Source organism: Rhodococcus sp. MEB032, assembly GCF_030208925.1.
In the GTDB taxonomy this organism is placed as follows: domain Bacteria; phylum Actinomycetota; class Actinomycetes; order Mycobacteriales; family Mycobacteriaceae; genus Rhodococcus_F; species Rhodococcus_F qingshengii.
The window spans coordinates 54920-170262 of the sequence record NZ_JARVSY010000028.1 but is presented as its reverse complement, the minus strand read 5'-3'; the positions used below and the strand labels follow the sequence as shown (position 1 = coordinate 170262).

Here is a 115343-nt window from a genome sequence, read left to right as displayed (position 1 = left end):
CACGACATCTAACTCACCTCAGCCCTGAACGCAGCCAAACAGCGAGTCACCACGAAGGAGGTGCGAACGCCGTGAGCGAATCGGACCCGCAGTCAACGTCCCGAGAGGTCGTCAAGAACTACACCCGCGCACGAAAGTTCCCGCAGCTGCTCGGCATGACACCGGATGGAAAGAAGCTCCCCGGCGGTCCGTACAGCTACACACAGTTCGTCGGCGCCGGACTGGTAGCACTCGTGCTCTGGAAGACACCAGGAATCTGGGCGACAGGCTCGCTGATTCGCAACGTATTCGTCTTCCTCGCACTCGTCGGGGTCACTGCGTGGGGACTCGGCAAGCTCCCCATCGGCGGCAGGAATCCACTCTCCATGGTCGCCGGCGTGAGCAAAGCGCTCGGCTCGCCGGCACAAGCACCGAAAGTTTCCGGACCTTCACCGCGCAGGCCCCGAGTACACGCACTCGCAGGCATGGTGACCCTCGTGCCGGTGCCCTCGCTCGCGGCGCACCCCCTCGTCGAACACATCACCGAAGCTCGCCCGGTCCGCATGGAGCCCGAACCCGCGTCCATACCTGTTCAAGACCACACCCCCGAGCGCCGCCGAGTTTCACCACCGTCGATTCCTCGGCCTCCACTGGCCACCCAACCCGCTGCATCCACCAGCGTCCAGCGTCTTGTCGCCATGGCCGCCGCATCGCACAACACTCGAGAGAAGGCCTGATGCTTCAACCAATCACCGCTGTCGGAGGAAACCTTCGGTGGACGCGCTCAGGCACTGTCTGGGCAGACTTCATCCTGACCGGAATCGAATACGGCTACAGGCCCGCTGAGGACAAGAGCACTGCGCGGTCTATGCACAAGATGCTGCTGCGTGCTCTCGACGGAGAAGCGCTTCTGCTCGGAATCTGCGCCAGCCTCAATCCCGAGGCGGTAGTGGCGCGGATGGAAGAAGGAATCGATCTCGACGCACACCCACAGTGGGCTGCAGAGTGCGACGCCACCATTGAAACACTGGAAATGTTTCAACCTGGCAAGCGCATTTACTGGCTGTCCATTCCCCTCGCCAACAAGGGATGGAAGAACCAGGCGGCCGCGGCCTGGTCCGCTGCACGCACAACATTGACCGACTATCTCGGACTCCCGCGAACATCACTGGACCCCGAAGAAGTCGCCAGGCGGACAACGCAGGCAAACATGATCGCCGCCGACATTCCTGCCTACTTCCGTCCCACACCGGCGACGCCCGCACAGATGATCTGGTTGCATCAACACAGCCTTCAGCGCGGGCTTGGCCTGGATTCGGACGTTCCGCTTTCCTATTCTTCGATCGGCACGAAGCCGATGGCCGCATTTACTGCCGCACGGTTCGACGAAGGCGCCCAGACCGATCGCCCCAGCACTGGTTGGAAATCGAAGGCCCCGACATTGACGAAGGCCCTCAAAATCGATCAGCCGTGGACTCTCGAGGAACGGCCCGCGAACTACCAATGCCTATTGGCGTTGGCCGACACACCCTCCGGCAACACAGTCTTCCCCGGCTCCGAGTTTCTCGCCCTGGCCGATGCCATCGCCGGCGTCGACGTCGATTGGGGCATCAGACTTCACATACGCACCTCGGCAGAGGTGTCGAAGAAGAACAAGCGCGCCCTGATCAACCTGAACGAGCAGTTCAGCCAGCGCGAGGGCGAAGTGTCCCATGGGCACGGGGTACTCCACGCCGCAGCGGAGGACCTCGCCGAGTATGCCGCAAAAATGGATGCCGACAACATGGAAGTCGAAGTCCAGTCGACGACTATCTTCGCCATCGGGGCGCACACCGAAGAGGTCGCTCTCCGGGATGCGCGTCAACTCGCGAAGCTGTTCGAGCTATCCAGTTACAAGCTGGTCAGCCCTCTCGGATTCCAAGAGGAACTGTGGGGCGCACTCAACCCGGGAGTATCGACACCCTCCATCGTCAAAGAATTCGCTCAGATCACCACCTCCACCGATTTCTCCGCCTACGTGCCCTGCGTTCACAACGACTTGGGTGATTCGTCGGGTCCACTGCTCGCGTTGAACATCAGCTCGGCTCGGATCGGCGTGGTTCACCACGACGTCGCCAAGAAATCGGCGGCCGACATCTCGGGTTCCTTCGCAGCGGTCGGGTCGCTGGGATCAGGTAAGTCAGTTCTTCTCAAAGGGATCGGCGGAGCCTTCCACGATCGCGGAGGCAAGATCGTCGTCGTCGACCACACCGAGGTGGGGGAGTACGCCCGATGGGCCGCCACCATCGCCGAGGCTGTCATCGCGGATCTGTCTCATCCCAAGTGGAGCCTGGACCCACTGCGAATCTTCGGGCCCGACAAGGGCGCCGAGGTCGCGACATCCGTTCTGCTGCCACTCCTGCAGCTCCAGCCCGACGAGCCGCTGGGCGTCCTTCTCGGCACCGTCCTCGAACCTGCCTACCGCGGTGAGCACGGATTGCTCGGCGGCGGCCTCGGGGACATCCTCGATCACCTCCGCAGCGATGATTGCACCCTCGTTCAACGCATCGAGCTGGCCGACAAACTCGGCGTCTATGCCCGCAAGTCCTATGCAGCGGCCTTGTTCGAGAAGGGACTGCCGGCACTCGACATCACAGCGCAGGCAATCGTCTTCCGCACCCACACGGTCAAACTTCCCAGCCAGCAGGAAATCGTCCAGGAACACCTGTTCCGCCAGCTCGGGTTGGAGAAGCGCGTAGGCCGAGCCATGTATGCACTCATCGGTCTGATCGCCCGCGGGATCTGCTTCGCGAATCCGACTGAGCCCGCGATGTTCCTCGCCGACGAGTGCCACCGCATGACGCGCGCCGAGGAAGGCGTCGACATCGTCATCGACTTCCTCCGGGAGGGCCGCAAGGAGCAGGCATACATCGGGCTCGGATCGCAGGACCCGGACGAAGGTTTGGGCAATGAGACCTTGCGAGGCTTGATCCCTACGCGGTTCGCGATGCGCCAGACAGATGCCACGCTCGCTCGCCGGTCTCTTTCATTCGTCGGTCTGGATCCCAGCGATCCCGACATGTTCAAAGAACTCACCGAACAGACGTCCCCCGTTTCGGGCAAAGACCCGGCCACCGGCGCCGAATACGTCGAGCCTCATCGCCGCGGGGAGGGCTACATGCGCGACGCCTACGGCAACATCGGCCGAATCAAGGTGCTCATGCCGTCGGAGCCGAACCGTGCACACGCAACTCAGACGACGCCGGACAAGGCGCCCAAGGAGCTGATCGAGGCATGAACGCCACAGCAATGTCGCCTGCCGACACGTCCCGCACCGTCTTCTCTGTTCGCGCCGGCGTCAAGGCGGCATTGCTGTGGGTTCTCTGGTCATGGGTTCCTCAACCTGTGTGCTCAGCACTCGATCGCCGTACCAAGGGGCTGCGAGTGTGGTTGTGGGCAACGAAAATTCGGCGTGCAGTAGTCAGAACGGTCGTCGGTTGGCACTTAATCGGAACGGTCGCGGTCATTGCAGCTCTGCCCGCACATGCTGAAGACGGATCTCGATCGCCGGAGAACCGCTACTTCAACTTCATGCCGGTGAAGGACTCACACGGCATTTCCGTATGGCGGTATTACCTCTCGATCGACGAAGGTTCCGCTCGGCACCCCACCTACATGGCGTACTCCATCATCATCCAGATCCAGTTCGAGATCTATCGAGCGATCTCAGGGGCGGCGATCTGGTTCATCACCTGGAGCATGTCGTTCGACTGGCTTCCGAAAATCGTTGCACCCGTACGAACGCTCGGCGATGCGGTCACGTCGATCACCGGACAGTTCAACCTCACCACCACGTTTCTGACAGTGACGGCGGGCGTCGTTGCGATCTGGATTATCCGCGGACGCTGGTCGACCGGCATCTACGAGCTCATGATCTCCTGCGCGATCGCAGCGTTGGCCGTGGGTGTCCTTTCGAACCCGATCGAGCGCATCGCCGGCGAAGACGGGCTGATCATGCAGGGCCGCGACGCCGGCCTGCAGATCGCCGCGGGACTTGCCAACGACGGTGACATGAACTCGAGTCCCGACGAAATGATCAATGACATCGGAGCGGGCTTGGCGGACAGCTTCATTCGGCAACCCACCCAACTGCTGAACTTCGGAACAGTCATCGACAGCGACCCCTCTGCAGGCGCCGACTGCATCGAGGCGTGGGACTCGGCGCATGAAGACAAGAAGGGCAACGACAAAGACACTCTCAAGGACAACATCGCCGACTGCGACGGATCCGGCGCGAAAGACATGAAGGACTACGCCGACAACCCTGGACCATCCCAGGTCATCGGCGGCCTGATCCTCGTACCCGGCAGCTCGATCATCATGCTCTTCGCCTTCCTGTTCGCGGGGGCGATGTTGATGGCAGCAGCGGCAGCACTCGGGTCAGCAGTCAAAGCGATCCCCGCCCTCGTGTTCGGCATCTTGCCCGGAGCAGGCCGAGGATCGCTGCTGAAAACCGCCTCCACTGTCATCATGTCCATCTTGATCATGGTGTTCGCGGTGGTCTTCGTTGCGGCATATCTGCTGGTGGTGCGTTCGTTCTTCAATACGGAGAGCGGCGGGTTGATGGAGAAATTCGTCTTCGTCGACATCGTCCTGCTCGTCGGGCTGGTCATGTTCCGCCGAGGGATCAAACGTCTACGCAAGCTCTCCGACACCCTCGCACAGAAGATGGCCACCCGGCCCGGCGCAGCGCCCACCGCGATCAGCAAGTCGACTCCGGTCGCCAGCCCGATGCAGAACGCCGCAGCTGCAGCACAAGTCGGCCGGCAGGTCTACCAGGGTGGAAAAACGCTCGCCAAGCACGGCGCCAAGGCGGCCCGCCATGGCGCAACTGCAGCGAAGGCCACAGGCAGCGCAGCGCAAGCCGCCGGTGCGGCAACGGGTACAGCCGCAACCGGCGGGGTTGCTGCGGCTTACTTCGTCGGTAAAGCAGCAGTCGCAGGTGTGAAAGCGGTCAAGAACAAGCGTGCCGCCGGCAAGGACGTCGAGCCGGCCGAGAAAGCCGAGACGAAGGGAAAGGACTCCACTGCGACTGCCGCAGCGCTCGCGGCAGGGCAGAAGGGCAAGGACGCCGCGAAATCGGCAGTGTCTTCAGCGACCGCAGCGGCGGCATCGAAGGTCGCCGGTGTCCCGGTATCCACTGGTGCACCGCGTCCGCGCCGGGACCAGGTGGCCAAGCCTGGAATCAAGAAGCCGGTCAGCAACGCACCCGTCTCCACTGCCTCTCGGCCCGCTCGCGGCGACCGAGGTGGAGCAACACCGAAGACCACCAACGTCGGGCGAGACACCTTCCGCGAGTACCGCACGAGCAATGGTTCGCCGATCTTGTTGCCGGAACCCAAGAAGAGCTCTACCCGCCGAACCTCGGAGTCACCGGCGACCAACGAGTCCTCGGCGGTGCCTCGGGTTTCGCCGTCCACAGCTCGCCCGCAACCGTCCGAGTTGGTACGGCCCTCCCGACGCTCCGCCGGGTAGGCGGCAATGAACTACAAGCACTGGATCGCGATCGCTCTCGTTCCAGTAATGGGCGCTGTCATGATCGTCGCCGTCCCGATCATGATGCTGCTCCGCAGCGGGTCGGATGCCTCGACAAGTTGCGGCGGGCCTGCAGTCACGGCGCCTGCCGGCGCCGAAGTGGCACCGACCGACCCCTCCGTTCTCGCCGGAAAACAAACGGAGATCGTCCGCACGATCATTGCCGTCGGCGAACAGATGGGCTTCTCCGATCAAGGCATCATCGTCGCGCTCTCCACCGCCTCTCAAGAATCCGGATTCAAGAACTACGCGAACGACGGAACCGGCATCTTGGCAGCCGATCAAATGGATGTCGCCAAGTCGTTGAACTACCCGCACGACGCGGTCGGCAACGATCACGGCAGCGTCAATCCATTGCAACAACAGTATCCGTGGTGGGGAACGATGGACGAGCTGATGAACCCGCAGATCGCCGCGGTCAAGTTCTACGAAGCTCTCAAAAAGGTTCCCGGCTGGGAATCGTTGCCGGTCACCGTTGCCGCGCAGAAGGTGCAAGTTTCGCTGTACCCCGATGCCTACGCCGACGACGAGATCATCGCTCGCCGTCTGTACGCGGAGAACAAAGGCGCAAGCAAAGACGCACCCGCGCTGCCCCCGCAATACGACAAGCCGGTCTCCGGCGGACCGCAGGACGTGGGCGACAGCCCGGTCAACGTAGGCGACAGTTTCGAGCTCGACGTTGCCGACGTCCTGTGCGGCGGCGGCGCGGCAATGGACTGCGCACCGACCAACAACCCTGCGGAAAAGGGACTCACGCCAGACGCCCTCCGAGTGATGCGGTGCATCACCGAAACCTTTGGAGAACGGCCCTGGGCGAACATCGGAGATCGCCCGTCGGGCGTCGACCGGGATCATCAAGAAGGTCGCGCCGTCGACGCGATGATGACCGAGGGCGACGACGACTACCGCACACCCGCCGGCCGGGCCAAGGGCGACGCGATCGCGGACTTTGTCGTCAAGAACGCCGACGCCTTGGGCGTCAAGTACGTCATCTGGTATGAGAAAATCTGGACACGAAGCCAGGACGCAGTAGGGCAACCAGGAAGTTGGGGACCCTACGACTACCCCCTCGGAGGAAACAGCACCGACACCGTCGCCCACCGCGACCATGTGCACGTCAGCGTCTACGGCAATGCCGCGATCGCCGCGCCCGGTGCCGGCGCGATCGGTGACGGAAACGCGCGGCTACCCGTCGACCCAGGCAAATACACGATCACCTCCGGCTACGGCTACCGCTCCAACCCAACAGGAACGGGCGGGCAGATGCATGCCGGTCTCGACTTCGGAGCAGCCTCCGGGACCCCGATTTTCGCTGTGACAGGAGGAACCGTCACACAAGCGAGCAACGTCGGCGATGGCTACGGGAACTGTGTTGTCATCACCACCGGCAACACTGAGACCCGATACGCACACCAAGTCGACGGCGCAATCAAAGTCAAGGTCGGAGACCAAGTGAGCGCGGGAACGGAAATCGGTGGAGTCGGCACAACCGGAGACTCCACCGGCGACCACTTGCACTTCGAGGTTCGGGTGGACGGCAAGAGCACTGATCCGATGCCGTATCTGCAAGCCATGGGCCTGACCCCCTGAAAGAGAGAAGCACGTGATGTCATTGCCACCGCTGGGAAACCCCGATGACCAGGAATTCTCCGAGGAGAATGAACCCACCGAGCAGAAGCAACCACCACGCTCACAGGTGGTCATTGCCGGACTACGCCGACATCGATTCGCGGTCGTTGCCATAGCTCTGATCAGCGGATTTCTGCTCTACACGCTGGTCATCGATCGACCAGATGACTCCTCGACGCCTTCGGAGACACCCACCACGACATACGTGGCGGAGGCTCCTCCTACCGAGGCGGAAGAAGACCACGGTGACGGCACAGACGCCGACCACAACACCCCGATGGGAGTGGCCGGCCAGTACCGGGTGGTCGCCCGCGGCTTCGCGCAAGACTTCACCACACCCGGCGCTGACTGGTTCGACCGTGTGAGCAGGTGGGTGACACCTCATCTGGCGCAGGGCTACGCGAGCACAGATGTCCGTCGGGTGCAGCCGGCGCAACTGGTTGACCTCACCGAATACTCCACCGGAGCTTCTGTTTCGGACTTCATCGCCACCTACGACACCGGACTCGAACTGGCGATTCGAGTGGAGTACAGCTCCACAGGTTGGCAGGTCAGTACCTGCCAGCCGATGAAAACTGCGTACTGATCATTCGCTGAACATTCCAACAAGAAGGCCGAGACCGCATCCGATGGATGTGGCCTCGGCCTTTTCTCGTGTCTTCACAGACTTGCCGTTGACGGTCGATTGGAAGGCGTCTGTAAGGGGGTCATGCGGATCTGACCGTGAGAGAGATTGTGTGTTGACGCAGTTGTGGCAATAGCGCAATATAGCCCCGGGCTGGGGGGATGCGCTCCGTCCTTAGACTCGCAAGCTCGTCACGTCGGAGCGTACCTCCCCTGTCAAGGGGGTGTCCACCGGAAACCTTTCATGTCCTGGCTCATTGCATCTGATGCGAACTGTCCTGGCTCATTGCATCTGATGCGAACTCAGTGAATCTGATCTTTTAGTACGCCAATGTGATGCGGACTCAGTGCATCTGATGCCAATGTGTCATGAGCGCTGCCCACATCAGGTTGGTTGCGGACGGACGGGAGCGCGGAATTGTCGGTCGGACTGCACGCTGTTGAGGACGCATTCGAAATCGGCTTCGTCGGCTCGGACGGGGCACAGGTTCGGTGTTCGCTGGCGGACGCGGTGGCGGTGCGGTTCGAACGGGTTCCGCCGATCCGATCGATTCCGTCATATCAGGGACAGCGGCACAATCCTGGCTTGTACTGGTCGGCGACGGTGTCGGCGCATGTGGAGTATGAGTCGTGGTTGGAGCGCGACGAGGCACTGGCGCTGGACTTCGATCCCGACGTCGTGGGGATCGCGGCGCAACCGTTCTGGCTGTTCTGGCGCGATGGGCAAAGGAGTCGATCACATGCACCGGATTTCTTCGCCCGCCGCGCCGACGGCACCGGGGTAGTGACCGATTGTCGACCTGCGGCACGGATCAAGCTACGGGATGAGGTCGCGTTCGCTGCGACCGCGCGGGCATGCGCGTCGATGGGCTGGGTTTATCGGCGAGTGAGCGAGCACGATCGGGTCTGGTTGGCGAACGTGCAGTGGCTGGCCGGGTATCGACATCCTCGTCACCGCGTGGAATCGACAGCGGCGACATTGGTGGCGGCGTTCGCAAAACCTCAGCCGCTGATCGGCGGCGCGCGTTCGGCAGGCGATCCGGTGGCCGTATTGCCGGTTCTGCATCACCTGTTGTGGTCGAAGGAGCTGATGGTGGATCTGTCACAGCGGTTGGAGTCGATGTCGATTGTATCGGTGGCGGCGGCGAGATGACGAAGCTGCTGAAGGTCGGAGACCGCATATTTTTCGACGACGACGAGCATCTGGTGGTGGCACTGTCCGGTGTACGGGTGAGGTTGGAAGCGGCAGATGGGACCGCGTCGGTGGTTCTGGTGTCGCATCTGGTGGACTCGCCGGGGTTCGCAATCCTCGGCCAGTCCGACGCCGGGTTCGGGTCGGGTGGACTGGCTGGGCAGAGCCTCGCCGACGTTCCTGCTAATGCCACCGAGCGAGCTCGTGACTGGGAACGACACGTCGTCGAGGTCCAAACCGGGTTGCCGCCCGGAGCGGATCCAGGAGCCACTCCTCGACCCGAGTACGACCCGGCGCGGACCACCATTCGCCAGCGCGAGGCAGCCAAGGCCGCCGAATTGACTGCAGCGGGGTTCCCGACCAGCGCGATCACGGTTCAGCGGATGCGCAGCCGCTATCGTTCCGGCGGCGTGCGCGGGCTGGTCGACGGCAGGGTGACACGGCCGTCGTCGACCTATCGGCGCACTGACGAGCGCGTGGTGGCAGCGGTCCTGGATGCGTTGGACGGGGAAACGAAACGGTCCACCGGAACCCGGGATCGACTGCGCCGGCAGGTAGAAATGCTTCTGGTGCAACGGCACGGTGACGGGGCGGTCGCGATGCCGTCGAAGGCGACATTCAACCGGTTGGTGACAGCGCTGTCGACGGGACAGCACACGTTCGGTTCGGCGAAGACGCGGCGATCCGCGGCGAATCGGCCGACCGGCCCCTTCACCGCGACATGGGCGTCGCGGCCGGGACAACACGTTCAGATCGACACGACACCCTTGGACGTGTTGGCAGTCTTCGACGACGGGAGCGCCCGACGAGTCGAGTTGACCGCAGCGGTCGATGTCGCAACGCGCACGATCGCGGCGGGAGTGCTCCGCCCGGTCGGTACCAAGGCTGTGGATGCATCCATGCTGCTGGCGCGGATGCTGGTACCTGAGCCGATGCGCCCGGGTTGGGCAGAGACGTTGCGGATGTCGGTGTCGCGGTTGCCGTATCGCAGTCTGGCCGACATCGACATCCGTATGGAGCAGGCTGCGGCGAAACCGGTAATCGTCCCGGAGACGATCGGCTGCGACCGCGGAAAGGTCTACCTGTCCGAAACGTTCCTGCGGTCATGTCAGACGCTGGGCATGTCGGTTCAGCCGTCCCATCCGCGCACGCCGACCGACAACAGCGTGATCGAGCGGACATTTTCCTCGATCAACACCCTGTTCTGCCAGTATGTCGCCGGTTACGTCGGCCGCGATGTCGGCCGCCGCGGCGCGCATGTCGAGGACGAAGCTGCGTGGTCGTTGGCGCAACTGCAGGATCTGTTCGACGAGTGGGTGATTCACTGGCAGCGCCGTCCACACGACGGGCTGCGCAGTCCCGACAGCGGTCAGGCGGTGTCACCGAACGAGATGTACGCGGTGCTGGTCAGCGCCGCAGGCTATCTGCCGTTGATGCTCAGCGGTGAGGACTACATCGAACTGCTGCCTTCGCAATGGCGCGCCATCAACGATTACGGGGTGCGCCTCGACCGGCGCACGTACGACGATCGCGGGTTCAATCCCTATCGCCGCCAGCATTCCGGTGTCACCGCGCACAACGGGGCTTGGGAAGTCCGCTACGACCCGTACGACCTGTCGCAGGTGTTCGTTCGTAACCACTACGAAGGTGGTTGGATCCGAGCGACCTGGACGCATCTGCCGATGGTGTCGGCTCCGTTCGCGGACTTTACCTGGCGTCACGCCCGCCAGATCGTCGCCGACGCCGGGCCGACAGCTGAACCGGTGGAGACCGCGACCGCGCGGGCGCTGGCGGATCTGCTGGATCGCGCGTCCGCGGGCCCGGATACGCAGTCGGCGGCCAGGACCAAGGCTGATCGCAAGGTGGCGGCACGTACCCGGGCTGCGGCACCTGAGCGAGCCACTGTCGTGCCGGTCGATCTGCGTGTGCTCGACGGTGGTGACGACTTCGACGAGGACAGCGGCGGTGATGAAGGCGAGCTGGGCACTGTGATCCCGTTCGGTGTCTTCGATGCCGCCGCGGAGGCCGAGAGGTGGCTGTGACCAGCATGAGTGAATTCGACCCGCCACCGGACGCCCCACTGACCACCAAGGAGGGCTGGAATCGCTGGGTTGGCCGTGACCGCTCTGCGCCTGAGCTGCGCGGAGATTGGTGCGAGCTGGCACCGTCCGAACGCGCCGACTACGACGACACCCGGCTGGACTACCACTCCGAACTGATCGTGGTGAACACCCCTGCCATCCAGGACATCACGAAAACCGTTCGGCGGCTGTTGATTCTCAATCGCCGCCAGATATCGGCTCGGCGCGGGCTGATCGTCACCGGCGGCGCGGGTACGGGCAAGACCACCGCGTTGACCCAGTTGGGGCTGGCCCATGAGCTTCGAACGCGTTTGCGCAATCCGGTTCGGGGGACACGGATTCCGGTCGTCTACATCACCTTGCCCCCGGCTGCGACTGCGCGCATGGTCGCGGTCGAATTCGCGCGGTTCCTCGGTCTCCCGGTCACGGGCCGCGCCAATCTCACCGACATCACTAATTCCGTCTGCGCGGTCCTCTGCGACGTCGGCTGCGATCTGGTCCTCGTCGATGAGATCCACAACATTTCGCTGACCACCCGAGCGGGTGCAGAGGTCTCCGATCAACTGAAATACTTCTCCGAGCGCATCCCGGCGACATTCGTCTACGCCGGAATCGACGTCGAACATGCAGGCTTGTTTTCCGGCATCCGCGGCCGCCAGATCGCCGGCCGCTTCGCCACTATTTCCACCCACCCGTTCGCCTACGGCAGCACCGCGCAGCGCGAACACTGGCGCGCTCTCATCGTCACACTCGAGCAAGCGCTCCGCCTGCATCGGCACAAACCCGGCACCCTCGCCCGTCAGGGCCAATATCTCTACCAGCGCACCAACGGCATGCTCGGGAGCCTGTCCCACCTCATCCGGGGAGCTGCCATCGACGCAATCCTCGATGGCAGCGAGAAGGTCACCAAAGCTCATCTCGACGCCCAGCGACTCGACCGCGCCGCCAACATTCAGCCGGAGTTGGCTCCCGGCAAGGGTTCGGCCAAGCGAAGTGGCGTTGCATGACCTCTCGGCGGCGCCTGAGCGGGCAAGCGCGCCCGCTGCCCATTCCCATCCCGCCCTCGATGAACGAGACGATCGAGTCCTACCTACGCAGACTCGCCGTCGTCAACCACATCAGCAACGACGCACTGAAGCGTCACCTCGGGCTCGACCCCACGCGGCTGGGATTACGCATCCGGCTCGGTAACCTCGCCAGGCTCGTCGCCATCACCGGTTATTCACGCGAGCAGCTCACACGCACGCTTCCTCAGTTGTCGAACTGGCACACCGACTCTGCCCGCTTCGCGGACTGGCCGCGACCGGCCTGCCCTGCCTGCACGAACCGTCACCGAGGTGGCCCAGTGACCCGCTACTACCCGTCGTACGTCCATGCCTGCCCGATGCACCAGATCTGGTTCAGCGGTGGGCAATTCGATCGCGGCCGCGTGCTCGATGTCAGCGACACACCAGCAGTCCTGGCCGCTCATTCCAGACATCGGCGCTTGGCGCAACGACGCGGACCGCAACCGACCCAATACGCCTTCGACGTCGCTCGCGGAGTGTGGAACAACCTCGTCTCATTTCCCGCGTGCAGCGGCGTCAAGGAAAGACTCGGCATCCTCCAGCCGAATGCGAGGCGGTTCATCGCCCTCGACGACTGCGAATATTTGGCGGCGAGCTACCCCAACGTCGTCAACACCGCCGCATTGCTGGTCTCACCGCACTGGCGGCGGGTCGCTTCCAGACAGCACACATGCAATCTGTTCCTCACCGAACTCGGATGGCGGACAAGCGGCGAACGGCATCCCTACTGGCCACAGGGCAAAAGCGACCCCATCGTGAAATGGATCGAGGGTCTCACCCGGGCCAGCATCGACTGGAACATGCTCTGACCACTGTCGACTTGACTTGTTGCACTAGAGAGCAGCTTGCCGGCGTGTCTGATGCCGCCATCGCCTGAAAATGAGACAGAAATCGGACATTGTGGGGTTGCGAAAGTCGAATGCAAACAAATTGATATCAATTCTGGCACCATTCATTGATGCTGCGGGCGGGCCTGGGCGCGATCCGAAGTATTCACGGCTTACGCGAGGTTCGCAGACAGACCTATGCGCAGACTGAACCCGGCCTCTTCTCCGGATGCGACATCGACTTGTGGCGCAACCGCTTCGAGGCGATGGCAGATCCGAATAGACTACGAATGTAGTCGGCGTAGAGCCGGTCGAGCCGCGACCCGATGTGGACCTCGCGTTCCCCGGACTTGGCGGACAGGCCGTACGGGTGTGGCCTGCTCACGATCGCGACCCGGGCGCTCTTGCCGCCGATCCCGGTGTTCCAGTCGCGGTGCTCCAACGAGAGGGCTTCGCCGATCCGCATGCCCGATTCCGCCAGGACTGCCCACAGGAACCGATATCGCAGGTCACCTCTCCACTCCTCGAGTGTTGGGTCGTAGGTGGCCTCGGCGCCTTGGAGGGCGTCGATCGTGGTCGGCGCCAGAACCGGGATGGCCTTGCGGGCGGCGCGGATTCGGATGGCGGCGCGCTTCTGTGGCGCTCGCCTGGCCACGTGCTCGAGGAACGAGAGGTAGCGGCCGGATCGGACGTGGGCTTGCTTCCACAGGAACGGCGCAGCGTCTGTTCCGCTGTCGGCTTGGTAGCGGTAGAAACTCATCACTGCGCGCATGCGGAGATTCACCGTGCTGTCGCTGAGCGTCGGTCGGGGGCGGAGTTCGCGGATCGGCGAGTCCTGCTCGCCGTAGCGCAGGGCCGAGATGAAGTCGCCGAAGTCGTGCAGCTTCACCGCATCCCACGACGTGCCGGTCACTTCCAGGAACGACCACCACTGGGCCAGGCTCTGTGCGTAGGCGCGGGTGGTGTTCGGCCGGAAGTCGATTTGCCGCCCGTACTCGAGGTAGGCCTCGACCGGCTCAACGAGACCGAACGATCTGTCGATCACCGTCCAGGTCGTTGTACCGTCGTTGAGAGTGACACGTTGCGCTGTAGCCATCAGCCCGCTCCCGTTCGTCTGAAGTCGAAGCTACGCCCGGCGCTGCCTAATTCGAGGCACCCGAACGGCGCGTGTCTGCGGTGTCATCGGCGTACTTCGCTACCTGCAGATAACACCGTCGCCCACATGTCCCGAATCTGTGGAAGGAAGCTCAGGATGATGTCAACGGCACTAACTACTAGCTACGGATTACACGTGTATCCCCTTGCCCGAGCATGGAAAATGGGTGCTTCGAAGTGGACTGTCGATAAACGAATCCAGTTTGCCAACGACATCGACCGCAACCTGATGGCCGTGGACGGATCCACGAACGGTAAGAAATCCGACAAAGGGCTCGATGAATGGATGCCCCCCAATGCTGCGTACGGATGCGAGTATGCGGCACGCTATTTGACAGTCGCCCGCGACTACGCGCTGAGCGTCACCACCGGTGACCTCCACAGCGCTTCACTTGCGTGCGGACTGGATCCGGCGATAACCAAGGAGAAATGACAGATGAGCCCCACACCGACCAACAAGAAGGCCGTGGACACAGCACGCAAGAGTGCTGAGGCCCTGGCCCACAAGGCGCTTCAGGCGCGGGTATCGCTTGTCGGCGCAATTGGTGAGGCGCAGGCCTCTGCGCAGGAGATACTTGATCAGCGCGAGGTTCTTCTTGCCAAGCATGCCCAGGAACTCGACGTGCTCGACGCAGAACACGCAGATGCGGAAGAGAAGATCAAAACCGCATACGACACAGCCGTTTCGGGTGGCTGGACCGCACGTGAACTTACAGAGATGGGCTATTCGGCGCCGAAGAAGAAGAAACCGCGCCGGCAGAAGCCGGCCGCTGCCGAAACACCGCAGCCGGCCACCCCGCCGAGTCATACCGGTGAACAGCCCAGCGGTACCGATCACAACGACTAAATCGCCTGCCAGCTTTGCAGAACAGAGGAGTTCACGATGGACCACAACTCGCCGCTCGACATCGATTCGGTTGTACGTGTCCTCCCTGCCTGCACCAGCTGCGAGCTCGAAAAGCAAGCTGGCGTCGAGGTGACTTACGTCCGGCCGGCGCAGTGGGCTCTCACATTGAGAGACTGCTGCGCCGGATGGACCCCGAGTCCGCACCTGGTGTGCCACATCCATTTCGTGGAATTGCTCACTCAACATCTCCCCGCCCAATGTGTGGTGTGCGGAAGAATCAGCCGGAACATCTCCGATGTCCTCGACACTGCGATGACGTTGGGAACTCAAGTCCCCACTCCGCACCGCAAAACTGCGTGATCGGACCCCATTCGAGGAAGTAGACCCCGCTTATGTCTCGCAGTTACACCAGATCGAGCCCAGACGGCGTATCCGGTGTCGTGGACGTCGACGGCGGAAACTCGAATGTGGCGACGAAAAAGCAAGCTCTTGTCATTCCCGAGGAGCGATATGCGGAGCGAGAGAAGGAAAGAGCATCCGCTCGGAACCTTGACTCGGCAACCGAAGGTATGAGTCTGACCCGAGCTTCCAAGGATCTCAATCGTGCTTTTCCTCGCCCGGGCACCGCCCCGATCACCGATGCACGATTGCGCCGAAACTTGCCTGGCGAGATCGAACTCCGCAAGAACTTGAGTTCGAGACAACGCAAAGCGCGCTCGGTGGCCAAACGTGCTGTTCTCGACGCGATGCCGGGGACACAACACCGCGCGTTACACGCGTTGGTGTCTGACCCGAAGACATGGGAGTCGACGAACGCCGCCCTGTCGAGAGTTAACGGCGACGCGGTCATGCTCGACGACAAACAACGAAAAGAGGTCCAGCGAATCGACCGTGCGATCCAATCTGCGGAATCGAAAACAGGGCGAGGCCATCTGGTCTACACCGAAGTCACCATGCCTCATCCAGTGGCCGGACAGCATGATTGGCCATCGAATTTGCAACCAGGGGCAGTGATTTCTTTTGACCGCTTCACAGCCGGCACACACACGCTTCACGAACTGGACGCTCATCGAGGCCCCAACGACGTTGCCTTCGAGATCGAAACGAGCCGTGGCATGTACCTCGGCCAGTCTGACAGCGGGAACAACACCTCGCACGTGCTTCCTCGAGGAATGCATGTCGAAGTAGTCGCTGTGCACAACGCGCCGTACGAACGACCCGGTCTGCCGCCCGGCGAACGAATCGTCGTGCAACTACGCGAGATCACAACGCCCGACACGACTTAGAAAGAAGCTGATCATGGGTTACACCGACGCACAAGGCCGCCCCGAAATATTTATGCACCCCGACATTTTGGCTGGCAAGTCGACGTTCAACATCGTTGAATCGGCTTCGGAGGATCTGTCGACCGCGGACGCCGACAACAATGACGTTGTTGGCGAAAAGAAAAATCGGAGGTCACCTAAAAGGTGATGCCTCCGACTCTCACTGTGCAATCTCAGTGCCCAGATCTTAACTGCAGAGACAGTCAGAATGCAACTGAAAAGTCCACGTGCACAAAGTAATCAAGCGCAACGGAGAAGGTACTGATGAAGCGACATTCCACCAGACGCTGCACCATCGCGATAGCAGCAATGATTGTGGCTGCAGTCGCAGGGTGCACTGATTCGGGATCCGAGAGCGAGTCGTCAGCGGCAAGAACCGCCAGCGAAGCATCCCGCTCGTCAACCTCTACCGCAGCGCCGGGCCAGGCTGGTGCGACGTCTGCCCGAGGACAAGCGGGGATCACAGACGGAACCCTCGATCCTTCCCCGACACAGCCCGGTATCGCGTCACCAGTTCAGCCCGAAATTTCATCGCCTGTAGCCGCATCGGCCGGCGACACATGCGGGACAGTCATCCCCCACGAGACAGGCGCTGTTCAGCCGGTAATCGTCCTAACCGGGTCCATCGAGTGCGCGACCGCATTGGCAGTCAGTGAGCGATACCTCAACGATGCGTCGGTGGCGAGTGAAGGTCAGGGGCGGTTCGCAACAATCGACGGGTGGCACTGCAACTGGCCGTATGTGGACGGCCGATCCCACGCGGAGTCCTATCTCCAATGCACTGATGCGGCCCAAAACTCGTTCCAGATCGGCGAATAGATCACATGCGCAGGCAATTAGACGTACTCGCGGATGCGAGGAAGGACATCCGCGATTTCCTCGAACAACGTCGGCCATCCCCGCCGTAACCACGTAGCCCGACCTTGTTCGAGGAAATGACCGTCCACGAGATGACTGACCCGCAAATTTGCTTCTGAAACGCCGAGACCACGCATTTTGTCGTAGATCGGGTTGGCAGGAAGTTCACGTCGAGCGATATACCCCCAGACATCGTCGCGGGTCCAATCCCACACCGGCCCGTACGCGCGTGTTTTGTCCGCGCGCGCAATCGATCCTCCATGAGCCCGGCGTTGTTCGGCTTTAGTGGCACAACATGATCGGCAACTTCGTTCAATTTCGAGCGCGAGATTGCTGTAATAAAGAGACCATCTACCAGTGCCTTTAGCAGATTCGTCCGCGCGCACACCCCACATCTCGCCTGGACCGTGGTCGGTGTGCGCGCGCCGAGAAGGCTCCGCAATCAACGCGTCCTGCAAAGAAGCGGACGGCGAGTGGTCACCTGCACGGCTGCCGTGCTGCCAACCGCCGTCGCTGGCGAGGATTTCCAGGAGCGACGGCTCTGCCGCATAAACCTGAAAGTTCAACTTCCATTCCTGCGCGATCTGTTGCACGAATTCGTACGTCTCGGGAAACTCCGCTCCCGAGTCGAAGAAGACGACGGGAACATTCGGCTCCACCGAAAGTGCGAGGTGGAGCACAACGAGAGAATCCTTGCCGCCGGAGAATGCGACATAGCCGTCATTGTCTTCCAGGTGCGCAGCGATTCTTGTCCGTATTGACGCCAGATCGTGCCGCGCCGGACGAAAGCTGTTGAGAACAGCCATATTCAGGCCATCCGGCGTTGCGGTCATCATGGGTCCTTTCGTGAGACTTTCAACTGTATCGACGCTATGCATCTCAGAGCGAACGTGTATTTGTGAACGAATCTCAGAGCCCGCGGCAGGTATTGACCTGTTCGTCGTGTATCTACTCGGTGATACGTTCGCGGAAATCGTCCAAAACGAATTTCGACGAAAGTGGGGGACCATGCCTAGTGAACAGGGTAATCGCAATCCGGAATTGCCACCGTGGCTCGATGCCAGCGCAGATAACGGTGAGAAGGCGCCGGACACAGACAGTCATCATCAAGTACGCCCTGACGACCGCGCAACCAGTCACGCATCACCTCAGCACGAGCGACCTCAGGTCCGCGTCGCACCTCAAGTGCAGCCGTCCGCGCCCTCAGGTCCCTCGCACGCCATCGAATCAGGATCCCCGGTGGCGAACGATAGCTGGCAGCCGATCGCCCCTCCGGACACAAACCAGGGGGAGACGCAACCGCCCGCGGTCGATCCAATTCGTCACGGCGGGGGTGTCCAGGAAACGCAGGAGACAGCCCCGATGAGCCCTCCGCGCACTCGCTATGTCGACTCCACGTTGAACCAGGAAGCGACTGTTGCACACTCGCAGCCGGTCCAGCCGAGTTCGTCGCGGGGCACAAATGTTCGGGGTGCGGTGCCATCCAACCCGCCGGCGAGTGCGCAGCCAGCAGCGCCGTCTGCCACACCGACTGCGCCCAAGCCCCCTGCCGTGTCGACTCCGGCATGGGATCTGCCTACGACAACTTTTCCCGCGCAAGGCGCCGGCGCAGACAGTCGAGGGTCGTACGGTTCCCCGGGAGACAGCACTTCTGTCCCACAGCCCCTCAACCCGCTTTCCTACCCCCAGCATCAGCAAGCCGAAAACGCACAGATCGACCCCCGTCCGTCCGTTCCATCGGCAGGGCAAGTGAGTTCCGTACCAGTAGAAAATCCGCAGGGGCAGCAACAACCCCACAACGGTGCACCGCCTCAATGGCAAAACAGCCGACCGCGCCAGGTCAACGCCGGAATTGCATCGGATTTCCGTTCCTCTACGCCGCCCAAGCGCACTATCGACGACCTCGACATCATTCGTCGTGCGAAGCGCCCGCCGGCGAAAGGTTTCCGCCGCTTCCTGTTCAAATTGACAGGGGGCAAGGTCAACCCGGGTCAGTCGCAGGCAGAGCTCGAGTACCTCGAATTGGTCAAGCGGATCAATCAGCCGTCGCGAGGTGTCTACAAAATCGCTTTCGTTTCTCTCAAAGGAGGGGTGGGAAAAACCACTGCAGCGAAAACCGTGGGGTCGACGTTCGCCTCGCTGCGAGGCGATCGCGTCATCGCGATCGACGCCAACCCGGACGCCGGAACCCTTGCCGATCGGGAACATCGCGAGCACCGATACACCGTCCGAGACCTGCTGGCGGATCATCAGATCCGCACCTACAGCGATGTGAGGCACTACACCTCTCAGGGTGACAGCCGCCTGGAGATCCTCGCCAACGAAACAGATCCGGCGACCTCCGAAGCCTTCAACGAGCAGGACTATCTCGACGCACTCAAGACGTTGGAGGTGCACTACAACATCATCATCACCGATTGCGGAACCGGCATGATGCATTCGGCGATGAAGGGAATCCTCGACGAGGCCGATGCAGTAGTTGTTGTCAGCCCCACCGCCCAGGACGGCGCACGGTCGGCTGTCTCCACCTTGGCGTGGCTCAACGAGCAAGGACATCAACGTCTGGTGGAAAAGGCAGTGGTGGTGGTCAATTCGACACGGCCGGGATCGTCTTCTCTCGACCTGAGTCAGCTCGAAGACGTTTTCCGTCAGCAAGGCGTACGGGCAGTCCGCATCATTCCGTTCGACGAACACCTCGGAGAAGGTGGCCCGATCGACCTGCCGCTGCTGAGCAAGAAGACCGAACGTGCGTACCTCGAACTCGCGGCGGATCTCGCCGACGATTTCGTGAACAAGGGACCCGCATAACGAACAACGAAGCCGGCGGCCTCGACAGCTGTTGATCATCCACTGCCGTAATGTGTGCGGTGTTCGTAATGTCATGTGCCGCAGATAGCTTGCTTGCATGACCGACGCGAACGCTGTGAGCATCGAAGACGTGTGCACCGCCGCACACAGGGCAGTTGATCCCCCACCTGTCGAAGGTCGCCGCTGCGGTGGCCTCTGCGCCCGCTGCGGGCGAGAGAGTACCGGCAATATCTCTGTCAGCTCCGTCGTTTCACGCACCTTTACTGCCTTCGACGGATGGTCCTCGCCCGCAGCGCAAGGGATGTGCCAGGTCTGCGCGTGGGTCTACCGCACCCCAGCACTGCGTCTGAACATCCAATTGGTGGGAGCGTGCCCACCCACGCTGAAAACGCTGACTTCGAGACAACTCGGAGCGCGCCTGCAGAAACCGCTAACCTCGGCGCACGCGCTCGTCGTGCCAGTGGGTATGCGTCGCAAACACCTCCTCCCTCATGCGCGGTGGGGCGAAATTAGTGTCGACGACATCTCGTTGTCCTGGACCAAACATGATGTACGCACTCTCGCTGCGATGCGACGACTACGCACGGACGGCTTCGGAGAGCGGATGCTGGCAGCGAGCGCACCGCAATTCGCGATGATGCGCCGACTTCCAGCCGCACGGTGGACGGGACTCCTCGAAGACTGGGCAGAACTTGATCGATGGCGCACGGCACCCCCATGGTGGGAACTCGGCCTACGCGCCTCCTCCTCGAACAGGAAGGAACCGTAATGGCAACCTCCACTGACAAATGGCTTGCGTCCGTTCCCGAACTACCCGCACTGACCGGGGCTCACTCAACCGCTGAACGGCTACTTCTGCTGCTGCACTACGGAATCGACTGGGAAAACGGATGGGTAGCATCCCGCCGAGCCGTCTACTGGGAACACCACCTCCCCGATCGAGTCCGGCTCGCCACCTACCGGTGCGGCGCCGATCTCGACCGATGGTGGGGCATCGTGTCCGAGAAGCTCGAATCCCGACCCAACGCATCGCAGCGACTCGAACTCTCGCAACTACTGAGAGAACCACCGAAGCCAGTGCTGACAATCATGCGCGAATCGACCCGGGCGCTGGTGCTTCGAACGCAGATCGTCGCGACGGCATACCGAGAGTCCCAAACCCACATCCGCCGGCAGCGCGACAACGCAGGAGAAACATCACCATGACCAGCACTGTGCATTGGGATCTGGACATCTACGCACTGTCGTCGATCTCGCACAAAGACGACAGCACCTCGACAACCACGGCGCTCTTTCGCCGCGAAGAAGTAATCCAGCCCGACGGGACGGGGGAGCTCGTCCCGATCATCTCCGGCAACTCCTTCCGCGGAACACTGCGACGCATCGGTGAGGAACTCCTCCGCGACGTGCTCGACTACGAGGGCACACTGTCGCTGCCGGCGGCCCACACCCTCCGCAGCGGAGGAGCCCTACGAAAAACCAAGGGCGAACCCCTCTCCGGAAACAGACTCGAGCATGCACGAAATCTCATCCCCCTGATCGGCGTCTTCGGAGGTAACAGCAGTTCCACGATGATCAAGGGCCGCGCCCAGATCGGGAAAGTCGTACCGAGGGTCAAAGAGACCGAACACATCATGTCCAGACCGTCGAAGCTCCCGTTACTGAGCCAGTTCGAGCTGCTGGGCATCGAGCGGTACAGCCGATTCGACGACTCGGACACCGCAGACTTCCCATCAACTGCCGCGGCAGAGTCCGACGCGGAGAGCCCGGCGACCGGCTCACACCTGATGCGCTACGAAGTCGAGACCTTACCTGCGGGAACCACCTTCGAATCCTGGATCCGCCTCACCCGAGCCACCGATCTGCAGATCGCCTTCTTCACAGACGTCCTCGCCGAATTCACAGCAGCAGGACGACTCGGTGGGCGATTGTCGATCGGCCACGGGATGGTTCGCGTCGAATCCACACGATCGACGACGGCCGGCACCACAGCATCTGCGGTGGACTGGCGCGAACATCTGCGCAGTGTCCGAGACGACGCGCTGGAAGTTCTGGCGAACTGGTGATGAGGCCGCTACTGGTGAAAGCGAGACTCGCCCACGGAATCGCGCACGCCGCACCGTGGGGAGTGAGCCTCGACGGACTGCTCGCCGCCGAAATATGGGCAGACCAGAAGGCGGGCAAGCGCGATCGAGGAGAAGTCGTAACTGCGCTGGCAGCCGACGTCGACCCTGAAGACCTCGATTTGCCCTTGGCTCGATGCGAACTGTCAGGCGGAGGCTTATGGCACTGGGCAGCTACTTGCGCGTATCCCGAGAAACCTGTCGATCATCCAGTGGTGCGCTACTGGACGGGGCGCCCCGATCATGCGGCCCTCGGGGACCTCGTGGCAGATCTCCCAGGCGTCGTCTCGGAAAGGCAAGGCCCGTACCGGTCGCGGAGCATGCCGTTGTTGGTCACGAGCACCGACACCGTGACATGGCAATGTGTGGGAGACGATGACCGGATCATGGCGATCCTGCAAGGCATTGCCGCGATCGGAAAAAAACGTAGTCAGGGCGAAGGTCGAGTTCTGCGGTGGGAAGTGGCGCCTCTCGACGAGTCTTTTGGCTGGTCGGCAGGACATCTCCATGTTGATGGCAGCCTCGGTCGGCCAACCCCAGATGGATGCCTGTACGGAACCGCGGTGGCAACCGGTGGCCGAGGACCCACGGGTCTGCGGCCGCCGTACATGCACGGTTTCCGCCGGCACACGCTCAACCTGCCGTTCTCGCTCACTGTGTGAGTAGTGAAGACGATCTTGGAGCTAAGTTCTGTCGTGGCGCTCGGCTATTGCGCGGTACCTGAACTGGGGTTCTCGGGCCTGGTAGCGATAGTCATCAGCGCCCTGTACGCGCGATCTCGACGCCCTTCCGGGACGAGTTGCCACGAACGGTGTTGTGGGTTTTCGAGTGCCTCAGCGAGTTTCTCGAGTCTGCGGGGGTCGTTTTCCGTCATCGTCACATCACGTTCGACGATCGGATTGCCAATCGCACTGGCGAGGATTGCAGCGTCATCGAGATGGCGTTGCGTGTCTTTGCGGTCACTGATGAAAGCTGCCCCCTTGAGGATCAGAGCCCCCAGAACGGTCGGCAGGCTCAAACGGGTTGGTACCCCGTCAATTTCGATCGTGCAGTTCACGGTTTTCCGCAATGCAGATGTGGCACCTGGGACCTGGAAGACCGGGTGCCCTTTCAGCTTCGGGACATGCTTCGGTGGTAGATGGTCGGCGACCATCACATCGACTATCTCGGGGGCCTTTTCTCCTCCACGTGTAAACCGGTGGATGGGGTCGTCGTCCTGGAGCGACCAGCGGAGTTCGTAGCCGAGATCCTCGAGTTGTTTCTTGACTTCGTTGAATACGGCTGCGCCGGTTTCTATGTGCAGCACGATGTCGACATCAAGGGTAGGTCGGTTGAGTGGCACTCCTGCTTTCGCTGCGTGCAGCTGCACCATCAGCCCCCCGATCAGTGTCCATTGGTCGGACGGGATCGCGTTGGCCAGCTCCGCGGCTTGCGGCCACGGTGTAGCCCACCCGCCGACAGGCGCCTGAACAGTCCACTCGGGACGTTCAACGGAAGTCATCGAGTAGCTCCTGGAGTACGCGCGTGCCGGCGCTGCGCTGGCGGGTGTCGAGTGATTCCATCAGATCGACGGCGACGGCCGCGATCGGAAGCGTTGATGTACGGAAGAATGGGTTCAGGGCGGAAACGACCCGGAGGGTGACATCACCGTTTTGGGAGAGCATCCCGAATTGTTCTACGACGTCGTCGAAGTCGTCGTCGACGATGTACCCGTCGGCTTTGTCGTTTCTCGCGGAGGACAGTCCGAATCGCGCCGCTGTTTCCGGTACGTGAATGATCGCGCTGATACCGGTGGCGGCGAGGTAGCCGCCCCTGATCAAGACATCTACGTCGCCCTCCCCCCAGGTCTCCATGTGGTGTGTGGTGGCGCGGTTTCTGGCGAGGTAGGCCACTTCTGCCGCGGACGACCGGCGTAAACGATGCTTGAGTCGGGTGATCTGTGTCGGAGAAGCGATCCAGTCGACTGTGCAGTGGGACAACAAGGCCAGGGCTGCCCAGGAAACCTCAGGATTCCACGGGCGTCCGGGACGGCGAGAGCTCTGGGCCATCCGGTGGACGGATGCACTGTTGAGCAGGAGAGAATTGCCCACCTCGCGGGCGATGGTGATGGAACCGGCGCGAGCGAGTCTGGTGACCTGCCGTTCGGTCACCGAGAGTGCAGCTGCAGCATCGTGCACCGTCATCTCATCCATGCCTTATATGGTCGCATTCGAGACCATATAAGGCAATAACAGCACTAAATCGACCAATTATTGATGTGTGATCGAGACACATTTTCTATCAGCCCTGCGGATTCCCAGCGGCGACGAGGTTGGTCAAGTCAGTCGGCCAGGGGTACTTTCCCGGTGCGTCTGTGACGGATTCGACGATGGCCTTTCCCGAGGCTTCATCGATCTCGACGATGGAGAACACCGACTTACCGGTTGTGTGGATCCGGACATGATCGCCGACCTGCATGTGTGAATCTCTTTCTCGTATTCTGCGTTGTTTCGCAACTCCGCACTATCTCAGGTGTGTACGACACGATCTGGTCACACGGGGGGAGAGGGCCGGCCGGCTGGTCGGCCTTCCCTCGCCGCGCCCCCGGCACGGCGAGGGGCAGGGCCATTTCGAGCCACAGAAGCCGTCATTTCCGCAGTTCAGGCCGTATAATTCGAGGTGTCCTGTTGAGTGCGCGACTGACCATCGTGCCGATTTTTTTGGAGTGTTCTGATGGCTGATCTGGCTACTGCTGTGACTGTGTTGGATGCGAATGGGCGGGCGGGTGTGCCGTCGTTGTTGATTTCGGGTCCGGGGATGGGCAAGTCGAGTTTGGTGCGTGGGTTGGCTGCGGCGGATGGGGTGTTGTGCAAGACGGTGTTGGGGTCGTTGCGTGAGCCGTCGGATTTCGCTGGGTTGCCGGTGGTGCGGGAGCACGGTGTGACGTTGGAGGCTCCGGCGTGGGCGAAGGAATTGGTGGCCGGTGGTGGTGGGTATCTGTTTCTGGATGAGTTGACGACGAGTCCGCCTGCTGTGCAGGCGGCGATGTTGGCGGTGGCGTTGGATCTGACTGTCGGTGATGTGCAGTTGCCGAAGGGGACTCGGGTGATTGCGGGGGCGAATCCTCCGGATTGCGCTGCTGGTGGGTACGAGTTGGAAGCGCCGTTGGCGAATCGGTTCTGCCATGTGGAGTTCACGCCGTCTGTGGATGAGTGGTTGGACGGTATGTCGACGGGGTGGGGTGCGCCGCCTGCCTCGCGTGCGGTTGCCACCGATGAGCAGCGGGCCTGTGTTGGTGCGCAGTTCGATCACCGGCTTTGTGCAGCGCAATCCTGATGCGTTGGATGCTTTTCCGTCGTCGGCGGCGCAGACCGGTGGCGCGTGGCCGTCGCGTCGTACGTGGTCGATGTTGGCGGCGGTGTTGCCGCATGTGCGGGAGGACGACAACGCGGCGATCAACACGGCGGTGTTCGGGTTGATCGGTGAGGGCGCGGGCGTGGAGTTCTTTTCAGTGGCGATGTAGCGCGGATCTGCCCGATCCGGTTGCGGTGGTGGAGAATCCCGATTCGGCGTTCGATTGGCAGTCGCGTCCTGATCTGGTGTGGGCGGTGCTGTCCGGTGTCACGGCGTGGGCGGTGGGGCGCGGCACGGTGGAGGCCTGGCGCAGTGCGTGGGGTCCGCTGATCGCGGCTGCGGATGCGGGCGCACCGGACGTGGCGGGCGCGGCGGCGCGCACGCTGGCGAAGGCGCGACCGGCGAAGGCGACTGTCCCGGCGTCTGCACGTCGGTTCGCGCCGATGTTGACCGCTGCGGGTCTGATGGAGGCGGCGGCATGAGCGGGGTTCGGGCGCTTGCGCCGGATGAGTTGCGGGCGTTTCGCCTGGCGCGGCTGGTTTCTGCCGAGCAGATGCCGTATTTCATGAGGGCGTTGTTCGCGGCGCAGCCTGTTGCTGCACCGGGGTTGGGCACGTTCGCGGTGGATGCGCAGTGGCGGCTGTATCTAGATCCGGCGTTGTTGGTAGGGGTTGGTGCGTGGCCGGTGCCGGTGGCGGGTGCGGTGTTGTTGCACGAGGTCGGGCACTTGCTGCGGGCGCACGGTGTGCGGGGGCAGTCCTTGCCGAAGCCGGCGGCGCACGTGGCGTGGAATTACGCGGCGGATGCGGAAATCAACGACGACTTGCTGGCGGCGGGCGTCGGGTTACCGGACGGGGTGATCACTCCACAATCGTTCGGGTGCGAGGACGGCGGAATCGCAGAGGACTACTACACGCACCTGATCGATCCGGCTACGGGACAACAGTTTCCAGACGAGAATGATGTGGGATGCGGGTCCGGTGCGGGGTGCGCGCCGGTGCCGGGGGAGTTGGGTGCGGCAGCGGGGGAGGTCGCGGACGGGTTGGACGACGCGGAAGCAGATCTGGTTCGCCGTCATGTGGCGCGGGCGGTGCAGGCGGCGCAAGGGAAGGGGCGCGGGATGCCGCCGCAAGGGTTGGCGCGCTGGGCGGGTGAGGTTCTCACGCCGCCGACCGCGGCGTGGGATCGGGTGTTGCGCGCGGTGATCCGGCGCGCATTGGCGGATCAGTCGGGGCGGACGAACTACAGCTATGCGCGTCCGTCGCGGCGCAGCCTGCCGGGGATCGTGGCCCCGGCGATGCGGGGTCCGTCGATCACGGTGTCGATTGTGATCGACACGTCGGGGTCCATGTCGGCGGCGGATCTGTCGGCGGCGATGGGTGAGGTGGCGGGTGTACTGCGGACGGGCGGTGTAGCGCGGGAGCGGGTACGGATTCTCTCGTGCGATGCGAAATCGACGTCTGCGCAGGCGGTGCGGTCGGTGGCCGATGTGGTGTTGGTGGGCGGCGGCGGTACGGATATGCGCGTCGGGATCGACGCGGCGAACGCGGCCCGTCCTGCCCCGCACGTGGTGATCGTGTTGACGGACGGGGATACGCCGTGGCCGGATCGGCCGTCGCGGGCGCATCTGGTGTGCGCGGTGATCGGCAACGACGCCGCACTGGCACGGACCCCGGACTGGGCGTCGAGTGTGCAGATCCCGGTCGGTGCGTCGTGAACGCGGTGAGCGGTGATCTGTTGCGGTACGCGCAGCAGGTGTTGACCGGTACCGGTCACGAGCCCGCTCAGGTGGCGAGCGTGGTCGCCGGCACCGGCGAGGATGCGGCGGCGCGGGCGTTGCGTGCGGGGTGGGAGTGCGCCGCGAATCCGGTGGTTCTGGCGTGCGAGCAGGCGGAGGACGTGTCGTGAGCGTGGAATGGTTCGATCTGGCTCAGCGTCTCTATGCCGCCGAAACAGGGCGCCCGGCTGCTCGGCTCGCACACACTACGTTCACCCCGTCAGCGTCGGCGCTGGCGGTGCGGGCGACGGTACGCGGCGGCAGTGTGAGCGTGTCCGCTGCGGCGTTGGGTGGAGGTGAGGAAACCGCGTGCGACGAGGCAGGGTTGGCGTTGCTAGCCAGGTTGGGCGGCACACTGGCGGCGGATACCCCGGCGATGTTGCTCACCGACGACACCGGCACGATCCCGGCCCTGGTGGGGTTGGCGCGGACGCACGCTCACCACAGCGACCCGAACATCTCCGGTAGCGCCGCGATGGTGGGGTGGTGGGCAGATCGGGCGGATCATCCCGGCACATCGGCGGCGGTGAATCTTCCGGCAGCGTCCAGTGCCCGCTACGTGCTCGGAGTGGTCCCAGAAGCGCAGCGGTCGGCGCGGGTATGGCGAAAGTGGTTTCAGATCACCGACGAGAGTGTCGCCGGGATGCACGAGTGGGCGCGTGCGATCGGCAGTGGCCCGTTGTTGCCGCTGCTCGCTGCGATCGGTGAAGACGACGCCTATTCGTTTTCTCGGGCACAGTCCGCACTGGTGGACGGTCACGACTGGTCACGTCCCGACAACACGGCCAGCGCCGCGATGGGCCTGCGAAGTCGTTGTGACGCAGCAGATGTGATGTCATCAGCCTTGCTCGATGATCCGATGTGGCGCGAGCGCGCACTGCACACCGGTCACGTCGCGGTAGGTGTGGCATCGATGACGCCGCCACCGAAAGGTTCACGTCGGCGGGGTGGGTCGCTGTCGGTGACGTGTGAGCGTCTGGATTCACGGCTGCGGGTTGGATCTGCTGTCACCGGGTGGGTCGGTACACCGCGACGGCGTCCGTTCGAGCAGTTCACTGCCGAGGTCACATCGACCGAGGTTGTCGGCGGGAAGTTGGTGCTCGGACTCGGTTCGGTGGGGATGTATGCGCCGCCGAGTGGCGCGTCGGTGGTGTTGATGCCGCAAGCGGTGTCGCCGCACACGATGCGCGCTGGTCGTGGCCGGTACTGGCGGCTCTACCGAGGGCGGCGGTCCTGGCTTTCGACGGGGCAAACGCCCGTCCCTTCCCGGCGTGAAGTGCCGTTGGACGTGCTCATAGCGGGCGCAAAGGAATAGCACCGGCAGCATACCTTCCTTAGGTAAATAGCCAGTTCAGAGACTTTTTTCTTTTTTCACGAAAGGTTTGATTCGTCATGCGCATTACTGTCCCGTCGGATATCGCTGCCCCCTCCGGGCCGGTCCCGCCGTCGCCGCGCCCGCCAACTCCGTCACTGACGGGGTGGCCGGGGTCGGAGATCATGGCCGACCCGATCACAGCGCGTGTGCTGTTCTCGGTGTGGTCGGGTGATCCTGCGGTGGTGGTGCCGTCCCCTCCCGGCGCAGGCAAGACCCGTTTGGTTGCATTGCTCGCTGCGGCATTGGCGCACCGGGCGGATCTGCGCGTGGGGATCGCGGCGCAGACCCGCGAACAGGCGGTGGAGATTGCACGCCGGTTGGGAACACTCACCGATCGCGCCGCCTTGATGTGGAAAGCGACGCCGCCGGCACCGGACAGCGGCGACACACCGGTGGTCTCGGGACAGAAAGTGCGCTGGCAGGGCGACGTCGGTGCAATTCTGATCGGCACGACGGCGCGATGGTTGTTCTCGGACCCGGACCGAGTCGGTGCGGACGTGTTGATCGTGGACGAGTCGTGGCAATGCACTTACGCCGATCTGGGAGCGCTGGGAGCCATGGCGAAACAGGTGGTGTGCGTGGGCGATCCCGGCCAGATCGACCCGGTGGTGACCGGCGATGTATCTCGTTGGGAGGGAAGCGAAACCGCACCCGATCTACCCGCCCCGATTGCACTGTTGGCTGCGCATGGCGATGCGGTGGGGATGGTGCGGTTGGCGCACACCTGGCGACTCGGACCCGACACCACAGCGCTGATCGCGCCACTGTTCTACCCCGATTTGCCGTTCACCTCCAAGCGTCCCCCGGAACACCTCACCGATTCGAGCGGGACTGTGTGGCCTGAATTGGCGCATCGCCCGATCACAGCTTGCGCAGGCCCGTCCGATCCTGCCTTGGTGACTGCATGCGCTGCGAGGGTGCGAGAGCTACTGGCAGCGGATCTGGTCACCACCACAGGTAGGCGGGCAATGACGGCCGCCGATGTGGCCGTGGTGGTCCCGCACGTGACTCAGGCTGCGGCAATTCGTGCCCTACTGAGCGAGTACCCCGGCGTACTGGTCGGCACCGCCAACTCATTGCAAGGTCTCGAGCGTCCTGCCGTCGTGGTGCTGCACCCGTTGGCGGGATATCGGACCGCCGAACCTTTCAACCTCGATGCGGGCCGTGCCTGTGTGATGCTCTCGCGTCACCGCGCCCACATGTCCGTCGTCATCGACAGCGCGAGCGCGAGCGTCCTTGCACATGGTGCGCCGTCGTCCGCGCTCGAGGTCCAGACCGGCCTGTTGGCCGCGCTGCACAGCACCCCCGCCGTGTAGTTCAACCGAAAAAGAAAGGGGCACAACAATGTCCGAAACAACGAAGATCGAATACCGTGCACGCGTCTGGGAAGGAATAGACACATTCGATGCAGTCGCAGCCGTCGACAGTAGGCGGCAGCATGCGCGATGAGTTCCTTGTGCGAGCAGGACCGAAGAGTCGCAGATCCACGACAACTCCCGTCCGCGCTGTGCGGGCAGCAGACGCAATGATCGCGTACGCCCAGCGCTGCGGCACCGGCACCGAAGAATTGCCCACCGTGTTCGCGGACTTGCGCTCCGATGCACATCACCTTGCCGACGCGTGGGCGTCGATTTCCGGTGATGCCACACGAAATGGGGAGGGGCATTTTCGCCGCCGAAGTGCACGGTACCGGGTAATCGGGGCACTGCCGGCCGAACAGCCCACGGACGTTCGGCCGGCAGTCCCCGGCACCGGGAGTGTCAGGGGCGGTGGTTGCAAGGAGATGAATGGATGTAAACCGGTACCGGTTTACATCCCAATTCGGTATCATGATGGTTATGAGTACGCAGATCGCGGTACGGCTACCCGAGGACATCGTGGCGTTTCTCGACAGCGAGGTCAGCGGTGGGCGCGCGAAAAGCCGTGCCCAAGTCGTGCTTCGAGCGTTGGAGCGTGAGCAGCGGCGACAGTTGGCGGTCCGTGACGTGGAGATCCTGTCTGACGGCGCGGGCGGCGATGTGAATATCGCTGCCGCGCACGGGAAGAAGAACTGAGTGCGCCCGATTCACGACGCCCAGCTTGGAGGTCTTTGTCCGGTGTTGGTTCTGACGAGGGAATTGGTTCGGCCTCATCTGGGGACGGTCACTGTTGCCCCCATTCGTTCGGAGGGGCGGGGGTTGTCGACCGAGCTGAGTTTGGGCGAAGACAACGGTGTCGAGGACGGATCGGTTGTCGACTGCGACGGGGTGACGACCATCCCGGTGTCGGCACTCGGGGTGAATCGAGGATTTCTCTTGCCCGCTCAGGAAGTGTTGTTGACCAGGGCGCTGCGATCAGCATTCGATCTCGAGTCATGAGGACGCAAGGAACGACGATGGGGCAGCGATGGCGGTGAAGAAGTGGGAGCAGATCCCCCTGTTCGACCTCGATCCTCCTCCGGTGCCCGAAGTCCATGGCGAGGGTCCTGAGCTGGATTCTGAACCAGCACACTTCGATCTCGACGACGAAGCCGCCTCGGCCCTGGAATCCGATACTGGCGTGGACACCGCTTCGCAGGTTGCGGCAGATCACGCCGCCCCGGAGGCAGGCGGCGAACCAGAAACCGGCGAAAGCACCGATGCCGACCGTCAAGGTGCCGGCTCGACGTCGCCCGTGTCATCGGTCTCCGGCACCGAAGCAGTTGTGCCCCAGGCCAAGCCCAATGCTGACGTGAAACCGGAACCCACCCAGGCGTCAGAACGGGGCGCAACGGAACCGGCCGCCCTTCCTCCCGCCAGCGAGGCAGCAGACGGCCACGCTGTCATTGTCACAGCAGCCGGCACCTACACACCATCCGGCCACACACTCACCGGCCCAGTCGATTCCATCGAAAAACTCGACAAACTCATCAGATGGGCAACGCTCACCCCGCTGGGCGCACCGGCACAGATCTGGATAGTCGGAATCGAAGCCTGCGAAATGCTCGGATGGATCATCGACCCAGGCAGCGAAGACGATGTCGACGACATGGAAATCCTCCGCACCCGCGCTGCCGAAGAACTCACCGCGATCCTCCACGCCACGCTGACCCCGATGCTGACCGCAGGATGGGAACTGCGCGGAGAACCCGGCCACGTCGTTCACCTCTCCCGCACCACCGGGAACTTCACATCCATGGTCGACATTTTCATCGAACCCTACGTGTGGACCTACTGGAACAAAGACTTCGGATGGGGCAATCGCGTGGGGGACATGGGGATCCTCGGATCACCCACCGCCGGAACCTACCTCCCCGACGACGACCTCCCCGCTGCCCGCGAACTGGGACGCCGACTCGCCTGGTGCGCACAACACCTCGGCGTGCTACCCGGCCCCACCCCAGCGCGCACCGGCGCCGCCATCGTCGACAAGATCAAACGCGACCGCACCCGCAGCGGTAAAGGAATCGTCGTCACTGTCGGTGGACCGGTCCCACCGCTGGACGGCGAACCCCGCGGAGATCTCGAACCTGCCCTCGGATGGACCCGCATCCCGGACCTCGAAGAACTCTCCGACGCAACACAACTGGTATCGATAGACCAACGAGCTGCGTACCTCGCGTCCGCTGGCATGCTCGAATTCGGCTACGGAAAACCTCGACATCTTCGCGGCGAGAACGCGCTCGACGCTGCGCGGCAATCGAAAACCCCGTTCGGACTCTGGCGTGTAACCCTCCCACCGGGTGACATGCTGGCGCTCCCACCCGCTCTACCGTTGCCTCACCCACACATGCTCGCCGACCAACCTGTGCAGACCTGGATCACCACCGTCAGCCTCGATGCACTTCAAACGTCCTGCGCCGATGGCGGAATCGGCGCAGAACTCGACGACCTCGACATCGCAGAAGCGTGGGTCTACTCCGAACAGGGACGGGCCCTCGACAAGTGGGCGAAAATCCTCCGTGAAGCCCGCAAAGTTGCCGTCGACACAGGCGACACAGCAATGAAACGGTTCATCGGCGCCTGCTACAAGGGTTACATCGGCCGAATGGTCAACCCCGACATGTGGACCGCCAAACAAATGCAACACCACCACCAACCGCTCTGGCGAGCAGCGATCATCGCGCACTGCCGCTGGCGAGGCCGCCGCGTCGCGATGCGCATCGCACGCGAAACCGGGCGTTGGCCACTGCGCACCGTCACCGACTCCTGGGTCTACCCCCTACCCCCGGGCATCGACATCGCAGACAACAGTGACGCACTCGGGAAAATGACTCTGGAAAAGAGCGCCCCGCTCACCGAAAACATAACCGTCATGCTGACCGACGCACGCGACACCCACGAGATCAACCTCGCACTCAAAGCTGCGTTCACCGACGAAGATGAAGGAAACATATAGTGGCCCTGCATCTTCCGAAACCACGATCAACCAAACCCGCACAAAAGACCGTCGGCTTGGACGGACTCAACGTATCCGTCTCGACAGCAGCAACAAGCGGTATCGAAAAATCGAAATCGGTCAAAAGTGGGGGATTAGCCGGACTCACCAGCAAAGTCTCCGTACGCCAGATCCGTACCGAAATCGGCAAAGAAGGCCTACGGCAAGCAGCTGTCGACGCCGGAAGAAAGCCCCCCTCGGACCGAACACTGCGCCGCTGGGCGCAGCAAGGACGAATCCCACACCCCGACGTCACCGAACGTGCACAACGGCGAGCCGCCATCGAACGCCTCGGCGGAATCGACGCTGTCGCACAGAAAATCGGCCGTTCACGATCAGCGGTCTCTCGCTACCGTTCCGGCGAAACGAACGAACTGCGCGCTGACGCGAAAAAGAAACTCAAAAACGTCAAAGCACGCGACATCATGGACCGCGCCGGCGTCCTACGACCCGACGGGCAACCCAAAAAGGCCACCATCCGAGTCCGCGGGGGAGTGTCCGTCCGCAACGGTTCCGAAGAAGGTTACGACTATCGAGTGCGTACCCTCGACTTCGCGAACTCCGACAGCCCCTTCAGTCTCGACGAAACACGAGAACTCGCCATGGCTTTGGCAGGCGACGATCATGCCCGAGTGGTTGCCATCCTCGAACGTCACGCCACGATGGATTACCCTGAAAACAAGGGATTCGACCAGTACGGCGACACTTTCGGATTTCACTTCGATTCCATCGAATCCGTACACATCGACTGGACATAGATAGGTCATTGCGATCGGACCTCGCCGATCCGATGGCAGCCCCAATTGGTCTGGATAGGCGGTTGCGTACAAGGTAGATTCACGTGAACGCGAGAGCCTCGTTACGCTCTTGCCAGCACGTACTCGGTGTTCGACAAGCACGCAACGTAAGTGCTTGGAAGTTGGTGGCGGGCAATGCGACGGGATTTCGGACCATCGGGATCCGGGAGAAAATCGCCTAATTCGACGGAATATGGCGCGATACAGTCCTTCTCGAACGCCGGATAGCAGCGCATTCCTGATTTTCTGAACCGTCAATCGAAGCATTTTCGGCAACCGATCCGTCATATGTGATCAGTGACTCGAAGCAGCGCTTAGTGCGAGTGCCGAGGGATGGCGGGCGGGTTGATGAGTCACGATTCCCGCCGGTCTAGGCGGTTCCTCGTGGCAGCCGGATGTCACGTTCCGCGTTGGTGAGTCTCTATCGGCTCCGGATCAGCGGTTTCACAACAAGAGCAACCGCCGTCGGATTCGCCGTCGGCTTTCGTGGGGTGCGGCGTAGTCAGCGTCAACATGGTGGGTGGTGTGCCTTCGTGTTTGTTCAGTGTCAGTGGTGCAGGTGCAGGTGCAGGTGCAGGTACAGGTGTGCAGCAGGCGTCACCGAGATCGTGACGTGACGGCGGCATGCTTACGTTCAACTGGCCTGTTGTGCGCGGAATCTCGGGTTGGCCGGGAAGTGGCGTGGTGCGGGCGGCGCGAATAGCGTTTGCGATGACGAGGACTTCGGCGAATTCGTGGACGAACACCACGGTGGCGAGTCCGAGGACGCCGGTGGCGGCGAGCGGGATGAGGACGCCGATGATTGCCAGGGAGAGTCCGATGTTCTGCAGCATCACGGCCCTGGCGTGGCGGGCGTGAGCGAGGACTTGCGGCAGGTGCCGCAGGTCTTCACCCATGAGTGCGATGTCGGCGGTTTCGATGGCGACGTCGGTGCCCATTGCGCCCATGGCGATGCCGACGTTCGCTGTGGCCAGGGCGGGGGCGTCGTTGACTCCGTCGCCGACCATCGCAATGCGGCGGCCTCCGGAGATCTCGTGGAGGAGTCGGGCTTTGTCTTCGGGGAGCAGTTCGGCACGGACGGTGCCGATTCCGGCTTGCTCTGCCAGGGCCTGTGCGGTGCGGTAGTTGTCACCGGTGAGCATGGCTGTTTCGATGCCGAGTGCGGTGAGTTGGCGGATCGCTTCGGGTGCTTCGGGCCGCAGTTGGTCGCGGACGGCGATCGCCGCGATCACCACGCCGCCGCGTTCGACGAGGACGACGGTGGCACCATCGCGCTGCAGGCGGTCGACGTCGGCGGCTAGGGCGCCGGGTTCGACCCAGCCCGGTTTTCCCAGCCGCAGCACTATGCCGTGGTGTGTGCCGTGCAGTCCGTGTCCGGCGACGGCGGTGACGTCGCCGGCTGGTTCGATGGTCCCGGTGGCTGCGAGGATCGCTCGGGCGAGTGGGTGTTCGCTGCGAGATTCGAGTGCAGCTGCGGCCGAGAGTGCTTGTTCGCGGGTAGTTCCGGGTGTGGTGACGACGTCGATGACTTCGGGTGCTCCGGCGGTGAGGGTGCCGGTCTTGTCGAGGGCGACCACCGTGATGCGGCCGAGTTCTTCGAGTGCCGCTCCGCCTTTGACGAGGGCGCCGTTGCGGCTTGCGGCACCGATCGCCGCCACCACCGACAGCGGCACGGAGATCGCGAGTGCGCAGGGTGATGCAGCGACGAGTACCACCAGTGCGCGTTCGATCCACAGCATCGGATCACCGAGGAGTGCGCCGATTCCGGCGACCAGCGCGGCGAGGACCATGATTGCCGGTACCAGGGGGCGGGCGATGCGGTCGGCGAGGCGTTGGCCGGACCCCTTGCGGTCCTGGGCTTCTTCGACGATGTGCACGATCCGAGCGAGTGAGCTGTCGGAGGCGCGGGCGGTGACGTCGACTTCGATGGCTCCGCCGCCGTTGATCGCCCCGGCATGGAGTTGATCGCCCGGTTCGGCTTCGACGGGGACTGATTCGCCGGTGATCGCGGACAGGTCCAGGCTGGTGGTGCCGGCGGCGATGGTGCCGTCGGTGGCGGCGCGTTCGCCGGGGCGCACGATCATGCGGTCACCGACGGCCAGCTCGTCCGGTTCGATCGTGACTTCGCGGCCGCCGCGCAGGACGGAGACGGTCGGGGGCACCAAGGCGAGGAGTGCTCGCAGGCCACGGCGGGTTTTGGTCACGGCATAGTGTTCGAGGCCTTCGGCGATGGAGAACAGGATTCCGAGCATCGCGGCTTCGTTGATCTGGCCGAGTGTGATCGCGCCGATGGCGGCGATCGTCATCAGGGTTCCGACGCCGATGCGGCCGTGGCGCAGATTCCGCAGGGTGTTCGGTACGAAGGTCGATGCCGCGATGATCGCGGCGACGAACGCTACGGTTGCGCCGGCGGCGTCGGCGCCGGCGCGTCCTATCAGCCAGGAGATCGCCAGTAGATGCGCTGTTGCTGCGGCTATCTGCAGGTCGCGGACATGCCAGAGTCGTTGCTCACTCTCGTGCACCTCGGTGGCGTCTTGCGCGCTGGGGTCTGGGCTGCAGCATGCGTCAGCCATGAGTGCTTTCGGCTGCAGCACCGGTATCTTCGGTGTTGCTGCGCGCTAGCAGTTTCTGTATGTCAGTCGGGATCGGCATCGGTGTCATTAGCCCGACGGCAGTGCGTCCGGTGTTGCCGACCGGATACCGCCCACTCAGCGATCCGGGGGCGGCGACCACAGTGCGGAGGACTTGACCGAGTGCTTCGCGTCGATCATGTTGCCGCAGCGCTAGGTTGAGCATCGAGAGGTGGTTGCGGGTATGCAGCCACGGATGTGGCTGCGAGAGGATATGGGCGCGTTCGAGGTGACTCCACCGGATCGCGTCGTCGGACGCGGTGTGCGCGGAGGACATTTCACGCTCGTACAGTGCGCGAACTGCGGTGGTCGGCGTAGACATGGCGGTTCTCCCTATTCGTGACACGGTCAGCAGCAGCCTTCGGCATCCGATTTCGGGCACAGAGTGGGGTCGACGGCGAGGACGAGGTCCATCAGCTGGCCGAGGGTGTCCCCGATCCGTGGATCGGCCAGCTCGTAGCGCGTTCGGCGGCCCTCGGGGACGGCGACGACGAGTCCGCATCCGCGCAGGCAAGCGAGGTGATTCGAGAGAATCTGACGCGAGACCCCGATCTGGTCGGCGAGGTCCGACGGATACCCCGGGGTCTCCCGCAGGCTGAGCAGTACCTGGGTTCTCGTCGAGTCCGAGAGGGCGTATCCGAATCTTGACAGTGCGTCCCGATGCAGCAAGGTATCCATATCAACCATAATACAGAAAATTATGAATACAGGAAATAGTGAATAATATGCGGTATGTCGACAGACGACTCTCGTTATAGGTGTCGACGATGGGATCAAGCACGTGCCGACGAACTCGCGTGGGTGAAACTCCGAGGCGCCGCGAGTCGCCGATCGGAGCGTGCGCCGCCCACCGGATCCACAGACCGGTTGAGCAATCACATCTGCCGCTCTCGTTGGCCTGCCACTGGGCTGCCTGGCAGTTCTGTTGGGCGGGACTCTGTGCAGATTGTTGTTGTGAAAGCAGTCCAGTGTCAGGGGTGCGAAGGTCGAGCGAGGGCGGGCTAGCCCATAGGTTGATCCGCGGCATCCTTGTCGAGACTCCCGTCTCTCTCCCACGGCCACGTCATCAGAGCCCAGATGACGAATACGATGGTCATCCCAGAAAACAGATACACCGGCCACGGACCCATCAGATCCAGCAGCGATGCGGTGGAAGGTTTGGCGTTGAGAAAGCCGTAGTTGGTATCGGCGACGCGATTGAAGATGAAAGTGACTATCGCCCATGTGAGCGTGACCAGCACCGCGAGGCGGTAGCTGCGCCATGTAGGTCGCATTCTCCGGCCCCACGTGAGATAGATCGCGGCCCAGACGACAAACAGGTGAATCGCCCAGAAGGCAAGAAACTCGTAACCGGGGAAGTCTGGCCCGGCCAGAGCCGGTGAAATCAACGCCTGCGTACTCAATACAAGCCCCCAGTAGTAGGTGAGGGCGAACGGCCAATGTCGGTGCGACCACAATGCGTAGATCGCGGACACTGTCGCGAGATCGGTGAGTTGTAAGGGTACGGATCCTCCTAGCGTGGGCGAGGACAGCGAGTAGAGCACCGCCGAGCCGTATATCACCGCCAGTATTCCGCCGAGGACGCGGCTGAGGTGGCGAGCTTGCACCTCGGTCTGTCTACGTCCCGCCCAGATCAGAAACACAGAACCCACGACAAACAGAGCGATGACGGCCCAATGCGATAGGCCGTACGCCGAAAACTCGGGTTGCGCAGAGTACACATCTCTCACTTCCTCGGCGCCGCCGAACGCACTGCTCCGTGACAACCTTCGCAGATGGCTGTTCCAGTTCGGAAGTGCCGTTCTCCGGTTAGTTGACGATGATCGTGTCCCCAGTGAGAGAAAGGGGGTAACTGTTTAGGGACTTCTGAGCAGGTCTTTGCACGACCGAGCCATCGACGATGGAGTATCGGCTGCCATGACATGGGCAGTTGATCGTTCCATCGCTGACCTCGGAGACTACGCATCCCTGGTGGGTACATACCGCAGAGAAGGCTTGGAACACGCCTTCCTGCGGCTGGGTTATCACGACTTGCTCGTCCGCCAGAATGACTCCGCCGCCGACAGGAACCGCTGATATCGGAACCTCGGCACTGCCCAGGGTTACGCCGGGTGCCTTGCTGTTGTTCTGGGTGCTACATCCGGCGACGGCGAGACAAGTTGTTGCGCAGGCTGTGAGGAGGACCGTTCGGCGCCCGACCTTGATGTCGGATGGATCGATCGTGCTCATGCGGGGACCACCAAACCAGTGAGAAACATCAGGAGTATTCCGACGCCGACGCCGACGAGGACCATCGGATCCAGGTCCGAGCGGCCTTGTGTGCGCAGGGACGGTGCAATTTGGATGACGACTTGAATGATTGCCCCGACGCCGACTCCGAGCAGCAACGCAGATACTTCACGGTTGTCGACGCCCGCCCCGATAACAGCACCGAGGATTGCCGGCGCACCCGCGATCAATCCCAACCCCAACAAGGTCAGCAGGGGGGTGCGTCGCCGAGCCAACGGTGCGATGATCGCGAGCCCCTCTGTTGTGTTGTGCAGGGTGAATCCGATAACGAGGAACGCGCCGAGCGCAAGCTCACCTACCGCATACGCGGATCCGATCGCGAGGCCTTCTCCGAGATTGTGCAATCCGATGCCGATGGAAATCATCAGTGCCAGTCTGAGTTCGGATGCGCCTGTCGTACCGGCTGGGCGTCTTCCGCGCAGGTATCGGTCGATGCACGTGAGCGTCAGGAAGGCGATCGCCGCGCCGAGAACGACGAGAGTGCCGCCGCCGAAGGCTCCGCTCGAGGCTGCTGCCAGTTTGAACCCCTCGCTCGTGCCGTCGAAGATCAAAAAGGCGAGCAGACCGACCGTGACGGCCAGCACGAATCTGACTGCCCTGACGCCGGCGCCCCGCATCACAGGCAGCAAGAGCATCCCGAGCAGGACCGGGATGACTCCGACGTATGTGCCCAAGAGAGCCATCAAGCCGAAGAACGCCACTCCCGGGGCGGGAGTTGCTACGGCAGCGGGAATTTCGTGTTCGATGACCAACCCTGTGGAGGTGAGCATCGAGACGAGGTACGGCTGTCCGGTGATCCACGGGTAGTCGAGGGTGATCGTCTGGGACTCGAGTCTGCCGATGGGATCTGCAGCTCCTACCAAATCGACGAATGTGTCGTTCACGGCAACTTGCGCGACGGTCACCGCGTCGGGGCCGGTGTTGCGTAGCGTCAACGTGATTCGGCCTGGTTCGAGGGCAGTTCGTTCGACGGAGATGTTCTCGATCGGTGGGCCGGTGCGTTCGGGGAGACTTTGTCCTGCGAGCATTGCCAGCGCAGTCAGGGCGATGACGATGATCGCGAGCACTGCGGCGCCTCGGAGCCAAAGGCCGGTGCGCGATGCGTCGCTTTGAGCGGACCCTGTCTGCGCGGAACCCGCAGTGTCAAAGGAATTCTCATGAGTGCTCGTCGGAGAGGGAGGATCAGGGGTGCCGGTCATTCGGTCACCTCGAAGAATCCCATCCAGCCCAGATCTGCGAATTCGGTTTTGTGGGCGTGGAACATGTACTTGCCCAGGTAGGGAAAGCGCAGTTCGCATATTCCGCGCTGACCTTGGGCCTGGATGATCGTGTCCGTGAATTCGCTGGGCTCGAGGCGTGTCCCGGTCGGGTAGTAGTCGAAGAAGTTTCCGTGTAGGTGGAAGCTGTTGATCGGGTCGTATTCGAGGATGTTGACCAGGTAGATGCGAACCAGTTCGCCTCGTTTCACCTGTACAGGTTCGTGCATGTAATGGAACGGGATGCCGTTGACGGCGTAGAGCTGGTTTCCTTGCCCGTCGAATGTGGTGTTGTAGCCGTGCATCACCATCACCATTTCGTCGGCCGCAGGGCGCCCCTGAGCTGGATCGACGATGAACGTGCCGTACATGCCGCGGGCGATGTGCTCTGCCAGTGGATTGACGTGGCAGTGATAGAGATGCAATCCGAAAGGGATGGCATCGAATTCGTAAGTGAATGATTCGCCCGGCTCGATGATTCCCCGCCCCACCCCGGGAATTCCGTCCATTTCAGCGGGATGGATTCCGTGAAAGTGCATCGTGTGTGGGTGCGCGGAGCCGTTGACGAACTTCACTCGGAGCCGGTCTCCCTCACTGCATCTCAACGCGGGACCCGGAATGCGGGAGTTGAAGGTCCACGCCGGAAAATAGACTCCTGGTGCTACCTCGATCTCTTCGTCGGCTGCGAAGATCTCCCACTCGCGTAGCGTTCGGCCGTCAGGCAATTCGGAGGTCGTCCCGTAGTCGAAGTCCCGCAGCAGTGCCGTGGGATGAAACCCGTTGGCAGTGTGGTTCACCTGCTGACCGGCCCGAAAGGTCGCGCCGCTCGTGCCGCCGTGACGGACTCCGCCGTCTCCGTCAGGTGCGGCGGTACCCGGGTTGGTGTTTCCGGGATGCTCGGTAGGCGATGCGCCCGCAACTCTTCCTGCGTTCATCATGAGTCCGGCTGATCCGGCGAGCGCCCCACCGATCAACAATTGTCGCCGCGACGGTGCGCTCATGGCCACCCGACCGAAGCATCGACATTCCTGACAGTCAAAAGAGTCACACCTCAAAGTTTGTCATGCCGAACTTTATTTTCATAGCCCCCAAACTGTCCGAACGCATTCGACCGAAAACAGGCGGGCCGCGGATTTTCGACGAGTGGGGGCGTCGTGGTTTCGCCACCTCGAACCGCAGAAGTTCGCAGAGATGGACTGCTTCCCTGCCGACAGCGCTCCGGCTCCCTCCTCGCTCGAATCAGGTCACACGGATTGCGGACGCTGAATCTCACGTTCGGACCCGCGCGAGGATTCGACCAGCAGCGACACGACGACCAGGATGAATCCACAGGTGAGGTAGGTATCGGCAAGATTGAAGGTGGGCCACCAGCCGGTGTGGAAGTAGTCGGTGACCTTCCCGTCGAGGGCTCGGTCGACCACGTTGGAGGCAGCTCCGGCGACGATCAGAGCGAAACCGATCACGGCCACCCCGCGACTTTGCGGGACACTCCGCCAGGCGTATACGGCGATTCCCATGGTGGCGAGGCCGGTAAAGGCGATGATGACGGCACTCGGCAGCTGATTACCCAGGCTGAAGGCGACACCACTGTTGTATGCCAGCCTCAAACTGACGACGCCCAGATCCATCTCGTTGACCCCGGACAGGTGCTTCCGCGCAACGGGCTCAATCGTCAGGGCGACGACGACCGAAACGAGCACCGTCGTAGCGAAGAGAATTCGTCTCTTGTGATGGGCGGATTTGTCGTTCGTGGTCACCTCGTTGGTACTCACCACGGAAGCTCCTGGCAACGCCCGTCACCCGCGGCGGGTTCTACCTGCAGGGTCGCGTGAACGAGATTGAACTGGGTGGCCAACAGATCCTGGGCAGCAGCGAGAACCTTGGTCGGATCGGACTCCTCGTCGATCGTCAGATGCGCCGACGCAACTTCCATGCCCGATGTGAGCGTCCAGATGTGAAGGTCGTGGGCGTCCTTGACCCCGGGGATCCCCTGCAAGGCTTGCGTCACCTCGGTGATGCTCACGCCGGCGGGGGCGTGCTGGAGCAGGATCCGCAGGGCATGGCGGCCGAGATTGTAGGCACGCGGTAGGACGAACAAGCCGATCGCAACACCGATCACCGGATCCGCGTACCGCCATCCGAAGATCAGTGTGACCAATCCGCTGATCAGGACTCCAACGGACCCGAGCATGTCAGCCATGACCTCGAGATAGGCGCCCCGGACGTTGATGCTTTCCTTCGCCCCGCTGCGAAGGAGCAAGAATGCCGCGATGTTCATCACGAGGCCGACGACAGCGACAATGCTCACCGGGAGTCCAGGGACCTCAGGCGGATCGGAAAGTCGACCGAGAGCTTCGTAGAGAACCCATCCGGCGACACCGAACAGGAGTAGGGCATTGAACAAGGCAGCGAACACCTCCGCCCGGTACATACCGAACGTGCGATCCGGGCGCGATCGCGCTCTTTGCGCAAGCAAGATAGCGGTCAATGCCATGAGGATGCCGAACACATCGGTGAAGACGTGTGCGGAGTCGGAGAGCAGGGCGAGCGATGACGTGGACAACCCCACGATGACTTGCGTGACGAACGTGACCAGACCGAGCCCGACGGCTATCCATAATTTGCGGACATGTTTACCCGATGCACTCGCAGCTTGTTCCGCAACGCCGTGCCCATGGCCGTGACCCATCTCGATATGCCCTTCTCGCCTATGACTGGAGCGTCGTATTCTCATATGCGCATATTTGCCAACGAGAGAGTTTCAGTAAACCCTGGCTGAAGCACCCATGCAACTATCCGTCATAGTATTTTGGTCCGGAGCGCCGATCGCGCGGGCGAGATCCACAATGCTGAGAGGTCCACCCGCAAATGATCGAAACCGAACCGTCCGGCGCCGATACCCTCGTCGTCGGACGACCCATACGGAAAGTATTGGGATGGGGTGTCATAGCTGCAATCACTGCGGCGGCATTGGCGCGCGCATCAACTTCCGAGGCGCTGCGATTGCTCGGACTTCCAGATCCGGGGCCCTTGACGATTTACGGACTCCCGGCGGTGATGGCGTTCGGCGAGGTTGCCGCCGTGATGACCGTAGGCAGTCTACTTTTGGCTGCCGTTCTCGTTCCGCCTCAAGCCTCAGGTGTACTCGATGTCGACGGATATCTGGCGCTACGAACCGCAAGCGTCGCCGCCGCTATCTGGGCGGTATGCGCGGCGCTGCTCGTTCCACTCACCCTCTCGGACAGTTCAGGCCAACCTCTCTCCGTCGTGTTCGCCGATCCAGGGCTGTTCGCTCGCGCGATTTCGGACATCGATGTCACAACTGCATGGGCATGGACCGCAGGGCTCGCACTCGTGCTCGCGATTGCGTGTCGTCTGACCCTGCGATATTCGTGGACACCGTTACTTCTCGCATTCGCTTTGTTCAGCCTGCTCCCCAGGGCATTGTCGGGTCACTCCTCTTCGGGTGGATCCCACGACATCGCCACGAACAGTTTGGTTCTGCATATCCTCGCGGCGTCGATTTGGATGGGAGGAATAGCGGCTCTCGTGTTGCATGCCCGCAGAAAGGGGAGCTATCTCGACTTCGCCGCGCGCCGCTTCTCGGCCGTGGCACTCATGGCGTTCGTCGTCATAGCGATCAGCGGTGTGGTCAACGCTGCCGTGCGGGTGCCGCTCACCGCGGTGTGGAGTAGCACCTACGGTGTCTTGATTCTTGCCAAAGTCGCCGCCTTGGTCCTCACCGGACTGGCAGGTTGGCGCCAACGGAAAATCGCGATCGCCGAACTGACGAAGGATCCTAGCGACGGTCGCACCTTCATTCGTCTGGCAGTGGTGGAGTCGGTGGTTCTCGCAGTAACCGTCGGTATCGCCGTCGCCCTGGGCCGCACGCCGCCCCCGGCGCCCACGGAGCGACAGGATCCGAGCAGAGTCGAGGAGGTGCTCGGGTATGCGCTCGATGGCGTACCGACTGCGGGCCGCTTGCTCGTCGACTGGCGATTCGATCTCATTTTCGGAACTCTCGCCGTGGTGTTGGCTGCGTGCTACGTCGTCGGCGTTTTTCGCCTCCGACAGCAGGGCGTGCAGTGGTCGACGTTCCGATCGGTCAGCTGGGCTCTGGGGTGCCTGGTGTTGCTTGTCGCAACATCATCGGGAGTGGGTAGGTATGCACCTGCAGTGATGAGTATGCATATGGCGGCAACGTCCGCCGTGGCGGTCCTTGCTCCACTCTGTCTGGTCCTGGGCGCCCCGTTCACGCTGTTCAGGCTCTCCGTTCGGCGATCGTCCGGAGATGCGCCGGGGCTGAGGGAATGGGCGCAAAGCGTGTACAGAGGCTCCTGGTTCCGATTCATGTCCCAGCCCTATGTGATTGCTGTGATTTTCGCCGGAGCCCTGCCTCTCCTTTACCTGGGAGGGATGTACAGCGCTGTCGCCGGCTCGCACGTCCCCCACCTGGTGATCAACGGAATCCTGCTGATCTGCGGTTTCATGTTCTTCTGGGTCATGGTCGGCGTCGATCCCTTGCCGAGACGAGCGAGCGCCGCGATCAGGACGGCCCTGCTCCTTGCGGCGTTCTTGGCCTACGGGGGCCTCGCAGCAGCACTGATCACCACTGACGCGGTGATTGCCGATCAGTACTTCACATCGTTGCAGCGCGGCTGGCTCGACGACCTCGCACGAGATCAACGGTTCGGTGCCGGACTGATACTCGCGATCGGAGCAATACCCCTGGCAATCGCGACAGGGCTTCTCCTCAACGCGTGCTGCTCGCCGAGATGTCATCGCGCGGCAGATGAGTAGGAGAAGGTGCATTCGCAGCGGGGCGTCTCGTCGAGATTCTGAATTTTGTCAACGCTCGCCCAAAAACTATGCGAAATAGTAGTACGCTGTCTGGGACCGTCACCATTCTGTGACCTTCCGCGACGCAAGGAATGCGATCTTGGCCCGACACCGCAAGCCCGACACCGACGATCTCGACTGCCCACTTCGGGAAAGTAGCTTTTTCGACACGCCACACAGCGATCGAGACCTGCCCGTCGACACGATGTACATCTCCACCGCATCTGCAGTCGACCGTGAATCCGTCGCTGCAAGCGTTCAGGCGCGACGCGGCGGCGCTCATCGCCGACAGTCCCGCAATCGTCCTGGTGGACGGGCTTTGGTTCTCTCTGTCGCCACCGGCGCTTTGCTTGCCGCCGGCACATCCGCCTCACATGCATCGACAGGGAGCGTCAGTGCTCCCGTCGAGCTCGACCAGCAACCGTTGGCACCTCTCGACCAGGCACTGGCATCGGCTCCGGAAATTCTCCAGGTTCCCAAACTGGCCGACCTGGGGAGGCTGGCCGAACAGTTGGCTCGAGGCACCGAACGCGACACCGATCGCGCGTCGAGAGAGGCAGCTGCACGCCAACCGCTGACGATGGCTCCTGTCAGCGGAACATTGACGTCGAACTACGGACCGCGTTGGGGGTCGACTCATTACGGGTTGGACATTGCCAATGAGATCGGTACACCTATCGTGTCCGTCACCGACGGCACGGTACTCGAGTCCGGACCTGCGTCCGGTTTCGGACTGTGGGTCCGTATCCTGCAGGATGACGGGACAATCGGGGTCTTCGGACACATCAACGAGACTCTGGTAACCGCGGGTCAAAAGGTGCGTGCCGGAGAATTGATTGCGACGGTAGGAAACAGGGGACAATCAACAGGGCCACATCTGCATTACGAGGTGTGGCAGGCAGACGGCCAGAAGGTCGATCCCATGGCATGGTTGGACGCGCGCGGGGTACAGATCCAGCCTCCGGCCGTCAGTGACTGACGCAATCGACGATTTCCGAAGGGGGAAGGAAGATGAAGAGACTCGGCGGGCTCGAATCCGAAGTGATGGATCTCCTGTGGGATGCAGAAGAGCCGCAGTCTGTGCGGGATCTGGTCGACCGCTTCGAGGGCGGCGCCCCGAAGGCATACACCACGATCTTGACCGTCGTGACGCACCTTCACGAAAAAGGGTGGGTACAGAGGGAAAAACGAAGCCGCGCATACATCTATTCGCCATCGCGTAGCCGCGATGAAGCGACCTCACTGGCCATGCGCGAATTACTCGACAACAGCAATGACTCTGTTTCAGCGCTTCTGCACTTCGCGCAAAACGTCTCCGATGACGAATACGAGGCACTGCGGCGAGCACTGGATCACGGCAAGGTTCGGTAGATGACTCTCGCCGCAGTCCTCCTTCTCGGGGCCGTGCTCATCGGAGCGTTCATGCCCAAGGTTTTGCGGCGTTTCGAATCGACCACTCTGGCTCCTGCAGCGATTCTCGCGGCATGGATCGGCAGCATCGTGGGTCTGGGATTCCTTGCCGTATCGGCAGTAGTGATCCTTCTGTGGCCGAGCCATGCACCAGCGGAAGGGCTCTCCGAGGCCCTTGTGCGATGCTTCACTGCCTTCCAACACGCGATGGCCCCCTGGATCGGGGAAGCGCTCGCTGTCGGCGGAGTTGCGGTTACCGCGCTCATCGCCGTTCGCAGCTTGTTCTTGGCTCATCGGCAACATAAGGGCCGAGCCAAGGTCCGCGACTACCACCGTGATGTCGTATCGATCATCGCCCGCGCAGATCCGGCATCGGATGACGTTCTCTGGCTTGATCATCCGATGCCGATGGCCTACAGCGTCGCTGGACGGCCGGGATTCGTCGTAGCGACCAAAGGTCTCTCCGATTGCTTGACCGCATCCGAGCGTGAAGCGGTGATCGCCCACGAGCGGGCACACTTGCGAGGGCAGCATCACCGAATCATCAATGTGTGCGAAGTCTTCGCGAAGGCGCTGCCGGTGATCCCGCTGTTCAAAGCGGCTCCCGCTGCGGTGCGGCGGCTGGTCGAGCTCGCTGCCGACGATCGGGCCGCACAGGCCACCAGCCCCGATGCCGTCCGGTCGGCATTGCGCGTGGTGGCGACGTCGCCGCTACCTCAGCCGGTGTGGACACTCGGGCTCGGTGACGACGAGATCGCGGTGCGCTTGGTCAGGCTGCAGACGGATTCCCGGATTCGCGGCACCAAACTGGTCTGCATCTCTGCTGCGATGCTCCCGATGATCGTTCCCGTCATCGCCGCGTTGACCACCATGGTCGTCTTCTCTGCGTCCGCTCATGCCCTCGTGACCTGACGGCAGTCGGAAAGGGTGGCCGAGGCGCCACCCGGACCCAAAAACTATGCAACGTAGTATTTGGGTTATGCTTCTGTCGCACACTCTATTTGCGTCTCGACAGGAAGCGGGCTGACTATGACCGCAATTGCATCACCCCCGATCCCCGCCCGGCCGTACCCCGCGCGACGGGCGCCGAAGGGATCGGTGCTGCGGAACCTTGTGACGACGACCGATCACAAGACGCTCGGCTTGATGTATTTGGTGACTTCGTTCGCGTTCTTCCTCATCGGCGGGCTCATGGCGCTGATCATGCGCAGCGAACTGGCGATTCCGGGCATGCAATTCCTGTCGAACGAGCAGTACAACCAACTCTTCACCATGCACGGCACGATCATGCTGCTGCTGTACGCGACGCCGGTGGTGTTCGGATTCGCCAATTTCGTTCTCCCCCTGCAGATCGGTGCGCCGGATGTCGCCTTCCCGCGACTGAACGCGTTCAGCTACTGGCTCTACCTTTTCGGTGCTCTCATCGCTACGGGCGGGTTCGTCACTCCCGGAGGTGCCGCAGATTTCGGCTGGACGGCCTACACGCCTCTGAGTTCGGCAGTCAGCTCACCTGGGGTCGGTGCGGATCTGTGGATTGTGGGGCTTCTCGTCTCCGGTCTCGGCACGATTCTCGGCGCGGTCAACATGATCACCACCATTGTCTGCTTACGCGCTCCCGGTATGACGATGTTCCGCATGCCGATCTTCACGTGGAACATCTTCATCACCTCTGTCTTGATTCTGTTGGCCTTCCCGCTGTTGACCGCCGCACTCTTCGCACTGCTTTACGACCGTCGCCTCGGTGGCAACATCTTCGACCCCGCGAATGGCGGAGTCCTGCTGTGGCAGCACCTGTTCTGGTTCTTCGGCCACCCCGAGGTCTACATCATCGCGCTGCCCTTCTTCGGTATCGTCTCGGAGATATTTCCGGTCTTCAGCCGCAAACCGATCTTCGGCTACAGCGGCCTGGTCTACGCGACGCTCGGTATCGCGGCGCTGTCGATCGCAGTGTGGGCGCATCACATGTACGCGACGGGCGCGGTTCTCCTGCCGTACTTCTCGTTCATGACGTTCCTGATCGCCGTGCCGACGGGTGTGAAGATCTTCAACTGGATCGGCACGATGTGGAAGGGACACCTGACGTTCGAGTCACCGATGCTGTTCTCTCTCGGATTCTTGATCACCTTCCTCTTCGGTGGTCTGTCCGGTGTGCTGCTGGCGAGCCCTCCGCTGGATTTTCAGGTCACGGATACTTACTTCGTGGTCGCCCACTTCCACTACGTGGTTTTCGGTACGGTCGTGTTCGCGACGTACGCCGGTATCTACTTCTGGTTCCCGAAGATGACCGGTCGCATGATGGACGAGCGCCTTGGCAAGTGGCACTTTTGGACCACGTTCGTCGGCTTTCACATGACGTTCCTCGTTCAGCACTGGCTCGGTGCCGAGGGTATGCCGCGTCGTTACGCCGACTACCTACCCGCGGACGGGTTCACCACACTCAATACAGTCTCGACCATCGGTTCCTTCATTCTCGGAGCCTCCACTCTCCCGTTCATCTGGAACGTCTTCAAGAGCTACCGATTCGGCGAAGTGGTCACTGTCGACGATCCGTGGGGCTACGGAAACTCGCTGGAGTGGGCAACGACCTGCCCGCCGCCGCGTCACAACTTCACCGAGTTGCCGCGCATCCGCAGCGAGCGTCCGGCCTTCGAGTTGCATTACCCGCACATGGTTGCTCGGATGCGAGCAGAAGCACACGTCGGGGCCGGTCACCGGCCGGAGACGAGTTCATCAGAATCGGAGAAGGTACTTACCGCATCCACGTCCGATGATGACGAGAAGAATTAGCTCGGCGGCCATACCGATGGGAAAGTCAATGTCAACACGAACAATGCCGGTGGTCATCGTCCCGGCAACAGATACCGCTGCCGCCCTACTCACGGACTGGTTGATTCGAGACGTACTGCCGACCGCTCTCGACGGCGGCGTGGCGAACCATGCTGGTGCCCGGTTGCGGACTTTGCCACCGGTATCTCGTCGCCACATCCGGCACCCCCGCAAACTTCGGGTTCACACCCGTCGAGTCAGCGAAGTAATCGCCGCAATCGAGAATCATCTCCAGACCGGAGCGGATTTCGTTGACGCAGAGCGGACCTTCATGCGTTCCACCACTGTCCTTCCAGACCCCGTGCTGAACGCCGCGGCCAGTATCAGTGGCGCAGTGATGGATATCGGGAGTTCCGCGGCGGCATTGGCGAATCGTGCCCTCCTTCTCGTTCCGACGACAATCGAGTCGTCGGAAGCGGCGCTCTCGACGCAATCGAGGGTAACCGAATCCTATTACGCCCTCCTTGCGCGGCTGTGGCACAGAGATTTTCACGCGAGTATCGTGATTCCGCAGACCGAACCCTGAGCGCTCCTCGCTTCGGTGTGCTGTCACGAGGGGGGCACACCGAAGCGAGATTATTCGCGCTCTCGACGCCGATTCTCAGTCGTACGGCGTGGAGACCAACGAGCAATCAGGCGGCAAGGCAAAGAGAGTCGCTACTTCTTCGGAGGAATCGCTCTCTTTGCCGCAAGCGCAGCCCTCCGGATCTGGCTGGTCAGTTTTCCACCGGTCTTGGCTTCGGCAGACGCGGCGGTTTTGTCGATCGCGTTTTCGATCTTGTCTGCGTTCTTCGAGGCAGCCTCCTTGCCCTTGTCGACTAGCGCTTTCGCTGCACCCATGAATTTCATATTCGTCTCCTTCTCCTGGCCTCATCGCCCTCTACTCGGGAGGGTTGCGGATCTAAAAACTAAGATCCATAGTAGTTGAGTTGAAGGTTGACTGATCGTGCAACAGTTGGCCGAGTGCGACGGCGTTGGCAGATTTTCGTGGGACTCGTCAGACCAGTGTCGACCAGTAGTCCCAGAATGCGCTGAGAATCATGCTCGCGACGGACACGATCCAGATAGTAAGCACGAGAGTGTGTTTCTCGGTGCCGACGGTCACGATTCGCGAGGAGGTCGACGCGCTACGAGCACCTAGATGCAAAATGGCATACCAGAGGGCTGTCATCGTCACCACCCACACGACCATGCAGTACGGGCACAGTGCCTGGATTCTGTACAGGCTTTGGAAAATCAGCCAGTGAACCAGCACCGCTCCGGTGAGCAAGCCGATGACGATACAGCGCCAATACCACTGAGGTAGTGCCTTTGCGGCGGTGAGGGTCACGATTCCCGTGGTCAGTAGGACGGTGAACCCGACTATACCGAGGATCGAATTCGGGAAACCGAAGATCGAGGCTTGTGGAGAACTCATCACCGATCCACAACTGAGGACGGGGTTGATGCTGCAGGACGGGCGATATGAGGGATCCGCGAGAAGCTGAAACTTCTCGATAGTCAGTATCAGAGACGCCGCCAAGCCGAGAGCGCCTGCTGCAGTGAGAATCCATCCGACGACATAGGGGGAGCACACTTTCGGGGCCGAGTCGACAGTCGGAGGTATACCAGTGTCGACGTGGGCACCGCGTGCTCCCGTTGATGTCATTGGGCCAGCGCTGCGTCGATGCGAGCGGTGAGATCGTCATATGTCGGCATGGACGGCAACTGGACGCCGTTGAGGAACAGCGTCGGTGTGCCCTGCACGCCCAGGTCGATACCTTCGTTGAAGTCCCCTTCGACACGCTCTGCGACTGCGGGATCATTCATATCTGCTTCGAAGGTCGCCATGTCGAGTCCCAGATCCTGGGCGAACGTACGGAAGAGGGCTACTTGAGATTCGGACGACTCGCCCCACTGGGTCTGCGTGTCGTACATTCGCTGGTACATCTCCACGAACTTCCCTTGCCTGGACGACGCTTCGACGACTCGCGCCGCGAGTCGACTGTTCGTGTGACTGGGAATGGGGAAGTACCGTACACCGAACGTGATGCGGTCAGCGTACTCAGCACGTATCCGCTCCATCGTCGGATACATCGCCAGGCATGCCTCGCACTCGAAGTCGAGGAATTCGACCAGAACGACATCGTTGTCCGGCGCAGAGGAAAGTAGATGCGTGTCGTCGCGAAGAACCGATGCGTCCGAAGCGCTGGCGCTGTTTGTCTCCCTCCCGCTGCGGTTGCCGAGCAACAGCGCGCCGAGGACGACAGCGAAGACAGCTATCAGGGCTATCGAGAATTTCGCGTTGGTGGTCAACTTCATGGATCCGCCTACCTGGTCGGTGTTCGTCGATGCGTGCAACCTTCCGGCCACCACACAGCCCTGAATACTATGCAACATAGTAGTCGGAGGTATTGTCTCAGCGAAGTGCGGTGTGCATCGATCGCCGGACTCCGCACCTCGATGGTGTGAGCCGAGTAGGAGGAACAGATTTTGAGGCGTGCAATGGTTGTGCTGCTGGTGGCTGCGGGGTGTGCGCTCATAAGCGCAGGCACCGCGCAAGCACACAGTGCACTGGTCGGATCGACTCCATCCGCCGACGCAGTTCTCGACACTGCGCCGAGTTCGGTGGAATTGGTTTTCAATCAGGAGATTCAGACGAGTTTCGCGAACGTGACCGTCAGTGCGGCCGACGGGACGCAGGTCGGAGCCGGGGAGCCGTCGGTGCAGGGAGAGCGCGTTTCTCTCGTGACGACCGGTCAGATGTCGTCTGGCACTTACACCGTTGGTTACCGGGTGATCTCTGAGGACGGACACCCGATCACGGGGTCGTACTCCTTCACCTTGAACGCGGCGAAGAACAATGCGGCGCCGCTTCCCGGAGGTGCAACACCTCCGGCAACTGTTGCGCCGTCGGCGGCGACCGCCGATGCCGACTCCGACGACGGATCCCCACTGTTGTTGCCGATTCTCGGTGGCGCAGTGGCAATCCTGTTCGTGATCGGGATGGTCATCGTTCTCCGCGGAGACAAGCGCTCGAAGCGCTGAGATGTTACAACACAGTACGAGCGGGGAGGGACCACGTAGGTGATGGACTGGATACGTTTACCCGAGGCCGTGCCTTCGTTCGGAGCAATGGTGGGGTGGGCGCCGCAGCCGCTCCCGGTCCTACCACTGATCGGAGTCCTACTGGCAGCGTGGTATGGCTGGGGTGTCTACCGGGTGACGTCTTCCGGTCGGGTGTGGCCGTGGACGAGGACGGCCAGCTTCCTCTTCGGCTGTATATTGCTGATCCTGGTCACGGGGCTCGCCGTCGAGGGCTACGGGTACGAACTCTTCAGTATCTGGATGTTCCAGCATTTGACCTTGTCGATGGCGATTCCACCACTGCTCGTTCTCGGCAGCCCAGGTCTTCTCCTGCTGCGCTCCACCCCTCACACAGGGTGGGGAATTCCGATCCTCAAGCTGGCATTGACGGCACTCAGAAGCCGGACGGCGAAGATTCTGCTACACCCCGGCGTCACGATTCCACTGTTCCTGTTCAGCTACTACGGCATCTACCTCTCGCCGGTATTCGACCTGGTGGCGTCGTCCTGGGTCGGTCACACAGGCCTGGAGCTCTTCTTCCTGGCCACTGGAGTGTTGTTCATCGTTCCGGTGCTCTCATCTGGGCCGTTGCCCGTCAAGCAAAGCAACCTGGGTCGATGTTTCGACCTCTTCGTCGAAATGCCTCTCCATGTTTTCATCGGCGTGATCCTGATGATGGCAACCTCGCCACTCCTGAGTACCTTCACCAATCCGCCGGCGTCCTGGAACGTCGATCTGATGGCCGATCAACAAATGGCGGGGGCTTTGGCATGGTCGTACGGAGAACCCGTCGCGTTGATCATCATGGTGGTTTTCGCGATGAGGTGGAATCGCGACGAGACCCGCACCAACGCCGCCGTCGACAAAAAGGCCGCCAGGGACGGTGACGTCGACCTCGAGGCCTACAACGAATTCCTCAAAACCCTTCCCCGTCGATGACTGCTCTCGGCATCTCGATGATCGGGTTCGGCGGATGCGACGGTGTGTGAGATGAGTGGTCAGTTCATCGGGATCGGTTGGGCACCTCTCACTGCGAGCAGTTCTCGCAATGCGGTCGATTCGGCCTGCTGTGTAGCGGCGATCTGTCGAGCAAGATTTGTCACGACGGGGAGATCGGCATTGTCAGCGGCGTATTGGGCCATCGGAATTCCCCCTTGATGGTGGCGCAACAGTAATTGCAAATAGCGAATCTCAAATGCCGGTCCGGTCAGGGTGCGTAGTTCCGCGAGTTCGGCGGGAGAAGCCATTCCCGGCATCGCGACTGATTCAGTTACGCCGGAATCACTTTGTCCGGTGCTCATGCCGGGCATCGAGTGATTCATCGCCGAGGAAGTTGAGGGCATCCACTCCATATACTCGCCCGTGCTCCGGGCGGGTCGATCCCAGATGGACAGCCACCCCTGCATCATTCCTATCTGACTTTGCTGAGTAGTGACGACGTCGTACGCGAGCGTACGGATAGCGGGGTCGGCAGTGTTCACCAATGCGAGGGACGACATCTCGACCGCTTGCCCGTGGTGAACCGACATGTCCTGCGCGAAGCCGACCTCCACTGCGCCGACGGCTGGGACCCCCTGCGAGGTGTTCTCGATCCGCCCCTTTGCCCACAGGCCGATGATGATTCCGATCAACAGAGCGATGACAATACCGACCACCAACACTGCGGCCGGCGTGGCATGGCGTTTGCCCGATGAATCGGATACCGACTCGGATTGAATCGATACCGCCTCGTGTTCAACCATTTTCGCGACTCCTCGTGATCGCCGGCGCAGGTGGGGTCGTTGCTGCGGGAAGACCAGTGGCTGACTGCTCCGACGCTGCGGGAATCGCGTCAGGGCCTGGCGGAGATGCGTCGAAGGGGAAAGGAGCGTTCGGGTCGAATCCTCCCGGGACCGTTGCACAGCTGGCACCGGCCTCTGGATGGGTGTTCGGGTTCTGTTTGAGGGCGGTGATGAATTTTGCGATACGGGGGTCGTCGACGCTGTCGACTTTGAGTTGGTGCCCCCACGACTGAATCGAAACGGGGGAATCGATGCCAGGGAACGGTGACATCAGGGAATACGGCTTACCGTTGACTTGGGAGGTAAGGGCGTCGACGTCGGACGGATTCAACGAGTCGGGGTTGTAGGCAATCCAGACCGCACCGTGCTCGAGTGAATGCACCGCATTCTCAGTGCGTATCGGCTCCGGGTAGACGATGCCTGTGCATGTCGCCCAGTACTGATCGTGCGCTCCTCCCAAGGGGGGAGTTTGATCGTATGCAACGCGCTGAGGCGCTTGAATATGATTGCCGGCCGCGTATTCGATTTCGGTTACCCCTTCGATGGACAGCGAGGGGTCCGGGTTGTCCGCGCTCGGAGCGTATTTTTGTGCTTCGGTCCTCTCGATGGCCTTGGGCACCATGTTGTAGGCGATGACCGAGACCAGGCCGGCGATAATCAGGACTGCGATCGATATCGACCACGGAAAACTTCGGCCACCGGGCACCCCACCGCCGCGGGGGCGGGGTGTGTTCTTCTTGCGGTTCTTCGACATTGGTGGACTCGTTCCCTTGCGCGCTGGCACCGACACTGAATTACTATCAATCATAGTAATTCATGGTTTCGTTCTTCTGCCGAGACAGAAGCGGTACGCGCCCCCGAAGAGAGATGCGGCAGCGAGAGAAAGGACGATCACCGCCAGGGCGATCTCGGGAACCGCGCCCAGACGTGTTGCCGGTGTGAGATCGGAACGCAGGGCGATCTCGTCGGTCAATGCCTGTGCTGTGAAGATCTCGCTCTGTTGGCGTACCTCTCCCGTCGGCGTGATGATCGCACTGACACCGCTGGTCGCGGCGATCAACACAGTGCGACCGTGCTCGACTGCCCGCACCCGCGACATGGCCAATTGCTGAAAGGTCATCTCCGTCCGGCCGAAGGTCGCATTGTTGGTGGGAACCGCGATGACGGTGGCTCCCGCCTGGACCGACTCGGTCACCAGATCGTCGAAGGCCACCTCGTAACACGTGGCAACAGCTACCTGAACTCCGTTGAGGTCGACGACACCGTTCCCATTCCCGGCAACGAAATTGCCCGCAGAATCGGCGTACGACGACACTGCACGAATGATCGGTCGGAGCGGCAGGTACTCCCCGAACGGCACGAGTTGTCGTTTGATGTGTTGCTGGCCAGGGCCATCCGTGGGATCCCACACCATGACACTGTTGATCGATGTGCTCGCTTCACCTACGAGAACCGTACCGACCAGGATTGGTGCCCCGATCGAACGGGCTGCTCGGTCCAGTCGCTCTGCCGCATCCCGATTCACCAAAGGATCTATATCCGAAGCATTTTCGGGCCAGATAACAAGCCGTGGCCGGGCTGCGCGACCCGCCGCGACATCGGCAGCGAGCTGCTCGGTGCGGGCAACATGATTATCGAGCACCGCTCGGCGTTGGGCGTTGAAATCGAGGCCGAGTCGCGGCACGTTGCCCTGAACGACGGCAGCAGTGACGACCTCGTCAGGGGCGGCACCGGGAGAACTTGTCACCAATGCACTCACAAAGATGAGGACGACGGCAACGCCACCCTTCGCCAATGCTTGCCATCGAACACGGGAGGGTCCGGCCAGTGACCAGGCGATGAGAGTTCCGGTCAGTGCAGTCACGAAGGAAAGACCTGGCGCCCCTGCGATCGAAGCCAACGGCAGCAGCGGACTGTCCGCCTGCCCGAAGGCCAAACGCCCCCACGGGAAACCGCCGAACGGAATTCGGCTACGAAGTGCTTCGGCGGTGACCCATGCACCCGCAATCCACACCGGGGAAAGGGGAGCGCGACCGACGGCCACTGCCAGTACGCCGAACACGCCGAACGCGAGCGCTTCAATCGCCGCCAACGCCAACCAAGGCGTTGCACCGACATACGCTCCGACCCACGGCAGCAAGGGAACGAAGAATCCCAGTCCCGCGGCATAGCCGAATCCGAAACCCGCACGGAGACTGCGACCCTGGAGAACGGCGGTCAGCAGGGCGATGGCGACAGGGGCCAGAAACCACAGCGTGCGCGGCGGAAAACTGAGAAATAGCAGCCACCCAGCGCCCACCGAAAGCGCGAGACGCAAAGCGTTCCCACCGTAAAGCCGTTTGGGGCGACCACTCTTCAGGCATGCATCGAGTTCACCGTCGGCAGTGAGTGCACGTTCGGACGAAGGGACCCTCACAGGCCCGCTCCCGTAGAAGGAGAACTGTGCTGGTCCGTCCACAATTTCTCACAAAGATCGTCGAATTCGCCGCCCCACCCTGCATGATCGGTCCTCGCGAGGCCTCCGAGTTCGAGATCGACCTGCTCCGGTGCTGCCCCCGGGCGTAAACGGATCCACACGCGCCGCCTCCTGATCACGAGCGAGGTCAGAAGTCCGAGCATCATCGTGATCGCAAAGACGAGAACCCACTGTTGCGCAGGGTCGTACGACACCTGTAGATTGGCGAATTCCTTGGCCCCGTCGAACCGAACCTGTGTTCCGTCAGAGAGAGTCCGCGTCTCTCCAGGGCGGAGGTTCACACGATCTTGTTTGACCAGCCTTCCTTGGTTGATCATTTCCTTGTTCAACGAGAAGATCGATTGCGGGATGCCGGTGTCCAGACCCGTATCGCCCTTGTAGATGTCGATCGCGACCGCAGGATCACGTGCGTCGGGAAACGACGAAGTCAGGAGCGTCCCGCTGAAGGAAGCGGTCGGCGCGAAGAGTCCCTCGATGGCGATCTGATTCTTCCGGCGCTCGTTCGGATCGGGGAACGAACCGCCGGGTGGATCGAACCGCAACGCCCCACTGCTGAGAAACGTCACCGCGTCGTCCGGTTGAAACTGCATTGTCTCGGTACGGGACTGGCCATCGGGGAAAGTGACGGTGAACTGCGGCGCGTACCCGTGGCCGGTCAGATAGACGCGGGCGCCATCGGTACGCAGCGGTTCGTTGACTCGAAGACGGTAGTCTTTCCAGGTATTGGTCGCGATGTCCTGCCCGCTCTGGTATGAGATGTTGGAGGTGAACATTTCGGCCTGACCAGTATCGAGATAGTCCGCGGAAAAGTCGTTGACCTTGATGCAGAACGGTGCGAGACCCGTGCCGTCAGTTGCACTTCCCGCGCGAAATGAGTCGTACACAGCGGGTGAGGTGTTGCAGAATCCAGGGCCGCCGTCGGCAATGACGATGACCGAACCCTCGTACCCCACCAGCTTGCCGATGGCGACGGTGACGAGCAACCCGATCAGCGAGAAGTGGAAAACCAGATTCCCGGCCTCGCGCAGATATCCCTTCTCCGCCGAAACCGATACTCCGGAATCATTTTCGGGATTGACTGCGATGCGCCAACCCTTGAGAGACCGGCGCACTCTCGTCAAGGCCTCGTCGTGAGAGATATCTACCTCGCCGTGGAAATGGTGCGGCAACCTGGACAGATTCCGAGGTGCCCGCACAGGCTGGCTCCTGAGTGCGCCGAGATGCGCCCGCAAGCGTGGAAACAGGCAGCCGATGAGAGAGAGAAACAGGAGAACGTAGATTGCGGTGAACCAGAAACTGGAAAAGACGTCGAACAACTCCAGCTTGTCGAACAGTGGGCCAAGGGTTGGTTGGGCCGCAATGTACTGGGACACTTTCTGCACGTTGAGATTTCGCTGAGGCAGCATTGCTCCGGGGAGTGCTGCCAGCGCCAAGAGGAACAGGAGCACGAGCGCGGTACTCATCGACGTCAATCTGCGCCAGTACTGGCGCAGCATTCGAATGCTTTCTCGGATAATCAGTCTCGGGAGGCGACGGATGCGAGCTCCCGTGGGGACACTCTCTGTCATATCGGCAACACGACCGAACTGACAAACTCGTTGCGCAACCAGCCGATGAACACGCCCCACACACCGGTGACCAGTGCCAGACCGACAGCGACGAGCATTATTCCGCCGACGATCTGAATCGTTCGTGAATGGCGTTTGAGCCATCCGACGCCTCGGAGCGCTTTCACCGACCCGAACGCCAGCACGATAAACGGTAATCCAAGTCCTAGACAGTAGGCGACGATCAGCAGCACCCCGCGCGCTGCCGTCGTGCCTTGAGTTCCGGCCGCCACCGAAAGAACCCCTGCGAGAGTGGGGCCGAGACATGGTGTCCAGCCCAACGCGAACACGCCCCCCAACAAAGGTGCGCCGGCAAGGGAGGAGATTCGTCGCGGCGCGAATCGTGCGTCTTTCTGCAGGGCAGGAATAAGGCCGATGAATGTCAACCCCATCACGATGGTGATCACCCCGCCCACACGTTGGAGCAGCGCTTCGTTGATGCGCAGGGTGCTGATCACGCCGAATACCGATGCGGTGGCGAAAACGAACACCACCGTGAATCCCGCGACGAACATCGTTGCCGCGCCTGTCACCCGCCATCTGCCTGCTGCGGGTCTCGTGGTCGCGTCTTCAGGGGTCACCGCCGGAGAATCAGCTCCGGAAATGCCGGCTAGATACGACAGGTATCCGGGAACCAGTGGCACCACGCACGGTGAGGCGAAAGAGACCAGACCGGCCAAAACGCACGCCGCTACGGCGAGCAGCAACGGACCGCTCGAGGCGGCGGTCTGGAAGCTGGACCCGATGCCTTGGGCAAAGTCGTTCACCGTTCGGCCGCCACACGCTCGATGACAGGCTGTAGATCCTCAGTGAGAAGTGCACGAAGGAACACTGCGGCGACGCGATGCTGACGATCCAACACCAACGTGGAGGGAATCACGCTCGTCGGATAGTTTCCGCCGAGCGCTATCAAGGTCCTCATCGACGGGTCGTAGATCGAGGGGTAGCTCACGTTGTTGTCGACGACGAAGTCCTGAGCTTTGTCACGTTGAGGATCTCGAACATTGATCCCGAGAAACTGAACGCCGAGGTCTTTGGTTGCTTCGTAGGCGCGTTCGAGATCGTCGGCCTCGGAGCGGCATGGGGCGCACCATTGTCCCCACAGATTGATCACGACGATCTGATCTGCGTAGTCAGTCAGTGAGATATCGTTACCGTCGGTCATAAGGTCAGGCCCGGCCAATGCGCCGATTCTATTTCGCGACTCGGGTGGGTCGTACAAGATATCGGTTTGCCCCCCAGGCGAGACGAAATCGAAGTTCGCACCCGAAGCGACCGCGTCGGTACCGCTCGCGCACCCACTTGCGGCGACGACCACCGCGGTGAGGATAGCAATGAGTGAGAGGGGATGGGCATGCGCTCGGGGGGTGCGGTGCATCCGTTGTCGCGTGGGTGTGGGGACTGTCATTTCATCAACTCACTTACGGCGGAGCGTATTTGGTCCGTGTTTTCGAAAACCATGGGGGCTGTGACCTGGTCGACGGACCCGTCACGTTGGACGAGGAAGCTCAGCGGCAGAACTGGCGGCGCCGACAGTGCAATTCCGACGTCGTCGATGGCGGCGAACGAGGGATAGCGCACGCCGGCGTCCGTGAGAAGTGCTAGTGCTGCTGACATGTCGTCCTGGACATTGACGCCGACCACACGGATGGCGCCGGGGCTGCCTGCGTAATCGTTCAGAACCGGGATCTCCGATCGACACGGCCCACACCACGAAGCCCAGAGATTGATCAAGGTGGGTTCCCCGGACAGCGCTGCGCCGAGGTCGACTTCAGTGCTCTCGCCAAGACACGTCGCTTTGATTCCCCGGAGTTTTCCGTTCACGGGCGGTGCCGCCGGGGCCGCAGGGCAGGAAACCTTCGCTGCTGCGGTCGCAGATGTGAAGCTCGGGTCGAGAGCTTCGCCGTCGTCTTGGGATGCGGCCGGGGGCATTTGCGGTCGGGTTGGGGAGTGGGATTCGGTTGGTTCGGATCGAGGCCAGATTGCCACGACAAGGAGGGCGATCACGGCCAAGAAGAACATGAGCCATCGCGACCGTGCCTGCATACACTTCCTCCAAGTATGGTGCGGCGAATCGGGGAACAACACTGAACTACTATTGTGCATAGTAGCTATATTGGTTCTTCCACCGGCCCTCGCTCAGCAGCGGCAGGGGCCCGAGTCCAACTATTGAATCGAGCACTGTGAAACGTCAATCCGCCCCGGAGGGTCGTCCCAGCTCGTCGGCCCGCCCCGAAATTCCAGCACTGGATTCACATCAAGGGCCGCCGACGCGAATGACACGAATCGCACGGTCGAAGCTTGTGCGATTGATGGTGTACTACACCGCAGCTCGACTCGCCCTGATCGCTGGGCTCGCAGTGATCGTCATGGGAATCAACGCCGTATTCGACCTCGAAATCCCCGGCGCTTTGTCACTGTTCGGGGCCTTGCTGCTCGGATTCGCCATCTCTGCGATCGCATTCCGATCGTTGCGACGCCGGATCAACGACGAGGTGATGGTCGTAGATGAGAGGCGTCGCGCGTCGCGCACCGCGTGAAGAAGTTTCCCGCGGCCACGCCGGCATAGATGAAGCCTCCTTCATCCCCCGGTGTCACCCGGGAAGGGGCTAGGTCGCGGCGATCGCTGCTGCCGAAGCCGAATTCGGAGCAGCAGTCAACGACTGTCCACGTTGGTCAATCCATTCCGAATGCTCTCCTCAGCGCCGACACAGTAGGAGCGCCGTCGACAGCGCCCGCGGCATCGCGATAGAGCCTGCAGGACACGCTCGGGATCTGATTTGACTCGGCTAAGGGATCGTGGCCGTCGACGAGCAACGTCGGAGACCCGGCCATACCCGCGAGTGCTGCTGATTGGGAATCCTCGATGACCAGGTGGCGCAGTTCCCATTCGATCGATACACCCGCGAGAGCTTGCTCGATTCGTTGTTCGAGGAGCGGCACGTTGGGGCAGTCCAGGACTTGCAAAATTTCGAGTTGAATCATGGTGTTCCTTCGTCGGTGTGCAATGTCTGGAGCATGGGGCAGTGCCGGTCAGCTCGCGGTAGTGCACAGGTGGAAGCGAATTCGGTCAATGAGGCCCGCATGCATTGCAGATCTCGGATCTTTTCGTCGAGCTCGGCGATCTTCTTCTGGGCGAGTCTCCGCGCTGCGTCGCAATCGTCCGGTCCGCCACCGTAGAGGTGGAGAAGTTCGTTGATCTCCTCGAGGCTGAAGCCGTGTTCCTGGGTGCGTTTGACGAACCGGATAATCTCGACCGCCTCATCCCGGATATGAGCGGTATCCCGAGGCGGATCGTGGAGGCTGCTGCAGGAGTCCGCGCCGTTCGTAGTACCGCAACGTCTGCACATTCACCCGTGAGGGTGGCCAGTTCACTGCTACGCATGTTGCCATTGTGAACCCTGTACCCGGCTACGGAGTCAAGTTGTTCTGCCCGGCGGCAGGACATCGTCGACGGTGACCACGCCGACGACTGGGATTGTCGCGAGTTTATAGTCGGCCATCAGTACCACGACCACGACGAGGAAGCGCAGCATCCGAACCCGCGAGCCCTGCGATCGGTGCTGAATCTCCGACTACCACCGCACGCAGGCAAACCTGCTGCAGCGTCCGCGGGACGTTCCGGTCCGCACCGCGATCGGCGCGATGGTCATCGCGTTCTACCTGGTCTGACGATCCCCTGCGTCAACGACATCATTGCGTACAAGTTCAACATCTCGCTGAACGCGATGATGTGGATCGGCCGAATCGGCATGGTGCTGCTGCCCCCCGATCGCGTTCTTCGTCACCTACCGGTTCTGCCTGGGTCTGCGGCGCAGCGACCGTGAGGTTCTCGAGCACGGCATCGAGACCGGCATCCCGCGTGGTGGTGACTCCCGAGCTGCTGGTACTCGCACTCTCATTTGGCTGCGGCTCGGCATCCTATCGGCTGCCGAGTTGAATAGCCTTGACCACGAGAAGTATCGCGCCGATGACGAGGTAGCCCCGCAAGGCCAGCATGCCCAGTTTCGTTCCGGAGGACCACACGACCGGTTCGAGCAGCGTCAGCGGCGGCATCCGCCACTGCATCTTTGCCTCTCGCCCGACGTCAGGGGGCAGAGCGGTGACTACGCCGCGGCGCCGGTCGAGCCACCGCACGCCAACTGTTGCGACGATGCCAGCGACGACCAACGCTATCCCTAGGTATATTGAGGCGGTCACCACGTTGAGGTCGGGAAAAACGGTGGTGGCCATGAGGATTCCCGAGAGCATCAGCAGGACCGCGACGATCAGCCCGGCGACGAGGTTGAGCCAGCGCGGATTAATCCAGGGTCCGAGTACTTGCCGGTCGTTGCACAGCAGCAACAGGAACACGCTCGCGCTGGGCAGGAGCAGTCCGGCAAGAGCCTGCACGGCGGTAGTGATCAGTCCAAGCGGTGCGCCGGGGATCAGCACGATCCCCGCGGCAAGGAGGACCATGGCACCGTATGAGAGGTAGAAGGGTTTGGCCTCCTTGAACCCTCGGTGTAGCGAGTGGCTGATCCCGAACACGTCACCGAAGGCGTAGCTGGTCGACAGAGTGACCGCAGCGGCACCGATGATCGAGGCGTCGAGAAGCACGATCGCGAAGATCGGGCCGAGGACGGAACCATTCGCGCTGAGTAGGCGCGCGATGTCGCCGGCGTCCACGAATTCTCCGACACTGCCAGTTGAGCGGGCGGCGTAGTCGGCGGTCATCATCAATGCCGCTGCGCCGGCGACGACGACCAGCGCCCCGAGGACGGTGTCGGCTCGTTCGTAGCTGATGAACCGCGGGGTGATCCGTTTGTCGATGATGTTGGACTGTTGGAAGAACAGTTGCCACGGCGCGACAGTGGTGCCGACGATTGCGATAATCAACAACACCGCGTCCGAGGTGATCCCGCCTCGGACGCCCGGAATCGCGAAGTCTCGGGCAGCGCGACCCCAGTCTGGGTGTGAGAGCAGCAGCATCGGGATCTGTACCGCCGTGACGGCGATGAAGACGAACATCGCACGTTCCCAGCGGCGGAAGCTGCCGGTGGCCATGATCGCGATCAACGCGACCGCAGCGGTCGGCACGACGATGTACCGTGAGACGCCGAAGTAGCTGGCGGCCAGTGAAACTCCGATGAACTCGGCGACGATGGTCAGGAAGTTCAATACGAACAGATCGCCGACCGAGAACCAGCCCCACCCGCGGCCGAAGCGCTCGTTTATCAGCCGGGCATGCCCCACCCCGGTCACCGCCCCGAGTCGGACAACCATCTCCTGGTTGACGATCAGCACTGGAATCAACAATAGCAACACCCAAAGCAGCGAGTACCCGTAGTTCTGGCCGGCCTGCGCGTAGGTGGCAACACCGCCGGCGTCGTTGTCACCGACCATGACGATGAGGCCAGGCCCGACGATCGCCAACATGGTCAGCATCCGAGCCTTGAAAGTGCGGCGAGATTCCTTGTCGGACAAACTGATTCTTCCGAGCGCCCCCTCGATGTCGCCGAGGTGCGCGGAATCGAGGACTGCGGACGGTCGCGGTTCAGGCATACCGACAGGCGTATGTGCCGGGGTGGCGTCGGTGATCTCGGGTTCAGCCACGGTCATCACCGCCTGGATCTGTGGAGGTGGTGTTGGTCGTAGGGTGGTCGGTGGCGCGCTCGACGATGGGCCTCGGTGCAGGTTCTCGCCGTCGCCAGTCGTCGGGGATGGAGGCCTCGAGGACATCGTCGACGGTGACCACGCCGACGACGTGGTCGGCATCGTCGACGACTGGGATCGTCGCGAGGTTATAGTCGGCCATCAGCACCGCCACCTCGGTTAGGTCCGCCACGGGGGTCACGCGCACAGGGTCGGTGTCCATGATGTCGACGATCGGGGTCACCGACTCCGATTGCAGCAGCCGGATGACCGACGCCACCCCGATCAGCCGGCCGGCGTCGGTGAGCACGTGCACCTTCAGCAGAGCCTCGGGCTGCATGGACCGTGCTGCTGAGATTGCCGACAGGGCCTGCGCCGCAGTGGCGGTGGCGGCGCAGGAGATGACGTCGACGCTCATCAGGCCGCCGGCGCTGGACGAATTGAACCCCATTAGTGTGATCACCTTCGTGCGTTGGCCGGCCGGCATCAGATCGAGCACTCGTCGACGGCGGGACTGTCGTAACTCTGCGACTGCGTCGGCGGCGTCGTCTGCGCGCATGAGACCAAGCACACCGGCCACCTCGACGTCGCTCATGTCGGCGAGCAGCTTGTTGGCCTTGCCCGGGTCGAGCTCTTCGAAAACGTCCGCCTCAAGCTCGGGGTCGGTGTGGACGCGGTCAAGGATTTCCCCACCCTCGCGCTTGTCTGCGCCCTCGAGCAGATCTGCAATCTGCGCCGGTTTAAGGGTGCCGACTCGCCCGCCGACCCGCCGCACTACCATGCTGTGTTTGTGGCCGATCAAGGGTTCGAACGCTTTCCAATCCCGACTGGCGTGTCCTCCATGGGATTTGATTAAGCCGAAGAACCGGGCCGGGCGGCGAGTGTCGAGCCGTGCGAGTACCCACCCGTGACCGGGGTTCTCGAGTTCGATGTCGTAGGCGTGCACCAGCTCCGCGGCCGGGACGTCGATCAGCCGATGGCCAAGGACGTCGGAACGCAGCAGTACCTCGCCCTCGCGGCGCTCGAACCCGCGCAGGTCCACCTTGTTCTGCGCCAGCATCACCCGGTCCCCGTCGAGGTGCTCGATCCGTTCGACAGAAACGTACACTCGCCGACCACCGACATTGACTACCAGCCCGGATACCGTCGGGTAGGTGTCCACGCCGAGCAATCGCACGATCAGATCGTCTAGGGCGCCGACGATGTCCCCATTCCGTGCGATCACTGGTCGCTTCAGTAGCTGTGAGAGATGGATCACCGGATGCGTGGGGGCTCCGTCGGTCGCTGACTCGGTCATCGGCACTCCTCGCGTCGGTGGGTGGTGGGACGAGCCACGCAGGATGCGCACACTCGCGCGACGGCTATTGATGTCCGATTGAAAGGTCGGTGGACGGACAAGCGTGGCCTAAGTTCGGCGCGGCTCGGTCAGTTGCGACTCAGTTCGCCGGTGACGACGCATCTGCATGGTTGAAACTCGCGACCAAAACTTCAAGCACGCCACCTTCTCGCTTCGCGGACAAGCCTTCCCGCTCCGGTATTGTTACATGCGCACCTATGCATGTAAAGTCCGGTTTGGGAGCCGTTTGGGGCGACTCTCAAGCTCGGCGACTTCTGGCGTAGCGGTTCGGGTTGTGAGGTTGTCGGAGCAGAGGCTCAATGCGGATGCACGGTCGACCCCGCCTTTGGTGAGCGTATTCATACATCCGCCCATCTATCGCGCACGTGGTCCAGTGCACCTAGAAGCGTTGCCGTGAGCGCGAAGTCGCGTCCCCGGAGGGTCGGTCAGCAGATCAATGCGTCAACGTGTTCGCTCGGTGACATGGCAATGTTCGTTGCGTCAGCGAGCCCTTGCGCCCTGAGGGGTTTGGCATATCACTCAGCGCCGCGGAACGCGGTATCCGACGGCAGCCTCATTTTCCGGGTGACTCCCCGTTGAGCCACACAACATTGACTACTATCGGGCATAGTAGTCAATATGTGCCCTCGCCGACCTCTACGGGCATGCTGATCTGAACGGACGACTGATCGAAACCGCAGTGCGCCGAGGTCGGGCAATGACGCGTACGGCGGGTCCGGCGCATCCCAGACGGAATTGTAGGTTGTGCGATTCTGCCAAGTCTGCGGCACGGATTAATGGACCACGAATGACGTACGAGTAGTAGAAACTCGCTGGACGGGTGCGGCCGCATCTGATCTGAGAACCCGGATGGCTCAGGAGAGGACCCACCGTGCCCATCAACCAAACCATTGCCAGGCTGAGTGACCTGTCGTTCCAGTCGGCCTTCGCCGTGTATCTGTTAGCCCTCGTGTTGCTGATCTGGCACTACGCCGCGACACGCACCGACCACGTCCACCGGTTCGAGTTGGGGAGCAGGAAGCTTGTGGCGGCAGGGGGAGTCTCGGCGCCGTCGCCGGAAGTGCCCGGACGGATCGTTTCGGCTCCGCCGAAGCCAGTGCCCGAGCGTCTCGGCAACATGGGTGCCGCGGTTCTCGTCGTGGGCTTGGGACTGCACCTTGTGTCGATCGTGTTGCGTGGCTTCGCAACCGGACGTTTCCCGTTGGGCAACATGTACGAGTTCGTCACCATGGCCACCGCGGCCGCAACGGCGACTGGCATCGTGTTTCTGCGTGGGCAGACATACCGCGCGATGTGGGTTTTTCTTCTGGCGCCGGTCCTAATCCTGATGTTCGTTGCGGCAACCCTGCTCTACGCCGACGCAGCGCCTGTCGTTCCGGCTCTGCAGTCCTACTGGCTTCCGATCCATGTCACAATCGTCAGCATCGGCAGCGGCGTCTTCCTGGTTTCCGGCGTGGCCAGCCTCGCGTTCCTACTACGGATCCGACAGCCCGCCGGCGCGGAGCGCCGCGGGCCTGTAGGTTCGATGGCTCGTCGTTTGCCCGACGCCCAGACACTCGACCGGTTGGCCTACAGAACCGTCATCGTCGGCTTCCCTCTCTTTGGTATCGGAGTCATCCTCGGCGCGATCTGGGCGGAGGCAGCCTGGGGTCGGTTCTGGGGGTGGGATCCCAAAGAGACGATGTCGTTTATCGCCTGGGTGATTTACGCCGCCTACCTCCACGCCCGAGCGACCGCAGGTTGGCGCGAGACCAAAGCCGCTTGGATAAACATCGCAGGATTCGTCTCGATGCTGTTCAATCTGTTCATCATCAACATGGTCGTGTCCGGATTGCACTCCTACGCCGGTCTGAGCTGAGCGATTCGTGATCGAATTGAAGCTCGACGGGCACGTCCACGGTGGCGTTCGAAGCGAAGACAACGTATGAGTGCCCAAAGAATGATCTTCGTAGGCTACGTCGCGGGGCGCGACTGGTGCGTTCGAGGCGGCGGGGGGTTCCTTCGTGTCTTGCCTTCCTGCTGCTTGTTTGAATGCAGTCACGGGTTTGGTTATAGGTTATTCGGGTGAGGGCGTGACGGAAGGCGAGGTTCGAGTGCCGGTGGAGGGTGGTCTTACTGCTGGAAGCCGGTGGGATTCGCCGACTCGGCGGATTTGTCAGAACTGCCCCTGCTCGGTAGTTGTCGCGAGTATGCCCTGGGTGCTGGTGAGCCGTACGGAACCTGGGGTGGCATGACCGAAGCCGATCGAAAGCTGGGATCATCCTTTGACCCCGTCGGAGACAGGTGTGTAATTGTCCCGTGGGTCAACCGCAAATCCACGTTGCGAAGTCCGCTCGGCCGGGGAATGGTCTTCGAGATTCTCTTGCGGCGCCGCTGTATCAAGGAGGCGATTCGATGACGAATGACGAGGCGCCTCTGTCGGTTTACCGAATGACGGGCGATGACCTGGTCGCGGAGTACCAATACTTGTACGACAGGTTTGATCGCCACACCCCGAATCAAAAGGCGCGGTTCTACTATGTGAACGGGGAAATGAAAGCTCGTGGGCTCGAACATGGCATGCCAACTCCCGCTGCGCGCGATCACGACGATGCCTGGGATGGAGAGATCCGAGATTCGCGTGTTACGCGAATAACTGCACTGCATGGCTTCCCGGTCGATTTTACGGTGTCGAATCGGTGCGCAATACACACTCATCAAGGGCCTGGGATCAACGAGCACTGAGGCGGTCGCTGAAACCACTCACGCCCGCGGACTCAGGCGTTTGACGGATCACGGTGATGCTCCCTCTTCGGGTGTGGTGTCATCAGGTTCTCCTGACTGTATTGCGTAGAGGTTCGGCTTGCACTGGACTGCTTTTCGGCGGCTAGCGCACAGATAATCGAAGTTACAGATTGGAAAACTTGCGCTGCAGGCGTAGCACCGACCGTCTTGACTTTGCGACACGGCGAAAAATGCTGTGGTGGCATGGAGTTCGCTTTCGGACTGATCTCGTGAGGTCCTCCGTGCCGTTCGTGGTTCTCTGGCCGAGATCGACGAGTGAGAGCGAGCTTTCGGTGCAACTGCGAGATTGGGCCGTGCATCATTGCAGGACCATATGTGCTCTACCCAACCGATGGGGCGCTGACGCCGGGAGGGCAGTCTCGACGACCATACAAGGCAGAGGACCGATGAGACCGGTAGATGCCGGCGCCCGCTCCCGGACGTGTACGACTAGGCCGTACGCTTCGCGGGCGGTCGAGGTGAGGTTTGTCCTGTTTGCCGTGGTGCTTTGCCCCACTCTCCTCATTTCGGAAAATGCTGCCATGCACTCGCGAGTGAAACGCGACGCGATCGCACGGGTACGTGCTGAGCACACGTCGACACCATCAATCCATGTCTGCCACCATGGGGGTCGCGTAGACGAGTGTGTGTTCTAGGCGTTGCCCCCGGCCAGGCGTTGCGGCAAGATCGAAGGTTCCTAGGCGCTGTCCGGGGTGAAATTCTTCTGTACCCATGTTTTCGGCGGCCGAGCGAGGGTATGTGTTTTCGCCAGTTGGGGGGACACAGTTCCACCGTGGTTCACCAGGTCAGGGTGAGACGTCCGACCTGATGGGCCGTGCGGCCCGGTGTCAGGGTCGACGGGCGCGCAGTCAGAGGCGGCCCACCGAATTTTCGGCCTGCGCGACATCGCGTTCGGTGGGCCGAGTGCAACGCCACGTCGGGATGGTGCTGCATTGATCGACTGTAGCGAAAGCATTGTCTGCGTTCGACTCCTGACGTTTCCGCTCGGACAGATCCGCCCTGTGAAGATGCAGTCCGCGAAGGTGGGTGTGGTGGCGTAGCGGAGAGTATTGGGGGAGGGGTGATGTCGGAGGTGCTGGGCGTATTCGGGTGATGCGCCGGGTCCGCTTTCTTGCTGTTGAAGTTCGGTGTTGATGCGGCGGGCTTCCGCGAGTTGGTCTTCGAGGAAGATAATGCCTCACGCCTCGTAGAGGGCGGTGCCGGCGGCGACCAGTTTGGGCCGTTCAGTAGTAGACATCGCATCGTCGACACAAATGGTGTGACGAGATCGGTGAATCGTGGTGGGCGACAGCATCCTCGGCGGCAACGACGAAGTAATCGGTAGTGCCGGTCTTTACATAGACGTCACCGAAACGCTCGACCGCATGGGTCAGGGAGTCGGTCGACGAGTTGGTCGATGAGATCAGTAGCTCCCGTGGAGCGATCGAGCAGGCCAAAGTGATGCTGATGATCGTGTACGGAATTTCCGCGGAGCGGGCCTTCGACATTCTCATCTGGCGCTTGGAGCAGAAGAACGTCAAACTCCGCCAGGTGTCCGAGCAGTTGAGCGCCCGTGTTCGCGCAGACTTCGCTCTACTCGGTGGGTTGCGTTCGCAATTCGATCAGCTGCTGCTCGGTTTGTGACCGATGACAGACTGAATCGCGTTGTGGTCGGCACCTGCGGCTGACTGCTTAACCACAGGCACCTCGCCGACAGCACCCATTACGGCTGTCGGCTTCAATCCATTTCTACCCGTCACCGGCGGGCACAGAAACGGTATTGCCCGGACGGAGGCCGAGAAGAGGCGCAATGGACCCGATGCCCCGGATCGAACTGAAGACGAAACAACCGCTGGGTACACATCTAGGGTGATGAGATGCGCACACATTTCGCCGACAGCCTCGACGACCTCTCGTGTGGCCTGGCGTCTGTCAACGTCGATGTGCGGGCTCACCGTGACAGCGATGTCGGAGGCAACGGCAGCCCTCCTCGATGCCGACCTTCGCACCGCCGAGCGAGTACTCGACGCGAACACCGACCTCGAGCGGGCCGCCTCCGACTGGGAACACAAGTCATTCTCACTTCTCGCCTTACAAGCCCCTGTGGCACATGACCTCCGATTTACCGTTGGCGGTTTGCACATCGCCGCAAGTCTGCAACGTATGGGCGCACTGGCCGTCCACATCGCCAAGATCGCGCGCCTGCGCCACCCGACGTCGGCCGTACCGCCCGAAGCGCGGGCAGTCGTAGCGGACATGGGAAGGACAGCAGTGGCTCGGGCGACCGAAACCCAGGTAATACTGCGGCACGTCGATTCTGCTCACGCGCAAGAGCTTGTGGCCGCCGACACGGTCATGGACGAACTGCACCGGCGCCTGTTCACCGTCACCCAAGCCCAACAATGGCCGCACGGAGTGCAAGCTGCTGTCGACATCACCCTGCTCGGACGGTTCTACGAACGATTCTGCGACCACACTGTGGAAATCGGACGACGCATCATCTTCCTCGAAACCGGTCGACTCCCCGCCCGACCCGACGCGCTCCTTCCGTAGGTTGAAGCTTGCCGGGATGTCAGGAGGGGAGATGACGCATTCCGGCCCCGATGTGGAAGCCGGCTGTCTGGTCAGTCGGAAGACGTGGACAGTGTGATGAGATCCGATTTGGTGTTGCGTTGGGAGTTCGATTCTCGCGCCCGACCTTGGCTGCACGACGTCGCCTCTCCCGAGGAAGGATCTTGACCCCACGTCCGTGGTCCCGCTCGTGGTTGCGAGATGAGATGCAGCACGAGTGTATCGGCGGTGAGCATGGTCGATGCCGTGCCGGGCTACTGTGCGGCGTTCTCCGAATTGAGTCGACTGATCTCCGCGCGCATGCGTCGCATCGGTCGGTCAACTCGGCTCTTTCTCTCGTTGCCCGCGGTCATCAGTCCAATTATGGCGGCCATTCCTGCTGGAATTCCGAGAACTACGACGAGGAACGGCGCCAAGCTCATGGAGTTCTCCTATGCTCGGATCGAGCGGTCTGGGACAGTGTCGATCAACAACCTACTATCGTCAATAGTAGATTGCTCATGGCGGGTGGTCCATTGACGGCGTCCCGCGGCAAAACTCGCGGGTTCCCTTCGCCACTACGTAGCGCGCAGGCAATCGAAGGCGGACGACCTTTGCTTGGGAGATGTACCTCTTCTCTAGATGGATCGAGCCCGGCGCCACCCGAGGTTGCCTGTCTCGTAGCGCCACGCGCGTTGGGAAAGTAGTCGCATTCCGTTGAGTCCGACGATGACGGTGGAGCCTTCGTGTCCGGCGACGCCGAGGGGTAACGGTAAGTGCCCGAACAGGTCCCACAGGACGAGGGTGGTGATGAAGGTGGCGGCGATCGCGAGGTTGGCGATCACGATGCGCCGGGCACGGCGTGAGAGGGCGATCACGCGCGCGATGGTGGCGAGTTCGTCACGGACGATGACGGCGTCGGCGGTGTCGAGTGCGAGGTCGGATCCGGCGCGGCCCATGGCGATGCCGGTGTGCGCGGCGGCGAGTGCGGGGGCGTCGTTGACACCGTCACCGACCAGTAGCACTTTCGCGCCGCTGCGTTCGAGGTCGGCGACGGCGGTGACCTTGTCCTCGGGGAGGAGTCCGGCTCGCATGTCGGTGATCCCGACCTGTGCGGCGAGCGCAGCGGCGGCGCGGGGATTGTCGCCGGTCAGTAGAACCGGAGTGTGTCCGGTGAGGGTGGTCAGTTCGTCGACGACGTCGCGGGCGCCGTCGCGGAGTTGATCGGCCAGTCCGAGTACTCCGATCGGTGCGGCGTCGACAATCACCACGATCGCGGTCTTTCCGCCGGCTTCCATTTCGGCGGCCGCAGACATCGCTTGCGCCGTGGCACGGTCCGCGATCGCGGCCGACGCCGCTGGAAGCAGGTGTGCGGGGCTGCCGACCTGAATCCGGCGACCGTTCAGGCGTGCTCGCACTCCCCGGCCGGGGGCGGAGTCGAACTCTTCGACAGGGGGCACCTGCAACCCGCGTTGGCGGGCAGCGGCGACGACCGCGTCAGCGAGCGGGTGCTCACTGGGATGCTCGGCCGCGGCGGCGAACGTGAGCAGCTCGTCGGCGGCGAGGTTCGCCCCGCTCATCGGCCGGATGTCCGTCAGGGCCGGGGACCCCTTGGTGAGGGTTCCGGTTTTGTCGAATGCGACGGTGGTGACCGAACCGAGCTGCTCCATCACGACGGCGGATTTGACCAACACGCCGTTGCGGCCGGCGTTGGCCATCGCCGCCAGTAGCGGCGGCATCGTGGCCAGCACGACTGCGCACGGGGAGGCGACGATCATGAACGTCATCGCTCGCAGCAGCGACGGTTGCAGGGCGCCGCCGAGCGCGAACGGGATGAAGAACACTGCGAGGGTCGCGGCCACGACTCCGACCGAGTAGTACTGCTCGACCTTCTCGATGAACAGCTGCGACTTCGCTTTGGTGGCGGACGCTTCTTCGACCATCGCCACGATCCGCGCGACGACCGTCTCCGATGCCGCGTGATCGATCCGGATTCGCAGAGTGCCGGTCCCGTTGAGGGTTCCGGCGAACACCTCGTCATCGCGATGTTTTGCCACTGGTAGGGGTTCTCCTGTGATCGAGGCCTGATCGACATCGCTGCTTCCGGAGATGATCCGGCCGTCGCCGCCGATCCGCTCGCCCGGCCGGACGACGATCACATCACCTGCCGTCAACGACGCCGCATCCACCATGGTTTCGTGCCCGTCAGGGCCGATGACGGTGGCACGTTCGGGAGCAAGATCGAGCAGGCTGCGCACCGAGTCGGCGGTGCGCTGGGTCAGGAATGCTTCCAACGCGCCGGAGGTGGCGAAGATGACGATCAGCAGGCCGCCGTCGAGGACCTGGCCGATCGCCGCGGCGCCGATCGCGGCGACGATCATGAGCAGGTCGACGTCGAGGGTTTTCTCTCGAAGCGCCTGCAAGCCCGCCAGTGCGGGCTCCCACCCGCCGGTGACGTAGCAGCCCAGATACAGCGTCCACCACAGCCAGGTCGGGGCACCGCCGAACTGAGCGGCAAGCCCGAGGACGAACAGCCCGGTCGCGATGGCTGCCCACCGCACTTCCGGGAGTGCGAACGGCCGGGTGCGGACGGCGGTTGCGGCCCGGGGCGCCGCGGGCTCGGTGTGTGGATCGCTGCGTACAGGGGTGGTCATGGCACGGCTTCCGGCTGGGGGCAGGGGGGTAGGAACGAACGCCACGATACAGGAAAACATGAAGACCTCTTCATGTAATCATGATGGGTAAGATGCTTCACATGGGTCACGGAGTCGAAGGCACGTCCACACCGCCCGCGCAGCTCGATGCGGAGTCGGCCGCGACGGTGGCTGCCACGTTGCAGGCGTTGGCGACGCCGAGTCGACTGCGGATGTTGACTCGGCTGCGGCACGGGGCGTGTTCTGTGGGTGACCTGGTGGAGGCGGTGGGGATGGAGCAGTCCGCTGTCTCGCATCAACTGCGACTGCTGCGTGCGATGGGGTTGGTGACGGGGACGCGGCAGGGCCGCAACGTCGTGTACAGCCTGTACGACAATCATGTGGCGATGCTTCTCGACGAAGCGGTCTATCACATCGAACATCTCGGGCTCGGAATCGCCGACGACCCGATCCCTGCCCTGTAAAGAGCTCACCCCATATGTGGCCAATCGACGCCGGAGTCCCTCGGCGGCGCGTCCGACGACCAGGTGATCAGTGCGTGCGGCGACACACTCGCTGAAGCTCATGCTGCAGTGGTGTTACCAACCTCGATCTACTCGCTGGGGCGAGATGAATGTGTTGATCAATCGGCAATCTCCTGATCGGGCTACCCTTCATTTCGACCCCTGACATCTCCTCCCTTGGTCGGTGGAACAAAGAAAGCGATCCAACCCGATGGATATTCGCAGTCTGCCTCGGTACATGACGGTGGCGGCTGTGGTCGCCGCCGCCGTGACATCACTCACGGCCTGCACGAACAGCGGTACCGATAGTGCGGAGCCTTCCCTTCAGTCATCGTCGAGCAAGGCCGGCGAACCCTCGGCAGTGATGAATGGGCTCGAGTCCAGCACCTCCGATATGGCGCTGATTACTGATGATTCGATGATTCCCGCCGGTCAAGCCACGACGTGGAGATTCCGAATCGACGATTCAGGGGGTGGCGCGGTAACCGAGTACGAGGCAGAGCAAGGCCAGCTCATGCATCTGTATTTCATTCGGGATGACTCGACGAGATTCGCGCATCTGCATCCGATCATGGCTGGCGACGGCACGTGGAGCGCCCCGATCTCAGGCCTCGTACCCGGGAGATACCGCGTATACGCCCAGTTTAGGGCTCTTAGCGGGAAAACCTCTGAAACGCAGGTGCTTTCGCAGCTGGTCACAGTTCCTGGGGAGGGGACTCCGGAAAGGCTTCCACACGCCATGCCGTCGACCTCGGTCGACGGCTACACGCTCACGGTCGCGGGGAAACTCACACCCGGCCAGTCGGGAGAGCTCACGGTGGACATTGCCGGAGGCGACGAGCAGGGATCCGACGTGCAGCGCTACGAGGGCGCCTATGTCCATGTCACTGCAATCCATGCACAGACTCTCGCCTTTGCTGATCTGACGCCACTGGACAGCGATCAGCGAGGTCCGGAATTCGATGTACCTGCGAAACTCTCGAAATCCGGCGACTGGCGACTGTTCATCGAGTTCCAGACAGGAGGCCAGTTGCACACCGCGGCGATCACCATCGCTCTGTAACGAACCTTCAGCAGGCGCAATGACAATCGGGATGTGCCCGCCGGCGCCTCGTGCGTGCACCCGACATTCCTGAGCAAGGCGGGGTGGCGATTCCACGCAGCGGGTGCGAACGGTCCCGAGGTCAGGAGCATTGCCGTTCTGGTCCAATCCGGTACGACAGCACGGTTAGCCGATCTGTGGTGCGCGAGGGAAACATGTGACGCTTTTTGTCATATGGGGCAGTTGATGATGTTTATCTACTATTGTCCTTAGTACATGGGTGTCGAGCGCAGTTTGAGTCGTCGAGGACGAGGGGTGTTTGTGAGGCAACGGAATCGACTCACGCATGCTCGCACGAGAGTCGCTCACGCCGTCCTTGGTCTGGCTCTCGCCGGATCGATCGTCGCAACCACTCCCGGTATCGCGATGGCGGTTCCGCCGCCGCCACCGAATCCGAGCGATACCGAGTTGCAACAGGCAGACTCACGCGTGGATCAAACTCTGGGCCGTATCGGCGATCTGATCAACGACGTTGCGTCGGCGAATGCGCAACTCGCTGAGATCGCCGCCCAGGTTGCGATCAAGCGGGAGGACGTGAACAAGGCGTTGGTGGACCTTCAGTCATCCCGTGATGTCGCGGTGGCCGCCACTGCTGCTGGGGCAGCTGCACGCACCGACATGGGAGTGGCTGGGCAGGCAATCGAGGTGGCGCAACAGCAGTTCGACGATTTCGTTGCCGCCAGCTACAGACAAGGCAGCACCGCCGGCTCGCTGACCGTCTTCCTCGGAAGCGACAGCCCCGACGATCTCTTGGCCAAAGCTGACCTGGTGCGGATGATTACGAAGAAGCACAACGCGGTCATGGACGAGCTTCAGCGCGCACGAACGGCGCGATCGAACACGGAGTCTGTGGCACGGGCGGCCCAGGCGACCGCCGACGCTGCTGCAGCCAGAGCAGAAGACAACAAAGCCCTCGCAATGGAAGCAATCCAGCGCGTGACGGATGCGCAGAAGTCGGCAACAGAGCAACAGGCAGTGGTCATGAAGGAGCGCGATTCCGCGCAAATCGAGTTGGAGGCAGCGAGAAACAGCGCGACGGGATTGCAGAACCAGCGTCAGGTCTACGACCAGTGGGATACTCAGCGCAGAGCAGAGGAAGCAGCTACCGCTGCGGCGATCGCCGCAGCGCAGCAAGCAGCATCGGAAGCTGCGACCCGGGTTGCTGCGGATCAAATTGCACGTGATCGCGCCGCGGACATTGCCAGCAGACAGCGTCCGCATACCCAGATCAGCGATGATTCCTCGGAGACGAAGGTGCCGTCGGTGACGACTACGCCGTCACCGTCTGCTGCTTCTACAAGGGCTCCCACGTCGGTGACGGCTACGCCGTCACCGCCTGCTTCTCCAACCAAGGCTCCGTCGGTTACGACGGAGCCCGGAGGTGGCGTGAGTGACGACGGTCAGAATTCGGTCACCGGTGACGGTGCCATCGAAACTGTCATCGACCGGGCAATGTCGCAACTCGGTGTCCGCTATTCGTGGGGAGGCGGAGACGCAAACGGGCCGACCGTCGGAATTCGTGACGGCGGAGTCGCGGACACTTTCGGTGATTTCGAAAATGCAGGCTTCGACTGTTCCGGAATCATGATCTATGCGTTTGCTGGTGTGGGAATCTCACTTCCGCACTACTCCGGGTACCAGTACACCGCGGGAAGGCAGGTTCCAGCCTCTCAGATGAAGCGAGGGGATCTGATCTTCTACGGGCCCAACGCAAGTCAGCACGAGGCGCTCTACCTTGGCAACAATCAGATGCTTGAATCCCCGCAGTCCGGCGATGTGGTCAAGGTTTCCCCGGTGCGTTGGGACGGCATGGTGCCCAATGTGACCAGGCTTCTCTAGCTCTTCTCCGTCGGCGGTACGGTTGGCTTCAGAGGTCGGCGAAAATCGTTGCGTACGTCTGTCTCCATAAGAGTTTCGCCGGGCGTGCGCGCGGACATGTGGGGATCGTGGGGTTGGCGTTATCGGGATTGGTGGAAGGGGCAATTGACTTTCGAGTCGCCGATGCTGTTCTCGATCAGTTTCTTGATCACCTTCTTAGTCGATGGTCTTTCGGAGGTGCTTCTGGCCAGACCACCGTTCGATTTTCAGGTCACCGACAGTTACTTCGGCGTGGCACATTTTCACTACGTGGTCTTCGGTACGGTTGTGTTCACCACGTACGCGCGGATCTACTTCTGGTTCCCTAAGATGACTGGCCGAGTGATGGATGAGTGGCTGGGCAAATGGCATTTCTAAGCGGCGTTCGCGGATTCCACATGACCTTCCTCGTGCAGCACTGGCTCGGCGTCGAGGGGATGCCGCGCCGCTAAGCGGATTACCTACCTTTGGACGACTTTGCGGTACTGAACTCCATCTCGACCGTAGAGTCCTTCGTCTTGGGTGCATTCACCATTCACCTTGCCGTTCATCTGGAACGTCTTCAGGAGCTACAGATTTGGTGAAGTCGTCACGGTCGACGATCCGTGGGGCAATGGCAATTCTCTCGAGTGGGCGACCAGCTGTCCGCCGCCACGCCACAACTTCACCGAGCCCCTATCCGCTCCGAGTGTCCGGCGTTCGAGATGCACCACCCACACATGGTGGAACGGATTCGGGCTGAAGCTCACACCGGAAGGTTCCATCCCACAACGAGCACACTGGCGGGAAACGGATCCGAGTGAGCCGTGTCGTCCGCAAACTACGTGTACGCAATATATGTCGCACGTATGACGGGAAGAAGTGAGGACACGAAGTCGCCATGAGTTCGTTCCCAATTTCGGTGATGACTGTGCCGGCGACGGATGAGACTGGCATGACCCCCATCAAGTGACCCGCAAGCTATGAGAATCCTTCCGCCCTGATCAAGGGCATGAAAGGCTGCAACTCATGGCTGGACGCAAACGGCACACGCCCGAACAGATCATCCGAAAACTGCGCCACGGCGACGAACTTGCCGCCACAGGCGCCGACGACGAGGAAATCGCCCGACAACTCGACGTCTCGGTGCCGACGCTCTACAACTGGCGCAAGCAGTATGGCGGCATGAAAGCCGACGACGCCAAAGAGTTCAAAGAACTCAAGAACGAGAACGCCCTGCTCAAGAAGCTCCTCGCCGAAGCCGAACTCGAAAAGGCTGCACTCAAGGAGATTGCTCGGAAAATTCTGGGTCAGGCCGTTCCGTCAACGGGTTGATTCCATTATCACTGGAAAATTCTGAGCCTGACCGCCAAACGAAACGCTGTCGTCATGCTCCAGGAAACGATGGGGCTCTCACAGCGTTTCGCCTGCAAAATCGTCGGGCAACCGCGATCCACCCAACGAAAAGCGCTTGCGAGAGACACCCCGGACGATCCGGACGCCGATCTGCGGAAGTGGTTGCGAGACTGGGCCAAAGCGAATGCCCGCAAGGGGTTTCGTCGGGCGTGGGCGGACTTGCGTGCCATGGGCTGGGTGATTAACAAAGAAGAAGGTTCAGCGTCTCTGGCGCGAGGAAGGGTTGCGGGTGAAGGTCCGCAAAATCCGCAAACGAGCCGACGCTTCGACCACCCCGATTGCCGAGGCACATGCACCGAAGGTGGTGTGGGCGATCGACTTCCAGTTCGACTTCACCACCGACGAACGGAAGTTCAAGATCGCGTCAATGGTGGACGAGCATTCGCGCCAGTCGGTGCTCAACATGGTCGAGGGATCCATCCCGGCAGAGGATCTCGTCGCCGCCCTGGAGAAAGTGTTCGCGCTCTGGGGCGGCCCGCCACAGGTGTTGCGGTGCGACAACGGACCCGAATTCATCTCCGAGGCGTTGCGGACGTTCTGCGAGGACCGACTGGGAATCGGATATGTTCCCCCTGGTCAGCCGTGGAAGAACGGCTACATCGAATCCTTCAACAACCGAGTCCGTGACGAATGCCTGAACATGAACGAGTTCCACAGCCTCCTCGAAGCCCGGGTGGTCATCGAGGACGGGAAGGAGGACTACAACACCCGACATCGGCATTCATCGCTGGCTTACCGCACTCCGAATGAGTACAGCTGCCAGCTGTATTCACACGCATTGATTCTCTGATAGCGAGTGGCTCACCAAACGGGGTCCTACCAAGACGACAGCCGCACTGACCGATTCGTTGTTACGCGAACTCTTACCGCGCTCACGTTTGTCGGTGCGGGCCTCGGTTGCCCTGCCTCGACGCTGCGCAAACTCCCGCTGTCCCGCGCATCGTATTCGATCGCCGTGGAGACTTCGCTTTCACACACGTGCACCTCGGTGATACCCCTGTCGGGTGGGATGCAAGTCGTTGAAGGATTGCCGTTTCCGGTCGTCTCATACAGTGAACTACTATCTCTTTTAGTAGTTCACTGTATGAGGGAGGGACATCGGCGATGACGAATTGGTCGCTCTGGCGTTGGATTACTGCGTCGGCAGGTGCGGTGGCAGCAGCGCTCATCGTCGGCGTCCCCACCGGGATAGTGCCGACTTCGTTCTACCAGCGGATGACTCCGGTGCTGTGGTGGAACTATCCGGTGTGGATCGCGAACGCGATATTGAGTGGATTGATACTCGCGACGTATGTGCGAACGCAATCCAGTTCTGCAGCACCCTCGCGCGTGGGCATTGGCAGCAATGCGCTGGCTCTGTTGGCCGTCGGCTGTCCGGTGTGCAACAAATTGGTGATCATGACTGTCGGTGTGACGGGTGCGTTGAATCTGTGGGCACCGATACAACCGGTCCTGGGGCTGATTTCACTGGCTTTGATGGCGGGCGCGTTTCGGCAGCGGTTGAAAGGTGAGCGGGCGTGCGGAGTGCGTACTTGTGTGTCGAAGGACTCGATCGGTACTGCGGTCCCCGAACGCTCCTAGTGCGCGATTGGATGTTGTCAAGAAGGATGGGACCCCAAGGAAACGGTCTCCTGTTGACGACGGTTGAAAACTAGTCCAGAAACGACGGGTGGTCTAGTTTTCAACCGTCGTTCACATCTCCTTCATCGCTTGGGTGATCTACGCCGCCTCTCTGCACGCGCGTGCTACTTCTGGTTGGCGCGATACCCGTGCCGCCTGGATAATCATTGCCGGTTTCGTCGCAATGCTGTTCAATCTCTTCATCATCAAGATGGATGTCTCCGGCCTCCATTCGTACGCGGGACTCAACTGAGAGCGAGCGGGTGAGAGTGGCGCGGGGGCATATGGATCAGGGGAGCCCCGCGCCTGCATGCCGGGGGAGTGGCGCAGCCATTCTGATGTGAGTGTGTGAACGTGGTGATCAAACTTGTCAATCATGCGCACTTCCTGCCCTTGCAAGGCGGAAGCCGTTGTGGCGCCGCGTCAGGGAGTTTCTTTTCCCGACATCCTGCGCGACACTCGAGTTCATCGTGTATCAGTGTCAACCTGATGTGGTCGCACCTGCTCAATACCGGCTGGCTTTCGAGTCGGTACGCCTCCGCGATCAACTCGGAGTCGGTCATCCCCCGCCGAACGTCCTGCATCATGACCTCCATGTCGTCTGTTCTCGTTTGCGTACCCGGCCTGTCCCTCGTTAATCGATGGGCTCGGTTTGCGCCTGGACCTGATTGATGCAAATAGATCGGTTCGGTTCAGGCGTGGGTTTTTGTGCACCCGTTCCTACCTCGTGCTGGTGGGTATCCCACGGAGCCTGACCAGAATGTTGAGCCCGACGAATGTGACCGCGCACGCAGGACGGCGCGTGCGGATCTCGGGATATCTTCGGGTGTAATTACCAAACCCTCCAACAAATGAGGTTGCCTCGATAGTGTTCGGTGTCCTCCGGGGTATTGACCTGTCGCCTAGAAGGCTCGGTGCCTCTGCCGAGGTCAATTGTCAAGCAGAGACACCGAGCCGCGTGCGCTCACATCCGACTGAAATCTGAGCAATGAACGCCGGAAGTCGTGATCACAGCGTGGCGAGAATGCCTTCCATCGTGGTGATTTCCTGGTTTTGCGCGCTGATGATGGTCTGCGCCATGGAGATAGCTTCGGGATACTGTCCGGAATCAACTTCAGTTTGCGCCATTGCGACAGCTCCGCGGTGATGGTCGATCATCTGAGCGAGGAACAGTTTCGCGGCATCGGTTCCCTGTGCATTCTGCAGCGCGGTCATGTCATCGGCGGACATCATCCCCTCCATCATTCCCGGCGTCATCCCCATGCTCTCTGAGGGCATCGGCATGTTCATGCTGGTAGAGGGTGTCATGCCTTCCATGCTGTGGGAGGTGGTCGGCATATTCATGCCAGAGGAGGACGAACTCTGTCCCCAGCTGGTCAACCAGGCCTGCAGCTGCTCGATTTCTGGGGCTTGCGCTGCCTTGATCTGTTCTGCCAACGTCGTCACTCGGGGGTCGATACCGTCTTTGGAGAGGAGCATGTCGCTCATCTGGACGGCCTGACTGTGATGCGGGATCATCTGCTCGGCGAATGTCACATCTGCCTGATTGTGAGTGCTCGCGTTCGCCGATGAACTGGATTCGGCACTCATTGACGTTGGCGTGGAGGTAGTTTCATCGGTATTGGAGCTGTTACATGCGGTGAGGACGAATAGTGCTGCAGTTGCTGCAGCACTGATTGCGAGGACCTTCTTCATATCGGGGAATCCCTTTCGCTGGGAGATCGGTTGTCGGGTCATGAGACGTTCTGTGAGGTGGACTTCGTAGTGCTGGGTGAAGGCCGGTGTTGATCTGGGGGAGAAGGGAGGCGTAGCCGCTTCAGCAGTAGTGCATTGACTGCGACGATGAAGCTGGACCCGGACATCGACAGCGCCGCGATCTCGGGGCGAAGTACAAGTCCGAGGGAGGGTTCGAAGACTCCAGCGGCGATGGGGAGGGCGATGACGTTGTACCCGACTGCCCATCCGAGGTTCTGTCTCATCTTGCGGAGGGTGCCTCGCCCGATTTGTAGAGCGACCGGTACGTCGAGTGGGTCCGACCGCATCAGCACGAGGTCCGCTGTTTCGATTGCGACGTCGGTACCTGCGCCGATGGCGATACCGAGGTCCGCTTGTGCGAGCGCGGGAGCATCGTTGACTCCGTCCCCGACCATCGCAACCTTTTTGCCGGCATTTTGCAGCTCGACGATCTTGGCGGCTTTGTCGCCGGGGAGCACTTCCGCGATGACGGTATCGATACCGAGCTGGCCCGCGATGCGCTGTGCGGTGGCTTCGTTGTCGCCGCTGAGCATGACGACTTCGACGCCCAAGTCGTGCAGCGCCGCCACTGCGGCGGCGGAAGTCTCTCGGACAGCGTCGGCGAGTGCGATCACCCCGACGCCCTGTCCGTCGACGGCAACGAGTACTGCTGTGCGCCCGCTGGCCGCGAGGTCGTCGCGTGTACCCATCAATGTGCCGAAGTCGACGTTTTCGGCGATCATCAGTTTGCGGTTGCCCACCGCCACTCGACGACCGTCCACCTCCGCAGCCGCACCATGACCTGGCACATTACGGAAATTTGTGAGGGGAAACTCCGGGGCGCCGCGTTCGGTCGCGTAGCGGACGATCGCGCCGGCGAGGGGGTGTTCGGACTCGCGTTCGACCGCCGCGACGAGGGAAAGGAGTTCATCGGTGCCGATACCGTCGACGACGACGTCGGTGACTTCGGGTTCACCCTTGGTGAGGGTGCCGGTCTTGTCCATCACTACCGTCTCGATGCGCGCCGAGGATTCCAGCGCGGTGGCATTTTTGAACAACACTCCTCGTTGAGCTCCGAGTCCGGTGCCGACCATGATGGCGGTGGGCGTGGCCAAACCGAGAGCGTCGGGGCAGGTGATGACAACGACGGTGATCGCGAACAGAAGCGCGGTCTGCACTCCTGCACCCGCCGCCCACCAGACGAGGAAGGTGCCGGTGCCGCCGATCAAAGCAACAAGGACGAGCCAGAACGCGGCCCGATCAGCGAACCGTTGCCCCGGCGCTTTCGAGTTCTGCGCTTCCTGGACCAACGCCACTATTTGGGACAGGGCGGTGTCGGCACCGACTTTGGTTGCTCGGACGCGAAGTGTGCCCGTCGTGTTGATGGAAGCCCCGATGACTGCGGATCCCGGTTCTTTGGATACGGGAAGGCTTTCCCCGGTCACCATTGACTCGTCGACTTCGGAAGTTCCGCTCTCGACCGTTCCATCGACAGGGACTTTGCCGCCTGGTCGGATCAGTAACAGGTCTCCGACGACAACGTCGGCGGTGGGAACTTCGACGGGTTCGCCGTCTCTCAACACGATTGCCAATGGCGGGGTCAGTTCGAGCAGTGTGCGAATCGCGTCGTTGGCTCCACCTCTGGCTCGCATCTCGAACCAATGTCCGAGCAGGACGAAAGCCGTCAGCACCGACGCGGCCTCGTAGAAGACCTCGCCGCCGCCGGTGAAGGTGACGGCGACGCTGTAGAGCCAACCCGCCCCGACGGCGACGGCAACGAGGACCATCATGTCGAGGGTGCGGGCCTTCAGAGCCCGATAAGCGCCGTCGAAAAAGATCCAGGCCGAGTAGAACACCACTGGCAAGCTCAGTATCAGGGTGAATACGTCGTCGCGGAGTCCGAACGGGGCGGGAACTGTGAATCCGAACATGTCGCGCCCCATCGGGGACCACAGCATGATCGGAATGGACAGAACGAGAGCGACGAGAAAGCGATTTCGCATGTCCCGGACCATGTCGTCCATCGACATTCCGGCGTGGGCGCCTCCGTGCCCCATCATGTCCTGTGCAGAGTGTTGAGCATGTGGTTCGTGCGCTGTGTGTTCGCCGTGAGGAGATTCGCCGGGGTGTTCGACCGGTGCGTCGGTTGATGTGTCGGCGTGGTCTGAATGAACGTGGTATTCAGAGGGCGTGGCGCTGGTGCTGTCGTTTGGTTCGGAGAGGGGGTCGCAGCTGTGGGAGGGCACTGATCGCCCTGCGCAGTGATAGCCGCAGTCCCGGATCCATTGGGACAGTTCGGGTATCGAGGTTGCAGCCGGGTCGTAGGTGACCGTGGCAGTTTGGTTGAGGACGTTGGCCTCAGCAGAGACGACGCCACGTCGGCGAAGGAGAGTTGATTCGACTGCGGCTTTCGATGTCGCCCACTGCAATCCTTGTACTTCGAGAACGGTGGTTCGATTCATCTCTGCGCCCTCTCGTTGTGACCGCCATTCTTGCGGCAGCGACTGTGCGGATACCTCGGTGGCATGTTCCCGTGTTGTGGCAGATCGTCGGCACCTCTGGGGCGTGATGTTGTGGGGTCCACGTGTGTCTCAATACTGAGCCTGCCGGTGGCGGATATGCCTTGGTTAGATGTTTGGTGAAGATTCGATGAAGGACCATGGTGTCCCAAGCAGTCGACGACTGCCCTCGTCCGTGATGGTGGTCCTCGTGAAGTGAAACCTTTGGATTCGTTGCGGGTGGACAGTGGGACCTCTCCCGCACATCGCGTCCGAAGAGTTCAGGGCAGACGGAAGGTCATCGGGGCAGTCGAATTCGGGATCAAATCAGTGATCGGAGCTTGTGGCATGACTGGTGAATCGTCGTAGGCGCAAACTGTTCGTGACGACGAAGATGGAGCTGAAAGCCATGGCAGCGCCGGCGATCAGCGGGTTCAACAACCCCAGCGCCGCCAGAGGCAACGCCGCCACGTTGTAGGCGAAGGCCCAGAAAAGGTTCCCTTTGATGGTTTTCAACGTCGAGCGCGACAGACGGATCGCATCTGCGGCGGAGCGCAGGTCGCCTCGGACAAGGGTGAGATCGGAGGCTTCGATGGCGACATCGCTGCCGGTGCCCATGGCCAGACCTAAGTCTGCTTGTGCCAGAGCAGCGGCGTCGTTGACACCGTCACCGACCATAGCGACTGTATACCCACGGCTTTGGAGGTCTTTGACGGCGCTTACTTTGTCCGCGGGCAAGACTTCGGCGATGACATCGGCGGCTTCGATCCCCACTTGTTTTGCGACGGCGACGGCGGCGCGAGCATTATCGCCGGTCAACAGGATGGGACGTAGTCCCAAGGTTCGGAATGCAGTGATGGCCTCTTTCGAGGTGTCCTTGACAGTGTCCGACACGACCACGATTCCGCGGATCGAACCGTCCCACGCAACCCACACCGGGGACTTTCCGTCGGCTTCCGCGTCGTGTGCGGCCACTTCCAGATTCTTGGGTGCGACGAGAGACCAGTCCTGCTCCAACCAGGTTCGCCGACCTATAGCAACGGCTCGGCCGTCTACGACACCGGAGACGCCTCGGCCGTCGTGGTTGGAGAAACCTTCGATTCTCGGCAACGGCCGGCCGTCAGCCCGAGCTGCAAGAGTGATGGCCTGCGCGATCGGGTGTTCGGAGCCGTCCTCCAACGCTCCTGCGACAAAAAGTAATTCGTCGATATTCTCGCCATCTGCGCCGACTGTCGAATCGACACTCATGCGCCCGGTGGTGACGGTCCCGGTCTTGTCGAGCACGATGGTGTCGACCTGACGGGTGGATTCGAGAACCTGGGGGCCTTTGATGAGAATCCCCAACTGGGCGCCGCGGCCCGTTCCGACCATCAGCGCCGTCGGTGTTGCCAACCCCAATGCACAGGGGCACGCGATGATCAGCACGGCAACGGCGGCGGTGAACGCCGTCACCATCGAGTGACCGGTCAAAAGCCACGCACCCAACGTCATCAGTGAGAGAACGATGACGACCGGGACGAAGATTCCGGAGATGCGGTCGGCGAGACGTTGGACCTGAGCCTTGCCGTTCTGTGCATCTTCGACCAGTCGTGCCATCTGAGCGAGCTGAGTGTCGGCGCCGATACGAGTTGCTCGAACGAGGAGTCGCCCTCCAGCGTTGACGGTGGCGCCGACAACGGCGTCGCCAGGGCGCACTTCGACTGGCACGGATTCGCCGGTCAGCATGGAGGCGTCCACCGCAGATGTGCCGTCGGTGACGATGCCGTCGGTCGCGATCTTTTCGCCGGGGCGTACGACGAAGATGTCACCGACCACCAATTGTTCGGTGGGAATTCGGATCTCGGTGTGTTCCCTCAACACCGCTACGTCTTTGGCTCCCATGTCCATCAGTGCGCGTAGGGCTGCACCCGACTGCTTCTTGGCGCGGGCTTCGAAATATCGCCCCGCCAGTATGAAGACGGTGACCGCAGCAGCGACTTCCAGATAGATGTGGTCCGCTCCGCCCTCCTGCTGTGGGAACAGGCTGAACTCCATCTTCATGCCGGCCATTCCGGCATGACCGAAGAACAACGCCCACAGTGACCACAGGTAGGCCGCCGACACCCCCACCGAGATCAGAGTGTCCATTGTTGCCGCGCCGTGTCGGGCATTCGTCAGTGCAGCGCGGTGGAAGGGGAGTGCGCCCCAGACGACGACGGGAGATGCGAGCGTCAAGGCCAGCCACTGCCAGTTCGTGAACTGCAATGGCGGGATCATCGACAATGCGACCACAGGCACAGTCAATGCGAGCGAGACGAGCAGTCGGGTCCGCAGTTGCGAAGCCTCGTCCTGGATTCGGGCGTCCACCCCGTCGGTAGTGCCGACCTCCCCGGACGAGCCCTTGGGGGCAGGCAAGGTGGCGGTGTATCCCGTTGCCTCGACGGTGGAGATCAAGTCTTCAGGTGCTACCGCACCCGTGAAATCGACCTTCGCCTTTTCGGTCGCGTAGTTCACTGTCGCGGTGACGCCGTCGATCTTGTTGAGCTTCTTTTCGATTCGCGCGGCGCAGGAGGCGCAGGTCATGCCGCCGATGACCAGTTCGACACTGTGTGCGGACTCGGCAGCGACGGTCGTGTTGTCCAGGGTGCTCATCAGATGTACCTCTCCTGACCTGCCTACGCTGGCGGTGTGGGCGCCCGGTCAGATGTTCGCGAGATGATAGTTGCCGGCTTCGTCGAGCGCGGCAGTTACTTGTTCCTCGGTCAGTGGCGCTGAAGCTGTGACGGTCACGGTGGAGACTCCTCCGGCGACGAGATCGATCTCGACCTCGCTCACTCCGGGGAGGGCGCGCAGCTCGTCCGTGACGGCGCCGACGCAATGCCCGCAGGTGAGGCCGGTGACCGCGAACGTGTTGTTGGTTGCAGACATGATGTCCTCCGTAGGGGTGGGCGCGGATGTCGTGGGTGATTTCTTCGTCGAGTTGCATCCACAGCCGCGTTGCGTCTTATCGAGTAGATTCGGCTGCGAGTTAGTCTGACCGCTCATGATTCCCTTCCCGTCTGGTACCCCAGGGGGGTACCTGTTTCTACTATACTCGCGTTAGGAGAAGGTGAGTCAAGGCTGCGCCTCGACTACTTCCGTCGGACATTTGGTCGGATTCTCCCTCGTGTATTCGCCCGCGCAGAGAACGTCGAATTTCGAGCGCCCGTGGAGTGTCGCCAGGTGTACACCGGAGCCATGGGCAGTTGCGCCGTTCGCGGGATTTCGATCCCAGTCCAGCGGCAGGGCAGAGGCCGGGGATTCCGGGACGCTGACCCGATGCCGGGGCGGCCACAATCTCACCTCGCCGAACGGGGTAGGAAGAGGCATCGAATGAGATGCCGGCCCAATCAGGTCGCGCCTCCCGTGCTGGTGTGATCGTGTGTTCGGACGTCTCCACGTGTCAGACGATGTAGCCCAAGCGGGTCATCATACCCGACTCCTGGTGATATCCGTTGTGGCAGTGGAGCATCCAGTCGCCCGGGTTGTCGGCGATGAGATCGACAGCGACAGATTCCATCGGACGAACGATGACTGTGTCCTTACGAGGGCCGACACCGCCGTCACCTTTGACCACTTGGAACGTATGCCCGTGCAGATGCATGGGATGCCACATCATCGTCATGTTGGTGAACGTGAGCCGGGCTCGGTCCCCTTCTTTGACGGTCAGAGGTTCGGTTTGGTCGTAGTTCCGACCGTTGATCGTCCATTGGTAGCTCATCATGTCCCCCCCGAGGTCTGCCACGAGATCGACACCGGTGCCATCGCTTCGCGGCAGAACGACACTTTCGGCTGCAGTGAACGACTCGACCGTGCCCACTCGACCTGCCAATTCCCGAGGGAGGAACGACGCGTCGGGCGCAGCGCCCGAGCCTGTACGCAGCAGCGTCCGAGCCTGAGCGTTCTTACCCTCGGCCGCGGCGACGAGCGGGAATACACCGTCCTTGACCGTGACGATCACGTCGTAGCGCTCACCCATGCCGAGGAGAAGCGCATCGACTTCTGTCGGTACGACCGGAAAACCGTCCGTATGGGTCACGGACATCACGTGATCGGCAAGGGCGACTCGAAAAGCGGTATCCGCACCCGCGTTGATGATGCGAATACGCACACGCTGACCGGGAGCGGCCGAGAAAGTTGTCGGTGCAGAAGCTATCCGCCCGTTGATCAGATAGTACGGATAGCTGACGTCACCCGCGTCCCCACCGAGCAGAGCGCTTGATTCTACCGAGTTAGGGCCACCCGAGGTGGCGGGCAGCGTGGTTTCGGCCGACCCGTGGTTCATTCCACCCATGCCAGGCATGTTGCCCATCCCGGATCCGCCCATCGAACCCATGCCGTTTCCGGACTGAAGGTCGGAGAGGATCTGTTGCGGACTCGTGCCGACTCCATCCGTCCAGTCGTCGAGAACCACGATCCATTCGGCGTCGTAGTCGACGGGCTCGCGGGGGTCGTCGACGACGATGGGGAGATACAGGCCGTAGTCGGTGTCGAGACCGACATGCGGGTGAGCCCAATACGTTCCCGAATGAGGTACTGAGAACCGGTATGTGAAGTTCTGCCCCGATTCGATGTTCGGGCTTGCCGGCATGGCGCCGTCCATGTCGTTGCGAAGCGCGATGCCGTGCCAATGCACCGATGTCTGATGATCGAGTCCGTTGTTGACGGTGATCGCCAACTCGTCACCGACATTCGCGCGAATCAACGGACCGGGAACACTGTCGCCGTATGCCAGAGTGCGCACCGTGATGCCGCCGAGATCGATATCGGCACCCTGCGGATTGAGCGTGTAGTCCACGGTGCGACCGGTATGCGGGCGCGCTGCCTCAGCGGACGTGATGGCATTCTTGTCGAACGGCGGGGGGTTCGGGTTGGACGATCCGCTGGTGGTGCATGCGGTCAACGCCAGGCCACCCGCCCCCGCCGCCGTGGCGGCGAGAAACGTACGTCGACTGAAAGCCGATCCTGTGAACGGCGCAATAGCCATGATTGTGATTGTCCTTGTCTAGTCGTTGTGGAGAAACGGAACTGATACGCCACCGAGCCCGGGGCGCGCGTGCGGCAGAGGTCAACGACTCTCGTGTCGACGAGAGGATCGATCCAAAGCTTCACTGCGGGAGCGATACTCGTCATCGTCGATCTCGCCGCGGGCGTAGCGCTCATCCAACAGATGCTGCGCATTCGTACCACGGAGTTCGCTGCGGGTACTGCGCCTGGGACGAAACAAAGCAAGTAGGGCCGCAATGACCAACCCCCAAAATGCGATCATCGCCAGCGCCATCAGAATCCAGCTGACCCAACCCATTCCATAACCCGAATTCTCGCTCCACCACATCATGTCCGTTCACTCTCCTCACCTTCGACAGTGCTCGCCGAACCCTCTGGGATCGGTGTGCTTTCTATGAAGATTCGCTGAAGAGGTGACCGCATACCGTGTATCGCGTGCGCAGCGGCGACTGAGCAGTCCACGATGGTGGCATGGACAGTACGTCAACACGGTCAACCGACGGGTACGCAGGTTTTCGGGCACTGGTCGTCGACGACGAACGCCCACTGGCCTCGATCATCTCGAGTTACCTCGAACGAGAGTCATTCGAGGTGAGTGTGGCCTACAACGGTTTCGACGCTCTCGCCCTGGCACGTGAGGTCGATCCTGATGTGGTGGTCCTCGATCTCGGGTTGCCCGGTATCGACGGCATCGAGGTATGCCGGGAACTTCGTACATTTTCGGATGCATACGTGGTGATGCTGACTGCTCGCAGTGAGGAAGTGGACACCATCGTCGGGCTTTCTGTCGGTGCCGATGATTACATGAGCAAGCCGTTCAGCCCCCGAGAGTTGGTAGCGAGGATCCGCGCGATGATGCGCAGACCCCGCAGCGGAGTCGCGCACGGTACAACTGCGAGAGCGGTAACCCGAGACGAGGAGAGTCCGCCAATGACGTTCGGGGTGCTCAGGATCGACGTTGCCGGGCGAGAGGTCTCGGTCGCCGAGAAACCGGTTCTGCTGACTCGGACGGAATTCGACGTGTTGGCGGCATTGGCCGCTCGGCCGGGGATGGCGTTCAGCCGTCGGCAACTGATCGAAGCAGTGTGGGGTCCTGCGTGGACGGGGAACGAACATCTTGTCGATGTTCATATCGGTCATCTGCGCCGCAAACTCGGCGATGATCCCGCCGCGCCTTTGTATGTCAATACCGTGCGCGGCATCGGGTACCGAATGGGTTCCGGAAAATGACTACCCTGGAAGAACTTTCGTCTCATCAGGGGCGTACCCGCCGAGGACTCGGTGTCGGCGTGCGTTTGTTGATGGCCCAAACGCTGGTCTTGGTGGCAGGAGCGGCCACCTCATGGGTCGTTGCAGTCACTGTCGGTCCGAGTTTGTTCCGCGAGCATCTGCGCCGCGCGGGCGTGCCTCCGATGTCTGAGGAGCAAATGCATGCCGAGCAGGCATATCGCTCGGCAACTGCGGTCTCGTTGTCCGTGGCGATCGGCGCAGCTGCGTTGTGCGCGCTGGCTGTGACCTGGTATCTCAGTCGTCGGCTGCAGCGGTCGGTGACTGCGGTGTCAACTGCCGCCACGGCAGTCTCGGCGGGAAACTACGCGGCCAGAGTCCCGCCGCCGCAGCTCGGTGACGACTTCGACGCACTTGCGACGGCCTTCAACGAAATGGCGGTCCGTCTCGAGTCTGCCGAGTCGATGCGTCGACGGTTGCTGGCAGATCTCGCGCACGAGATCCGGACGCCGGTAGCTGTTCTCGAAGCATTCATGGAAGCGCTCGAAGACGGAGTGGAAGCTCTCGATGATCACACCATTGCGATGCTCAGAGATCAGACCCGACGTCTGGCACGGTTTTCCGGCGACGTCTCGGCGCTGTCCGATGCCGAGACGAATCGAGCTGCAATCGAACCGACATGGACCAGACCTGAGGTACTGGTGAGCTCAGCGGTAGCGGCGCACGAAGAACGATACGACACGAAAGCAGTCATTCTGAGCGTGGACGTCCCCGGAAATCTGCCGTCGGTGTGGCTGGACCCGGAGCGCATAGGGCAAGTGTTGAGCAATCTGCTCGACAACGCACTGCGCCACAGTCGATCACAGAGCACAGTGAAGGTGCGGGGACGGGTGAAAGGGGATCGGTTCATCCTCACACTCACCGACGAAGGCGATGGAGTCGCCGCCGAGCACCTCCCCTATCTGTTCGAGCGTTTCTATCGCGCCGACGCAGCACGCGATCGTGCTCACGGAGGGGCAGGGATCGGACTGTCCATCGCGAAAGCACTCGTCGAAGCACACGGTGGACAGATCACCGCCGCGAGTGACGGAGCCGGGCAAGGCACCACCTTCGTTATCGCGTTGCCAGTACATCGTCCGAAAGGGCGGCACATCGACTGCCGGGGAACTGTCGATGCGTGACATTCGACGCGACATTCGAGGTAATGGAAACGCTCCGGGAACACCCACTCACCCCGCCGCTACCGGCACACCTGGTCAAGAACTCGTGAGGTGAACCGATCAATGACGATTCAAGAGACCAGAGCGCAGAGGTGACCCGGCCCGGGGACTTACACTTCGATCGCTGTGACGTAGGCACTCGCGCACACCGAACCCGAGACCAGGAACCAACTACTCAGGCTCTCCCCTGAACTGTGATACCGCACGGTCACGTCGTTTCCCGCGGTGATGGGAGAGCGATATTCGAGAATCGCTCGGTAGGGGAGTGGATTTCGGGGTCCGGCCCAATCTCTGATCAGGTCTTCGACAGGCTGCCAATACGTGGCGTTGTTGACGTGGTTGAACGGATCGATATCGCTCGATCGTAAGACGAATGTCGTTTCCTCCCCATCGCCCGGATGAGCGGTGTGCCAGGGTTTCCACTTCAATCGGTGATCGTTGGCGGTCGAACCGAGTCCGGCCATGAAACTCTCTTCGATCCTGGAAGGCATCCCGTTGACCGGATTGAGATTTATCCAGAATCCTTCGGTCTCGATCAAGCCGCCGCCGTCGGATTCGATGCGGACACGCATCGTGCACCACCTGCTCGACAACCCCGAGCACCATCTGCGCATGCGCACACGAGCCGGCCAGCTGACCGGACGAATGACATCGATGACTGTGCGGCGCACGACCCACACCGGGTGGGCAGCCGCTGCGCCGCTCGCATCGAGATCGTCGAAACCGATGTCCTGCAGATAACGTGCAACGCCATCGAGTCGCACCGTCCCGGAGACGTCGATATCTCCCGTCCGTACCGGCCGAGAGGTTTCGAACACCGCGCCATTGGTCGGCAAATCCACCAGGCGGTGGTTGCGCATCGCGTCAGCTTCCATTTTGCAGATCCCTTAGATGTGATTGTTCGCTTCGATACTTTGCACACCCTTGCTGCAACGTAGTGCGATCCCTACGCCCAGTCCCGCATCAGCCGCCGGGTCTGCCGCAGTCGTACCCAGTAGTCCGTGCCCGGTCTCCGAACATGGTGAACAAGGAGCCTATCCAGTCTCGCAAACTACTACACTGTCCGCGCGATTGCCGGTTGACGTTCGATGTCCTTTCCAGGTCCTTCTTGAGTGTGCCCAAGATCGTTGCGGCACCATGGAATTCCCATATTCCTCGGCTCGGCCTCGAAGCGCCTCGTCTCGCCGCAGTGCCCACCCGCGCGTTCGCGCTCGACCTCTACCTACTATCCAGGTTCGTAGTTCAGCTACTATCGACCTTAGTAGTTCGGTGGGCATCCGCGCCAACCGAGAGATTGGGGCGACGGTGAGCAAAAAATCAACCAAAACCCGCGCGAAACAGCGGTCTACGACGCAGAGTCGAGCCCGACGCGCCACGTCACCGAAGCGGAACCCCACTTCACGACCGCACGACGAAGTCGGCACAACACCCCGTGCTAGGCCCAGTCCGGCCGGTAGTGCCGTGGAAGAACTGGCCGCAGCGGCCGCAGCGGCGTATCTGAGTAAAGCAGCGCCGACGCCAGCCTCGGCCTTGGCTCAAGCACCGCCGGCGCCGGCCATCGCCGAAAAGGCGATGCCCACCAAGCCATCGGGCACTGAACGCGTTGCCCGGCCATTGGGTGACGACGAGTCGACCGCTGCAACGGAACTCGCTGCGCCCGGCGGTGGGTGCGCTGAAGCGTTCACGCAGATAGAACCACAGGGGCTCGCAGCAACGTACTGGGGAGAATCGCCCGAGGTTACTTCCGATCTGTCGATTCTGTTCCGAGGAGCCCGCAACAGCCCGGGCAGCGAACCGGAACGTTTCGAGAGGGTCACCCACGTCAACGGTGTTCCAGCGGGGGAACGCTTCGCGGTGACTGCGAGAATCCGCGGAATCGCCACTGGTAGTTGGACTGTCAGTGCCGAGCGCATCGAAACTCCGGACGACACCACCGGGCAGTTCGACATCGCAGCTCCGCAGACCGCCACGGCCTGGACTACCGCAGCGCCATTGGTGCACGGGCCCGGCGTGCGACTCTGGACGTGGCCGCTGTTGGTCGGTTTGGGTGCAGTGTTCGCCATCGTCATGCAGGCACTGCTCTTGACCCGTATGAGCGAGAACGCCACTGCGGCAGTTCTCATTTCGATCCTCGGCTGCCTTCTCGGCTACGTGGGTGCGAAGCTCTGGTACTTGGCACTTCACCGCCAGAGCCTTCGAAAATTCGTCTCTGCCGGCGCATGCATACAAGGATTTTTGGTGGTGTCGCTCGCGGTATTGGTGCTCGGCGGAGCAGCCTTCGGTCTGGGCGTCGGTGTGTTACTGGACATGACAACGCCCGGGTTGTTTCTCGGGATTGCGATCGGGCGCCCGGGATGCTTTTTGACAGGATGCTGTTCGGGTCGACCTACCAGGTCGAGATGGGGAATGTGGGCTTCGGACCGGACTCTCGCGGTGCGCCGAATCCCCGTGCAACTGATCGAAGCGTTCGCAGGCTTGATCATCGGCCTCGCGACACTGATTTTCGTCCTCTACGGCACCGAAACGCCCTATGACGGAGCAGTATTCGTTGTCGCCGCGGCTATCTACACGTGGGTCCGTCAAGGGTTGTTCCCCTATCGTGCGGACCCTCATACACGGCGCGGGCGGCTTCTGACCAGCGCGGCATGCGGAATTGTCATCGTCGCGACGATTCTGCTGGGCGTGGTGTGATCGTGACCCAGAGTAGTAGCCTTTTGCGCTTTTCTGCCGATGCCACGTGCGCAGAAGGTGAGTCTCACGAAAATTGGGATGGCCACGAATCAAGTTTCGCGCGGGATCTGGCCAATTCGATTGGCGCCGCGTTCGGTGCATGAGGCCGGTTCAGTTCGAGGAGGGGGTGAACCGGCCTTGAGCACTGGCCCCCTGCGGGCCGGACTCCTTGTTCGTCCACGACCCGGTTTCGCACTGTTTCAAGCACCTGCTGCGCATGAAGCCATCGCCATCGCACCCAGTAGCGCCAGAAGAGGCGCCGCAGGTAGGACGATCGCCGTTCCGCAGGCAGCAAGGGTGCGGAGGTAGCGAATGGGCGCCGGGTGGTGGGTGCGGTGGGAGGACAGACGATCAAGTCGCAACGCCAGGCAATCCTGCGCTATTCCCAGAGCCGCCACGGGCACCTCGTGAGGTGTCATACTGCAGAGTGCGCGGTGCACGGATTCGCGCCCATGCTGACGAACGGCTCGGGAGTCGGCTTCGATTTCCACCAACGCACGGACCAATGGGGGCGAAGATCGCATGATCGGAAGCCACGGAAACGCGTAGGCGAGCGTTTGAGCTGCGCTGACGAGCAGATGGTGCCGCCCCGTGATGTGTGCTCGTTCATGTGCGAGTACTGCAGCAAGAGCCTCGGTGTCGAGTTGATCTCTCAATCCGTCGCTCGCAACTACAAGCGCGGGGCGCCCAGCGATACTGTAGGCGAAGGGCACAGAAACCGGGAGCCAGAGCAGTGACGAGGACCGTGCACCCCCCAGAATGCGCAGCAACCCGAGGTGCTGCTGGTGTAGCTCGCGGCGAGTGCGGGAGAAGCTGAACAGATGGACGGTGCCTCGCACCGCCCCGATGACCAGGGCTGACCCACCGAGTACACCCACCGCCGTCTCGAGCCTGGCCGGCGCGTCGTCGTGAAGGGCGAGCCAACAGCTGTGGGCGAATTCGATCAGCGACGAGACACCACCGTGACTGGGTAAAAGGCTCAAGATCACCGGGACACTGATACTCACTACAGTTCCGAGTGCCAGAGCGCCCCACAAGACGAGGACGACATGCGGATCAACGCCGCGACGCATCATCGATCCGAGGAACAGCGGGGAGAGTGCGGCAACGAGAAGGCCACCGACCGCCCACGCGAGGACGGCTGTCACTTCTTGCCTCGTTCACGCAATCCACGCGCCAGGATCTTCGATTCGACGTCGGATGTCCCGCGAACAAAATGCAACAGGACCCCGGTCGGGTCTCCGGTGGATTCGAGAAGTGCGCGCAACCCGTCAGCTGCCGCTTCCTCGCGGCTTCGCGTGGCTTCGTACCAGTACGCGCGCCCGTTTCGCTGACGATGCACCCAACCTTTGCGATGAAGATTGTCCATGACGGTCATCACCGTCGTGTACGCCGGTTCACGGTCGTCATCGAGGCCGTCGATGACGTCGCGCACACGGACCGGTTCGGTGGAGCGCCACAGCACATCCATCACCAGCGCCTCGAGCTCTCCCAGACCTTGCATTTTTCCTCCTCGTAGAGCTGCATTCGTCACCGCACCGTGCGAGTGCCCAACCTGCAACCTCCGTCGCTTTCGTACGGGGCCCAACCAGCGCTGTCGGTGATTCGTCGGTCACAGTGATGTGGGACCGCTCGATGAGGGTGTCGTGTCGACTCTGCACGCTGGAGGTTGCCGAGACGGCGAACCGAAGCCCTGTAGAAATACTATCTGTTCTGCTTCCCGTCGCCGCCCCGATACGGCGGCGGTGTCTGGCGACCTCCTCCCGTGACGATCTGCCGAACCCCTGTCAGCTCTGACAGTGTCAAAAGGTTTATCCAGCACTTTCGCGTCGACTACGGGAGAACGTCTCGCGCGGAGCTTCTGTTTGCGATTCAGCATCGTTTGCCGGCAGGGCGACAGGTCTTACAGCGCGCTGCCTTCCGACCATCGGTCCCACGGCACACTCCAGTCGCCGTTCTGCCACAATTCGAGAGGGGCGCCGCCGGTATTGCGTATCTCCACGACATCTCCGGGAAGCGAAAAATCATAGAACCATTGAGCATTGGCGCGACTGAGGTTCAAGCAGCCGTGTGAAACATTGGTATTGCCTTGCGCCCAGACTGTGTCTTCGAGTTCGTGAAGGTAAATTCCGTCGGTGCTTATTCGGGTGGCGTAGTTGATTTTTTCCTTGTACCCCAGCCGGGAATTGACGGGAAGTCCGTAGGTCGACGAGTCCATGATCACGGGGTTGGCCTGATCGAGGACGGTGTAAATGCCTGGTTGGGTCCAGAAGGAGATCGTTTGGCCGTTGACGAGCTCGGTTCCTCCCATGCCCATCGATGTCGGCATAGTGCGCACAGTTTTGCCGTTGCTCGTGACCGTCACTTGCTTGGTCGTATCGTCGGCGACGGCGATATGCGAGTCGCCGATGGTGAATGCAGTCGTGGCGTCTTCCTGTCCGAACAGTCCGCCACCGAGCGGGACGCCGAAGACCGCAGCCCGGACCGTGACCTCGGTGCCGGGGGGATAGTACGCACGAGGTCGCCAGTGAACATTCTGGTCATCCACCCAGTACCACGAGCCTTCGAGCGGCACCGACGTTTGCACAGTCAGGCTTTTCTCCGCCGCTGCACGATCGAGGATCGGCTCGTCGAAATGCGTGACAATAACGATCCCTACCCCGAAAGTGCCACCATCTGTGAGGAGGTTACCCCCGGCCGTCACGAAGGATGGTTTGGTCAGGTTCCGCGGCTTGACTGTGGAGAAGGTGCTGGACTGATCGAGACGTGAGCCATCGTTTTGGGTGGCTGACGCTGTCATCGTGTAGGTCTTCCCGTAGTCCAAGGACGCGCCGGGTTTCCACACCTGCCGGTCAGGGGTGAAGATGCCATCGACCACAGCCCCGCCCACTTCGGTGAGCACTACCGAGTCGAGCCTCCCGCCAACAGATTCCACCGTGACCGGATCAAGGGGGTTGACGGTATCTGTCCCCCCGGAAGGAGTCATCACCAGCGCGGAGACAGGAGAGTCGTTCTCGGCGGGCGCACCCGTGTCACTCGGTGCGGACTGCGGTGCTGTGGAGGTGCATCCTGTCAGCGTTGCGACCATAAGGACAAGGACGACTAACCCTGTATGCCGTGTTGAGGCCATAATTGTTCCTTCACGTCAGTGGGTGGGGAGCGCCGACGAAGACAGTGATTCGCAAGGGACGCAAGTAATCAGATGGAAGATCAGAGCGGACAACGAGAAGAGAGGCTTCGACGGACAGGCCTAGCCACTCGCCAGTTTCCGGATCAGTTCTGTTGCAAAAGTGCTTGCATCGCGGTGATCTCGGACTGCTGTGCGGCGATGATATCGGTAGCCAATTGCTTGGCGTCGGCGTTGTCGCCATCGGATAGTTCCGATTGGGCCGTCGCGATCGCGCCGGAGTGATGTTCAATCATCATCTTCAGCCACGCGGTGTCGAAGTCCCCATCGCGCAACCCCTCCAATTGAGCGATCTGCTGCTGGGACATCATTCCTGAATCAACCCCGCCGTGGTCCATTTCATCCATGGAGTCCACAGGGGAGGTGGCGTCGGACGTAGGTTGACCCCATTGTTCGACGAGCGCTGCAATCTGATCCATTTCGGGCCCGCGAGCGGTTTGGATCGAAGCGGCGAGTTCGAGTATTCGAGGATTGGTGGTGCGACTGTCAACCATCTTTGCAATCTCGACGGCCTGTGCGTGATGTGGATACATCATCGCGACGAACTGCATATCCGCGCTGTTGGCGCCGTTGGGCTGCGAGGCCGCGGAGGAGTTGGACATGTTTCCGCTGTCGTTGCTCGACATTTGGCTCATGTCATGGCCGCCGCAGCCGGCGATCAGCATCAGACCGACGGCAGACCCCGCTGAGACTGCGATACGTGTGGAAACAGCACGTGTAAGCATCATATTTTTCTCCTGGAATGTGTTGTTGTGCAAAAAATTTTTCTGGGGAGGGGCCGTCGACCCGGATGGTCAGTAGTTCCACTATGAGCGTCTGTCGTATCCGCAGCGCCGACAGTTGGTTGTGTAGGGGCAAGGTGTCGTGCACGATGCACGTCTGCGGCAACAGGGGAACGTGCAACCCTCCACTCACGCGTGCCGGTATGATCCTTGTCTTCGCGCTCGATGACGACTGTCGCGGTGATCAGCGTGGTGTCGTGCGCGCCGGGCAGGACCAGCGAGGTGACGGTGGAACCTGCAATCAGAAGGTTGCGGTGATCAAGACAAGCGACAGCAGGGGATGAGTGGTTGAACAGACTGCAGGCCAGAGCCACCGCTACCGGTTCGTCACCCTGCGTATGCCGTAGGAATTTCGAAGGCCTGGGCGCGGCCAGTGCGCGGGTGCGACAGAACTGGCAGGGGTGAATGAACGAGTAAGGGGAGATCATCGCAGCTTCCGTTCCTATTGCACGGTGACAGTTCACTGGACGTGAATATCTCGTCAGTTCTCCCCCATCAGTTCACTTCGGGGTAGACGAAGGTGCGGGTGATGAGATGTTTTGCATCGCTTAGTGTTTCGGAAACTATTCGTCCAGTTTGGTCGAGGTCGAGCAGTACGTTCATACCCGCAGCCGGATAGCCCAATGCCAGACGGAGTTGCCGTCCGGCGCTGGGTAAGCGCACCGCGATGGGCGCAGTCCCGTCCGCATACGGCTCCTGGGCGAGGAAGAACTCGCTGGACAGACTTAGTTGCTGAGGTTCGGGTCCGACGTTTGCGGCATCACTGGTCACCGATTCGTAAAAGGTCAGATTCTTCTGAGTGCGGGTGATATCTACGGCTCGAGCGAGATCGGTGTCCCCGGACTGAACAGGCCATGGAATTAACATGCTGACCGTCCCGCCCAGCCACCCTGTCGCCGCGGCCTCGAGCGTGAGCATGCTTTCACCCAGTGGCCAATCGGCTTGCGCCACGAAGCATCCGGATCCGCACCCGCGCAAGGGAAGGGAAGTGTTCTGCCCGCTCGCCCGCAGTGCGCCGATCAAGGTGTATTCCTGGTCCGGTTCCTGAGCGTAGTAGTCGACGCGGCGCGGAGTCGACAGTCGAACCACCAGCTGCCCTTCGCTGGCGGCGACGCTCACCCCAATCTGTCCAGCCAATGTTCCCAGCGGCAGAACCGGACCGATGGCTGCAGGTGGTCCCGGCTGGGCGGGTGAATTGGCAGGCGCCGTCGAGACTAATGCAGCACTGATGGCGAGCACGGAGATCAGGAGGATGCTCTCGATACGAATCTGATTGCGCAGTTTGCCCACTTGTTCAGTTCTGCGCATCGTCCGCCGTGCAGATATCGCCACACCCGAGGCGGCGATGACGAAGAGTAGTTTGACCGTCAGAAGTTGCCCGTACGGGGTGGAAAACATTGCGGCAACGGGGATCAGCAACAATGCCGAGATCGTACCGGTGGTCACGACGACGATGAAGGTCCACAGCGCAAGTCGTGTGTAACCGGCCACGACCCACCGAACCGGGGCATGCTGACCCCGCCACGCGAATGCAGTGCGAACCGTGTGGAGCAAAGCGCCGACCCAGATTGCCGCTGCCGCGAGATGAACGGCGGTGAGAAACGCGCCCCATCCGGGAGCGACGACGTTTGCGTGCGAGCGCAGCCCTTCGGCGGCAATGACCAGCAGAAGGGCTGCGCTCGCAAGTCTGGGGCTCCCCGCGGCTTTCAGCGCCAAGGCCAACATGAGCCCACACGTCTCTACGAGCAAGATGATGCCCGCACGTTCTTGCCATAGCGCAGCAACGCTGGACGAAGCGGCGAGCGAAACCATAAGGCCTGCAACACCTACCAAAGCAATACAAGCGCCGGCCGGAAACCAGGTGCGCAACTTCTTCAACGAAGGGTTCTCGGCGTGCGGTACAGACGACAATCTCTCCGCGACAAGTGTCCCGAGCGCGAGGGCGAACCCGACGAACAGCAGCCACCGGAGCACGGTTTCCGTCCACGAGGTCGAGGCGCTGTCGTCGCCACCGCCACCGCCGCTGTCGGTCAAAGCGAGGCCGACGGCAAACCGAAAGTCTTCCTCGACGAGGTCACCATCTGCGCCGATCACTTGCCACCGGACGGTGTAGGTGCCCGGCGACGGAGCATCCGAGAGCCGGGAAGTGATTGCACGGCCACCTTTGGACGACTCTGCTGCCTCCATCGGGCTCTCACGGCCTGCGCCGTCCAGGACTTTGATCGCATCGGTCCCGGCGGTGACTTGTTCGTTGAAGATCAGGGTGATGGCTTGCGGAGGCTCGGAAACGGCAGTCTCCGAGCCAGGTTCGGTAAAGAGCAGCGTGGGGTGAGCGTTGGCGATGCCGGCGCCCAGAACCACAAGGACTCCCGCAACGAGCACAAGTGTGATGCTCTGGAACATTCGAACGAACAACGACATGTTCAGGTCAGTTCAAGGCATACAGAGACTGAGAAGTCGCCGCGTACGCGCTGTCGTAACTCGCCGCAGTCAACGCTTCGACTGCTCCGACATTAGCGCGCTTCTCCCAGCCTTTTCCCTCCCTGCTCCGCCAGGCGAATCCATCTTGATCGACCCCCCACAGTGCATCCGAGGAGCCCGCGATCAGCACCATGGACGGCGCTCCAGCGAACTTTGTGAAGGTGCGCCCGTCGTCGCTGCTGTACTGCAGCCCTGACGAGGTGACAGCCCATGTCCCACTCTCGGTGAGAGCGAGGGACGCCACACCCAGGGCACCGCCGGATTCCCACGACTTTCCCTGATCCTTCGACACCGTGACACCTCTGGCCCCGTCGAAGCCGACGAGTGTCGTGCCATCTGTAACCAGAGAATGAAAGTCGACCTGTCCCGCGAGCGAGCTATCCGTCCAGGTTCGGCCGCCGTCGTTGCTGGTGCGTAGGCCAAGTGGGTTGGCTGCGGTACTGGACGGTCCCGGGTGCCCTGAGGAAAAGAGCGTGTCACTGCCCGCCACGCCCGCCAACCCCATCAAATCGTCGTCGGAATCACCCACTCGCACTGTGTCGCCCGAATCTCCGATCGCGAACAGTCCGCGATGCGTACCCGCCAAGATGGTGCCATCGGCGTTGATATGCAACCCGTGCAGATGGTCAAGTTCGGGTGTGAGCTCCACCCCTGGTATGGGCGGGACGATGGACTGGCCGGCCTTGTCGTCGTTTCCCTGCGTCGAACAAGCCGCAAGAGAAACGGCGATGAGAGCGGCGCCGACGAGCCCCACGATTGGGGACGTTCGCGCACGACGACTATTGGGCATCTGGGTGTCTCGTCCTGTATTCGAAGGGATGGCAACATTTCCGGGCGACTGGTACCTTATCTACTAAGATGCATAGTAGATGAGGGTGTTGGCTGGCTGCGAATTCACCCCCTGCAATGGTCTAGTGCAAGGGAAATGCTCGCCGTCGAAGCCCCTGATCTGATACGGCAGGGAGGTGCAATTGGTCTGGTCCCACGCACGGGTCGACGGGATGACGGCGCATCGCGTCATTGGTGGCGCAACCGGCGGTGGGCAGGAAGTTTGAACACAGGGCGGGTGCAGCGGTACTGCCTAGCCCTGGTGGCAGGAATGATTGAGAGTTCTTCTCGTGTGGTCACTTACCCGGAGATCTTGCAGTTGGCGAAGCGCCCATACAGACGGGATGCTGCTCAACGTGCCTTCGTGTGTGCCACTGCTGCACTACACCGTAGCCAGGGCAGGTCCAATCGATTGTCGCCCACCATGGAGACGACGTGATTTCGCGTCTGGCCCACTACGGGCGACGAGACCAGGGGAATCTCGTGGGCACAACTAATCCGGTTGGTCCAGGCCGTCGTGACTATGCGACCCACGGATACATCAGCGCAAAGGACTTGTACCTCAAACGCCTCAAGCGTATTGAGGGTCAGTCGCGAGGGCTGCAGCGAATGGTTGAAGAAGAAAGGTGCTGCATTGACATCCTTACCCAAATATCGGCGATGAAAAAAGCGCTGCATGCAGTAGCTATGGAATTGCTCGAAGACCATCTCAGTCATTGTGTCGTCGATGCCGCCGCAAGAGGGGGCGCCGAATCCGACGCCAAGATCAGGGAGGCCGCCGAGGCGATCAGACGGCTCGTGAATTCGTGAGGACCCTCCCATCTGATGTCCGAAACGATCTACTAGTCGGTGGGGCGGAATTTCGATGCCGTTTTATCGAAAGTCATTTACTTAGAATGTAGTTACGATCGAATCATGTTTTTTGAATGCGGGAGCGGGCGGCACATAGGGAAGCACTCCGCATGTTCCGTATTCCGGAGCGATTTCTGCTCGCCACAACCGGGATCCGAGGTCCTCGACGGGAATCGAGTTCATGATGAGCGCGTGCGGTGGCAGTCCCCACCGGGTGGGGATCGCCGAAGCATCATGGTGGCGCACCCGGGCTTATCGTGGGCCTGGGGTATCTGACGGTGATGGGCTCGTCGTGGTGGTGCTCGGTGTCGAGGATCCGTCACTTATGTACAGGGTGATGGTGGAGCCCGGAAGTGCCGCTCCCGACGGAGCTGTCGCGGTTGCTGTCCCTCTCGCGCTCGGACTTGACGTGAGGGAGACCGTCACTTTGAACCCGGCGTTCTGCAACAGAGATGTTGCGGCGGACTCGGTCATCCCGACCACGTCGGGTACCTGATCCCCGGCCGAACCGCGAACATATTTCTGGTCCAGCGGGGGTAGCGTGATGGGTCCGAAGTTGCTCGCGATCGGTCCCATCGCGTTGTACCACGTTCGGGCAGGTTCATTGCCGCCGTACAAATCGTCATTGGTGAACTCGTTTCGCTTGTGCACTGGCACCGACACTGAATTACTATCATGCATAGTAATTCATGTTCTCGTTCTTTCACCCCGCCGAACCCGGTACATGCCTCTGAAGAGTGCCGAAGCGGCGAGAGAAAGCACGATCGCAGACAACGCGAGTTCCGGAATCGAACCCACACGTGTTGCCAACGTGAGATCGGAGCGAACGGCGATCTCGTCGGTCAATGCTTGTGCTGTGAAGATCTCGCTCTGTTGACGCACCACACCCGCTGGCGTGATGATTGCGCTGACACCGCTGGTTGCTGCGATCAGCACACTGCGGCCGTGTTCGACCGCCCGCACCCGCGACATGGCCAGCTGCTGAAAGGTCATCTCGGTCCGGCCGAAGGTCGCGTTGTTGGTGGGAACCGCGATGACGGTGGCTCCTGCCTTGACGGACTCGGTCACCAGATCGTCGAAGGCCACCTCGTAACACGTGGCAACAGCTACCTGAATTCCGTTGAGGTCGACGACGCCGTTCCCGTTCCCGGCAACGAAATTGCCCGCAGAATCGGCATATGACGACACCGCACTAACGATCGATCGGAGCGGCAGGTACTCCCCGAAGGGCACAAGCTGCCGCTTGATGTGTTGCTGCCCAGGGCCGTCCGTCGGATCCCAGACCATGGCACTGTTGATCGATGTTCCTGGCTCGCCCTGCAGGACCGTACCGACCAGGATCGGGGCGCCGATAGAACGGGCTGCTCGGTCCAGTCGATCCGCCGCATCCCGATTCGTCAAAGGATCTATATCCGAAGCGTTTTCGGGCCAGATGACAAGTCGTGGCCGGGCTGCTCGGCCCGCTGTGACCTCAGCTGCGAGTTGTTCGGTGCGGGCAACATGATTGTCGAGCACAGCTCGGCGTTGGGCGTTGAAATCGAGGCCGAGTCGCGGCACGTTGCCCTGAACGACGGTCGCAGTGACGACCTCGTCAGGGGCGGCACCGGGAGAACCGGTCACCAATGCACTCACAAAGATGAGGACGATGCAAGCGCCACCTTTCGCCAATGCTTGCCATCGAACATTCAAGGGCCCAGCCAGTGACCAGGCGATGAGTGTTCCGATCAGTGCAGTCACGAAGGAAAGACCTGGCGCCCCCGCGATCGAAGCCAACGGCAGCAGCGGGCCGTCTGCCTGCCCGAAGGCCAAACGCCCCCACGGGAAACCGCCGAACGGAACTCGGCTACGAAGTGCTTCTGCGGTGACCCATGCACCCGCAATCCACACCGGGGAAAGCGGAGCGTGGCCGACGGCCACCGCCAGTACGCCGAACACTCCGAACGCGAGCGCTTCAATCGCCGCCAACGCCAACCAAGGCGTTGCACCCACGTACGCTCCGACCCATGGCAGCAAGGGAACGAAGAATCCCAGTCCCGCGGCATAGCCGAATCCGAAACCCGCACGGAGACTGCGCCCCTGGAGAACGACGGTCAGCAGGGCGATGGCTACAGGGGCGAGAAACCACAGCGTGCGCGGCGGAAAGCTGAGAAACAGCAGCCACCCAGCGCCCACCGAAAGAGCGAGACGCAAAGCGATCCCACCGTGGTGCCGTTTGGGGCGACCACTCTTCAGGCATGCATCTAATTCACTGTCGGCAGTGATCGCACGGTCGACCGAAAGGACCCTCACAGGCCCGCTCTCGTAGAAGGAGAACTGCGCTGGTCAGTCAACAATTTCTCACAGAGATCGTCGAATTCGCCGCCCCAGCCGGCATGATCGGTCCGCGCGAGTCCACCGAGTTCGAGATCAGCCTGCTCCGGTCCCGTCCCCGGGCGTAGGCGGATCCACACTCGCCGCCTCCTGATCACGAGCGAGATCAGAAGTCCGAGCATCATCGTGATCGCAAAGACGAGAACCCACTGTTGCGCAGGGTCGTACGACACCTGCAGATTGGCGAATTCCTTGGCGCCGTCGAACCGAACCTGTGTTCCATCGGTGAGAGTCCGCGTCTCTCCAGGGCGGAGGTTCACACGATCTTGTTTGACCAGCCTTCCTTGGTTGATCATTTCCTTGTTCAACGAGAAGATCGATTGCGGGATGCCGGTGTCCAGACCCGTATCGCCCTTGTAGATGTCGATCGCGACCGCAGGGTCACGCGCATCGGGAAACGACGAAGTCAGAAGCGTCCCGCTGAAGGAAGCGGTCGGCGCGAAGAGTCCCTCGATGGCGATCTGATTCTTCCGGCGCTCGTCCGGATTCGGAAACGATCCACCTGGCGGATCGAACCGCAACGCCCCACTGCTCAGGAACGTGACCGCATCGTCCGGTTGAAACTGCATCGTCTCGGTACGGGACTGTCCGTCGGGAAAAGTGACGGTGAACTGCGGCGCGTACCCATGGCCGGTCAGATAAACACGGGCACCGTCGGTACGCAGCGGTTCGTTGACTCGAAGACGGTAGTCTTTCCAGGTATTGGTCGCGATGTCCTGCCCGCTCTGGTATGAGATGTTGGAGGTGAACATTTCGGCCTGACCAGTATCGAGATAATCTGCGGAAAAGTCGTTGACCTTGATGCAAAAGGGCGCGAGACCCGTGCCGTCAGTTGCACTTCCCGCGCGGAACGAGTCGTACACGGCAGGTGACGTATTACAGAAACCGGGGCCGCCGTCGGCAATGACGATCACCGAACCCTCGTACCCCACCAACTTGCCGATCGCGACGGTGACGAGCAACCCGATCAGCGAGAAGTGGAACACCAGATTCCCGGCCTCACGCAGATACCCCTTTTCCGCGGAAACCGATACCTCGGAATCCTTTTCGGACCTGACGGCTACCCGCCAGCCCTTGAGCGACTGCCGCACTCTGGTGAGGGCCTCGTCATGCGAGATGTCAACTACGCCGTGGAAATGGTGCGGCAACCTGGACAGATTCCGAGGTGCTCGTACAGGTTGGCTCCGAAGCGCGCCGAGATGCGCCTGCAGGCGTGGAACAAGACAGCCGATGAGAGAGAGAAACAGCAGGACGTAGATCGCAGTGAACCAGAAGCTGGAAAAGACGTCGAACAACTCCAGCTTGTCGAATAGCGGGCCGAGGGTTGGCTGCGCCGCGATGTACTGGGAAACTTTCTGTACGTTGAGATTTCGCTGAGGCAACATAGCACCGGGAAGTGCTGCGAGTGCCAAGAGGAACAGGAGCACGAGCGCGGTGCTCATCGACGTCAACCGGCGCCAATTGTGGCGCAGTAGTCGAACGCTTTCTCGGATAATCAGTCTCGGTAGGCGGCGGATGCGACCTCCCGCGGTGGCGTTATCTGTCATATCGGCAGCACGACCGAACTGACGAATTCGTTGCGTAACCAGCCGACGAACATGCCCCACACGCCGGTGACCAGTGCGAGCCCGACAGCGACGAGCATTATTCCGCCGACGATCTGAATCGTCCGTGAATGGCGTTTGAGCCACCCGACGCCGCGGAGAGCTTTCGCCGACCCGAACGCAAGCACGATGAACGGCAGTCCCAATCCCAGACAGTAGGCGACAATCAGTATCACGCCCCGCGCTGCTGTCGTGCCTTCAGTTCCGGCCGCCACCGAAATAACTCCGGCGAGGGTGGGGCCGAGACATGGTGTCCAACCCAACGCGAACACGCCCCCCAACAAGGGCGCGCCGGCAAGGGAGGAGATACGCCGCGGGGCGAACCGTGTGTCTTTCTGCAAGGCAGGAATCAAGCCGATGAAGGTCAACCCCATCACGATGGTGATCACACCACCCACCCGTTGGAGCAGGTCTTCGTTGATGCGCAGGGTTCCGATCACCCCGAACACCGACGCGGTGGCGAGAACGAACACCACGGTGAATCCGGCAACGAACATCGTTGCCGCGCCGGTAACCCGCCATCTGCCTGCAGGTTCCGAGGTCTCGTCGCCACGGGTCACCGCTGGAGAATCAGCTCCGGAAATGCCGGCCAGATACGACAGATATCCGGGAACGAGCGGCACCACACACGGCGATGCGAACGACACCAGACCGGCCAGAATGCACGCTGCTACGGCGAGCAGTAACGGGCCGCTCGCGGCGGCGGTCTGGAAGCTGGAGCCGACACCTTGGGCGAGTTCGTTCACCGCTCGGCCGCCACGCGCTCGATGACCGGTTGCAGATCCTCGGTGAGAAGTGCGCGAAGAAACACAGCGGCGACGCGCTGTCTGCGATCCAACACCAAGGTGGAGGGAATCACGCTTGTCGGATAGTTTCCGCCGAGCGCTGTCAAAGTTCTCATCGACGGGTCGTAGATCGAGGGGTAGCTGACGTTGTTGTCGACGACGAAGTCCTGGGCCTTGTCTCGTTGAGGATCTCGAACGTTGATCCCGAGAAACTGAACACCGAGACTTTCGGTTGCTTCGTACGCGCGCTCGAGATCGTCGGCCTCGGACCGGCACGGGGCGCACCATTGCCCCCACAGATTGATCACGACGACCTGACCGGCGTAATCAGTGAGTGAAATATCGCTACCGTCGGCCATGAGGTCAGGTCCGGCCAATACACCGATCATGTTTCGCGATTCGGGCGGGTCGTACAAAATATCGGTTTGTCCTCCCGGTGACACGAAATCGAAATTCGCACCCGAAGCGACTGCATCGGTGCCGGTTGCACATCCACTCGCGGCGACGACGATCGCAGTGAGAATAGCGACCAGTGGGAGGATGCGGGTCGGTTTTCCGAGTACGCGTTGTCTCGATTTGCGAGGGAGTGCGGGGGCATTCATTTCATCAACTCACTTACAGCGGAGCGTATTTGGTCAGTGTTTTCGAAAACCATGGGGGTTGTAATCTGTTCGACGGACCCGTCTTGTTGGACGAGAAAGCTCAGCGGCAGAACTGGCGGCGCCGATAGCGCAATTCCGATGTCGTCGACCGCAGCGAACGAGGGATAGTGCACGCCTGCAGCGGTGAGAAGCGCTAGTGCTGTGGACATGTCGTCCTGGACGTTGATCCCGACTACTCGGATGGAGCCCGGAGTACCTGCATAGTCATTCAGGACCGGGATTTCCGATCGGCACGGCCCGCACCACGAGGCCCAGAGGTTGATCAGGGTCGGCTCCCCGGACAGCGCTGCACCGAGGTCGACCACAGTATTCTCGCCAAGACACGTCGCTTTGATTCCCAGGAGTTCTCCTCCAGCGGGCGGTACTGCCGGGGCCACAGGACAGGGAACCGCTGCTGCCGCGGACTTCGAGGAAAACCCCGAGTCGACGCGATCTTCATCTGCCTGGGCGGCCGGAGGCACTTGAGGCCGGGTCGAGGAATGGGTCTCGGTTGACGTTGATCGAGGCCAGATCGCCACGACGAGAAGACCGATCACAACCAGGAAGAGCAGGAACCACCGAGACTGTGCCTGCATGCACTTCCTCCAAGCGTGGTGCGGTGAACCGGGACAACACTGAACTACTATTGTGCATAGTAGACATATGGTTCGTTCTGTCGCCCCCGCCAACCAGAGGCGGGATCCGAACCCGAGAATCGAGCATCGTGAAACGCCAGTCCGCTCCGAAGGGCCGTATCAATCCACCAGTCAGCCCAGAAATTGCGGCACTGGGTGCCCATCAAGCACCGCAGACGCGCGTGGCGCGGATCAACCGTGTAGCACGGTCAAAGCTCGTGCGTCTGGTGATGTACTACACCGCGGTTCGACTCGCCCTGATCGCCGGCCTCGCAGTGATCATCATGGGAATCAACGCCATACTCGAACTCGAAATCCCCGGTGTGTTAGCACTGTTCGGGGCGGTGCTGCTCGGATTCGCCATCTCTGCGATCGCGTTCCGGTCATTGCGCCGCCGGATCAATGAAGAAGTGATGGTCGTAGATGAAAAACGGCGTGCAATGCGCACCCGGTGAAGGGTTCCCTCCGGTTAGGTGCGCGTGAAAGCTCCAGTAACGAAAATGCCCAGCATCGGTGCCACAACCTGTCTTTTTTGGACGTATGACCGCTCAAAGCTGCCTTCCTGGGTGATGCCGAGGGCGCGCGATCATGCATTGATTGGCATTGGGATGAAGATGTCAGGTGACGGGATCAGGTGCGGAGTCGGCGGTATCCGTGGTGGTCTCGAGTTTCGGAATCGGTACAAGCTGCGGGATCAGGCGGACGAGACTCGAGCAGGCGCAGTACGGAGGACCGTTGAGTCAGCTCGCCCTTGTGAGGAACCCCGGGGCTGCTGCTGGAGACGACCCTGTTGGGACCACCGGTGGGTGGCCGATACTTTCACTCATCGCCCTCTACATCAGCTGTGGGCGCAGCCATACCGAACGCACCCCTCAGTGCAGCAACGGTAGGAGCGCCACCGACCTCGCCCGTGGAATCTCGATAGAGCCTGCATGACACGTTGGGGACCTGGTCCGGTTCGGCAAACGGATCGCGGCCGTCGACGAGCAACGTCGGCGATCCGGTCATGCCCGCAAGCCTTGCGGATCGAGGATCGTCGACGATTACGTGGCGCAGTTCCCAATCGATGGACTCCTCCGCGAGAACGTGCTCGATCCGTTGTTCGAGGAGCTGCACGTTCGGGCAGTCCGGGACTTGCAAAATTTCAAGGTGCATCATGGTGTTCCTCCGTCGGCGTGTGGTTTCGAGTATGCGGCAGTGCAGGACAGCTCGCGGTAAACGAAACCCAGGACTGGTAGGTCTGCATTTTCTCGGCAAGATCGTCAGGTATCGGCATCGGTGTCATAAGACCGGCACGAGTTCGTTCGGTGTTGCCCTCCGGATAGCGGCCCAGTGCGGATCCCGGGGCGGCGACGACGATGATGCGAAGAACCTGCCCGACGGCTTCGCGGCAGTCACGCTGATGTAAGGCCAGGGGAGCATGGCGAGGTGGTTTGTGTGGCCATGGACAGGGCTGGGAGAGGACATGTGTGCGTTCGAGGTGATGCCAACGCTGGGTGTCATCGCTGGTGCGGCCGGCTGCGGTCCTCTTTGCGGGCCGAAACGCGACGGCGCTGTGTCGGTCGTGCAAGCGATGCGCTTCGTGTAGACACTGCGCAATTGTGCGAGCATTCGGTTCATCGGATGCAGAGCCGGCGGCAGGTGCTGCAGGTCTTCGCCCATCAGAGCAACATCGGCGGTCTCGATGGCCACGTCGGAACCCATCGCGCCCATGGCAATGCCCAAGTCGGCGGTGGCCAGGGCGGGGGCGTCGTTGACACCGTCCCCGACCATTGCCGTCGGGCGGTTCGCACGCAAGGTTTCCACGATCCGTGCCTTGTCCTCCGGGCGCAGGTCGGCGTGCACGTCGTCGATCCCGACGTCGGCGGCCAGCGCCTGGGCGGTGCGTTCGTTGTCGCCGGTGAGCATCGCGACGGTGTACCCGCCGCGTCGTAGCCCGGCGATCACCTCATGTGCTTCCGGTCGGAGCTCGTCTCGTACGGCGACTGCCCCGATGACGGTTCCGGCGCGCTCGATCCACGCCACGAGTTCCCGAGACCTCTCACCGATGGCGTGGCCGCCGCACCCGGACTGAGTCGTCTCGACGGATGCGCCGACGTGTGCGTCGGCTACCCAGAAAGCGGTACCTCGCCTGGGCACTCGACGACCCGGACGGCCCACCCCCTCGGGTGGGCGCCCGAGAGGAGCGAACGGCCTACCCGAGCGTATACCCCCAGGGGTACTTGCATACCCCCCTGGGTATATGCAACAGTGGGTAGACGCTCGTCAGAAAGGACTGTCTATGTGTTACCCCGTCCCGTGCCCGATATGCGACAAGATCGCGTGGGCAGGTTGCGATCGACATGTCGACGACGTCACGAAGGATGTTTCACGGCCTCGGCAGTGCACCTGCTCTGCTGAGACCGTTGGTCCTATCGATCGGCGCCAGCGCCTCGCGATCGCTGTTTCGCCGCCAATCCCGGTCGCGAGTGCAAGGGCCTAACCTTCCAATTGGGTCAGGTTTACCGAGGTCTAGCTCGCTCATTTGAATACCCCAGCCCGTATTTTAGGAGAAGTTATGTCTGTGCCCGACACCGTGACGGCCACCGGTCGTGACGATCGTGATCGCGTATCTACACCCGGCATACTCGGACGCCTGGGAAGCGCGATGGTCGCACGCCGCCGATGGGTGTTCGGTGTCTGGCTGATCGCGCTTGTCGCGCTCGGATCTGCAGCGCCGTCGGTTTTTTCGTCACTGGCGGGTGCTGGGTGGCAAGCCAACGGATCCGAATCGGTCCAGGTCCGTGAACTCGCGCAACAGCATTTCGGCGGGAACTCCTCGGCCGCGGTTCAGGTGGTGGTCCATTCGGACACCGCGTCGATCGACGATCCCACCGTGCAGCAGAGACTCATCGACGTCACAGCTGTGTTCGACGGTGACACCCGGTTCGGTGCCGTCATCGCCCCACAGCCTGGTATGACCATCAGCCCCGACGGCCACACCGGCATCCTCATCGCCGGCGCCAACGCAAACGCGGACGACATGGTCAAAGCCGTCGACGATGTCAAAGACGAGCTGACCGCACTCTCCGGCGACGGTATCGAGGTCTATCCCACCGGATCCTCCGCGTTGTGGTCCGACTTCAACAAAGCCAACCACGATGCGATGATTCAGGCTGAACTATTCTCTTGGCCAGTCACTTTGGCGATCATGGTGCTCGCATTCGGCTCCCTCGTCGCTGCCGGGCTGCCGCTGTTGCTCACAGTGGCCGGACTCGTCGCCTCCGCCGGCGGTTTGGTGCTGCTCAACGAGGTCACACCGATCTCGGTATGGGCGATGAATTTCGCGATGATGTTCGCCCTCGCTCTCGGCATCGACTACGCCTTGTTCATCGTCGCCCGCTTCCGCGACGCCCTCCGTACGGCCGATCCACGAGCAGCCGTTGCCGAAACCATGGACACCGCAGGCAAAGCGGTGCTCCTGTCCGGACTTACCGTCCTGGTCAGCCTCTCGGCAGTGCTGCTCGTTCCCGCACCGGCCGTGCGCACCATGGCCGTAGGCATCATGCTGGCCGTCACGTTCGTTCTGATCGCCACCATGACACTTCTTCCGGCCACGCTGGGCGCACTCGGCCCCAAGGTCAACGCAGCATCCCTGCCTTACGCGAAACGCCAACAGCACCGATCCCCGAAGTTCGCTGCGTGGGGCGAATTGCTTCACAAGTACCCATGGCCGTTCGCGCTGGTCTCCGTCGGCATCCTCGTCGCCCTGGCCTTACCTGTCCTGGGACTGAAGGTGGCAATGCCGTCCATCGCTGTCGTTCCCGACGATGCGCCCGTTCGGCAAGGTTACGAGTTGGTTCAGGCCCAGTTCGGTGACGGGGCACCCGGCGCGCTGCAGATAGTTGTCCCGTCTTCCGATGCGGCTGCTACCGCCGCGGCAGCGAGCAGCGTCGACGGGATCTCGATGGTCACCCCGCCCACACCATCAACAGACGATTCGAACTACACACTGCTGCAAGCGTTTCCTGCCGTGGACCCTTCCGCAGAGGCCATGGGCACGATCCTCGGTGACCTACGCGCACAACTACCGGAGTCCGCGCTCGTCGGCGGCGCGCCAGCGGAGAACCTCGACCTGCAGCAAGCCCTGAACGACTACCTACCGTTGGTTATCGGGATCATCCTCGCCCTCGGCTTCATCCTGCTGCTCGTCGCTCTGCAGGCACCACTGATCGCGATCCTCGGCACCGCCGTCAGTTTGCTGTCGACCGCCGCAGCGTTCGGGGTTGCGAAGCTGATCTTCCAAGACGGACACGGATCGTCGCTGCTCGGCTTCACCCCTCAAGGTTTCCTCGACGGCTGGGGGCCGGTGTTCTTCTTCGCGATGATCTTTGCCATCGCCATGGACTACACCGTGTTCCTGCTCGCCACCGCGAAAGAACACTACGAGAAGACCGGGGACCCGAAGGCTGCTCAGGTCGACGGCCTCGCGCACTCCGGACGCGTCATCTTCGCCGCTGCGGCGGTCATGGTCGCCGTGTTCTTCACCTTCGCGCTCTCCGATCCGCTCCCACCCAAGGAAATGGGCATCATCCTCGGCGTCGCGGTGTTGCTCGACGCCTTCCTGATCAGGCTGATCCTGCTCCCGGTCCTGCTCCGGCTGAGCGGTCACGCTGCATGGTGGGCACCGGGCTGGCTGCGCAGAATGTTGCCGTCGATCCGCTTCTCGCACTGACCATTACAACACCTCACGGAGGAATCATGACCGATCCGAACATCACGCATTCGAGCACGTCTGCCGGGTGGCCGATCGAACGTATCGTCCCCGCACTGGCCGCCGGCGTCACCGCGACGGGCCTGACCCTCGGCGAACTCCACGCACCACGGTGGAGGCTGCTCAGCGCCTTCGCCGCCGCGAACCTCGCCCTCTACGCCGCGGTCGGCTGGTGCCCGGCAAGTGCGCTTCTCACCAGAGCGGGCGTACCAAGTCTTCGCCACCCCCGAAGCGGATAGGCACACAATTGCCGCAGTTCGACGAACGGAAGGAATTCTCCACCATGACCATCGCACTCTCGACCACCTTGACCGACACCGACTTCGAGACGGCGGTCACCGCCACCAAAGCAGCACTGTCCGAGCAAGGCTTCGGTGTGCTGACCGAAATTGACATGCAGGCCACCCTGAAAGCCAAACTTGGCACAGACATGGAGAAGTATCTGATCCTAGGCGCGTGCAATCCCACGCTTGCACACCGCGCCGTAGGAATCGTGCGTGAGATCGGCCTGCTACTGCCCTGCAACGTCGTCGTCCGTGCCGACACCACCGCCGGATCGGTCATCGTCGAGGCGATGAACCCGGACCTCATGGTCCAAGTGACGGGCGAACCAGCACTGTCAGATGTCGCGGCCGAGGCCACCACCAAACTCCAAGCCGCCCTGGACACGCTCGGCAGTCGGGATGCAGTGCGCAGTTGATGACGTTGACCCTGGCGCTGGCGCTCGGCCTCACCGTCGGAATCCTGCTCGGTCTCCTCGGAGGCGGTGGATCGATCCTCGCTGTCCCGATCCTCGTGTACGCTCTCGGGTTCCCCCTGCCGGAGGCGATACCGACTTCGCTGTTGGTGATCGGTGTCGCCTCCGCGGTCGGGGTCATCTCCAAGGTGCGGGCGCGGCTCATCGAATGGCGACTCGCGGCAATCTTCGCCGCCACCGGAGTCCTCGGCACCCTGGCCGGCACTGCCCTTGGCAAGCATCTACCTGAAACTGCCGTGATGATCGGCTTTGCGATCGTCATGATCCTCGCGGGGGCACGCATGCTGCGCAGCCCCGACAATCCCGGAACCGCCTGCAGGACGAGCAATTCCGGGATCAACTGGCGCCGATGCGCACCTCGGTCCATACCGACCGGATTCGGCGTCGGTGTCCTTACCGGACTGTTCGGCGTCGGCGGGGGCTTCTTGATCATCCCCGCATTGGTTCTGCTGCTGGGAATCGAGATGAGTGTCGCCGTCGGAACCTCTTTGGTGGTCATCGTCGCCAACTCCGCCGCCGGACTCATCGCTCAGGCCGACGGCCTAGGTGGAAACTGGCCCTTGACGGCAGCGTTCGCAGGTTCAGCCATTGCGGGTTCGTTGGTGGCCGGACGATTCGGTACACGCATCGCCACGGACTCACTTCGGCAGTGGTTCGCCTACCTGGTGTTTGTCGTGGCAGGTTACGTCCTCATCGACACTCTCGTTCTCGGATGATCTACCGTGCACCCCGTTGGATGCCCCCGGGGGTAATCTGGCAATTTCTGGCATCATCATGCATCTGAAGGAGACCCCATGATCGGCGACGAAGACAGCATCGCATTGGTCCTCAACCGCCTCCGCCGCGCACACGGCCAACTCTCGGGAGTGATCGGCATGATCGAGAACGGACGCGATTGCAAAGACGTTGTCACCCAGCTCGCCGCTGTTTCCAGGGCCCTCGACAAAGCTGGCTTCAAGATCGTCGCTACCGGTCTCCGAGAGTGCATGACAGGCGAAGCGGCAGACAACAAAGAACCCATGACCGAAGCAGAACTGGAAAAGCTCTTCCTGGCGCTGGCCTGAACGCCCGCTTCACATCAGGAACGAGGCCGACCGACAACATGTAGGAGCTCCCCATGAGCACGACCGACCCGGACATCGCCATCATTGAAACTTCCAGCCTCGGCGACCGCAGCTATCTGATCAGCCACGACGGTATCGCCGTGGTGATCGATCCACAACGCGACATCGACCGCGTCCGGGCGCTGGCAGCAGAAAAGAACGCTGTCATCACCCACGTGCTGGAAACTCACATCCACAACGACTACGTCACTGGCGGCCTGGAACTTGCGCGCGCCACGGGTGCCGAATACGTCGTCCCGGACGGCGATCCGGTCGAATACGAGCGCCGAGCAGTCGTCGACGGCGATGTCGTCGACGCGGGATCGACGACGTTCGAGGTCATGCACACCCCAGGGCATACTCATCACCACGTCAGTTACGTTCTGCACCGGCGCGGCGAGCCGATCGCAATCTTCACCGGCGGCTCCATGCTCTACGGGTCCACCGGGCGCACTGACCTGCTCGGCTCCGAGCACACTGATGAACTGACCCACGCGCAGTACCATTCGGTCCGCCGTATCGCGGCCGAACTGGCCGCTGAGGTGGAGGTCTACCCCACACATGGGTTCGGTAGCTTCTGTGCCGCAACTCCGACCAGCGGGGACTCATCCACCATCGGTGAACAGCAGCAGTCCAACCCCGCACTGACTCAGGACGAACACACCTATGTCGACGAGCTGATCGCGGGCCTGTCTGCATATCCCGCGTACTACGCCCATATGGGCGTCATCAACACCAAAGGGCCGGCCC

The 115343-nt window shown here is 61.7% G+C and carries 110 protein-coding genes and 6 pseudogenes (2 of these 116 running past the window's edge); 63 read left to right on the top strand and 53 right to left on the bottom strand.

What is annotated here, in order from left to right:
• The 10 genes from QRN54_RS25695 to QRN54_RS25650 all read left to right on the top strand — a co-directional run.
• Positions 1-12, top strand: the final stretch of a protein-coding gene (locus tag QRN54_RS25695) for a hypothetical protein (RefSeq protein WP_047269941.1). It extends 345 nt beyond the left edge of the window; only the last 12 of its 357 coding nucleotides appear in the window; the start codon falls outside the window, past its left edge; its stop codon occupies positions 10-12.
• 59 nt (positions 13-71) lie between these two features.
• On the top strand, positions 72-716 hold the full coding sequence (locus QRN54_RS25690) for a hypothetical protein (protein ID WP_052959883.1): 645 nt from the start codon (positions 72-74) through the stop codon (positions 714-716).
• On the top strand, positions 716-3256 hold the full coding sequence (locus QRN54_RS25685; protein WP_047269940.1) for an ATP-binding protein: 2541 nt from the start codon (positions 716-718) through the stop codon (positions 3254-3256). The genes QRN54_RS25690 and QRN54_RS25685 overlap by 1 nt, the downstream gene beginning before the upstream one ends.
• On the top strand, positions 3253-5493 hold the full coding sequence (locus QRN54_RS25680; protein WP_052959880.1) for a hypothetical protein: 2241 nt from the start codon (positions 3253-3255) through the stop codon (positions 5491-5493). The genes QRN54_RS25685 and QRN54_RS25680 overlap by 4 nt, the downstream gene beginning before the upstream one ends.
• Before the next feature lie 6 nt (positions 5494-5499).
• On the top strand, positions 5500-7143 hold the full coding sequence (locus tag QRN54_RS25675; protein WP_052959878.1) for a M23 family metallopeptidase: 1644 nt from the start codon (positions 5500-5502) through the stop codon (positions 7141-7143).
• A 16-nt stretch (positions 7144-7159) separates the two neighbouring features.
• Positions 7160-7768, top strand: a complete 609-nt coding sequence (locus QRN54_RS25670; protein WP_047269939.1) for a hypothetical protein — start codon at positions 7160-7162, stop codon at positions 7766-7768.
• 456 nt (positions 7769-8224) lie between these two features.
• Positions 8225-8959 (top strand): TnsA-like heteromeric transposase endonuclease subunit, encoded by a 735-nt coding sequence (locus QRN54_RS25665; RefSeq protein WP_182262169.1) that lies wholly within the window; start codon positions 8225-8227, stop codon positions 8957-8959.
• Positions 8956-11040, top strand: a complete 2085-nt coding sequence (locus QRN54_RS25660) for a TnsB C-terminal domain-containing protein (RefSeq protein ID WP_064075566.1) — start codon at positions 8956-8958, stop codon at positions 11038-11040. Before QRN54_RS25665 ends, QRN54_RS25660 begins: the two co-directional genes overlap by 4 nt.
• A gap of 5 nt (positions 11041-11045) precedes the next feature.
• A complete protein-coding gene (locus QRN54_RS25655) occupies positions 11046-12086 on the top strand; it encodes a TniB family NTP-binding protein (RefSeq protein WP_064233800.1) in 1041 nt (346 codons plus the stop codon).
• Positions 12083-12955, top strand: a complete 873-nt coding sequence (locus QRN54_RS25650; RefSeq protein ID WP_064074700.1) for a TniQ family protein — start codon at positions 12083-12085, stop codon at positions 12953-12955. The genes QRN54_RS25655 and QRN54_RS25650 overlap by 4 nt, the downstream gene beginning before the upstream one ends.
• 214 nt (positions 12956-13169) lie before the next feature.
• Here the strand turns inward: QRN54_RS25650 and QRN54_RS25645 are convergent, their stop codons facing one another.
• Positions 13170-14069: a site-specific integrase gene (locus QRN54_RS25645; protein WP_285183387.1), complete on the bottom strand. Its 900-nt coding sequence runs from the start codon at positions 14067-14069 to the stop codon at positions 13170-13172.
• Positions 14070-14195: 126 nt separating this feature from the next.
• Between QRN54_RS25645 and QRN54_RS25640 the strand changes: the two genes are divergently transcribed.
• From QRN54_RS25640 to QRN54_RS25620, 5 genes are read left to right on the top strand one after another with little or no spacing between them, the layout of a single operon-like run.
• Positions 14196-14561, top strand: a complete 366-nt coding sequence (locus QRN54_RS25640; protein ID WP_080961204.1) for an HNH endonuclease family protein — start codon at positions 14196-14198, stop codon at positions 14559-14561.
• Positions 14562-14564: 3 nt separating this feature from the next.
• Positions 14565-14975 (top strand): hypothetical protein, encoded by a 411-nt coding sequence (locus QRN54_RS25635; RefSeq protein ID WP_047270859.1) that lies wholly within the window; start codon positions 14565-14567, stop codon positions 14973-14975.
• 36 nt (positions 14976-15011) lie between these two features.
• On the top strand, positions 15012-15335 hold the full coding sequence (locus QRN54_RS25630; RefSeq protein ID WP_052959937.1) for a hypothetical protein: 324 nt from the start codon (positions 15012-15014) through the stop codon (positions 15333-15335).
• A gap of 32 nt (positions 15336-15367) precedes the next feature.
• Entirely contained in the window at positions 15368-16261 is an 894-nt protein-coding gene (locus QRN54_RS25625) for a hypothetical protein (RefSeq protein WP_047270861.1), read from the top strand.
• Positions 16262-16274: 13 nt separating this feature from the next.
• Positions 16275-16448 carry a hypothetical protein gene (locus QRN54_RS25620; protein ID WP_155419214.1) on the top strand — a complete coding sequence of 58 codons (174 nt, stop codon included), beginning with the start codon at positions 16275-16277 and terminating at the stop codon, positions 16446-16448.
• A gap of 688 nt (positions 16449-17136) precedes the next feature.
• Here the strand turns inward: QRN54_RS25620 and QRN54_RS25615 are convergent.
• On the bottom strand, positions 17137-17994 hold the full coding sequence (locus QRN54_RS25615) for a phosphoadenosine phosphosulfate reductase domain-containing protein (protein ID WP_378374843.1): 858 nt from the start codon (positions 17992-17994) through the stop codon (positions 17137-17139).
• A 913-nt stretch (positions 17995-18907) separates the two neighbouring features.
• Between QRN54_RS25615 and QRN54_RS25610 the strand changes: the two genes are divergently transcribed.
• The 5 genes from QRN54_RS25610 to QRN54_RS25590 all read left to right on the top strand — a co-directional run bounded on the left by QRN54_RS25610 (position 18908) and on the right by QRN54_RS25590 (position 22751).
• Entirely contained in the window at positions 18908-19966 is a 1059-nt protein-coding gene (locus tag QRN54_RS25610) for a MinD/ParA family ATP-binding protein (RefSeq protein ID WP_223304552.1), read from the top strand.
• Between the two features lie 97 nt (positions 19967-20063).
• A complete protein-coding gene (locus tag QRN54_RS25605; RefSeq protein ID WP_209923528.1) occupies positions 20064-20735 on the top strand; it encodes a hypothetical protein in 672 nt (223 codons plus the stop codon).
• Positions 20735-21172 carry a hypothetical protein gene (locus tag QRN54_RS25600; protein WP_042953726.1) on the top strand — a complete coding sequence of 146 codons (438 nt, stop codon included), beginning with the start codon at positions 20735-20737 and terminating at the stop codon, positions 21170-21172. Before QRN54_RS25605 ends, QRN54_RS25600 begins: the two co-directional genes overlap by 1 nt.
• Positions 21169-22032: an RAMP superfamily CRISPR-associated protein gene (locus QRN54_RS25595; RefSeq protein ID WP_047270868.1), complete on the top strand. Its 864-nt coding sequence runs from the start codon at positions 21169-21171 to the stop codon at positions 22030-22032. Before QRN54_RS25600 ends, QRN54_RS25595 begins: the two co-directional genes overlap by 4 nt.
• Complete coding sequence (locus tag QRN54_RS25590; RefSeq protein ID WP_047270870.1) at positions 22032-22751, top strand: Csf3-related protein; 720 nt, start codon at positions 22032-22034, stop codon at positions 22749-22751. Before QRN54_RS25595 ends, QRN54_RS25590 begins: the two co-directional genes overlap by 1 nt.
• Before the next feature lie 44 nt (positions 22752-22795).
• On the opposite strand, the gene QRN54_RS25585 is transcribed toward QRN54_RS25590, so the two are convergent.
• From QRN54_RS25585 to QRN54_RS25575, 3 genes are all read right to left on the bottom strand, one after another.
• Positions 22796-23590: a hypothetical protein gene (locus QRN54_RS25585; RefSeq protein ID WP_047270873.1), complete on the bottom strand. Its 795-nt coding sequence runs from the start codon at positions 23588-23590 to the stop codon at positions 22796-22798.
• Positions 23577-24281, bottom strand: coding sequence for a hypothetical protein (locus QRN54_RS25580; RefSeq protein ID WP_047270875.1), 705 nt, complete (start codon positions 24279-24281; stop codon positions 23577-23579). Before QRN54_RS25580 ends, QRN54_RS25585 begins: the two co-directional genes overlap by 14 nt.
• Positions 24282-24369: 88 nt before the next feature.
• The gene (locus QRN54_RS25575) at positions 24370-24546 is read right to left on the bottom strand and encodes a hypothetical protein (RefSeq protein WP_190287621.1); all 177 of its coding nucleotides are present in this window, start codon (positions 24544-24546) and stop codon (positions 24370-24372) included.
• Positions 24547-24801: 255 nt separating this feature from the next.
• Between QRN54_RS25575 and QRN54_RS25570 the strand changes: the two are divergent.
• The 9 genes and pseudogenes from QRN54_RS25570 (at position 24802) to QRN54_RS25530 (ending at position 33727) form a co-directional block, all read left to right on the top strand.
• Positions 24802-25904: pseudogene (locus QRN54_RS25570) on the top strand (ATP-binding protein).
• Positions 25901-27139 (top strand): vWA domain-containing protein, encoded by a 1239-nt coding sequence (locus tag QRN54_RS25565; RefSeq protein ID WP_285183384.1) that lies wholly within the window; start codon positions 25901-25903, stop codon positions 27137-27139. The pseudogene QRN54_RS25570 and the gene QRN54_RS25565 overlap by 4 nt, the downstream one beginning before the upstream one ends.
• On the top strand, positions 27136-27330 hold the full coding sequence (locus QRN54_RS25560; protein ID WP_230691639.1) for a hypothetical protein: 195 nt from the start codon (positions 27136-27138) through the stop codon (positions 27328-27330). Before QRN54_RS25565 ends, QRN54_RS25560 begins: the two co-directional genes overlap by 4 nt.
• Positions 27327-28514: a hypothetical protein gene (locus QRN54_RS25555; protein WP_285183382.1), complete on the top strand. Its 1188-nt coding sequence runs from the start codon at positions 27327-27329 to the stop codon at positions 28512-28514. The genes QRN54_RS25560 and QRN54_RS25555 overlap by 4 nt, the downstream gene beginning before the upstream one ends.
• A 77-nt stretch (positions 28515-28591) precedes the next feature.
• Positions 28592-29890, top strand: a complete 1299-nt coding sequence (locus QRN54_RS25550) for an AAA family ATPase (protein WP_285183381.1) — start codon at positions 28592-28594, stop codon at positions 29888-29890.
• A gap of 522 nt (positions 29891-30412) precedes the next feature.
• Positions 30413-30628 (top strand): hypothetical protein, encoded by a 216-nt coding sequence (locus QRN54_RS25545; protein ID WP_047270442.1) that lies wholly within the window; start codon positions 30413-30415, stop codon positions 30626-30628.
• A complete protein-coding gene (locus QRN54_RS25540; RefSeq protein ID WP_285183380.1) occupies positions 30629-30931 on the top strand; it encodes a type II toxin-antitoxin system PemK/MazF family toxin in 303 nt (100 codons plus the stop codon).
• A 28-nt stretch (positions 30932-30959) separates the two neighbouring features.
• A complete protein-coding gene (locus tag QRN54_RS25535; RefSeq protein ID WP_285183379.1) occupies positions 30960-32930 on the top strand; it encodes a hypothetical protein in 1971 nt (656 codons plus the stop codon).
• Positions 32930-33727 (top strand): hypothetical protein, encoded by a 798-nt coding sequence (locus QRN54_RS25530; RefSeq protein ID WP_116056910.1) that lies wholly within the window; start codon positions 32930-32932, stop codon positions 33725-33727. Before QRN54_RS25535 ends, QRN54_RS25530 begins: the two co-directional genes overlap by 1 nt.
• A 437-nt stretch (positions 33728-34164) precedes the next feature.
• On the opposite strand, the gene QRN54_RS25525 is transcribed toward QRN54_RS25530, so the two are convergent.
• The 9 genes from QRN54_RS25525 to QRN54_RS25485 all read right to left on the bottom strand — a co-directional run bounded on the left by QRN54_RS25525 (position 34165) and on the right by QRN54_RS25485 (position 42630).
• Positions 34165-36339 carry a heavy metal translocating P-type ATPase gene (locus QRN54_RS25525; protein ID WP_047270584.1) on the bottom strand — a complete coding sequence of 725 codons (2175 nt, stop codon included), beginning with the start codon at positions 36337-36339 and terminating at the stop codon, positions 34165-34167.
• Positions 36332-36718: a DUF3703 domain-containing protein gene (locus tag QRN54_RS25520; RefSeq protein WP_047270586.1), complete on the bottom strand. Its 387-nt coding sequence runs from the start codon at positions 36716-36718 to the stop codon at positions 36332-36334. Before QRN54_RS25520 ends, QRN54_RS25525 begins: the two co-directional genes overlap by 8 nt.
• A gap of 26 nt (positions 36719-36744) precedes the next feature.
• A complete protein-coding gene (locus QRN54_RS25515; RefSeq protein WP_030538015.1) occupies positions 36745-37074 on the bottom strand; it encodes an ArsR/SmtB family transcription factor in 330 nt (109 codons plus the stop codon).
• A gap of 323 nt (positions 37075-37397) precedes the next feature.
• Entirely contained in the window at positions 37398-38117 is a 720-nt protein-coding gene (locus tag QRN54_RS25510; RefSeq protein WP_047270644.1) for a YwaF family protein, read from the bottom strand.
• Positions 38118-38205: 88 nt separating this feature from the next.
• Positions 38206-38625, bottom strand: coding sequence for a QcrA and Rieske domain-containing protein (locus QRN54_RS25505; protein ID WP_047270587.1), 420 nt, complete (start codon positions 38623-38625; stop codon positions 38206-38208).
• Complete coding sequence (locus QRN54_RS25500; RefSeq protein ID WP_003944670.1) at positions 38622-39752, bottom strand: ZIP family metal transporter; 1131 nt, start codon at positions 39750-39752, stop codon at positions 38622-38624. Before QRN54_RS25500 ends, QRN54_RS25505 begins: the two co-directional genes overlap by 4 nt.
• A gap of 128 nt (positions 39753-39880) precedes the next feature.
• Complete coding sequence (locus QRN54_RS25495) at positions 39881-40948, bottom strand: multicopper oxidase domain-containing protein (protein ID WP_502944074.1); 1068 nt, start codon at positions 40946-40948, stop codon at positions 39881-39883.
• A 237-nt stretch (positions 40949-41185) separates the two neighbouring features.
• A complete protein-coding gene (gene lspA, locus QRN54_RS25490; protein WP_003944660.1) occupies positions 41186-41713 on the bottom strand; it encodes a signal peptidase II in 528 nt (175 codons plus the stop codon).
• Positions 41710-42630, bottom strand: a complete 921-nt coding sequence (locus tag QRN54_RS25485; protein WP_003944635.1) for a cation diffusion facilitator family transporter — start codon at positions 42628-42630, stop codon at positions 41710-41712. The genes lspA and QRN54_RS25485 overlap by 4 nt, the downstream gene beginning before the upstream one ends.
• 179 nt (positions 42631-42809) lie before the next feature.
• On the opposite strand from QRN54_RS25485, the gene QRN54_RS25480 reads away from it, so the two are divergent.
• From QRN54_RS25480 to QRN54_RS25455, 6 genes are all read left to right on the top strand, one after another.
• Positions 42810-44741, top strand: a complete 1932-nt coding sequence (locus QRN54_RS25480) for a bifunctional copper resistance protein CopD/cytochrome c oxidase assembly protein (protein ID WP_047270589.1) — start codon at positions 42810-42812, stop codon at positions 44739-44741.
• A gap of 244 nt (positions 44742-44985) precedes the next feature.
• Entirely contained in the window at positions 44986-45759 is a 774-nt protein-coding gene (locus tag QRN54_RS25475) for a M23 family metallopeptidase (protein WP_502944075.1), read from the top strand.
• 32 nt (positions 45760-45791) lie between these two features.
• Positions 45792-46151, top strand: coding sequence for a BlaI/MecI/CopY family transcriptional regulator (locus QRN54_RS25470; protein ID WP_003944627.1), 360 nt, complete (start codon positions 45792-45794; stop codon positions 46149-46151).
• Positions 46152-47102 (top strand): M56 family metallopeptidase, encoded by a 951-nt coding sequence (locus QRN54_RS25465; RefSeq protein WP_285183376.1) that lies wholly within the window; start codon positions 46152-46154, stop codon positions 47100-47102.
• 117 nt (positions 47103-47219) lie between these two features.
• Positions 47220-48977 carry an aa3-type cytochrome oxidase subunit I gene (ctaD, locus tag QRN54_RS25460; protein ID WP_047270592.1) on the top strand — a complete coding sequence of 586 codons (1758 nt, stop codon included), beginning with the start codon at positions 47220-47222 and terminating at the stop codon, positions 48975-48977.
• Between the two features lie 28 nt (positions 48978-49005).
• Positions 49006-49542: a hypothetical protein gene (locus QRN54_RS25455; protein ID WP_223304456.1), complete on the top strand. Its 537-nt coding sequence runs from the start codon at positions 49006-49008 to the stop codon at positions 49540-49542.
• A gap of 131 nt (positions 49543-49673) precedes the next feature.
• On the opposite strand, the gene QRN54_RS25450 is transcribed toward QRN54_RS25455, so the two are convergent.
• The 3 genes from QRN54_RS25450 to QRN54_RS25440 form a co-directional block, all read right to left on the bottom strand.
• Positions 49674-49865, bottom strand: a complete 192-nt coding sequence (locus QRN54_RS25450; RefSeq protein WP_047270593.1) for an antitoxin — start codon at positions 49863-49865, stop codon at positions 49674-49676.
• A gap of 148 nt (positions 49866-50013) precedes the next feature.
• Positions 50014-50664, bottom strand: a complete 651-nt coding sequence (locus tag QRN54_RS25445; RefSeq protein ID WP_052959927.1) for a vitamin K epoxide reductase family protein — start codon at positions 50662-50664, stop codon at positions 50014-50016.
• The gene (locus QRN54_RS25440; protein WP_047270652.1) at positions 50661-51317 is read right to left on the bottom strand and encodes a DsbA family protein; all 657 of its coding nucleotides are present in this window, start codon (positions 51315-51317) and stop codon (positions 50661-50663) included. The genes QRN54_RS25445 and QRN54_RS25440 overlap by 4 nt, the downstream gene beginning before the upstream one ends.
• A gap of 183 nt (positions 51318-51500) precedes the next feature.
• Between QRN54_RS25440 and QRN54_RS25435 the strand changes: the two genes are divergently transcribed.
• Positions 51501-52043, top strand: a complete 543-nt coding sequence (locus QRN54_RS25435; protein ID WP_223304457.1) for a copper resistance CopC family protein — start codon at positions 51501-51503, stop codon at positions 52041-52043.
• Positions 52044-52085: 42 nt separating this feature from the next.
• Positions 52086-53021, top strand: a complete 936-nt coding sequence (locus QRN54_RS25430) for a cytochrome c oxidase assembly protein (protein ID WP_054827426.1) — start codon at positions 52086-52088, stop codon at positions 53019-53021.
• 59 nt (positions 53022-53080) lie between these two features.
• Here the strand turns inward: QRN54_RS25430 and QRN54_RS25425 are convergent, their stop codons facing one another.
• The 7 genes from QRN54_RS25425 to QRN54_RS25395 are packed head-to-tail and all read right to left on the bottom strand — an operon-like array spanning position 53081 to position 59878.
• Positions 53081-53824 (bottom strand): DUF305 domain-containing protein, encoded by a 744-nt coding sequence (locus tag QRN54_RS25425; RefSeq protein WP_047270597.1) that lies wholly within the window; start codon positions 53822-53824, stop codon positions 53081-53083.
• On the bottom strand, positions 53817-54617 hold the full coding sequence (locus QRN54_RS25420; protein WP_047270598.1) for a thioredoxin-like domain-containing protein: 801 nt from the start codon (positions 54615-54617) through the stop codon (positions 53817-53819). Before QRN54_RS25420 ends, QRN54_RS25425 begins: the two co-directional genes overlap by 8 nt.
• A 60-nt stretch (positions 54618-54677) precedes the next feature.
• On the bottom strand, positions 54678-56279 hold the full coding sequence (lnt, locus tag QRN54_RS25415) for an apolipoprotein N-acyltransferase (protein ID WP_054827437.1): 1602 nt from the start codon (positions 56277-56279) through the stop codon (positions 54678-54680).
• Positions 56276-57907, bottom strand: a complete 1632-nt coding sequence (gene resB, locus QRN54_RS25410; RefSeq protein ID WP_502944073.1) for a cytochrome c biogenesis protein ResB — start codon at positions 57905-57907, stop codon at positions 56276-56278. The genes lnt (QRN54_RS25415) and resB (QRN54_RS25410) overlap by 4 nt, the downstream gene beginning before the upstream one ends.
• Positions 57904-58713 carry a cytochrome c biogenesis CcdA family protein gene (locus tag QRN54_RS25405; RefSeq protein ID WP_047270602.1) on the bottom strand — a complete coding sequence of 270 codons (810 nt, stop codon included), beginning with the start codon at positions 58711-58713 and terminating at the stop codon, positions 57904-57906. The genes resB (QRN54_RS25410) and QRN54_RS25405 overlap by 4 nt, the downstream gene beginning before the upstream one ends.
• Positions 58710-59324, bottom strand: a complete 615-nt coding sequence (locus QRN54_RS25400; RefSeq protein ID WP_047270604.1) for a TlpA disulfide reductase family protein — start codon at positions 59322-59324, stop codon at positions 58710-58712. Before QRN54_RS25400 ends, QRN54_RS25405 begins: the two co-directional genes overlap by 4 nt.
• Before the next feature lie 26 nt (positions 59325-59350).
• Positions 59351-59878, bottom strand: a complete 528-nt coding sequence (locus tag QRN54_RS25395) for a TlpA family protein disulfide reductase (protein ID WP_442971568.1) — start codon at positions 59876-59878, stop codon at positions 59351-59353.
• A gap of 344 nt (positions 59879-60222) precedes the next feature.
• Here QRN54_RS25395 and QRN54_RS25390 point away from each other — a divergent pair, with 344 nt between their 5' ends.
• A complete protein-coding gene (locus tag QRN54_RS25390; protein ID WP_080961187.1) occupies positions 60223-60486 on the top strand; it encodes a DUF4229 domain-containing protein in 264 nt (87 codons plus the stop codon).
• Positions 60487-60622: 136 nt separating this feature from the next.
• On the opposite strand, the gene QRN54_RS25385 is transcribed toward QRN54_RS25390, so the two are convergent.
• The 3 genes from QRN54_RS25385 to QRN54_RS25375 all read right to left on the bottom strand — a co-directional run bounded on the left by QRN54_RS25385 (position 60623) and on the right by QRN54_RS25375 (position 61339).
• Positions 60623-60931 carry a hypothetical protein gene (locus QRN54_RS25385; RefSeq protein WP_047270607.1) on the bottom strand — a complete coding sequence of 103 codons (309 nt, stop codon included), beginning with the start codon at positions 60929-60931 and terminating at the stop codon, positions 60623-60625.
• Complete coding sequence (locus QRN54_RS25380) at positions 60928-61146, bottom strand: MerR family DNA-binding protein (RefSeq protein WP_256670292.1); 219 nt, start codon at positions 61144-61146, stop codon at positions 60928-60930. Before QRN54_RS25380 ends, QRN54_RS25385 begins: the two co-directional genes overlap by 4 nt.
• A 61-nt stretch (positions 61147-61207) precedes the next feature.
• On the bottom strand, positions 61208-61339 hold the full coding sequence (locus QRN54_RS25375; protein WP_223304459.1) for a MerR family DNA-binding transcriptional regulator: 132 nt from the start codon (positions 61337-61339) through the stop codon (positions 61208-61210).
• A 201-nt stretch (positions 61340-61540) separates the two neighbouring features.
• On the opposite strand from QRN54_RS25375, the pseudogene QRN54_RS25370 reads away from it, so the two are divergent.
• Positions 61541-61804 (top strand): annotated as a pseudogene (locus tag QRN54_RS25370) (cytochrome bc1 complex cytochrome b subunit); the annotation flags it as partial.
• A 63-nt stretch (positions 61805-61867) separates the two neighbouring features.
• Here the strand turns inward: QRN54_RS25370 and QRN54_RS25365 are convergent.
• Positions 61868-63490, bottom strand: coding sequence for an Nramp family divalent metal transporter (locus tag QRN54_RS25365; protein ID WP_047270656.1), 1623 nt, complete (start codon positions 63488-63490; stop codon positions 61868-61870).
• 43 nt (positions 63491-63533) lie between these two features.
• The gene (locus tag QRN54_RS25360) at positions 63534-64877 is read right to left on the bottom strand and encodes a magnesium transporter MgtE N-terminal domain-containing protein (protein WP_047270613.1); all 1344 of its coding nucleotides are present in this window, start codon (positions 64875-64877) and stop codon (positions 63534-63536) included.
• Between the two features lie 931 nt (positions 64878-65808).
• Here QRN54_RS25360 and ccsB point away from each other — a divergent pair.
• From ccsB to QRN54_RS25340, 5 genes are all read left to right on the top strand, one after another.
• On the top strand, positions 65809-66795 hold the full coding sequence (ccsB, locus tag QRN54_RS25355) for a c-type cytochrome biogenesis protein CcsB (protein WP_047270614.1): 987 nt from the start codon (positions 65809-65811) through the stop codon (positions 66793-66795).
• A gap of 270 nt (positions 66796-67065) precedes the next feature.
• Positions 67066-67335 (top strand): WhiB family transcriptional regulator, encoded by a 270-nt coding sequence (locus tag QRN54_RS33675; protein WP_052959928.1) that lies wholly within the window; start codon positions 67066-67068, stop codon positions 67333-67335.
• Positions 67332-67661, top strand: coding sequence for a hypothetical protein (locus tag QRN54_RS25350; RefSeq protein ID WP_054827429.1), 330 nt, complete (start codon positions 67332-67334; stop codon positions 67659-67661). Before QRN54_RS33675 ends, QRN54_RS25350 begins: the two co-directional genes overlap by 4 nt.
• Positions 67662-69167: 1506 nt before the next feature.
• Positions 69168-69344, top strand: a complete 177-nt coding sequence (locus tag QRN54_RS25345) for an ANTAR domain-containing protein (RefSeq protein ID WP_232354283.1) — start codon at positions 69168-69170, stop codon at positions 69342-69344.
• Positions 69345-69665: 321 nt separating this feature from the next.
• The gene (locus QRN54_RS25340; protein ID WP_285183374.1) at positions 69666-70253 is read left to right on the top strand and encodes a PhoU domain-containing protein; all 588 of its coding nucleotides are present in this window, start codon (positions 69666-69668) and stop codon (positions 70251-70253) included.
• A gap of 272 nt (positions 70254-70525) precedes the next feature.
• Here the strand turns inward: QRN54_RS25340 and QRN54_RS25335 are convergent, their stop codons facing one another.
• Positions 70526-70693 (bottom strand): hypothetical protein, encoded by a 168-nt coding sequence (locus QRN54_RS25335; protein WP_155419211.1) that lies wholly within the window; start codon positions 70691-70693, stop codon positions 70526-70528.
• 195 nt (positions 70694-70888) lie between these two features.
• Complete coding sequence (locus tag QRN54_RS25330; RefSeq protein ID WP_047270622.1) at positions 70889-72904, bottom strand: heavy metal translocating P-type ATPase; 2016 nt, start codon at positions 72902-72904, stop codon at positions 70889-70891.
• A gap of 101 nt (positions 72905-73005) precedes the next feature.
• Here QRN54_RS25330 and QRN54_RS25325 point away from each other — a divergent pair, with 101 nt between their 5' ends.
• From QRN54_RS25325 to ccsA, 7 genes and pseudogenes are all read left to right on the top strand, one after another.
• Positions 73006-73368, top strand: coding sequence for an ArsR/SmtB family transcription factor (locus tag QRN54_RS25325; RefSeq protein WP_047270658.1), 363 nt, complete (start codon positions 73006-73008; stop codon positions 73366-73368).
• Positions 73369-73618: 250 nt separating this feature from the next.
• Positions 73619-74470, top strand: coding sequence for a DUF8832 domain-containing protein (locus QRN54_RS25320; protein ID WP_052959930.1), 852 nt, complete (start codon positions 73619-73621; stop codon positions 74468-74470).
• A gap of 255 nt (positions 74471-74725) precedes the next feature.
• Positions 74726-76348, top strand: coding sequence for an NlpC/P60 family protein (locus tag QRN54_RS25315; RefSeq protein WP_081377629.1), 1623 nt, complete (start codon positions 74726-74728; stop codon positions 76346-76348).
• A gap of 132 nt (positions 76349-76480) precedes the next feature.
• Positions 76481-77169, top strand: a pseudogene (locus QRN54_RS25310) (cytochrome c oxidase subunit I); the annotation flags it as partial.
• A gap of 205 nt (positions 77170-77374) precedes the next feature.
• Positions 77375-78551: pseudogene (locus tag QRN54_RS25305) on the top strand (IS3 family transposase).
• A gap of 314 nt (positions 78552-78865) precedes the next feature.
• Positions 78866-79342: a hypothetical protein gene (locus QRN54_RS25300; protein WP_047270626.1), complete on the top strand. Its 477-nt coding sequence runs from the start codon at positions 78866-78868 to the stop codon at positions 79340-79342.
• Between the two features lie 115 nt (positions 79343-79457).
• Positions 79458-79634 (top strand): annotated as a pseudogene (gene ccsA / locus QRN54_RS25295) (cytochrome c biogenesis protein CcsA); the annotation flags it as partial.
• A 755-nt stretch (positions 79635-80389) separates the two neighbouring features.
• Here the strand turns inward: ccsA and QRN54_RS25290 are convergent.
• The 6 genes from QRN54_RS25290 to QRN54_RS25265 all read right to left on the bottom strand — a co-directional run bounded on the left by QRN54_RS25290 (position 80390) and on the right by QRN54_RS25265 (position 88969).
• Complete coding sequence (locus tag QRN54_RS25290; RefSeq protein WP_047270628.1) at positions 80390-81076, bottom strand: DUF305 domain-containing protein; 687 nt, start codon at positions 81074-81076, stop codon at positions 80390-80392.
• Positions 81077-81114: 38 nt separating this feature from the next.
• Positions 81115-83577: a heavy metal translocating P-type ATPase gene (locus QRN54_RS25285; protein WP_058228111.1), complete on the bottom strand. Its 2463-nt coding sequence runs from the start codon at positions 83575-83577 to the stop codon at positions 81115-81117.
• 363 nt (positions 83578-83940) lie between these two features.
• Positions 83941-86244: a heavy metal translocating P-type ATPase gene (locus QRN54_RS25280; RefSeq protein WP_047270630.1), complete on the bottom strand. Its 2304-nt coding sequence runs from the start codon at positions 86242-86244 to the stop codon at positions 83941-83943.
• A 48-nt stretch (positions 86245-86292) separates the two neighbouring features.
• Positions 86293-86520: a heavy-metal-associated domain-containing protein gene (locus QRN54_RS25275; RefSeq protein ID WP_030537788.1), complete on the bottom strand. Its 228-nt coding sequence runs from the start codon at positions 86518-86520 to the stop codon at positions 86293-86295.
• Between the two features lie 514 nt (positions 86521-87034).
• Complete coding sequence (locus tag QRN54_RS25270) at positions 87035-88618, bottom strand: multicopper oxidase family protein (RefSeq protein ID WP_030537787.1); 1584 nt, start codon at positions 88616-88618, stop codon at positions 87035-87037.
• 81 nt (positions 88619-88699) lie between these two features.
• Positions 88700-88969 (bottom strand): SHOCT domain-containing protein, encoded by a 270-nt coding sequence (locus QRN54_RS25265; protein WP_030537786.1) that lies wholly within the window; start codon positions 88967-88969, stop codon positions 88700-88702.
• Positions 88970-89109: 140 nt separating this feature from the next.
• On the opposite strand from QRN54_RS25265, the gene QRN54_RS25260 reads away from it, so the two are divergent.
• Both QRN54_RS25260 and QRN54_RS25255 read left to right on the top strand, forming a co-directional pair.
• On the top strand, positions 89110-89868 hold the full coding sequence (locus QRN54_RS25260; RefSeq protein WP_030537785.1) for a response regulator: 759 nt from the start codon (positions 89110-89112) through the stop codon (positions 89866-89868).
• A complete protein-coding gene (locus QRN54_RS25255; RefSeq protein ID WP_030537784.1) occupies positions 89865-91046 on the top strand; it encodes a HAMP domain-containing sensor histidine kinase in 1182 nt (393 codons plus the stop codon). The genes QRN54_RS25260 and QRN54_RS25255 overlap by 4 nt, the downstream gene beginning before the upstream one ends.
• A 149-nt stretch (positions 91047-91195) precedes the next feature.
• On the opposite strand, the gene QRN54_RS25250 is transcribed toward QRN54_RS25255, so the two are convergent.
• Positions 91196-91960 carry an acyl-[acyl-carrier-protein] thioesterase gene (locus QRN54_RS25250; protein WP_030537783.1) on the bottom strand — a complete coding sequence of 255 codons (765 nt, stop codon included), beginning with the start codon at positions 91958-91960 and terminating at the stop codon, positions 91196-91198.
• 586 nt (positions 91961-92546) lie between these two features.
• Between QRN54_RS25250 and QRN54_RS25245 the strand changes: the two genes are divergently transcribed.
• Entirely contained in the window at positions 92547-93776 is a 1230-nt protein-coding gene (locus QRN54_RS25245; protein WP_051720982.1) for a prolipoprotein diacylglyceryl transferase family protein, read from the top strand.
• A gap of 239 nt (positions 93777-94015) precedes the next feature.
• On the opposite strand, the gene QRN54_RS25240 is transcribed toward QRN54_RS25245, so the two are convergent.
• The 6 genes from QRN54_RS25240 to QRN54_RS25215 all read right to left on the bottom strand — a co-directional run bounded on the left by QRN54_RS25240 (position 94016) and on the right by QRN54_RS25215 (position 101055).
• Positions 94016-94963: a M56 family metallopeptidase gene (locus QRN54_RS25240; RefSeq protein WP_019747376.1), complete on the bottom strand. Its 948-nt coding sequence runs from the start codon at positions 94961-94963 to the stop codon at positions 94016-94018.
• The gene (locus QRN54_RS25235) at positions 94960-95319 is read right to left on the bottom strand and encodes a BlaI/MecI/CopY family transcriptional regulator (protein ID WP_019747377.1); all 360 of its coding nucleotides are present in this window, start codon (positions 95317-95319) and stop codon (positions 94960-94962) included. Before QRN54_RS25235 ends, QRN54_RS25240 begins: the two co-directional genes overlap by 4 nt.
• Positions 95320-95718: 399 nt before the next feature.
• Positions 95719-96945: a L,D-transpeptidase gene (locus tag QRN54_RS25230; protein ID WP_037127158.1), complete on the bottom strand. Its 1227-nt coding sequence runs from the start codon at positions 96943-96945 to the stop codon at positions 95719-95721.
• 143 nt (positions 96946-97088) lie between these two features.
• The gene (locus tag QRN54_RS25225) at positions 97089-97667 is read right to left on the bottom strand and encodes a DUF305 domain-containing protein (RefSeq protein WP_285183373.1); all 579 of its coding nucleotides are present in this window, start codon (positions 97665-97667) and stop codon (positions 97089-97091) included.
• A 612-nt stretch (positions 97668-98279) separates the two neighbouring features.
• Positions 98280-100205 carry a copper resistance CopC/CopD family protein gene (locus QRN54_RS25220; RefSeq protein ID WP_030537779.1) on the bottom strand — a complete coding sequence of 642 codons (1926 nt, stop codon included), beginning with the start codon at positions 100203-100205 and terminating at the stop codon, positions 98280-98282.
• A 7-nt stretch (positions 100206-100212) separates the two neighbouring features.
• On the bottom strand, positions 100213-101055 hold the full coding sequence (locus QRN54_RS25215; RefSeq protein ID WP_030537778.1) for a F510_1955 family glycosylhydrolase: 843 nt from the start codon (positions 101053-101055) through the stop codon (positions 100213-100215).
• 521 nt (positions 101056-101576) lie between these two features.
• Here QRN54_RS25215 and QRN54_RS25210 point away from each other — a divergent pair.
• Positions 101577-101903 carry a metal-sensitive transcriptional regulator gene (locus tag QRN54_RS25210; protein WP_051720984.1) on the top strand — a complete coding sequence of 109 codons (327 nt, stop codon included), beginning with the start codon at positions 101577-101579 and terminating at the stop codon, positions 101901-101903.
• 294 nt (positions 101904-102197) lie between these two features.
• On the opposite strand, the gene QRN54_RS25205 is transcribed toward QRN54_RS25210, so the two are convergent.
• The 6 genes from QRN54_RS25205 to QRN54_RS25180 form a co-directional block, all read right to left on the bottom strand.
• On the bottom strand, positions 102198-102419 hold the full coding sequence (locus QRN54_RS25205) for a PASTA domain-containing protein (protein ID WP_232354281.1): 222 nt from the start codon (positions 102417-102419) through the stop codon (positions 102198-102200).
• A 213-nt stretch (positions 102420-102632) separates the two neighbouring features.
• Positions 102633-104141 (bottom strand): apolipoprotein N-acyltransferase, encoded by a 1509-nt coding sequence (gene lnt, locus QRN54_RS25200; protein ID WP_231917504.1) that lies wholly within the window; start codon positions 104139-104141, stop codon positions 102633-102635.
• 89 nt (positions 104142-104230) lie between these two features.
• Entirely contained in the window at positions 104231-105862 is a 1632-nt protein-coding gene (gene resB, locus QRN54_RS25195) for a cytochrome c biogenesis protein ResB (RefSeq protein WP_058228113.1), read from the bottom strand.
• Positions 105859-106665 (bottom strand): cytochrome c biogenesis CcdA family protein, encoded by an 807-nt coding sequence (locus tag QRN54_RS25190; RefSeq protein WP_003944619.1) that lies wholly within the window; start codon positions 106663-106665, stop codon positions 105859-105861. The genes resB (QRN54_RS25195) and QRN54_RS25190 overlap by 4 nt, the downstream gene beginning before the upstream one ends.
• Complete coding sequence (locus tag QRN54_RS25185; RefSeq protein WP_003944594.1) at positions 106662-107306, bottom strand: TlpA disulfide reductase family protein; 645 nt, start codon at positions 107304-107306, stop codon at positions 106662-106664. Before QRN54_RS25185 ends, QRN54_RS25190 begins: the two co-directional genes overlap by 4 nt.
• The gene (locus tag QRN54_RS25180; protein ID WP_003944602.1) at positions 107303-107941 is read right to left on the bottom strand and encodes a TlpA family protein disulfide reductase; all 639 of its coding nucleotides are present in this window, start codon (positions 107939-107941) and stop codon (positions 107303-107305) included. Before QRN54_RS25180 ends, QRN54_RS25185 begins: the two co-directional genes overlap by 4 nt.
• 128 nt (positions 107942-108069) lie before the next feature.
• Between QRN54_RS25180 and QRN54_RS25175 the strand changes: the two genes are divergently transcribed.
• Positions 108070-108435: a DUF4229 domain-containing protein gene (locus tag QRN54_RS25175; RefSeq protein ID WP_019747393.1), complete on the top strand. Its 366-nt coding sequence runs from the start codon at positions 108070-108072 to the stop codon at positions 108433-108435.
• A gap of 364 nt (positions 108436-108799) precedes the next feature.
• Here QRN54_RS25175 and QRN54_RS25170 read toward each other — a convergent pair whose 3' ends face one another.
• The 3 genes and pseudogenes from QRN54_RS25170 to QRN54_RS25160 form a co-directional block, all read right to left on the bottom strand.
• Positions 108800-109138 (bottom strand): hypothetical protein, encoded by a 339-nt coding sequence (locus QRN54_RS25170; RefSeq protein ID WP_003944633.1) that lies wholly within the window; start codon positions 109136-109138, stop codon positions 108800-108802.
• On the bottom strand, positions 109125-109550 hold the full coding sequence (locus QRN54_RS25165) for a DUF3703 domain-containing protein (protein ID WP_087503898.1): 426 nt from the start codon (positions 109548-109550) through the stop codon (positions 109125-109127). The genes QRN54_RS25170 and QRN54_RS25165 overlap by 14 nt, the downstream gene beginning before the upstream one ends.
• 56 nt (positions 109551-109606) lie before the next feature.
• Positions 109607-109993 (bottom strand): annotated as a pseudogene (locus QRN54_RS25160) (HAD-IC family P-type ATPase); the annotation flags it as partial.
• A 229-nt stretch (positions 109994-110222) separates the two neighbouring features.
• Here QRN54_RS25160 and QRN54_RS33745 point away from each other — a divergent pair.
• The 7 genes from QRN54_RS33745 to QRN54_RS25130 form a co-directional block, all read left to right on the top strand.
• The gene (locus QRN54_RS33745) at positions 110223-110462 is read left to right on the top strand and encodes a DUF8730 family Cys-rich protein (RefSeq protein WP_080726681.1); all 240 of its coding nucleotides are present in this window, start codon (positions 110223-110225) and stop codon (positions 110460-110462) included.
• Positions 110463-110537: 75 nt separating this feature from the next.
• Positions 110538-112694, top strand: coding sequence for an MMPL family transporter (locus QRN54_RS25155; protein ID WP_030538075.1), 2157 nt, complete (start codon positions 110538-110540; stop codon positions 112692-112694).
• A gap of 26 nt (positions 112695-112720) precedes the next feature.
• The gene (locus QRN54_RS25150) at positions 112721-112972 is read left to right on the top strand and encodes a YgaP-like transmembrane domain (protein ID WP_003944652.1); all 252 of its coding nucleotides are present in this window, start codon (positions 112721-112723) and stop codon (positions 112970-112972) included.
• Positions 112973-113016: 44 nt separating this feature from the next.
• Positions 113017-113433: a DUF302 domain-containing protein gene (locus QRN54_RS25145; protein WP_011133463.1), complete on the top strand. Its 417-nt coding sequence runs from the start codon at positions 113017-113019 to the stop codon at positions 113431-113433.
• Positions 113433-114206 (top strand): sulfite exporter TauE/SafE family protein, encoded by a 774-nt coding sequence (locus QRN54_RS25140; RefSeq protein WP_003944622.1) that lies wholly within the window; start codon positions 113433-113435, stop codon positions 114204-114206. Before QRN54_RS25145 ends, QRN54_RS25140 begins: the two co-directional genes overlap by 1 nt.
• Before the next feature lie 78 nt (positions 114207-114284).
• On the top strand, positions 114285-114554 hold the full coding sequence (locus QRN54_RS25135; RefSeq protein ID WP_003944639.1) for a metal-sensitive transcriptional regulator: 270 nt from the start codon (positions 114285-114287) through the stop codon (positions 114552-114554).
• A 53-nt stretch (positions 114555-114607) separates the two neighbouring features.
• Positions 114608-115343: the 5' portion of an MBL fold metallo-hydrolase gene (locus QRN54_RS25130; protein ID WP_003944677.1), read on the top strand. Its footprint extends 632 nt past the window's final position; 736 of the gene's 1368 nt are visible here — the first part of the coding sequence; its start codon is at positions 114608-114610; the stop codon falls past the right edge of the window.

Coding starts and splice junctions, on each gene's coding strand:
- QRN54_RS25685 (WP_047269940.1), top strand. CDS start 716: ATGCTTCAACCAATCACCGCTGTCGGAGGAAACCTTCGGTGGACGCGC.
- QRN54_RS25680 (WP_052959880.1), top strand. CDS start 3,253: ATGAACGCCACAGCAATGTCGCCTGCCGACACGTCCCGCACCGTCTTC.
- QRN54_RS25675 (WP_052959878.1), top strand. CDS start 5,500: ATGAACTACAAGCACTGGATCGCGATCGCTCTCGTTCCAGTAATGGGC.
- QRN54_RS25670 (WP_047269939.1), top strand. CDS start 7,160: ATGTCATTGCCACCGCTGGGAAACCCCGATGACCAGGAATTCTCCGAG.
- QRN54_RS25660 (WP_064075566.1), top strand. CDS start 8,956: ATGACGAAGCTGCTGAAGGTCGGAGACCGCATATTTTTCGACGACGAC.
- QRN54_RS25655 (WP_064233800.1), top strand. CDS start 11,046: ATGAGTGAATTCGACCCGCCACCGGACGCCCCACTGACCACCAAGGAG.
- QRN54_RS25650 (WP_064074700.1), top strand. CDS start 12,083: ATGACCTCTCGGCGGCGCCTGAGCGGGCAAGCGCGCCCGCTGCCCATT.
- QRN54_RS25645 (WP_285183387.1), bottom strand. CDS start 14,069: ATGGCTACAGCGCAACGTGTCACTCTCAACGACGGTACAACGACCTGG.
- QRN54_RS25640 (WP_080961204.1), top strand. CDS start 14,196: ATGTCCCGAATCTGTGGAAGGAAGCTCAGGATGATGTCAACGGCACTA.
- QRN54_RS25635 (WP_047270859.1), top strand. CDS start 14,565: ATGAGCCCCACACCGACCAACAAGAAGGCCGTGGACACAGCACGCAAG.
- QRN54_RS25630 (WP_052959937.1), top strand. CDS start 15,012: ATGGACCACAACTCGCCGCTCGACATCGATTCGGTTGTACGTGTCCTC.
- QRN54_RS25625 (WP_047270861.1), top strand. CDS start 15,368: ATGTCTCGCAGTTACACCAGATCGAGCCCAGACGGCGTATCCGGTGTC.
- QRN54_RS25620 (WP_155419214.1), top strand. CDS start 16,275: ATGGGTTACACCGACGCACAAGGCCGCCCCGAAATATTTATGCACCCC.
- QRN54_RS25615 (WP_378374843.1), bottom strand. CDS start 17,994: ATGATGACCGCAACGCCGGATGGCCTGAATATGGCTGTTCTCAACAGC.
- QRN54_RS25605 (WP_209923528.1), top strand. CDS start 20,064: ATGACCGACGCGAACGCTGTGAGCATCGAAGACGTGTGCACCGCCGCA.
- QRN54_RS25600 (WP_042953726.1), top strand. CDS start 20,735: ATGGCAACCTCCACTGACAAATGGCTTGCGTCCGTTCCCGAACTACCC.
- QRN54_RS25595 (WP_047270868.1), top strand. CDS start 21,169: ATGACCAGCACTGTGCATTGGGATCTGGACATCTACGCACTGTCGTCG.
- QRN54_RS25590 (WP_047270870.1), top strand. CDS start 22,032: ATGAGGCCGCTACTGGTGAAAGCGAGACTCGCCCACGGAATCGCGCAC.
- QRN54_RS25585 (WP_047270873.1), bottom strand. CDS start 23,590: ATGACTTCCGTTGAACGTCCCGAGTGGACTGTTCAGGCGCCTGTCGGC.
- QRN54_RS25580 (WP_047270875.1), bottom strand. CDS start 24,281: ATGGATGAGATGACGGTGCACGATGCTGCAGCTGCACTCTCGGTGACC.
- QRN54_RS25575 (WP_190287621.1), bottom strand. CDS start 24,546: ATGCAGGTCGGCGATCATGTCCGGATCCACACAACCGGTAAGTCGGTG.
- QRN54_RS25565 (WP_285183384.1), top strand. CDS start 25,901: ATGAGCGGGGTTCGGGCGCTTGCGCCGGATGAGTTGCGGGCGTTTCGC.
- QRN54_RS25550 (WP_285183381.1), top strand. CDS start 28,592: ATGCGCATTACTGTCCCGTCGGATATCGCTGCCCCCTCCGGGCCGGTC.
- QRN54_RS25545 (WP_047270442.1), top strand. CDS start 30,413: ATGAGTACGCAGATCGCGGTACGGCTACCCGAGGACATCGTGGCGTTT.
- QRN54_RS25535 (WP_285183379.1), top strand. CDS start 30,960: ATGGCGGTGAAGAAGTGGGAGCAGATCCCCCTGTTCGACCTCGATCCT.
- QRN54_RS25525 (WP_047270584.1), bottom strand. CDS start 36,339: ATGGCTGACGCATGCTGCAGCCCAGACCCCAGCGCGCAAGACGCCACC.
- QRN54_RS25520 (WP_047270586.1), bottom strand. CDS start 36,718: ATGTCTACGCCGACCACCGCAGTTCGCGCACTGTACGAGCGTGAAATG.
- QRN54_RS25515 (WP_030538015.1), bottom strand. CDS start 37,074: ATGGATACCTTGCTGCATCGGGACGCACTGTCAAGATTCGGATACGCC.
- QRN54_RS25505 (WP_047270587.1), bottom strand. CDS start 38,625: ATGAGCACGATCGATCCATCCGACATCAAGGTCGGGCGCCGAACGGTC.
- QRN54_RS25485 (WP_003944635.1), bottom strand. CDS start 42,630: ATGGGTCACGGCCATGGGCACGGCGTTGCGGAACAAGCTGCGAGTGCA.
- QRN54_RS25480 (WP_047270589.1), top strand. CDS start 42,810: ATGATCGAAACCGAACCGTCCGGCGCCGATACCCTCGTCGTCGGACGA.
- QRN54_RS25475 (WP_502944075.1), top strand. CDS start 44,986: ATGTACATCTCCACCGCATCTGCAGTCGACCGTGAATCCGTCGCTGCA.
- QRN54_RS25470 (WP_003944627.1), top strand. CDS start 45,792: ATGAAGAGACTCGGCGGGCTCGAATCCGAAGTGATGGATCTCCTGTGG.
- QRN54_RS25465 (WP_285183376.1), top strand. CDS start 46,152: ATGACTCTCGCCGCAGTCCTCCTTCTCGGGGCCGTGCTCATCGGAGCG.
- ctaD (WP_047270592.1), top strand. CDS start 47,220: ATGACCGCAATTGCATCACCCCCGATCCCCGCCCGGCCGTACCCCGCG.
- QRN54_RS25455 (WP_223304456.1), top strand. CDS start 49,006: ATGTCAACACGAACAATGCCGGTGGTCATCGTCCCGGCAACAGATACC.
- QRN54_RS25450 (WP_047270593.1), bottom strand. CDS start 49,865: ATGAAATTCATGGGTGCAGCGAAAGCGCTAGTCGACAAGGGCAAGGAG.
- QRN54_RS25445 (WP_052959927.1), bottom strand. CDS start 50,664: ATGACATCAACGGGAGCACGCGGTGCCCACGTCGACACTGGTATACCT.
- QRN54_RS25440 (WP_047270652.1), bottom strand. CDS start 51,317: ATGAAGTTGACCACCAACGCGAAATTCTCGATAGCCCTGATAGCTGTC.
- QRN54_RS25435 (WP_223304457.1), top strand. CDS start 51,501: ATGGTTGTGCTGCTGGTGGCTGCGGGGTGTGCGCTCATAAGCGCAGGC.
- QRN54_RS25430 (WP_054827426.1), top strand. CDS start 52,086: ATGGACTGGATACGTTTACCCGAGGCCGTGCCTTCGTTCGGAGCAATG.
- QRN54_RS25425 (WP_047270597.1), bottom strand. CDS start 53,824: ATGGTTGAACACGAGGCGGTATCGATTCAATCCGAGTCGGTATCCGAT.
- QRN54_RS25420 (WP_047270598.1), bottom strand. CDS start 54,617: ATGTCGAAGAACCGCAAGAAGAACACACCCCGCCCCCGCGGCGGTGGG.
- resB (WP_502944073.1), bottom strand. CDS start 57,907: ATGACAGAGAGTGTCCCCACGGGAGCTCGCATCCGTCGCCTCCCGAGA.
- QRN54_RS25400 (WP_047270604.1), bottom strand. CDS start 59,324: ATGCACCGCACCCCCCGAGCGCATGCCCATCCCCTCTCACTCATTGCT.
- QRN54_RS25395 (WP_442971568.1), bottom strand. CDS start 59,878: ATGCCCCCGGCCGCATCCCAAGACGACGGCGAAGCTCTCGACCCGAGC.
- QRN54_RS25390 (WP_080961187.1), top strand. CDS start 60,223: ATGACACGAATCGCACGGTCGAAGCTTGTGCGATTGATGGTGTACTAC.
- QRN54_RS25385 (WP_047270607.1), bottom strand. CDS start 60,931: ATGATTCAACTCGAAATTTTGCAAGTCCTGGACTGCCCCAACGTGCCG.
- QRN54_RS25375 (WP_223304459.1), bottom strand. CDS start 61,339: ATGGCAACATGCGTAGCAGTGAACTGGCCACCCTCACGGGTGAATGTG.
- QRN54_RS25365 (WP_047270656.1), bottom strand. CDS start 63,490: ATGCCTGAACCGCGACCGTCCGCAGTCCTCGATTCCGCGCACCTCGGC.
- QRN54_RS25360 (WP_047270613.1), bottom strand. CDS start 64,877: ATGACCGAGTCAGCGACCGACGGAGCCCCCACGCATCCGGTGATCCAT.
- QRN54_RS25350 (WP_054827429.1), top strand. CDS start 67,332: ATGACGAATGACGAGGCGCCTCTGTCGGTTTACCGAATGACGGGCGAT.
- QRN54_RS25345 (WP_232354283.1), top strand. CDS start 69,168: ATGATCGTGTACGGAATTTCCGCGGAGCGGGCCTTCGACATTCTCATC.
- QRN54_RS25340 (WP_285183374.1), top strand. CDS start 69,666: ATGTCGGAGGCAACGGCAGCCCTCCTCGATGCCGACCTTCGCACCGCC.
- QRN54_RS25335 (WP_155419211.1), bottom strand. CDS start 70,693: ATGAGCTTGGCGCCGTTCCTCGTCGTAGTTCTCGGAATTCCAGCAGGA.
- QRN54_RS25330 (WP_047270622.1), bottom strand. CDS start 72,904: ATGACCACCCCTGTACGCAGCGATCCACACACCGAGCCCGCGGCGCCC.
- QRN54_RS25325 (WP_047270658.1), top strand. CDS start 73,006: ATGGGTCACGGAGTCGAAGGCACGTCCACACCGCCCGCGCAGCTCGAT.
- QRN54_RS25320 (WP_052959930.1), top strand. CDS start 73,619: ATGGATATTCGCAGTCTGCCTCGGTACATGACGGTGGCGGCTGTGGTC.
- QRN54_RS25315 (WP_081377629.1), top strand. CDS start 74,726: ATGGGTGTCGAGCGCAGTTTGAGTCGTCGAGGACGAGGGGTGTTTGTG.
- QRN54_RS25300 (WP_047270626.1), top strand. CDS start 78,866: ATGACGAATTGGTCGCTCTGGCGTTGGATTACTGCGTCGGCAGGTGCG.
- QRN54_RS25290 (WP_047270628.1), bottom strand. CDS start 81,076: ATGAAGAAGGTCCTCGCAATCAGTGCTGCAGCAACTGCAGCACTATTC.
- QRN54_RS25285 (WP_058228111.1), bottom strand. CDS start 83,577: ATGAATCGAACCACCGTTCTCGAAGTACAAGGATTGCAGTGGGCGACA.
- QRN54_RS25280 (WP_047270630.1), bottom strand. CDS start 86,244: ATGAGCACCCTGGACAACACGACCGTCGCTGCCGAGTCCGCACACAGT.
- QRN54_RS25275 (WP_030537788.1), bottom strand. CDS start 86,520: ATGTCTGCAACCAACAACACGTTCGCGGTCACCGGCCTCACCTGCGGG.
- QRN54_RS25270 (WP_030537787.1), bottom strand. CDS start 88,618: ATGGCTATTGCGCCGTTCACAGGATCGGCTTTCAGTCGACGTACGTTT.
- QRN54_RS25265 (WP_030537786.1), bottom strand. CDS start 88,969: ATGATGTGGTGGAGCGAGAATTCGGGTTATGGAATGGGTTGGGTCAGC.
- QRN54_RS25260 (WP_030537785.1), top strand. CDS start 89,110: ATGGACAGTACGTCAACACGGTCAACCGACGGGTACGCAGGTTTTCGG.
- QRN54_RS25255 (WP_030537784.1), top strand. CDS start 89,865: ATGACTACCCTGGAAGAACTTTCGTCTCATCAGGGGCGTACCCGCCGA.
- QRN54_RS25250 (WP_030537783.1), bottom strand. CDS start 91,960: ATGGAAGCTGACGCGATGCGCAACCACCGCCTGGTGGATTTGCCGACC.
- QRN54_RS25235 (WP_019747377.1), bottom strand. CDS start 95,319: ATGCAAGGTCTGGGAGAGCTCGAGGCGCTGGTGATGGATGTGCTGTGG.
- QRN54_RS25230 (WP_037127158.1), bottom strand. CDS start 96,945: ATGGCCTCAACACGGCATACAGGGTTAGTCGTCCTTGTCCTTATGGTC.
- QRN54_RS25225 (WP_285183373.1), bottom strand. CDS start 97,667: ATGCTGATCGCCGGCTGCGGCGGCCATGACATGAGCCAAATGTCGAGC.
- QRN54_RS25220 (WP_030537779.1), bottom strand. CDS start 100,205: ATGTCGTTGTTCGTTCGAATGTTCCAGAGCATCACACTTGTGCTCGTT.
- QRN54_RS25215 (WP_030537778.1), bottom strand. CDS start 101,055: ATGCCCAATAGTCGTCGTGCGCGAACGTCCCCAATCGTGGGGCTCGTC.
- QRN54_RS25205 (WP_232354281.1), bottom strand. CDS start 102,419: ATGACCGAGTCCGCCGCAACATCTCTGTTGCAGAACGCCGGGTTCAAA.
- resB (WP_058228113.1), bottom strand. CDS start 105,862: ATGACAGATAACGCCACCGCGGGAGGTCGCATCCGCCGCCTACCGAGA.
- QRN54_RS25185 (WP_003944594.1), bottom strand. CDS start 107,306: ATGAATGCCCCCGCACTCCCTCGCAAATCGAGACAACGCGTACTCGGA.
- QRN54_RS25180 (WP_003944602.1), bottom strand. CDS start 107,941: ATGCAGGCACAGTCTCGGTGGTTCCTGCTCTTCCTGGTTGTGATCGGT.
- QRN54_RS25170 (WP_003944633.1), bottom strand. CDS start 109,138: ATGATGCACCTTGAAATTTTGCAAGTCCCGGACTGCCCGAACGTGCAG.
- QRN54_RS33745 (WP_080726681.1), top strand. CDS start 110,223: ATGCAACAGTGGGTAGACGCTCGTCAGAAAGGACTGTCTATGTGTTAC.
- QRN54_RS25155 (WP_030538075.1), top strand. CDS start 110,538: ATGTCTGTGCCCGACACCGTGACGGCCACCGGTCGTGACGATCGTGAT.
- QRN54_RS25150 (WP_003944652.1), top strand. CDS start 112,721: ATGACCGATCCGAACATCACGCATTCGAGCACGTCTGCCGGGTGGCCG.
- QRN54_RS25145 (WP_011133463.1), top strand. CDS start 113,017: ATGACCATCGCACTCTCGACCACCTTGACCGACACCGACTTCGAGACG.
- QRN54_RS25140 (WP_003944622.1), top strand. CDS start 113,433: ATGACGTTGACCCTGGCGCTGGCGCTCGGCCTCACCGTCGGAATCCTG.
- QRN54_RS25135 (WP_003944639.1), top strand. CDS start 114,285: ATGATCGGCGACGAAGACAGCATCGCATTGGTCCTCAACCGCCTCCGC.